78 protein-coding genes and 4 tRNA genes (1 of these 82 only partly in view) are annotated in these 115,343 nt (G+C 43.9%); 27 read left to right on the top strand and 55 right to left on the bottom strand.

Annotation, left to right across the window (positions count from 1 at the left end):
• Window positions 1-642 carry the end of an elongation factor G gene (locus FHS86_RS09595; RefSeq protein ID WP_429412788.1) on the top strand. The gene continues 1,515 nt to the left of window position 1, outside the view, so the window shows 642 of its 2,157 coding nt (coding positions 1,516-2,157); the start codon falls outside the window, past its left edge; the stop codon is at window positions 640-642.
• Window positions 643-734: 92 nt separating this feature from the next.
• Here the strand turns inward: FHS86_RS09595 and FHS86_RS09590 are convergent, their stop codons facing one another.
• Entirely contained in the window at window positions 735-1,679 is a 945-nt protein-coding gene (locus FHS86_RS09590; protein WP_429412787.1) for an NAD(P)-dependent alcohol dehydrogenase, read from the bottom strand.
• 264 nt (window positions 1,680-1,943) lie between these two features.
• Here FHS86_RS09590 and FHS86_RS09585 point away from each other — a divergent pair, with 264 nt between their 5' ends.
• The gene (locus tag FHS86_RS09585) at window positions 1,944-15,452 is read left to right on the top strand and encodes an Ig-like domain-containing protein (RefSeq protein ID WP_429412786.1); all 13,509 of its coding nucleotides are present in this window, start codon (window positions 1,944-1,946) and stop codon (window positions 15,450-15,452) included.
• A gap of 8 nt (window positions 15,453-15,460) precedes the next feature.
• Window positions 15,461-16,414, top strand: a complete 954-nt coding sequence (locus tag FHS86_RS09580; RefSeq protein ID WP_429412785.1) for a PorP/SprF family type IX secretion system membrane protein — start codon at window positions 15,461-15,463, stop codon at window positions 16,412-16,414.
• 15 nt (window positions 16,415-16,429) lie between these two features.
• On the opposite strand, the gene FHS86_RS09575 is transcribed toward FHS86_RS09580, so the two are convergent.
• Window positions 16,430-17,779 (bottom strand): sigma-54-dependent transcriptional regulator, encoded by a 1,350-nt coding sequence (locus FHS86_RS09575; RefSeq protein ID WP_429412784.1) that lies wholly within the window; start codon window positions 17,777-17,779, stop codon window positions 16,430-16,432.
• A 949-nt stretch (window positions 17,780-18,728) separates the two neighbouring features.
• Window positions 18,729-20,072: a T9SS type B sorting domain-containing protein gene (locus tag FHS86_RS09570; RefSeq protein WP_429412783.1), complete on the bottom strand. Its 1,344-nt coding sequence runs from the start codon at window positions 20,070-20,072 to the stop codon at window positions 18,729-18,731.
• A gap of 203 nt (window positions 20,073-20,275) precedes the next feature.
• Here FHS86_RS09570 and FHS86_RS09565 point away from each other — a divergent pair, with 203 nt between their 5' ends.
• The 7 genes from FHS86_RS09565 (at window position 20,276) to FHS86_RS09535 (ending at window position 27,587) form a co-directional block, all read left to right on the top strand.
• Entirely contained in the window at window positions 20,276-22,600 is a 2,325-nt protein-coding gene (locus FHS86_RS09565) for an ATP-dependent helicase (RefSeq protein WP_429412782.1), read from the top strand.
• A 133-nt stretch (window positions 22,601-22,733) separates the two neighbouring features.
• Window positions 22,734-23,339 (top strand): DUF4290 domain-containing protein, encoded by a 606-nt coding sequence (locus FHS86_RS09560; protein ID WP_429412781.1) that lies wholly within the window; start codon window positions 22,734-22,736, stop codon window positions 23,337-23,339.
• 39 nt (window positions 23,340-23,378) lie between these two features.
• A complete protein-coding gene (murA, locus tag FHS86_RS09555; RefSeq protein ID WP_429412780.1) occupies window positions 23,379-24,686 on the top strand; it encodes a UDP-N-acetylglucosamine 1-carboxyvinyltransferase in 1,308 nt (435 codons plus the stop codon).
• 157 nt (window positions 24,687-24,843) lie between these two features.
• Entirely contained in the window at window positions 24,844-25,347 is a 504-nt protein-coding gene (locus FHS86_RS09550; RefSeq protein WP_429412779.1) for a peroxiredoxin family protein, read from the top strand.
• Window positions 25,348-25,490: 143 nt separating this feature from the next.
• On the top strand, window positions 25,491-26,105 hold the full coding sequence (locus tag FHS86_RS09545) for a nucleotide exchange factor GrpE (RefSeq protein ID WP_429412778.1): 615 nt from the start codon (window positions 25,491-25,493) through the stop codon (window positions 26,103-26,105).
• Window positions 26,106-26,122: 17 nt separating this feature from the next.
• Window positions 26,123-27,277 (top strand): molecular chaperone DnaJ, encoded by a 1,155-nt coding sequence (gene dnaJ / locus FHS86_RS09540; RefSeq protein ID WP_429412777.1) that lies wholly within the window; start codon window positions 26,123-26,125, stop codon window positions 27,275-27,277.
• 187 nt (window positions 27,278-27,464) lie between these two features.
• Window positions 27,465-27,587, top strand: coding sequence for a hypothetical protein (locus tag FHS86_RS09535; protein WP_429412776.1), 123 nt, complete (start codon window positions 27,465-27,467; stop codon window positions 27,585-27,587).
• A gap of 110 nt (window positions 27,588-27,697) precedes the next feature.
• On the opposite strand, the gene FHS86_RS09530 is transcribed toward FHS86_RS09535, so the two are convergent.
• The 22 genes from FHS86_RS09530 to fbaA all read right to left on the bottom strand — a co-directional run bounded on the left by FHS86_RS09530 (window position 27,698) and on the right by fbaA (window position 50,821).
• Window positions 27,698-28,909 (bottom strand): sodium ion-translocating decarboxylase subunit beta, encoded by a 1,212-nt coding sequence (locus FHS86_RS09530; RefSeq protein WP_429412775.1) that lies wholly within the window; start codon window positions 28,907-28,909, stop codon window positions 27,698-27,700.
• A 91-nt stretch (window positions 28,910-29,000) separates the two neighbouring features.
• Window positions 29,001-30,914: a biotin/lipoyl-containing protein gene (locus tag FHS86_RS09525; RefSeq protein ID WP_429412774.1), complete on the bottom strand. Its 1,914-nt coding sequence runs from the start codon at window positions 30,912-30,914 to the stop codon at window positions 29,001-29,003.
• A gap of 25 nt (window positions 30,915-30,939) precedes the next feature.
• A complete protein-coding gene (locus FHS86_RS09520; protein WP_429412773.1) occupies window positions 30,940-31,209 on the bottom strand; it encodes an OadG family protein in 270 nt (89 codons plus the stop codon).
• Between the two features lie 405 nt (window positions 31,210-31,614).
• The gene (locus FHS86_RS09515; protein ID WP_429412772.1) at window positions 31,615-31,941 is read right to left on the bottom strand and encodes a DUF3467 domain-containing protein; all 327 of its coding nucleotides are present in this window, start codon (window positions 31,939-31,941) and stop codon (window positions 31,615-31,617) included.
• A 10-nt stretch (window positions 31,942-31,951) separates the two neighbouring features.
• Window positions 31,952-36,241 (bottom strand): DNA-directed RNA polymerase subunit beta', encoded by a 4,290-nt coding sequence (gene rpoC, locus FHS86_RS09510; RefSeq protein WP_429412771.1) that lies wholly within the window; start codon window positions 36,239-36,241, stop codon window positions 31,952-31,954.
• Window positions 36,242-36,306: 65 nt separating this feature from the next.
• Window positions 36,307-40,119 carry a DNA-directed RNA polymerase subunit beta gene (rpoB, locus tag FHS86_RS09505; RefSeq protein ID WP_429412770.1) on the bottom strand — a complete coding sequence of 1,271 codons (3,813 nt, stop codon included), beginning with the start codon at window positions 40,117-40,119 and terminating at the stop codon, window positions 36,307-36,309.
• 103 nt (window positions 40,120-40,222) lie between these two features.
• Window positions 40,223-40,600 carry a 50S ribosomal protein L7/L12 gene (gene rplL, locus FHS86_RS09500; protein ID WP_429412769.1) on the bottom strand — a complete coding sequence of 126 codons (378 nt, stop codon included), beginning with the start codon at window positions 40,598-40,600 and terminating at the stop codon, window positions 40,223-40,225.
• Window positions 40,601-40,635: 35 nt separating this feature from the next.
• On the bottom strand, window positions 40,636-41,163 hold the full coding sequence (gene rplJ / locus FHS86_RS09495; protein WP_429412768.1) for a 50S ribosomal protein L10: 528 nt from the start codon (window positions 41,161-41,163) through the stop codon (window positions 40,636-40,638).
• A 10-nt stretch (window positions 41,164-41,173) separates the two neighbouring features.
• On the bottom strand, window positions 41,174-41,869 hold the full coding sequence (gene rplA / locus FHS86_RS09490) for a 50S ribosomal protein L1 (protein WP_429412939.1): 696 nt from the start codon (window positions 41,867-41,869) through the stop codon (window positions 41,174-41,176).
• A 20-nt stretch (window positions 41,870-41,889) separates the two neighbouring features.
• Window positions 41,890-42,330: a 50S ribosomal protein L11 gene (gene rplK / locus FHS86_RS09485; RefSeq protein WP_429412767.1), complete on the bottom strand. Its 441-nt coding sequence runs from the start codon at window positions 42,328-42,330 to the stop codon at window positions 41,890-41,892.
• Window positions 42,331-42,350: 20 nt separating this feature from the next.
• Window positions 42,351-42,899: a transcription termination/antitermination protein NusG gene (gene nusG, locus FHS86_RS09480; protein WP_429412766.1), complete on the bottom strand. Its 549-nt coding sequence runs from the start codon at window positions 42,897-42,899 to the stop codon at window positions 42,351-42,353.
• Between the two features lie 15 nt (window positions 42,900-42,914).
• Window positions 42,915-43,106, bottom strand: coding sequence for a preprotein translocase subunit SecE (secE, locus tag FHS86_RS09475; protein ID WP_429412765.1), 192 nt, complete (start codon window positions 43,104-43,106; stop codon window positions 42,915-42,917).
• Between the two features lie 247 nt (window positions 43,107-43,353).
• A complete protein-coding gene (tuf, locus tag FHS86_RS09470) occupies window positions 43,354-44,541 on the bottom strand; it encodes an elongation factor Tu (protein WP_429412764.1) in 1,188 nt (395 codons plus the stop codon).
• A 69-nt stretch (window positions 44,542-44,610) separates the two neighbouring features.
• Window positions 44,611-44,682, bottom strand: a tRNA-Thr gene (locus FHS86_RS09465).
• A 12-nt stretch (window positions 44,683-44,694) separates the two neighbouring features.
• Window positions 44,695-44,767, bottom strand: a tRNA-Gly gene (locus FHS86_RS09460).
• Window positions 44,768-44,801: 34 nt separating this feature from the next.
• Window positions 44,802-44,883, bottom strand: a tRNA-Tyr gene (locus FHS86_RS09455).
• 443 nt (window positions 44,884-45,326) lie between these two features.
• Window positions 45,327-45,629, bottom strand: coding sequence for a ribosome hibernation-promoting factor, HPF/YfiA family (hpf, locus tag FHS86_RS09450; protein WP_429412763.1), 303 nt, complete (start codon window positions 45,627-45,629; stop codon window positions 45,327-45,329).
• 16 nt (window positions 45,630-45,645) lie between these two features.
• Window positions 45,646-46,527 carry a tyrosine-type recombinase/integrase gene (locus FHS86_RS09445; RefSeq protein WP_429412762.1) on the bottom strand — a complete coding sequence of 294 codons (882 nt, stop codon included), beginning with the start codon at window positions 46,525-46,527 and terminating at the stop codon, window positions 45,646-45,648.
• A gap of 58 nt (window positions 46,528-46,585) precedes the next feature.
• Window positions 46,586-46,777, bottom strand: coding sequence for a 30S ribosomal protein S21 (gene rpsU, locus FHS86_RS09440; protein ID WP_429412761.1), 192 nt, complete (start codon window positions 46,775-46,777; stop codon window positions 46,586-46,588).
• 302 nt (window positions 46,778-47,079) lie between these two features.
• A complete protein-coding gene (locus tag FHS86_RS09435) occupies window positions 47,080-48,027 on the bottom strand; it encodes a ComEA family DNA-binding protein (RefSeq protein WP_429412760.1) in 948 nt (315 codons plus the stop codon).
• Window positions 48,028-48,149: 122 nt separating this feature from the next.
• Window positions 48,150-49,520 (bottom strand): sodium-dependent transporter, encoded by a 1,371-nt coding sequence (locus FHS86_RS09430; protein WP_429412759.1) that lies wholly within the window; start codon window positions 49,518-49,520, stop codon window positions 48,150-48,152.
• A 221-nt stretch (window positions 49,521-49,741) separates the two neighbouring features.
• The gene (fbaA, locus tag FHS86_RS09425) at window positions 49,742-50,821 is read right to left on the bottom strand and encodes a class II fructose-bisphosphate aldolase (RefSeq protein ID WP_429412758.1); all 1,080 of its coding nucleotides are present in this window, start codon (window positions 50,819-50,821) and stop codon (window positions 49,742-49,744) included.
• A gap of 461 nt (window positions 50,822-51,282) precedes the next feature.
• Between fbaA and FHS86_RS09420 the strand changes: the two genes are divergently transcribed.
• Entirely contained in the window at window positions 51,283-52,278 is a 996-nt protein-coding gene (locus FHS86_RS09420) for a class II fructose-bisphosphate aldolase (protein WP_429412757.1), read from the top strand.
• Between the two features lie 1,437 nt (window positions 52,279-53,715).
• Here FHS86_RS09420 and tamL read toward each other — a convergent pair.
• The gene (gene tamL, locus FHS86_RS09415) at window positions 53,716-56,040 is read right to left on the bottom strand and encodes a translocation and assembly module lipoprotein TamL (protein ID WP_429412756.1); all 2,325 of its coding nucleotides are present in this window, start codon (window positions 56,038-56,040) and stop codon (window positions 53,716-53,718) included.
• A gap of 63 nt (window positions 56,041-56,103) precedes the next feature.
• On the opposite strand from tamL, the gene FHS86_RS09410 reads away from it, so the two are divergent.
• Window positions 56,104-56,859: a TrmH family RNA methyltransferase gene (locus FHS86_RS09410; RefSeq protein ID WP_429412755.1), complete on the top strand. Its 756-nt coding sequence runs from the start codon at window positions 56,104-56,106 to the stop codon at window positions 56,857-56,859.
• On the opposite strand, the gene FHS86_RS09405 is transcribed toward FHS86_RS09410, so the two are convergent.
• From FHS86_RS09405 to FHS86_RS09390, 4 genes are all read right to left on the bottom strand, one after another.
• Window positions 56,852-58,405, bottom strand: a complete 1,554-nt coding sequence (locus FHS86_RS09405) for an NAD(P)/FAD-dependent oxidoreductase (protein ID WP_429412754.1) — start codon at window positions 58,403-58,405, stop codon at window positions 56,852-56,854. The genes FHS86_RS09410 and FHS86_RS09405 overlap by 8 nt on opposite strands.
• Before the next feature lie 16 nt (window positions 58,406-58,421).
• The gene (gene porT / locus FHS86_RS09400; protein ID WP_429412753.1) at window positions 58,422-59,189 is read right to left on the bottom strand and encodes a type IX secretion/gliding motility protein PorT/SprT; all 768 of its coding nucleotides are present in this window, start codon (window positions 59,187-59,189) and stop codon (window positions 58,422-58,424) included.
• Window positions 59,190-59,287: 98 nt separating this feature from the next.
• Entirely contained in the window at window positions 59,288-60,007 is a 720-nt protein-coding gene (ubiE, locus tag FHS86_RS09395) for a bifunctional demethylmenaquinone methyltransferase/2-methoxy-6-polyprenyl-1,4-benzoquinol methylase UbiE (protein WP_429412752.1), read from the bottom strand.
• Between the two features lie 10 nt (window positions 60,008-60,017).
• Window positions 60,018-61,064, bottom strand: coding sequence for an AIR synthase-related protein (locus FHS86_RS09390; RefSeq protein WP_429412751.1), 1,047 nt, complete (start codon window positions 61,062-61,064; stop codon window positions 60,018-60,020).
• A gap of 301 nt (window positions 61,065-61,365) precedes the next feature.
• Here FHS86_RS09390 and FHS86_RS09385 point away from each other — a divergent pair, with 301 nt between their 5' ends.
• On the top strand, window positions 61,366-62,133 hold the full coding sequence (locus tag FHS86_RS09385; RefSeq protein WP_429412750.1) for an SDR family oxidoreductase: 768 nt from the start codon (window positions 61,366-61,368) through the stop codon (window positions 62,131-62,133).
• Window positions 62,134-62,187: 54 nt separating this feature from the next.
• Here FHS86_RS09385 and FHS86_RS09380 read toward each other — a convergent pair whose 3' ends face one another.
• The 6 genes from FHS86_RS09380 to FHS86_RS09355 form a co-directional block, all read right to left on the bottom strand.
• A complete protein-coding gene (locus FHS86_RS09380) occupies window positions 62,188-62,616 on the bottom strand; it encodes a putative toxin-antitoxin system toxin component, PIN family (protein WP_429412749.1) in 429 nt (142 codons plus the stop codon).
• Window positions 62,597-62,827: a type II toxin-antitoxin system VapB15 family antitoxin gene (gene vap15, locus FHS86_RS09375; RefSeq protein ID WP_429412748.1), complete on the bottom strand. Its 231-nt coding sequence runs from the start codon at window positions 62,825-62,827 to the stop codon at window positions 62,597-62,599. Before vap15 ends, FHS86_RS09380 begins: the two co-directional genes overlap by 20 nt.
• 353 nt (window positions 62,828-63,180) lie before the next feature.
• Window positions 63,181-63,798, bottom strand: coding sequence for a hypothetical protein (locus FHS86_RS09370; RefSeq protein ID WP_429412747.1), 618 nt, complete (start codon window positions 63,796-63,798; stop codon window positions 63,181-63,183).
• A gap of 430 nt (window positions 63,799-64,228) precedes the next feature.
• Entirely contained in the window at window positions 64,229-64,657 is a 429-nt protein-coding gene (locus FHS86_RS09365; RefSeq protein WP_429412746.1) for a hypothetical protein, read from the bottom strand.
• A complete protein-coding gene (locus tag FHS86_RS09360; protein WP_429412937.1) occupies window positions 64,650-65,423 on the bottom strand; it encodes an RHS repeat-associated core domain-containing protein in 774 nt (257 codons plus the stop codon). The genes FHS86_RS09365 and FHS86_RS09360 overlap by 8 nt, the downstream gene beginning before the upstream one ends.
• A gap of 151 nt (window positions 65,424-65,574) precedes the next feature.
• Window positions 65,575-65,808: a hypothetical protein gene (locus FHS86_RS09355; protein ID WP_429412745.1), complete on the bottom strand. Its 234-nt coding sequence runs from the start codon at window positions 65,806-65,808 to the stop codon at window positions 65,575-65,577.
• Window positions 65,809-66,127: 319 nt separating this feature from the next.
• Between FHS86_RS09355 and FHS86_RS09350 the strand changes: the two genes are divergently transcribed.
• Both FHS86_RS09350 and FHS86_RS09345 read left to right on the top strand, forming a co-directional pair.
• A complete protein-coding gene (locus tag FHS86_RS09350) occupies window positions 66,128-67,210 on the top strand; it encodes an IS110 family RNA-guided transposase (RefSeq protein WP_429412744.1) in 1,083 nt (360 codons plus the stop codon).
• A gap of 550 nt (window positions 67,211-67,760) precedes the next feature.
• A complete protein-coding gene (locus FHS86_RS09345; RefSeq protein ID WP_429412743.1) occupies window positions 67,761-67,940 on the top strand; it encodes a hypothetical protein in 180 nt (59 codons plus the stop codon).
• Window positions 67,941-68,602: 662 nt separating this feature from the next.
• Here FHS86_RS09345 and FHS86_RS09340 read toward each other — a convergent pair.
• The 5 genes from FHS86_RS09340 to FHS86_RS09320 all read right to left on the bottom strand — a co-directional run bounded on the left by FHS86_RS09340 (window position 68,603) and on the right by FHS86_RS09320 (window position 82,828).
• Window positions 68,603-69,220: a hypothetical protein gene (locus tag FHS86_RS09340; RefSeq protein WP_429412742.1), complete on the bottom strand. Its 618-nt coding sequence runs from the start codon at window positions 69,218-69,220 to the stop codon at window positions 68,603-68,605.
• Between the two features lie 339 nt (window positions 69,221-69,559).
• Entirely contained in the window at window positions 69,560-69,949 is a 390-nt protein-coding gene (locus tag FHS86_RS09335) for a hypothetical protein (protein WP_429412741.1), read from the bottom strand.
• A complete protein-coding gene (locus FHS86_RS09330) occupies window positions 69,946-70,932 on the bottom strand; it encodes an RHS repeat-associated core domain-containing protein (protein WP_429412935.1) in 987 nt (328 codons plus the stop codon). Before FHS86_RS09330 ends, FHS86_RS09335 begins: the two co-directional genes overlap by 4 nt.
• Window positions 70,933-71,569: 637 nt before the next feature.
• Window positions 71,570-72,310 (bottom strand): nitroreductase family protein, encoded by a 741-nt coding sequence (locus tag FHS86_RS09325; protein WP_429412740.1) that lies wholly within the window; start codon window positions 72,308-72,310, stop codon window positions 71,570-71,572.
• Window positions 72,311-72,403: 93 nt separating this feature from the next.
• Window positions 72,404-82,828: an Ig-like domain-containing protein gene (locus FHS86_RS09320; protein WP_429412739.1), complete on the bottom strand. Its 10,425-nt coding sequence runs from the start codon at window positions 82,826-82,828 to the stop codon at window positions 72,404-72,406.
• Between the two features lie 1,250 nt (window positions 82,829-84,078).
• Between FHS86_RS09320 and gap the strand changes: the two genes are divergently transcribed.
• From gap to FHS86_RS09280, 8 genes are all read left to right on the top strand, one after another.
• Entirely contained in the window at window positions 84,079-85,092 is a 1,014-nt protein-coding gene (gene gap, locus FHS86_RS09315) for a type I glyceraldehyde-3-phosphate dehydrogenase (protein ID WP_429412738.1), read from the top strand.
• 502 nt (window positions 85,093-85,594) lie between these two features.
• Window positions 85,595-85,768: a hypothetical protein gene (locus FHS86_RS09310; protein WP_429412737.1), complete on the top strand. Its 174-nt coding sequence runs from the start codon at window positions 85,595-85,597 to the stop codon at window positions 85,766-85,768.
• A gap of 449 nt (window positions 85,769-86,217) precedes the next feature.
• Window positions 86,218-87,129, top strand: a complete 912-nt coding sequence (miaA, locus tag FHS86_RS09305) for a tRNA (adenosine(37)-N6)-dimethylallyltransferase MiaA (protein WP_429412736.1) — start codon at window positions 86,218-86,220, stop codon at window positions 87,127-87,129.
• Between the two features lie 32 nt (window positions 87,130-87,161).
• A complete protein-coding gene (locus FHS86_RS09300; RefSeq protein ID WP_429412735.1) occupies window positions 87,162-88,304 on the top strand; it encodes a glycosyltransferase in 1,143 nt (380 codons plus the stop codon).
• Window positions 88,305-88,343: 39 nt separating this feature from the next.
• Window positions 88,344-90,554 carry a RelA/SpoT family protein gene (locus FHS86_RS09295; protein WP_429412734.1) on the top strand — a complete coding sequence of 737 codons (2,211 nt, stop codon included), beginning with the start codon at window positions 88,344-88,346 and terminating at the stop codon, window positions 90,552-90,554.
• 73 nt (window positions 90,555-90,627) lie between these two features.
• The gene (locus tag FHS86_RS09290; RefSeq protein ID WP_429412733.1) at window positions 90,628-91,092 is read left to right on the top strand and encodes a Fur family transcriptional regulator; all 465 of its coding nucleotides are present in this window, start codon (window positions 90,628-90,630) and stop codon (window positions 91,090-91,092) included.
• 172 nt (window positions 91,093-91,264) lie between these two features.
• Window positions 91,265-92,533, top strand: coding sequence for an adenylosuccinate synthase (locus tag FHS86_RS09285; RefSeq protein ID WP_429412732.1), 1,269 nt, complete (start codon window positions 91,265-91,267; stop codon window positions 92,531-92,533).
• Window positions 92,534-92,771: 238 nt separating this feature from the next.
• Window positions 92,772-93,869 (top strand): alanine racemase, encoded by a 1,098-nt coding sequence (locus FHS86_RS09280; RefSeq protein ID WP_429412731.1) that lies wholly within the window; start codon window positions 92,772-92,774, stop codon window positions 93,867-93,869.
• A 108-nt stretch (window positions 93,870-93,977) separates the two neighbouring features.
• Here the strand turns inward: FHS86_RS09280 and FHS86_RS09275 are convergent, their stop codons facing one another.
• The 3 genes from FHS86_RS09275 to FHS86_RS09265 all read right to left on the bottom strand — a co-directional run bounded on the left by FHS86_RS09275 (window position 93,978) and on the right by FHS86_RS09265 (window position 98,234).
• Entirely contained in the window at window positions 93,978-95,438 is a 1,461-nt protein-coding gene (locus tag FHS86_RS09275; RefSeq protein WP_429412730.1) for an aminoacyl-histidine dipeptidase, read from the bottom strand.
• Window positions 95,439-95,521: 83 nt separating this feature from the next.
• Entirely contained in the window at window positions 95,522-96,649 is a 1,128-nt protein-coding gene (locus tag FHS86_RS09270; RefSeq protein WP_429412729.1) for a DUF4831 family protein, read from the bottom strand.
• 70 nt (window positions 96,650-96,719) lie between these two features.
• Window positions 96,720-98,234 (bottom strand): NAD(P)H-hydrate dehydratase, encoded by a 1,515-nt coding sequence (locus FHS86_RS09265; RefSeq protein WP_429412728.1) that lies wholly within the window; start codon window positions 98,232-98,234, stop codon window positions 96,720-96,722.
• 437 nt (window positions 98,235-98,671) lie between these two features.
• On the opposite strand from FHS86_RS09265, the gene FHS86_RS09260 reads away from it, so the two are divergent.
• Both FHS86_RS09260 and FHS86_RS09255 read left to right on the top strand, forming a co-directional pair.
• On the top strand, window positions 98,672-100,186 hold the full coding sequence (locus FHS86_RS09260; RefSeq protein ID WP_429412727.1) for a peptide MFS transporter: 1,515 nt from the start codon (window positions 98,672-98,674) through the stop codon (window positions 100,184-100,186).
• Between the two features lie 211 nt (window positions 100,187-100,397).
• Entirely contained in the window at window positions 100,398-102,107 is a 1,710-nt protein-coding gene (locus FHS86_RS09255) for a peptide MFS transporter (RefSeq protein WP_429412726.1), read from the top strand.
• Between the two features lie 88 nt (window positions 102,108-102,195).
• Here the strand turns inward: FHS86_RS09255 and FHS86_RS09250 are convergent, their stop codons facing one another.
• The 4 genes from FHS86_RS09250 to FHS86_RS09235 all read right to left on the bottom strand — a co-directional run bounded on the left by FHS86_RS09250 (window position 102,196) and on the right by FHS86_RS09235 (window position 105,872).
• Window positions 102,196-102,954, bottom strand: coding sequence for a LytR/AlgR family response regulator transcription factor (locus FHS86_RS09250; RefSeq protein WP_429412725.1), 759 nt, complete (start codon window positions 102,952-102,954; stop codon window positions 102,196-102,198).
• A 1-nt stretch (window position 102,955) separates the two neighbouring features.
• Window positions 102,956-104,758: a tetratricopeptide repeat-containing sensor histidine kinase gene (locus FHS86_RS09245; RefSeq protein WP_429412724.1), complete on the bottom strand. Its 1,803-nt coding sequence runs from the start codon at window positions 104,756-104,758 to the stop codon at window positions 102,956-102,958.
• Window positions 104,759-104,762: 4 nt separating this feature from the next.
• Entirely contained in the window at window positions 104,763-105,314 is a 552-nt protein-coding gene (locus FHS86_RS09240) for a hypothetical protein (RefSeq protein WP_429412723.1), read from the bottom strand.
• Window positions 105,315-105,425: 111 nt separating this feature from the next.
• Window positions 105,426-105,872, bottom strand: a complete 447-nt coding sequence (locus FHS86_RS09235) for a nucleoside deaminase (protein WP_429412722.1) — start codon at window positions 105,870-105,872, stop codon at window positions 105,426-105,428.
• A gap of 406 nt (window positions 105,873-106,278) precedes the next feature.
• Between FHS86_RS09235 and FHS86_RS09230 the strand changes: the two genes are divergently transcribed.
• Window positions 106,279-106,413 carry a hypothetical protein gene (locus tag FHS86_RS09230; RefSeq protein WP_429412721.1) on the top strand — a complete coding sequence of 45 codons (135 nt, stop codon included), beginning with the start codon at window positions 106,279-106,281 and terminating at the stop codon, window positions 106,411-106,413.
• A gap of 259 nt (window positions 106,414-106,672) precedes the next feature.
• A complete protein-coding gene (gene aspS / locus FHS86_RS09225) occupies window positions 106,673-108,430 on the top strand; it encodes an aspartate--tRNA ligase (protein ID WP_429412720.1) in 1,758 nt (585 codons plus the stop codon).
• A 48-nt stretch (window positions 108,431-108,478) separates the two neighbouring features.
• Here the strand turns inward: aspS and FHS86_RS09220 are convergent, their stop codons facing one another.
• The 7 genes from FHS86_RS09220 to FHS86_RS09190 form a co-directional block, all read right to left on the bottom strand.
• A complete protein-coding gene (locus FHS86_RS09220; RefSeq protein ID WP_429412719.1) occupies window positions 108,479-109,906 on the bottom strand; it encodes an ArnT family glycosyltransferase in 1,428 nt (475 codons plus the stop codon).
• 27 nt (window positions 109,907-109,933) lie between these two features.
• Window positions 109,934-111,010, bottom strand: a complete 1,077-nt coding sequence (locus FHS86_RS09215; protein ID WP_429412718.1) for an energy transducer TonB — start codon at window positions 111,008-111,010, stop codon at window positions 109,934-109,936.
• Window positions 111,003-111,629, bottom strand: coding sequence for an RNA polymerase sigma factor (locus FHS86_RS09210; RefSeq protein WP_429412717.1), 627 nt, complete (start codon window positions 111,627-111,629; stop codon window positions 111,003-111,005). Before FHS86_RS09210 ends, FHS86_RS09215 begins: the two co-directional genes overlap by 8 nt.
• 185 nt (window positions 111,630-111,814) lie before the next feature.
• Entirely contained in the window at window positions 111,815-112,711 is an 897-nt protein-coding gene (locus FHS86_RS09205; RefSeq protein WP_429412716.1) for an MBL fold metallo-hydrolase, read from the bottom strand.
• Window positions 112,712-113,145: 434 nt separating this feature from the next.
• On the bottom strand, window positions 113,146-114,477 hold the full coding sequence (gene gdhA / locus FHS86_RS09200; protein WP_429412715.1) for an NADP-specific glutamate dehydrogenase: 1,332 nt from the start codon (window positions 114,475-114,477) through the stop codon (window positions 113,146-113,148).
• Window positions 114,478-114,836: 359 nt separating this feature from the next.
• Window positions 114,837-115,097 (bottom strand): GIY-YIG nuclease family protein, encoded by a 261-nt coding sequence (locus FHS86_RS09195; RefSeq protein WP_429412714.1) that lies wholly within the window; start codon window positions 115,095-115,097, stop codon window positions 114,837-114,839.
• Between the two features lie 52 nt (window positions 115,098-115,149).
• Window positions 115,150-115,224, bottom strand: a tRNA-Val gene (locus tag FHS86_RS09190).
• Window positions 115,225-115,343: the final 119 nt, after the last annotated feature.

The following is a 115,343-nucleotide window of genomic DNA, read 5'->3' as shown; positions in this document are numbered from 1 at the left end:
GAACCATACGAAGAAGGCATGCCCGATCCGAAAAATTTCAAAATCGACGGAAAAGAATGGGTAGTTAACCTTCGTGGAAAAGAAGAAGTCACTTTAACATGGGGCGGAAAACTGGTATTCTGTAACTGCATTGTTGGTGGCTCAATCGATGCCCGCTTCCACCCTGCCATTTTAAAAGGCATCATGGAAAAAATGGAAGAAGGACCACTTACCGGATCCTATGCACGCGACATCAGAGTGTGTATTTATGATGGAAAGATGCACCCGGTCGACTCGAACGAAATCTCATTCAAACTGGCGGGTCGCAATGCATTCAGTCAGGCTTTCAAAAAGGCCGGCCCAAAAATTCTTGAACCGGTATACAATCTCGATGTATATACCCCAAGCGATCGCATGGGCGATGTAATGAGTGACCTACAGGGACGTCGGGCATTAATTATGGGCATGGGCAGTGAAAAAGGCTACGAAAAAATTTCAGCCAAAGTACCATTAAAAGAAATGGACAACTACACCACAGCACTCAATTCGCTCACTGGTGGCCGTGGCTGGTTCAATTTTGAATTCGACGCCTATGAAAAAGTACCTGCCGAAGTTCAGGACGAACTATTGAAAGCTTATGAAGCTGAAAATAGCGAAGAGTAATGCAACCAATAGCAACCAATTTTATAAACTAAATCAACAGAAAGGCCCGGGTTCATATCCGGGCTTTTTTACTTCTTTCTTATAAAATATTCTTATTCACGGTGTAAAGTGATTACAACTTTGGCACGTGCATGCCCCTGCCGAAGGTATGAAAATGCAGCTGCTGTCTCTTCCAGCGGATAGTTTCGGTCGATTATCGACTGAAGGTGACCTTCGTTCGTCAGCCGGGCTAAAAACAGAAGATCGTCACGCCTGGCTTGGAAGGACAAAGCTTTCACTTTTCGAGATCCAAAGGAAAATAACCAACCCAGCAGAATTGCCTGAAACACCTGCGACAGCGCACCGCCCACCATCACATAACGTCCTCCTGGTTTCAGCATTTTGTAATAACTACGCAGTGAACGTTTCCCGTTTACAGCCACCACCAGGTCGAAACGCTTATCCAGTCGGGTAAAATCAGTTTGGGTATAATCTATCACCTCATCGGCCCCCAAATCAAGCGACTGTTTGGCGTTGCGGGCACTACAAACAGCACTTACCCGGGCACCATAAAACTTTGCAAGTTGAAGGGCATACGTTCCTACTCCACCGGCACTGCCAACCAGCAAAAGCGTTTCCCCCTTCTTAACTTGTCCCTTGTCGCGCAGCGCAACGAGGGCAGTTAAACCTGCCAGTGGCATAGCAGCTGCTTCTTCAAAAGAAATCGATTCGGGCTTAAGCACCAACAGCTTTTCATTGGCGGCCACATATTGAGCCAAAGCACCAAAGCCGGCATTCGAAAGGTCACCCATTACCGCATCGCCAACCTTGAATAGTGTAACTTTAGCCCCGCTTGCTTCAACAATGCCGGCAACATCGGCCCCAAAAATCCGACGCCCGGGGATGATGCCCATCTGCATTGAACGGTAGTCGGCTGCGTTCAGCGAGGAGGCATAAATTTTTACTAAAACCTCGTGTTCTCCGGGCACTGGTTTTTCCACTTCTCTCAGCAGTAGTTTTTCGGGGGCTCCCCTTCTTTGATAAACAATGGCTTTCATTTCAGTTGGAGGTTTAAAAATTAATAATTTATGAAATTTGATGCTTACCAAAGTTACGAAACGATATTCGAAAAAGTGCTGCTTGATGATCCCTCTGAGAATTTAACTTAAGCTACAATTAAATTGCTGAAAATTATACACCTTCAACAGATTTTTATATTTTAGCCTTTTAATTAAGCACAGGCAATATTCGAACACGATGCTTGCCTGAACACGGCCTTTCCAGGTGTTGCGGATTATTGGGAGGGTTGAAAAGAGAAACAAATGAAGCTGTGTGGGTGTGTAAACTGGCATAGGATCGGGAGGCTGATTGCTTTGCTCAATCTGCTCTTTCTGCCTTTATTATCGATATCACAGAATCTTCCACCAGTGCTCGATCGGGGTATTCCCAATCAGCATGCCGAGGCAGGTTCTGCCTTCTCGTATACCCTACCCGGCGATGCTTTTAAAGATGAAAACGGCGACCAGCTAAGCTACAGCATATCGGCTTTGCCCTCGGGATGGAACTTTAATCCGGCCACCAGAACCATTACGGCAACTCCGCTTACTGCAGGAACAATCTATTTGAATGTCAATGCTTCCGATGGAAACGGAGCTTCCGGAACCGCCAATTTTCAGATCACCGTCCATCATCCCGGCACTTATGCTGCTTTCAAAATGGACTACCAAATGGGCTGCGGTTACAGGCAGGTTCGCTTCACCAACCTTTCAAAAGGCGCTTCCTCCTACAACTGGACCTTCGGAAACGGAAATACTTCCACCTTAGCCAACCCTTCAGCCATCTACAATACACCCGGCCGCTACCGCGTTACCCTGCTCATCAACCAGGGACTCGCAACCGAAAGTACACACAGCGAATACATTTACATTTATCCCCGGCCAAAACCAGCGATCGGAGCTGTGGGAGTGACTGGCTGCGAACCCGTCGACCTGACCATTTCTTCTACTGGCACTCCTGTATTGGTAGCAGCAAAAACGATTAACGGTCAAAATGTTGAAGCCATTACAGGAGGTACCGACAGTTATCACTACTGGTATTTTTTCGAAAAGCATCCGGCCACCTTCAATACCAGTCCACCCAATGTAAATGTTAGCCAGCTGGCCGACGGCAAATACAACGTACTGCTCGAAGTTACCGACCAGTATGGATGCCAGGCTTCTGCTACCGCCTTCGAACTATTCGAAGTGGACGACCGTCCCGAAGCCGCTTTCACCTACACCAAAAGCAATTCATGCGAGCCTTCGCTTACTGTTTTCAACGATGCCTCAACCGTTAAAAACAGCACGGTAAGCAACTATCAGTGGACCATTAACAACAATTCCGTTTCGGAAGACAAAGCAGAAATAAGCTTCGATTTTTCTCCCCTTGGAACTGGCAGTTACCCTGTTTCGCTTGTTACCACCTCTGCAAAAGGTTGTGTTTCTGAAGTGTACCACGACACACTGTCTTTCAATACCATCAATTCGGTCGATTTTCTTACCGACCCGCTTTATTACACCGGCGACACAATTCATTTAAAGGCCTTAAGCGTTGAACCTGCTTTGAGTTACCAGTGGCACGTCGATAACAACAACAGCATTGAAAGCAAACAGCAGGCGTTTGACTACACCTTCCTAACTCCGGGCATCCACCCGGTAAAACTCATCGCTGCCTATCCCGATGCCTGCGAACTGGAGCTAGTCAAGAATCTGAACATCGACCAGGTAACAGCTTCTTTTTCTTACACAACAGACTACAAGTGCAGCGTCGATAGTTTTGAAGTCAGCTTTACCAATACTTCAACTACCCATTTGGGAAATCAGATCGTAAGTCAAAACTGGTACCTTATCGACGGAGACAGCACGCTGCTTTCTACCGAAGCACAGTTCACCCACACCCTGGCCAACGAAGGCGACTATGTTGTATTACTCGAAACCACCGACATCAACAATCGCAAAGGAAACATTACCGACACCCTGACGCTGAATACCCCGGGGGTAAAATTGTACGTAACCGATGGCACGCTTAGTTGTTTCGACGGTTCGCCAACTAAATTCAGGGCCGATTTTGAATCGGATTTCGAAAGGGCAGTCAGCTACAGCTGGGACTTTGGCGACGGACAAACAGGGACAGGAGCAACACCCGACCACATCTATGCAGCGCCGGGAGCCTACGACATTAGTGTAAGCGTTACGACCAACAAAGGCTGTACCTACACTGCCAGCCGAAGCGAAGCAGTAGAGCTGGGCTTTAAACCAGTCATCGACAAGGTTGTTCCGGTGAATGCAAGTTCTTGTTATAACGATGGGGTTGAATTAGAAATCACCTATACCGGGGCCATCGATCAGCTATGGTTGATCGATACCAACAACCGCCGCGAATATACCAATCCCGGAACCTCTCCCTACCAGTTTAACTACGCATTTGAAGACACCGGAAAATTTGAAATTCAAATTATTACCAGCATGAATGGCTGTTTTTCCGACACCACCATTGTGAAAGATGTGCTGGTTGATGGGCCAAGAGCTGAATTTTCACCCTCGCAAAACACCTTCTGCGCAGCACCCTATGATGTAACGTTCTACAATAACAGCTCCTACGAAAAAAGCAATACCAGTTTTACCTGGGATTTTGGCGATGGAACCACCCGCACCACTGATGACGCAACACAGTCTCATTCCTACACCGCGACAGGCAGTTACGACATAACACTTACAGCCACCAACACCCTTACCGGCTGTACCAACAGCTACACCGAAACCATCGATATTTTCTCCTTCGACGACAGCGGTGCCGTGATTACAGCCGATGTACTTACAGGCTGTGTGCCACTTACTGTTAATTTTACCGAACAGCTTACCAGCCGCTTCTCATCAAATTACAATTCCCAGCTCTTCGAATGGGATTTTAACAACGACGGAATAGTGGATGACACCACTTCGAACTCTGACATTGAGTATACTTTTACTCAACCGGGATCGTACGATGTGCGCATTGTGGCAGTTGGAGCCGATGGCTGTAACTACGAATACCTTGCCACCGACTTCATCAGGGTGAAAGGACCCATTGTCGATTTCAACCATGCACCGGCACTGACCTGTACCGATACCGAAATCACTTTTAGCAACCAATCAACCAAACCATTCTTCGATACGGCAATTCCGGCCAATGATGTATTTACCTGGAATTTTGGAGATGGCAACAGCAGCACGCTCGAAAATCCCAAACACCTGTATGCCGTCGATTCAGTTTACACAGTTTCACTCACCATCGAAGATCAAAACGGATGCATTGCCACAAAAACCGACAGTCAGCTAGTCAACATCATCCCCTTTGAGCCTGCCCTTGCGCTAGCTGATACCGTGACTTGCAGCAACAACAGCATTGTTTTCAGCAATCAGTCGACAGGCAACATTGTTTCTTTCAAATGGGATTTTGATGGCAATGGCACGGTCGACAGCACAACTTACGACCTTTCATCCATTGAATACAGTTACCCAGTTAGCGGGAGCTACAAGGCCCTGCTAACAGCCGAAGTAGCCGATGGTTGTGCAAAAACCGACACGGTAAAAATAAGGGTCATTGATGCCACTGCCGATTTCTCGGTTCCCGAAACCAACATCGGTTGTGCTCCGGCTTTTGCGTATTTTACACCCGATGCCGATGCCGCCGATGTGCAGAGTTATTTCTGGAGTTTTGGCGACGGCAATACCTCAACACAAAGGAATCCAAAGAATTACTATGTTACACCTGGAGTTTACGATGTTACACTTACCGTAAATTTCAAGGGTTCTTGCAGTCGCACGGTTAGCAAAGCTGGCTACATTACGGCCGATGGTGCCTTTGGAATCTTCGACTATGATCTTACAGCCGGTTGTGCCCCCAACAAGGTCAACTTTTCGGTTAGCAGTTTAAACAGGGTAAGCTATATCGACTGGGACTTTGGAACAGGCATCGTTGCGCGCGACACGGTAACTTCCCCTTCGGTAAGTACCATGCAAACAAGCTATGCCTACGATACCCTGGGATACCGACTGCCTAAAATCATTTTAACCGATTCGGTTTGTGGCCAGTATGCCTACGACAACCCGGCCAGGGGAAGCATTTATACCAGTACCCCGCCTGCTACCAATTTCAGCTTTGACTTCGACAGCATCTGCCAGGGCTATGGAATACAGTTTACCGACCAAAGTATTTCTACCGATCCGCTATATGACATTTCTGCCTGGCAGTGGGATTTTGGACCTGCAGTGAACGACACTTCCACTACACAAAACCCGGTTTACGCCTATCCACAGGGAGGCACCTACAGTCCGGCACTCATCGCCTACAACCAGCTGGGATGCAGCGACACGCTGAAAAAAGAAGATGCCATTTTTATATACAACAGCGATGACCTAAACGCCGATTTCGACATGAGCAAAGTACAGGCCTGTGCCTGGGAAGAGCTCACATTCACCAGCCGTGCCACTGCAGGAAACGGCAATCAGATAACCAGTTACAGCTGGGATTTCGGCACTGTTCAGAAAAGCGGAACAACGGCAAATCATCGTTTTGCCGATTCACTCAAAGGAGAAAATATAACCGTATATCACATTGTTACCGACGATAAATTTTGTACCGATTCTACTTCACACACAGTAGCTATCAACGATCTTCAGGCTGCCTTCGGATACGACCCGCAACCCGTATTCCGGGGCAGCACTGTTGATTACACCGATCTTTCGACCACCGATTTGGGAACCATCGACAGCTGGACCTGGAATTTTGGCGACGGACAAGCAACAAATCATCTTGTTCAAAATCCGCAGGATGTGTTCTTTGAAAATATTGTCGACAGCAATGCAGTGGAACTGATCGTTAGCAACAGCCTTCATTGCAGTGACACAACAACAGTTTATTTCGATGTCCTCAACCATTTGCCCACCTTAGGCAACCTGAAAATTGTTCTGGTTGAAAACACCAATTACACCTTCAGAACCATTGAATTCGAAGAAAATTTTGAAAGCAACGATCCGTTGCAAACGCTCGATTCGGTAAAAATTACTTCGAATCCGTCCAATGGACACTTTAGGTTAAATGGCACTGTTTATCAGGCCGGAACTGCCTTTTCCGCCAGCCAAATCAGCCAGCTGATTTTTTACCCCGATGCGAACTGGAACGGAACAAGCTCATTTAACTGGAACGGACACGATGGGTACGACTGGGCCGCGTCGACTGCCATGGCCATTATTGAGGTGCAAGAGGAACCCGATCCGCCCGTTCTTGCTGATCTTGTTTTCAGTGTACCGGAGGATTCAGTGGTTCAAATCACACGAAAACACTTTATCGACAGGATGAGTCACCAACTGGGCAATTCATTCATTTTCGACAGCCTTACCCTGCTAAACCCCATGGAACTTCAGGCTGGAGCGCTTGATTTAGCAGGAAGCAGCATTGATCAGCCGCTGGTGATCAGGAATTATGAAATTGACGATGACTTAAACGTGCTGAGTTATACTCCTGCCAATGGCTTTAACGGTCCGGTTTCGTTCAGTTGGAATGCCAACGACCGCTATAATTTTGCCGTGCAGCCGGCCAGGGTCATCATCAATTATTACAATACAGCCCCGGTATTGAGCGACATCATCATCAACGACATTCCCGAAGACCAGATCACCATTATCACCAAGGCAGAACTGTTGAATCATTTCAGTGATGTTGACCGATACGACAGCCCGCAAACACTTTATCTTTCTAATTTACCCCACGCAGGAAATGAAGGAGTTTACCGCTACCGAAGCACCATCATCACCCAGGAAAATTTCGCCATTCCTTTTGCAGAACTGAACGAATTGCGCTTTCAACCTGCTTTTGGCTTTGAAGGAACTACCTCCGTTACCTGGTCTGTTTCCGATGGTGACCATACAGGAAGTGCTCTGATTCAGCTTAGTTATGTAAACACACCGCCGGTGGTTTACGATTTTTTGGTCACCGGAAAGGAAGATGAAACCCTGGCCTTCGATGTTCAGGATTTCAATCCTGATGGCCTCAACCATCCTTTCGAAGATGCCGATTACTGGGACCAACTGCAAAGCATACGCATCGTTTCACTTCCACAGAACGGAAAATTGTTTTATCAGGCAACACCCGTCAATGAAGGTTTCGAAATTTCACGCAACAACGTTTCGCAACTGACCTACCTGCCCGATACCGACTGGAACGGAAACGACCACTTTGAATACAACAGTTCGGACGGAAGCGATTTCGCAGCTGCCGATGCAAACATCACCATAACGATTTTGCCGGTAAACGATGCGCCGCGACCTGAAAAACACGAATTGCTTACACTCGAAGATTACCCCCTGCTGAATGTAGCCTTGTCGGGTAATTATGATGTCGATGACGATCCATCGCTTCTTACTTATGAAATCATGCCTGCCGATAGTGGCAGCGCCGGTGCTCATGGTGCTGTCCATATTGAAAGAAGTACCGGCTTGCTTTCCTACTTTCCAAAAGCTGATTTTAATGGAAAGGTCAGTTTCATTTACACCGTGTGCGACGATGACTTGCTGTGCGGAAAGGATACTGTCATCATTGACATTTTGCCAATGAACGATCATCCTGCTGCAGTAGCCGACACCTTCGACATGGATGAAAACCAGGCCGTTTTATCAGGCATCAATGCCTTGTTCAACGATAAGGACATCGATGGCGATTCATTTAGCATGTTGGAAGTAGAAGGACAATTGACCTCGCCACTTAACACTACATACGGACCACTTTCATGGCAAAGTTCCGGACAACTCGAATTTACCTTAACCGCCGTACTCGACAGTCTGGAACAAGGTGAGCAGATTCTTCTTCCCTTTGAATACACCATCGTTGACGACTCCCTGGCGACAGGCGTCAATACCTTTGTAATTCGTATTAATGGAACCAACGATATTCCGGTGGCAAGCAACGATCGTTTCACCTTTGTGGAGGGATTTGTAGAAGCAGGAAGCGGCGATGCATCCTATTCGAACCTGCTAACGAACGATTCCGATCCGGAAAATCTTGAGATGGAAGTACACTCCTTGAATTTCGGTAATCAATCTCCGCTAATTTCGTCGTATGGTTCATTTTACTGGAACAGGTTTGGAGCATGGACTTTTGTTGAAAATACACTTGAAACCGATCCTTTAAAAGAGGGTGAACAAGTCAGCATTCAATATTACTACACGCTGAGTGATCAAATCGACACCAGCACAACTCCTGCACTGATCACCCTTCAACTGATCGGGGTAAACGATGCGCCTGTTGCAAGCAACGATACAGTAATAATTGATCAGAACATCGAGGAAATTATCATCACCCCCGGAAACAGCAAGGCGATTCTGTTCAACGATTACGATATTGATAACGATCCGTTCGAAATTGTTAAAGTAGAAGGAAACACCAGTGGACTGATTAGTTCTAAAGTTGGAACGCTTGAATGGACAACGCAGGGCGGATTCACCTACACACCCGATCCTGACACCGTAATACAGATTGGGGCCAATGCCTCAATAAGCGACGAGTTTATTTATACCATCAGCGATTTCTTTGGAGCAATCGATACGGCACGAATCGTGATAGTAATCAATGGACTGAACGATAAGCCCTTTGCATCCGACGACTTTCTCTCAATTTTCGAAGACCAGCACCTTACTATGGTCGATTCGCTGAATGGCCTGCTCGCCAACGACGGAGACATTGACCGTGATCCGATTGTTGTGGCAGTTAACGGACAAGGCACACGACAGCTTGAAGGAGCTTATGGAAGCCTTAGCTGGGATGCCTCGGGAGCTTACACTTACACCACCAATACAAGTGTAATCGACACCTTGTCGAAAAATGAAACGGCAAGCGATGTATTTACTTACCAGGTAAGCGACCAGCATGGCGCTACCGATAATGCCAGCCTGTACATTACCATTACCGGTGAAAATGACCCGCCGCTAGCACTTCGCCGTGACACCCTGATTTATGAAAATGCAGTCGTACTGTCGGTCAGCGAACGGAATTCAGGCATCATAGCCGCTGCAAGCGATGTTGACGATCACCTTAATTTCGGAATTACTTCGGTGAACGATACGCTTTTGACGCCGGCTAGCGGTAATTTTGGCACACTCGACTGGAATTACAACGGTAGTTTCAACTATCAGCTTTACCCATCGACCGATACCCTTTCGGCAGGAGAAACGGTAATCGATTCATTCCGCTTTGTGATCAGTGACAGTTACGACAGCGACAGTGCTGTTTTCTACATTACCATTATCGGGGAAAATGATCAGCCGGTTTCGATGAACGACACCCTGCGTTTGAATGAAGATGTACTGATCTTCGATTCTGAAGTTTCACTGCTCGAAAACGATCAGGACAACGATGGCGACAGCTTCAGCCTTTTCCGTTTAAATGATCAGAACAGTTCACCAGCCGAAAGTCGTTTTGCCTTGTTTAACTGGAATGATGCTGGTCATTATCGCTACCAGCGACACATCAACGAACCCTGGACCAAGGGGCCCGACACGCTGGCTGCCGGAGATCTCATTACCGACCACATCCCTTACAGCATTGTCGACGAGCAGGGTGATACCGCAAGGGCATTGCTGGTATTGCAGCTTGCAGGGGTCAATGATGCACCACTTGCCCGGGCCGACAAAAATTCGATGCTTGAGAATGCTGTATCCATCAGCAGTTCGCCCAACGAATACCTTTTGTTCAACGATTATGATGTCGATCGCAACGACAGCATCACAGTCATCAGTGTAAAAGAAGATACAGCAAAAGTCACCCCGGGACAATTTGGCCACCTTGAATGGAATATCAACGGATCATATACCTATTACAACAAGAAGGAAGCGACAGACTCTCTTTATAAAAATGAAAAAGCATTCGACCGCTTTGCTTACATGATAAGCGACCGGCATGGAGCCACTGCCACCGACACCCTGACCATCACCATTACCGGTAGCAATGACGCGCCACTTGCAGTAAACGACACCATTACTATTTTTGAAGACGAGGGTTTGGTTCACTACAAAGAAGACGACACGGGCTTGCTCAGCAACGATGTCGATGTCGACGATGACCCGCTTATGGTGCAAATTTCAGGAAACGAAACAAGCACTCAACTCACCGGAAACTATGGTATTCTGCACATTGCGGCCAACGGTGCAGCAAGTTACCATCTGAACCCAGCCTGCGACAGTTTACATGCCGGTGAATTCATCACCGAAACGTTTTACTACACCATTGCCGACATTCATTCGGCCACCAGCCAGGCTAAAATTATAGTGAACATTACAGGACAAAATGATGCTCCACTTGCCGTAAACGATTTTGTGCAGATCAACGAAGACATTGATTCGATAAGCGCTCCATCGGAACAAACTTCGCTACTTGAAAACGATACGGATGTCGACAACGACCTGCTAAGCATTCAATATATTAATGCCGATACCAGCCACGTAATAACCAGTCAGTACGGAACCCTCTTCTGGAGCGAAAACGGCCACTACACCTTTGTAGTTAACCATGAAGAAAGCAACCAACTTGCTCTGGGAGATACTGTGAAAGAAGTATTTGTTTACCAGCTCACAGATCCGTTCGGCGGCACCGATACTGCCATTTTTACCATTGAAATCACCGGCTTAAATGATGCCCCGGTAGCACTGTTCGATGCCTATCAAACCATCGACAGAGCCATCATTCAAATAACACCCGACAGCATCAACGACCTTTTGGACAACGACTACGACGTAGATGGCCTCACACAGGTCATTACTAAAGTTGATGATGCTGACTCAGGTGAAATTACGGGTAAATGGGGACAACTCTTCTGGCAAGCCGACGGAGGTTTTACCTATCGCCCCGATTCGGCTGCAGCGGTTGAACTCAGGCCCGATGAATTCCTGAGTGAACAGTTCATTTATACCATCGAAGATGAATTCAATGCCAGCGATACCTCTACCATCAACATCAGCATAATGGGTATCAACAATGCACCCGTTGCCATCAACGACACACTGATTGTTTTCGAAAACAAGCCGGTTCAGCTGGAGAAAGGCTTATTATTTAACGATTATGATTCCGATCGTGACAGCCTTCGTATTATCAGTATCGAAGGGGACAAGAGTGGTATCATCAAAGGGGTGTATGGCGAAATTTACTGGGCCGATAGCGGCAGCGTTGTTTTTACAGCCCCCAATCCGGAAGTGATTGATCAGTTGGGACCGAACCAAACCGTAACTGAAACCTACACTTATACAGTGGAAGATGAAGCAGGGGCAACAGCCAATGCAGGGCTCACCATTAAAATAATTGGCGAAAATGACCCGGTTACGGCACTCAATGATACCATCGCACTCTACGAAGACAGTTTTACTTTCATTGATGTGATGGCCAGTGTTTCGGACCCCGATAACAATTATGAAGGAAACTGGGCCAAAACTCCCATCGTGGTAATTGAGGCACCAAAGCATGGTTCTACAAGTGTTAACAGTGCTACCGGCGAAATCCTGTATCAGGCTGATAAAGACTTCAATGGTCCCGACAGCCTGAAATATCGCGCCTGTGACAATGAAAATTCATGTGCCTCGGCCTGGATTCAAATCACGGTATTGCCTGTAAATGATCCTCCAGTGGCCAGACACCTGATTTTACGCACCCCTTCTGAAACACCTGTCAGCTTCAATGCCTTCAATCAGGTACTTGATGTTGATGATAACATCAATCCTACTTCTCTAAACTTACCTGCCATTGAGCAGTTGAGCAGGGATGAGGATTCCGATTCAATTGTAATTTATACCCCGTCGACCGGTTTTACAGGAATCGATGAATTTGTATATTCACTGGCCGACTCGGCTTCATTAAGGGCTTATGTAATCGTCACCGTGATTGTTCAGAATGAAGCCGGAGGCGCGCAAAACGATGAAACTGCTACTCCCGAGAACCAACTGGTACAGGTCCCTGTACTTTTAAACGACACCCTTAACGGCTTTGTCCCCGATCCTTTGTCGGTCGATCTGAAAATTATGCCTTTGAATGGAACGGCCAGCTACGATCCCTTTGAACAAATTTTAAACTACCAGCCCGACAACAGCTATAACGGTTTCGACAGCCTTACCTATCTTGTGGCCTCAAAAGAAGGCATATATGATTTTGCTACCGTATACATTACGGTCGAACCGGTCAACAGCCCCATCGTGGCCAACGACGATGCCATTACCACAACAGTTAACAAAACGGTAAATATCCCTGTTCTCAACAACGATTATGATGATGACAACGGAATCGATCCAACATCGTTTGAGATTTTAACAGCGCCTGAACATGGTAGCTATAACTATGATACCATCACCGGGGCTATCATTTATACTCCTCTTGATAATTTCATCGGAATAGATGAATTCACTTATAAGATTTGCGATCGTAACAGCGAAAACCAAAGCTGCGACAATGCCAGGGTACTCGTTTTGGTAAAGCGTTCGAACAGCAATGCTGTGTTACTTGCCAAAAACGACCATTACGAAACAAAGGAAGACAGCACCATTGTTCTGAACAATCCACATCCCATCGACAACGATGAAACCTATTTGAATAACAAGCTGGATAAAAACAGTTTTGAGCTACTTACCGGACCAGAATTTGGAAGCTACCAGTTCGATCAAAACAACAGCCTTGTGAGCTACACCCCGGCCTTGCACTTTTCGGGACTCGACCGCATGACTTATCAGGTTTGCGATACCGACAGCAGCTGCGACCTTGCCGAAATTAACATCATGGTTAGCCCGGTAAACAGCCTGCCCATTGCCGGAAACGATCACTACATGGTGACACAGAATGTAAGTAAGCGACTCTATATCCTTTCGAACGACTTCGATAGTGATGGTTCGCTCGACTGGACGAGTCTTGACACCATTTCCGGTGAGGGACCACGCAAAGGCACACTTGAGTTTGACCGACTAACCGGTACCATTTTGTACTCGCCCGGTGCCAATGCCGACATCGATCAGTTCACCTACAGCATTTGCGATGACGAAGGAGCTTGCACCACTGCAAATGTTAAAATTACAATCGATCTGGGTTCAACCATCCTGTATCATCAACTGGTGTACGAAGATACCCCCGATACATTTGACATTGCTCCGCTGCTGGACAGGTTCAACCTTTTTGCCTCCGTTGAAAGCATTTCTGCCTTAACAGAACCGGAGATGGGCAGCTGGGAAAGCATCAGCAACCATACACAGCTGGTTTATCTGCCGGCCCCCGACTCCATCGGAAGCGATTATTACAATGTGCAGCTTTTACTTGCCGGAAGCGACACCGCCGACCTGAAAATTTCGGTTACCATCCTGCCAATGAACGATGCCCCAACAGCGGTGAACGACACCGTTGTTTGGAATGCTGACAGCGTTTCCACCACCATCCCATTTGACAAGCTGTTAAGTAACGACTTCGACATTGATGGCGACTCCATCTACCTGCATCCGCAGGCTGAAAGTGTATCCGATCCTTTACAAATCATTTTCAATAACGATAGTACCATTACCCTAATGGCCGACACCATTTACTGGTGTGATTCAAGGTTAAGTTATCGAATCAGCGATCCGGATGGCGCCACCGGCACCGGATGGGTATGGATCGTTCCTCAGGATCAGCAAATCATTGCCCGAAACGATTCAGTGGCGGTCGATGAAAACAGTCAGATTAATTTTGAGGTACTAATCAATGACAGCATTACCGACCAACAGTTATGCACCATCGATACGGTAAGCATCCTTGCCGGTCCATTCAATGGAATTGCTGCATCAACCGATTTGAACAATATTAATTACCGGCCACACGATCATTATTATGGCCCTGATTCACTCCACTATCGCATTACCAACCTTTGGGGCGCAAGCGACAGTGCATGGGTTTACATCGATGTACTACAGCGAAACCAGCCCCCGGTAGCGCTTGATGATTTGGTCGAAATAGAACAGTTGCTTCCTGTTGAAATTGAACTCTTGTCGAACGATTACGATCCCGATCCCGACGGTTACATCGATACAACAAAAACTTACATTGTGCCCGGCAACGATCCACAATACGGCGATGTATATTATGATTCGTCGAAAGGCACCGTAATTTACACGCCTGATTACCTGAGTTGCACCAACGACCAGTTCACCTATACCATTATCGACAACGAAGGGGACTCGGCCACAGCAACGGTAAGCATTGTGATGCCTTCTGAAGTTCCGGTTTTTGCCTTCCCCGATACCGTAAAAACATGGCCGGGCCTTTCTGTAGCATTCAATGTACTGGCCAACGATTCGGGTTATTTTGTGCCCATGGTCGAATATTACAGTTATTTGGGTGAAAGCACCATCGAACAAACTGGCGATTCCACCTTCCTGTTTTATCCGGGTGAAGGATTCATGGGAAAAGACAGTATGAGTTATCAACTGCTATCGCCCTGTGATAATCAAAAAACAGGTTGGGTAATCTTTATTATTGAAGAATTGAGGGTTCCCGAAATTATTACGCCCAATGGTGATGGCAAAAACGACCAGCTCATCATCGATGGCATAGAACATTTTCCTGCTTCGTTGTTGCAGATTTTCAACCGTTACGGACATGTTGTATACCAGCATAAAGCTTACGATAACCAATGGAATGGCTATTCGAACCAGGGAAGCTTTGGAGGCGATCAACCCTTGCCATCGGGCACCTATTATTACACGCTCACTTATAACGAAGGAAGAAACAAACAAGCCGGAATCATTTATATTTTCCGCTAGGTGAAAAAATGAAGAGGAGAAGATACATATCGAGACTGCTTAGCTGCCTGCTTCCCATGCTGGTTCTGATGCTGATTTGCATTGAAAAGACGCATGCGCAGCAGGATCCGGTATATTCACAATACATCAACAACCCCTTGTCGGTTAACCCGGCATACGCCGGCGTGCGTGAGGTAGGAAGTGCATCGGCCACATTCCGTAAACAGTGGTTGAATCTCGAAGGAAGTCCGCTAACTTCATCCTTCAATCTAAGCATGCCTTTCGATTCACTGAATGTTGCCGCTGGTCTCGATTTCATGTACGATAACATTGGTCCGGTAACGACTACTGCCTTCTTCCTCGACTATTCCTATAAGATAAAAGTATCGGGAGCCAGCTGGCTTCGTTTCGGTCTCAAAGGAGGCTTCAATTACCTCCAGTCGTCACTCACCCGGCTCGACCGTTATCATTACGACGACCAGTACCTGATCGACTACGGTGACTACCGACGTTTCATGCCTAATTTTGGAGTTGGTTTGTTTTGGTGGGGTGAAAACTTTTATGCCGGCATTTCACTTCCCCGACTACTTGAGAACAAATACCATCGCGATGAAACAACGTTAAAAACCAGCAGCCGTGAGGAAAGGCATTACTTTATACAGGGTGCCTATATTTACCGTTTGTCCGACCCGGTAATTTTCAAACCCGGATTAAATATCATTGCTACGGCCGGAGCTCCGGTAAGTGCAAATTTCAACTTCAATTTTATTTTTTACGATCGCTTTGGTATTGGTGCCATGTATCGGATCAGCGATGCAGTGGGAGCTTATGCGCAGTTCAGAATCGATCAGTTGAAAATTGGCTTTTCGTACGATTACAGCCACACCCGTTTATCTCAGTACAACAATGGTACTTTTGAGATACTGCTGCGCTACGACTTCAAAACAAGCGAAAATCAAGCCTTACCATCGGTAGGCTTCTAAAGAATTAAAAGCAGTTTACTCCTCCGCTTCCTGGTTCAGGTAACGGTAAATGGTCGATTTTCCGATACCAAGCCTACGGGCTGCTTCCCGAACATTATCATATTTTTCAACAAAATACCTGATGATGTCTTCGTTGTATTCCTGAAGTGTCTTTTCCTGCGACAAAAGATTTTTATTCAAATTTAGCGGATTAATGTTGATGTGCTGCCCTTCAATCACTTCTCCATCCGACAGTACACAGGCAAGTTCCATGAGTGCCTTGAGTTCTCTTACATTTCCCGGGAAAGCATAAGCCTGTAACTTTTGTACCGCTGCATCTGAAATCTGTTTGGTGCTCATCTTGTTTTCATTGCAAAATTCATTGACAAAATGCTTGGCCAACAAGATACAATCGCTGCCTCTTTCCCTTAAAGGCGGCAAATCGATGGTGAGTCCCAGCAACCTGTAGTAAAAGTCTTCACGAAAATTTCCATTTTCAACCTGTTCTCTTAAGTTGCGGTGCGTAGCGATAATCACCCTGACATCGAATTTCACCGGCTTATTGCTTCCCAAACGAACCACCTCACGCTCCTGCAAAACACGCAGCAACTTAGCTTGTATGTTCAGGTTCATCTCGGCAATCTCGTCAAGAAACAGTGTCCCTTTATGGGCCAGCTCAATCTTTCCGGGTTTACTACCATCGGCTCCTGTAAATGCACCCTTTTCATATCCAAAAAGTTCACTTTCGATCAGGGTTTCGGGTATGGAAGAAATGTTGACTGCAATGAAAGGCTGGTTGCTGCGATCGGAATTATAGTGAATTCCTTTGGCGACCAACTCCTTACCTGTACCCGTCTCGCCAAAAACCGATACATTAATATTGGCTTTGGCTGCTTTGGCCATCATCGAAAATACCTGTTCCATGGTTTTGCTGCCCCCTTTTATGAGCTGTCTGAAGTTGTACTGATGGCCTATGGCTTCCTTTAAGCGGCTGTTTTCCTGCTTCAACTCAATTCGTTCGATGATCTTTTCGATGGCAATTGAAATTTTCTCACGCGTATCAACCCCTTTCACAATATAATCGTAAGCACCCTGCTTCAGCAGGTTAACGGCCGTATTGATATCATTCTGACCCGAAACAATGATGACCTGCGACTGGGGCGACCGCTTCTGAACCTCGTCCAATACTTCCTTACCCGTCATATCGGTGAGGGTATAATCGAGCGAAATAATGTCGGGTTGTTCATTAAGCCGCTTGATGCATTCGCCTCCCGAGGCAATAGGCACCACCTCGTAATTGACATTGGTACTCAATGTTTTATTCAACACTTTCAAAAATAAAGCATTGTCGTCGACAAGAAAGATTAAGTACTTGTTTTGTCTCATGCTTTTGGCATTTTCAGGTTTCGTCGATTAGAATTAGTGTTCTGCATCAATTTAAGCATAAATTGATTAGGTGAGCAATTAAAAATTAAAAAAATGTCCCGCATACAATCTTTTTGTCCCAAAATGAAACATTTAAAACATGGCACAAACACATTAACTACTGATATCGTGATACTTAAAATTTTGGCATCCGAATTGGTAACTTTGGTATTGTAGTTTGATGATAAAAGACAAGAGGAATTCAAAAACAGGGAAGTAAATAAGGGTTTAGTTTTAGTTAGTTTAGTAAGAGTTGAGCAATTTTTTAGAGGGAGATGACAGAGGAGAGGATTTTAGATGAAGGGCAAAACCGAAAGGCTTTGTCCTTTTCTTTTTTCCAAAAGAAGATCAAAGTTGAATTCTGTCGCAAAACCAGCGTATAGTTCAGCTTGCTTCATCAGTTTAGGTTCCCTTAATTTTCAAGTTCCCAAAAATATCCCCATTGTCCCAAACTGGGGCTAAGATAAAAAGCTACCAAAACCATACCGTGCTGTTTTACTGACACTTTAAAAAATGGCACATCGATTGTATTGGCTGGTACAGTTCATTGAGGGAAAAGATTAAGCACATAGTTTAGGTTGAAGTTAATTGAGTTGATTTTTAATTTGGGGGAATAGGAGAAGTGAAATACACAGCTGCGTATTTTAATTGAGTTGGGAAGTGTAGCCGTAATGGCTGCACTTTTTTATTAAATAAAAGAAGATGATGATACACTATAGCAACAAGTGTTCCGACCACTGCTACAGCTGTATATTTGCATATACAGATGGATGTCATGCTACGCCTCACCGCAGTCATTTTAAACAGATAAACGGTCAACAGGCACAACTTATATTGAACAATAAGGATCGCTTCCCGCTTAATGCGAAGCAGAAATCCAGATTAAAAAAAATAGCAGTAAAGGAAGGATCTATTTCCCTCTGAAAAGGTGGAAAAAACCTTTCTCGGTCCCTTCGATGGGACGCCCTTTACCTACTCCGTCGCGGTCAATTTGACGGCCCTGGTATTTAATCACGTAATAATATACACCGGGTGAAGCCATTCGGTTCCCGATTCGTCCATCCCAAACAGCATGTTCATACACTTCGTCGCTCGACGTAATATTTGAATAGCTCCATGAATGCACCAGTCCGCCCCAGCGATTATAAACCCATATTTTCATTTCCTTCAGCGACTGCGCTTTAACAACAAACTGATCGTTAACATTGTCCCCATTCGGAGAAAAGGCATTTGGAACCTCAACAAGCGTTTCAAGCACACTAATGTAGGGGCTGATCATTACACTGTCGTAGCAATTACCGGTTTCATTCACTTTAACGGTCACCAACTTTACGATGTACTCACCTGCCATTTTGAATTCATGCATGGGCGCATCCTCTCTTAAAACAAAATCGATGCTGTCGACAGGAGCTCCTTCACCTTCCTCAATTTCCAGTGAAATTTGCCAGGTATCCTTGTAAAAATACCAGTAGGCCGAGTCGTAGTTAATTGAATTATTTTGAAAACCCACTTCCAGCACAGCTTCCCCTTCGTACTGATCGGCTACAAACTGGGCATCGGTCACTTTTGAAATATAATCAACACTGGCACTGGCACTACAACCAAAGGCATCACTCACTTTCAAATCATATTTAACAGGTGTGTCAGAGGCAATTGGCGGAGAAATGGTGGTCGACAAAAAAGCACCTGCCCAAACCCCGTCCTTCGACCATTCGAAGGTAAAGCCCGGATTAATGTCACGCAAACTGTAACTTTCACCACTCGCCAATGCGACCATATTAAGGGCTGCAGCATCGTATTCCGCGTCCGTTTTAAAATAATCGCAGTTCGAAGTTGAATCAGGAATTGCAATGTGGGTAATCTGAATCCAGTCGTTGAGCACCCATCGCACTTCGGAGATGCTCGTACTTCCTCCGGCACTTAGCAGAACACGATAGGCGCCATTTCCAAGCCGGCTGGCTGTCGACTGCAGGGTATCGCTTTCGATGTTTCCAAAATAAGCTTCAAATGATCCCGAAGCTTCGTTGTACTTTTCCCAGGTAAAATCGGTACTTTCTGCAAAAGGTGATACGATGCTTAGTATTCCGCTTTCGCTGCTAGCATCTGCTACACAAAACAAAGCGTATTTGTCACCGTAAACAGTCTGATCTGTTATTACCGCACCCGGTGCCTGCAGCCCGGTTTGAGCTCTCGCCGAAATATTGATGAAAAGCAGCGCTGCCAAAAGCCACTTAAAAACTACCAACTGGTTCATATCACTTTTGATGTTTCTGGTATTAAAACAGAAAAGACCTGCGATTATTGTATGCCGGCATTTCAGCTTTTCAACACCCATGATTTGTACAAATTTAAAATTTTAAAGTAGAATTGTCTGCTTATCGTTCCACATCTGTTATTTTTGAATTTTTATTTTATCAGCTAAGCTGACTTCTTATTACTTGCAAATAGTTTTTTAACATGATGGAATACCCTTATCTTGAAGGATTAAATAACGTTCAGCGATCAGCTGTTGAAGAAATAAACGGCCCCAGTCTGGTGATAGCAGGTGCAGGATCGGGAAAAACCCGTGTACTTACCTACCGCATCACCCACCTGTTACGAACGGGCAATGCCCCATCGTCAATTCTGGCGCTCACCTTCACCAACAAGGCGGCCCGCGAAATGAAAGAACGTATTGCTTCGGTGGTGGGCAACAACATTGCCCGCTACCTGTGGATGGGAACCTTCCATTCAATTTTTGCAAGAATTCTGCGTACCGAAGCCGAAGTAATCGGCTACCCCAAAACTTTTACCATTTACGACACTTCCGATTCAAAAAGTCTGATCAGGAGTATCATGAAACAAATGCAGCTCAGCGATAAGGTGTACAAGCCCAACACGGTACTCAGCCGTATTTCGGCTGCAAAGAATAACCTGATCACTGCCGCCAATTACGCCACCAACCAGGCTGCAATGGAATACGACCGTAACATCAGAATGCCGCGCATCGCCGAAATTTATAAGGAATACAGCCGCCGATGCAAAGTGTCGGGTGCCATGGATTTCGACGACCTGCTGCTGAACACCAACCTGTTGTTGCACCAACATCCTGAGATTTTGAAGAAATACCAGGAGAAATTTCGCTATCTGCTGGTCGATGAGTACCAGGACACCAATTTTTCACAATACCTCATTGTTAAAAAATTGGCCGACGCACACAAAAACATCTGTGTGGTAGGCGACGATGCCCAGAGTATTTATTCATTCAGGGGGGCACGAATCGAGAATATTCTAAATTTCAGAAACGACTATCCCGGATATAAGACTTTTAAACTCGAACAAAACTATCGTTCGACCCAAAACATTGTAAATGCAGCCAACAGCATTATAAAACAAAACAAAAGACAGCTTCACAAAGATGTTTTTTCTGAAAATGAAGAAGGAGAAAAAATAAAGATTATTCAGGCCCTTACCGACAATGAAGAGGGCACGCTGGTGGTGAACGAAATCAATCAGCACCGTCTTTCGGTCCACGATCAGTTTTCCGACTATGCCATCCTGTATCGCACCAATGCGCAAAGCCGAATCTTTGAAGAACAACTACGGAAACAAAATCTTCCCTATAAAATCTACGGTGGCCTCTCGTTTTACGAACGCAAGGAAATCAAGGATATGCTGGCTTATTTGCGTATATCGGCCAACAGCAACGACAATGAAGCGCTCAAGCGCATCATCAATTATCCGGCCAGGGGCATCGGGCAAACCACCCTCACAAAACTTGAATTAAGCGCCAACGAATTCGGGGTCAGCATCTGGGAAATCATCAGTTCACCCAATAAATATCCTATAGAGCTCAACAAGGGGACCCTGGGTAAAATTGATCGTTTTGTGCAACTCATCAATGGGTTTAAAGAACAACTTACCGAAAGCACAGCCTATGAGCTGGCACTATCGGTTTCGCGAAATACCGGTTTACTTGAAGACCTGTACAAGGACAAAACTCCTGAAAACCTGAGCAAATTTGAAAACGTTCAGGAATTGCTTAATGCCATTCAGGATTTTACCATCAATGCACGGGAAGAAGGTTTACCCAACCGAATTGAAAACTATCTCGAAGAAGTGGCACTCATTACTGATCTCGATTCCGACAAGGATGAAGACCGGAATAAGGTGACACTCATGACGGTTCACTCGGCCAAGGGACTTGAATTTAAAAATGTCTTCATTGTAGGCGTAGAAGACAAGCTTTTTCCGTCCACTTTTTCGGGTGTGCTTACGCCTGAAAACCTTGAAGAAGAGCGCCGTCTGTTTTATGTCGCATTAACAAGGGCCATGAAAAACGTTTGGATAGCCTTCGCCCGCCAGCGCTACAGTTGGGGCCAGCTTACTTTTTGCGAACCCAGCCGCTTCATTTCCGAACTCGACGAAAGCTATCTCTTAATGCCTTCCAACCTTAATCTTCCTTCGTTTCTTGACGAACAAAATGACAGTGCTTATCATGCCAGGCCCCAAAAGCAGCCACTGGTGCGCAACATGCCACCCAGACGAACACAGCCTGCTGCCTCACCCCAAATGACACAAAGGCTTACCCGGCTTGCACAGGCACAGGGAAGGCCCGCCTTCCAGCACGACGCCCCATCACTCATTGTTGAAGGCATTGAAGTGGAACATCAACGTTTTGGTAGAGGAAAGGTACTCGCCATCGAAGGTGATGAAGCAAATAAAAAAGCGACAGTACTCTTTCTGAATGCAGGTCGCAAGCAACTTCTGCTCAAGTTTGCCCGCTTAAAAGTGGTAAAATGATCAAAATCAGTCCCGAATTGTTTATCTTTAAAATAGTTTACTAAATTTGCCATGCTTCGAATGGGGAATCCAATCTTTCCTGACCTTCAAAAGCATACAAGATTTAATTTTCTACATAGAAATCAAATACCAAATGGATTACAACTCAAATCGTAAGAGACTCGTACTGCCCGAATATGGCAGAAACATTCAGAATATGATCGATCATACCCTGACCATCGAAAACAGGGAAGAACGACAAAAAGCCGCTCAAACCATTATCGATGTAATGGGCAATCTTTACCCTTACCTTCGCGACATCGAAGATTTCAGGCACAAACTATGGGATCACCTGGCCATTATGGCCGATTTCAAACTCGACATCGACTTTCCCTACGAGCTGCCAACCGACAGCATTCTGGGCGGGAAACCCAATAAAATTCCATACAAGAACGGTGATTTCCGCTACCGCCATTATGGTCAGATTGTTGAAAAAATGATCAAGCGCACAGCTGAATTTGAAGAAGGAAGTGAGAAAGAATCACTTATTCAGATGTTGGCCGACCACATGAAAAAGTGCTATCTCACCTGGAACAAGGAAACCGTAACCGACGAGGTGGTGATGGCCGACTTTGCCGAGTTGGCAAAAGGAAAAATTGAAGTCCCTGACGATTTCCAGCTTAGTGAAACCAAGGATCTTATCTACAAAAAGAAAAAACAATTCAACACGGGCAAACGTCCCAATCCCAAAAAAAGATAAATACACGCTAATTTATTCACTGTAATCTACTGGTAGTCTATGTCAACATTTGTCATCGAAGGCGGTAAATCACTAAAAGGAGACCTGTATCCACAGGGAGCCAAAAACGAAGCACTCCAGATTATTTGTGCTGTATTACTTACCGAAGACACTGTTACCATCAGTAACATTCCTGAAATCAGCGATGTACTTCACCTGATTGACATTCTAAAACTGATCGGAGTCAAAACCGAACGCCTTGATAAAGGAGTTTATCGTTTTTGTGCCGCCGCAGTAAAGCCCGAATTGCTTAAAACAGCACCATATCAGAAACTGGCCGGAAGCTTGCGCGGCTCTGTGATGATACTCGGGCCAATGCTTGCACGCTTTGGCATAGGTTACATCCCTACGCCCGGAGGAGATAAAATCGGTCGTCGCAGACTCGACACCCACTTTATTGGTTTTCAAAAGCTGGGCGCTCAGTTTAACTTTGATGCAAACAATAAGGTTTACGAAGTTTCGGGAAAAAATCTCGAAGGTGCCTACATGCTGCTCGACGAGGCCTCGGTAACCGGTACCGCCAACATCATCATGGCAGCCGTGTTAATCAAAGGCACCACCACCATCTACAACGCAGCCTGCGAACCCTACATTCAGCAACTATGTCGTATGCTGGTACGCATGGGAGCTAAAATCAGCGGAATCGGATCGAACCTGCTCCGTATCGAAGGCACAGCACAACTCTCGGGCTGTGAGCATACCATTGCCCCCGACATGATTGAAGTAGGCAGTTTCATCGGCCTTGCTGCGATGACAAGCTCCGAGATTACCATTAAAAATGTCGAAGCCGATCAGCTGGGTATTATTCCTTCTCAGTTTAAACGACTGGGCATTCAGCTTGAGTTTCGCAGAAACGACATCTTCATCCCTGCTCAGGAGAACTATGTAATTGAAAGTTTCATCGACGGTTCCATTATGAACATTGCCGATGCTCCATGGCCCGGACTCACCCCCGACCTGCTCAGTGTTTTTCTGGTGGTAGCCACCCAGGCCAAAGGCAGTGTATTGATTCATCAAAAAATGTTCGAAAGCAGACTTTTCTTTGTTGACAAACTCATCGACATGGGCGCCCAGATTATTCTTTGCGATCCCCACAGGGCCACCGTAATTGGTTTAAACCATCAACATCAGCTCAAGGCAACCACCATGGTATCGCCCGACATCAGAGCAGGTGTGGCACTTTTAATTGCTGCCTTATCGGCCGATGGCAAAAGCACCATACACAACATCGAACAAATCGACCGGGGTTACGAAAACATCGAATTAAGGCTCCAGCAAATAGGCGCACGCATACAAAGGGTTGACTAACAACTGCAAATTATGAAGCTTGTGCCTCATCCAATAAAATTCAAACGATTTTAATGCTTTTTTAACAGCTTCTAAAACCAAGCCGACTGAATGGTGTTATTTTTGTAATTCATCCTACAATAAAAGTCGGATACAATAACAAATTAAACAGAAAAAGATGAAGCAATTTAGCTTAATTATTACACTCGTCATCCTGTTGCTTGGCTCATACAAAGCGGGCAATGCACAGCAAACAGGACTCAACATTGGCAATAAAGCACCTGAAATCAGCGAAAAAAATCCCGATGGAGAAACAATGAGCTTGTCTCAAACCCAGGGAAAACTCGTATTAATTGATTTCTGGGCAGCATGGTGCGGCCCCTGTCGCAGAGAGAACCCGACACTGGTTGAGGCTTACAATAAGTACAAAGACAAAGGATTCACCATTTTCAGTGTTTCACTCGATCAGGACAAAGCCAGCTGGATGGCCGCCATCGAAAAGGATCAACTTGCCTGGCCTTACCATGTTAGTGACCTGAAAGGCTGGTATGCAAAATATGCCGGTGTTTACAAAGTAAACAGTATCCCTGCCAACTTCTTAGTCGACAAAGATGGCATCATTGTAGCCAAAAATCTACGCGGCCCCATGCTTGAAAAAGCATTGAGCCAGCTACTTGACTAGCTCCGAACAGGACAAAAAAAGAGTCACGCTGTACGTGACTCTTTTTTTGTCATTTTTACACTGTTGCATCGTGCCATAATGACCGAAAAGGGCAATTGGCAGAATATTTGTAATTTCGTGCCCGTATTTAAAACAAGGTGAACATGACAGAAAAGACTAAAAATAATCAAACGGCCGACGAAAAGACCGTTCAACAGGATGCTGCGCCTGAAAATATCGATGTAAAAAAAGAAAAGAAAGAAGAAAAGGCCGACAGCAAGAAAGAAGCAAAAAAAAGTGACAAAAAGTCGAAAAAAGATAGCGGTGAAGAAAAAATAGAAATACTGGAGCAAAAGCTTGCTCAAAAAGATGACCAGTATTTGCGTCTCCAGGCTGAATTTGACAATTACCGCAAGCGAACTTTGAAAGAAAAAATGGAAATGACCAAATCGGCAGGTGAAAGCATATTAATCAATGTTTTGCCGGTAATGGACGATTTCGAAAGAGCGCTTCGCTCGATGGAGGAAGCCACCGAAGCCAGTGCAGTAAAGGATGGTCTCGACCTGATTTACAAACGTTTCAGCGATTTTCTTAAGCAAAACGGAATCAAGGAAATTGAAGCCAGCGAAACTGATTTTGACACCGACCTGCACGAGGCAATTACCAAAATACCAGCCCCAACAGAAGAACTTAAAGGCAAGGTAGTAGATGTGATCCAAAAAGGATACCTGCTCAACGATAAAGTAATTCGTTATGCCAAAGTTGTTATCGGGGAATAAAATTTAAAAGCTAAATAATGAGTAAACGCGACTACTACGAAGTACTGGGAGTAACGAAAGGAGCCACTGCCGAAGAAATTAAAAAAGCCTACCGTAAAAAGGCCTTGCAGTACCATCCTGACAAAAACCCCGGTGATAGTGAAGCTGAAGAAAAATTTAAAGAAGCGGCCGAAGCCTATGAGGTACTGAGTAATGCCGAGAAGCGCCAACGCTATGATCAGTATGGTCATGCCGGAGTTGGAGGCGCCTCAGGTTTCAGTGGACAGAACATGAACATGGACGACATTTTCTCGATGTTCGGTGATATTTTCGGCGGTCATTTCGGCGGCTTTGGCGGCTTCGGAGGAGGAGGCGGACGTGGAAGAGGACAACGCGTTAACCGTGGTCAAAACTTAAGAGTCAAGGTGAAACTTAATCTCAGTGAAATTGCCAATGGCGCTGAGAAAAAAATAAAGGTCAAAAAATATGTCAGTTGTGACAGCTGCCACGGTTCCGGGGCAAAAGACGGCTCCTATTCTACCTGTTCAACCTGCCATGGCAGCGGACAGGTAACCCGTGTTTCGAATACTTTTCTCGGACAGATGCAAACCACCTCGGCTTGCCCAACATGTAACGGTGAAGGCAAAATTATCACCAACAAATGTACTTCATGTTACGGAGAGGGTATTGTAAAAGGAGAAGAAGTAATCAGCCTGAACATTCCGGCAGGCGTGGCCGAGGGCATGCAGCTCTCGGTAAGCGGAAAAGGAAATGCGGCTCGCAGGGGTGGCATTAACGGCGATCTGATCGTACTGATTCAGGAAGATGAACACCCGGAACTCATTCGCGATGAAAACGACCTGATTTATAATTTGTTTGTCAACCTCCCTGAACTGGCACTGGGTACAACTGCCGAAATTCCAACGGTCGACAGCAAGGTCAAGGTAAAAATTGAAGCAGGAACACAACCCGAGAAGATTCTGCGCCTGCGAGGAAAAGGGCTGCCCGACATCAACGGATATGGCAAAGGTGATTTGTTGGTACGCGTACATGCCTGGGTGCCTTCAAAACTCAATGCCGAAGAACGAAAACTTCTCGAGAAACTGATTGATCAGCCTAATTTTCAGGGAGGACCAACAGCTGCATCAGGGAAGAAAGACTTTTTTGAGAAAATGAAAGGAATGTTCGATTAAACATACAACAACCTATTCCATTGAAAAGCCACCTGTCAAAAAATGCAGGTGGCTTTTTATTTTGGAAAATATACAGCCCTTACAACTGGCTTACTTAACATTGCTTCACGAAACAGAAGACCATCGCAGCAATATTTGACTACACGGTGCGTTTATTGATTATATTCAATCACCAATACACTGAAATATGATAGCTTTTTTAATTGCGCTGGCCATCTTTCTGCTGGCAGTGCTGGTGGTCATTGTAAGCGACAGACAAAAGAATAAAACAAAAAACAATCCGTTTTCATCAGAAAAAGACGAGCGATAAAACTGTTTTATTCATGCCGGGCATGCAAACGCCTCACCTGTTTCCAGGCAAGGCGTAACACAAATCATAAACAAAAATTATTAAAATACGGTATCGCTACAACAGTATTTCTAGGCTAAGAATGAAATCAGAACACCTGCCGCAACTGCTGAGCCGATAACGCCAGAAATGTTACTGGCCATGCAATACTGCAGCACATGGTTTTTTGAATCGTATTTCAATGCAATTTCATTGGCCACCCGCGATGCCATCGGCACAGCACTGAGCCCGGTTGCTCCAATCAGCGGATTGATCTTCTTCTTAGAAAACAGGTTATAGAGTTTCACAGCGAAAATTCCTCCAAATACTGAAATTGCAAAGGCAAAGAAACCACCTACTATGATCCCGATCGTCTTGGTATCGAGGAACACATCGGAAGTCATGGTTGCTCCCACCGTTAAGCCCAAAAAGATGGTCGCCGTATTCATAATCGGGCCACTGGCTGCCTCACTCAAACGAAGTGTATTGGCCCCAACCTCTTTAATCAGATTGCCAAATAACAACATTCCCAGTAAGGGAACCGATGAGGGTACGAAAAATGCAATTACAATTCCCAATACTATGGGGAAAATTATTTTTACGGTACGGATATTTTTTATCTGTCGTCTGGCAGGATAAAGCTTATCCATTTCCCTCATGTTGATTTTTAATTCCTTTTCCTTGCAAGTAATTCGCACCACCAAAGGAATAATAACAGGAACCAAAGCCATATAAGAATAAGCTGCAATGGCAATGGGACCCAAAAGATGAGGAGCGAGTTTAATGGTTGTATAAATGGCCGTAGGTCCATCGGCTCCCCCAATAATTGCAAGCGATCCGGCTTCCTGTGGTGTAAAGCCGACAGCAATGGCAACCAATAATACAGAAAAAATACCAAGCTGGGCAGCAGCTCCAAATAAACTAAGCCGTAGATTACGCAACATCGGACCAAAATCGGTTAAAGCTCCTACTCCCATAAATATAATGGGTGGAAGCAGTCCGGTTTTGATCAGCATGTAGTACAAAAAATTCATGATTCCATACTCATGTGCAATCTCGTAAAGGTTCATGTACCGATGATCGGGCAGTTCAATCAGTTCTCCAGGCACCACCCCCATTTGTCCTCCCGGCAAATTGGCCAATATCACACCAAAAGCGATGGGAATCAACAACAAAGGCTCATACTGCTTTTTGATTCCAAGGTAAAGTAAAACGCCAGCAATCAGCAGCATGATTAATGGTCCCGGATTGGTGAACAAAGCACCAAATGCGGTCATTTCATATAGTTTTCGTAATGTTTCCATACATCAAATTTTATGAGGCTGTAAACTGCTGCCTGTTGATGTGCTGAGATCCTACCGGGCAAACAGCACAAACAGCAGTTAAACATCCGCATTATTGAACCAATACCAATACGTCATCCTCTTCGACATCTTCGCCATTCGACTTTACAATTTCAATCACCTTACCCGCCTTATCGGCTTTGATGGCATTGAAAGTCTTCATGGCTTCGATATAACCGATCAGATCACCTTCGTTTATCTGATCACCAGGTTTTACAGGTTTCTCAGTATTGCTTTTGGTCAGGTAAAACTTTCCTTCAAGCGGTGCGGTAATTTCTTTTACATCGCCTGAAACAGTGCTGGCCTGTACCGTTCCTTCCGATTTTTCGTTTGCTTTTTCCTCCCTGTTTGTACCTCCGGATGCTTCATCATAGGAAACAGTTACTTTAAAGATTTCGCCATTCACATTGATATTCATGCTTGAAGGCTGTGCAACATAAGCGCCCGACTGAACAGGTACTGAGTCATTGCCAGCCTGTGGAGCTGCAAACAGACCGCCACCTTCTGCTTTTTTCTTTGCCAGATCTTCCTCAAACGCCTTTTTGGCAGCACCCGATTTGTAGGCACGGTATTGTTCGGGATGCATGGCCAGTTCGAACAATTCTTCATTGTCCTGGCCATATTCCCAGCCATTTTTATCCATCTCGGCTTTGAAATTATCAAGTGCATCGGGAAAAAGACTTTGCGGATTGGCAGTAAAAGGCTCGCGGCCCTGCTCGTCGGCCAGTTTCTGAATTTCCGGAGCAATGGTTCCCGGTAGTTTTCCGGCTTTACCCATGAGCATGTCCCAAATATTATCGGCAATCATGCTCCAGCGTTCTTTACCCTTTTCAATTTGCATCACATTCATCAATGCGAGGTTTTTTACGTATTGACTGTAGGGAGTAACCAACGGCGGGTAACCAACCATTGGCCAGATATATTGTACTTCGTTAAACAGTTTTACTAAAAGTTCGTCGAGTATCAACTCAGGTTTGTTGTGCTTTTTCTTCCATTTATTGACACTTTCGAGGTTGTTTTCGAGGTCGGCCATCAATGAACCCATCATTCCTCCGGGTAGGCCGGGACCGATGAGCAATGAATTCATGTACCGGTTTTTAGGATTGATGTAATAACCCAGAAAATCGTCGATAAAACTCTGGGTTAGGCTGCGAACCTTCATGTAGGCATCCATATTGATTTCGGGTACATCGAAGCCGGCATCCTTCAGCATGGCCTGAACGGCCAGCAAATCGGCATGACCTGTTCCCCATGAAAGTGGTTCCATGGCTACGTCGACATACTCAACGCCGGCACGACAAACCTCAAGAATTGAAGCCATGGCAAAGCCGGGTCCAGAATGTGCATGGTACTGGAGTGGAATATCGGGATGTTGTTTTTTTATTCCGCTTACAATTTGACCTAACCAGGCAGGACGTCCTATTCCGGCCATGTCCTTTAAACAGATCTCATCGGCCCCGCCCCTGATCAGCTCGTCAGCAAGATCGACATAGTAATCGACCGTGTGTACTTCGGAATAGGTAAGACTTAAAGCAGCCTGCGCGATCATTCCGGCCCCTCGGGCATATTTAATGGAATCGAGTATATTACGGGCATCATTTAATCCGTCAAACGGACGGGTAATGTCGGTGCCCTGTGCTTTCTTCACCTTGTACATGAGTTGACGTACATCGGCCGGAACGGGACTCATGCGGAGTCCATTCAGGCTACGGTCGAGCATGTGTGTTTGAATACCTGCATCGTTAAAGGGTTGCGTCCATTTACGAACGGCATTATTTGGATTCTCGCCGAAAAGCAGGTTGATTTGTTCAAATCCGCCTCCATTGGTTTCAACCCGCGCAAAACATCCCATTTCGATGATATGGGGTGCCACTTTCACCAGTTGATCGACCCTTGGCAGGTATTTACCTGAACTCTGCCACATATCGCGATATAATAACGAGAATTTTATTTTACCTTGTTTCATCTGCTTAGTATATTTATTGGTTTTGTTAATTTATTTCCTGTTTTTCAACTTTCACAACACGGCCTTTTCCCTTGCTCACCATGTTCACTGCGGCAACAATCGCTGCCATTTTTTTGGCATCGACCATGCCGGCAGACGATTTTGTAATTGAAAGTTGTTGTGCGGTTTCGGGAACGAAACGATTTACAAAGCGAATGATCAGATTGCCAAGCAATACCACCATAAAGAGAATGATGAATACGGTAAGCATACCGATTCCTAAAAGTTGCAGGGCAATATCAAAATTACTATTCATAAGTTAGTTAGTTTTACTGACTGAACATTGCACGTAGCTACCTGTCTGCAAACTACCTGCCTGCCCGCCATTTATTGCTTAATATGATTTGGTTTATAATCGAACGCTTATTAAAAAGCCTGGCATTTGAATGTATCTTAATAAAAAAAAACTTCCCTCCATTTTACTAAACACGCAGCAATTATAGTACTATCTGATTTACTAAATATATTGTAGCATCCGCAATCGACACATTTATCATTTATTTAACATTGCCAGTCGTTTTCTGAAAACAGCAGCTAAGTCCTCATGTACTTCGCCCCCCTTACCGGTGCTGGTTTCATTAGAAAAAGCGATTGAAAAGAGATAAAAAAAGGGCAGCTGAATTACAGCTGCCCTCTGGTATGATAATAATCTATCTACAAATTATGCTTGCGGAATATTCCCACCACTAAAGCCCATTGGAGGCAGGTGTGGATCACTTCCCTGGTTCATTTTGATTGTTCCATGCTGGCTTTCGAATTTGCTTACGTTGTCCTGTAAGGCCATCAGCAACCTTTTAGCATGTTCAGGCGTCAGAATGATCCTCGATTTTACAGCTGCTTTTGGAATCCCGGGCATTACCCTCACAAAATCAACCACAAACTCCGATGTTGAATGGGTGATTACTGCCAGGTTGGAATAAATCCCCTGAGCCACTTCTTCAGTGAGTTCAATATTGATTTGATTGGTCTGCTTCTTTTTATCTTCCATAACAGTTGTATTAATCGTCTTCACCTTCTTCGTAGTCATCGATGTTGTGTTGTTCAACCAGACGATCGTATTCTTCTTTTGAACCAACCACCAGGTTTTTGTATTCTTTGGTTCCAGTTCCGGCAGGAATCAGGTGACCACAAATTACATTTTCCTTGAGTCCGTTCAGATCATCGATCTTTCCGTTGATGGCTGCTTCGTTCAGTACTTTTGTTGTTTCCTGGAATGAAGCGGCACTCATCCAGCTCTTCGTTTGCAAGGCGGCACGGGTAATTCCCTGAAGTACCTGGCTCGAAGTTGCGGGGATGGCATCACGCGATTCAACAACTTTCTTGTCTTTCCGGCGCAATTGCGAATTTTCATCGCGCAGGCGGCGGGCGGTTACAATTTGTCCTTCCTTGAAGTTTTCACTATCACCTCGTTCGGTCACAATTTTCTTGTTGTAAATCCAATCGTTTTCCTGCAGGAAGTCCATCTTATCGACCAATTGCTTTTCAAGGAAACGTGTATCTCCCGGATCGACAATTTCTACCTTTCGCATCATCTGACGCACAATTACTTCAAAGTGCTTATCATTAATTTTCACACCCTGCATACGGTAAACATCCTGAACTTCGTCAACAATGTATTCCTGTACGGCCGTTGGACCTTTAATGTTAAGAATATCACCAGGAGTAATGGCTCCGTCGGAAAGCGGGGTACCTGCACGGATGTAGTCATTTTCCTGTACAAGAATCTGACGTGACAGTGGCACCAGGTACTTTTTCACATCACCAACGCGCGAAGTAACGATAATTTCGCGGTTACCACGTTTGATTTTACCCAGTGATACTTCACCATCGATTTCTGAAACCACCGCCGGATTGGACGGGTTACGGGCCTCGAATAACTCGGTTACCCTTGGCAGACCACCGGTGATATCACCTGCTTTACCCGAAGCACGCGGGATCTTCACAAGAATGTCGCCCATTGAAACCTTTTGCTTGTTGTCGACCGACATGTGGCCGCCAACCGGCAGGTTGTATGAACGAATCATGTCGCCACCACTCTTATCAAGAATCTTCAATGACGGGTTTTTCGCCTTATCACGTGTTTCTGTGATTACTTTTTCCTTGTATCCGGTTTGTTCATCCGATTCTTCACGATAGGTTACCCCGTCGATCATGTTTTCGAATTCAACAACTCCGTCATATTCCGAAATGATTACCCCGTTGTATGGATCCCATTCGCACAATACCTGGTCTTTGGAAATATCCTGACCATTTTTAATGTGAAGCTTGGAACCATAAGGCAGGTTATGGGTCGAAACGACGATTCCGGTATTTTTATCAATGATGCGCAATTCGGCCAAACGACTAACAACAATGTCAACTTCTTTGCCATCGTCGCTTTTACGGCTTACTGCACGCAATTCTTCAATTTCAGCCCTTCCGTCGTAGCGCGACACAATGGTCGACTGCGACGAGATGTTACCGGCGATACCCCCTACGTGGAAAGTACGCAGTGTAAGCTGGGTACCCGGTTCACCAATCGACTGGGCAGCAATTACACCAACCGATTCACCCCTTTGTACCATGCGTCCGGTTGCCAGGTTACGGCCATAACATTTGGCACATACCCCCTGCTCCGACTCACAGGTAAGTACCGAACGGATTTCAACACGTTCGATGGGTGATTCTTCGATCTTTCTTGCAATTTCTTCCGAAACTTCTTCTCCCGAGCGGATAATTAATTTACCCGTCAGCGGATGATAAATATCGTGAACAGTAGTACGCCCCAGTATTCTTTCAAAAAGTGAAGCTACTACTTCCTCATTCTTTTTAACCGAACTGGCAACAAGACCTCTGAGGGTTCCGCAATCCTTTTCATGAATAATCACATCCTGGGCTACGTCAACCAAACGACGGGTAAGATAACCGGCATCGGCTGTTTTCAGTGCGGTATCGGCCAAACCTTTACGTGCACCGTGAGTAGAGATAAAGTACTCGAGTACCGAAAGGCCTTCTTTAAAGTTAGAAAGAATCGGGTTCTCGATGATCTGGGCCGATGTAGCTCCCGATTTTTGGGGCTTGGCCATCAGTCCCCTCATTCCGCAGAGCTGACGAATCTGCTCTTTCGAACCACGGGCTCCTGAATCGAGCATCATATAAACCGGGTTAAAGCCCTGTTTGTCGCTGCTCAGCGTTTTCATCACCACCTGTGTCAGTTTGGCATTCACGTGTGTCCAGGTATCAATTACCTGGTTGTAACGTTCGTTGTTGGTAATGAATCCCATGTTGTAGTTCATCATTACTTCCTCCACCTCGTCGTAACCTTCCTGTACCATTTCGGCTTTATCTTCAGGAATAATTACATCGCCAAGGTTGAATGACAAACCTCCACGATAGGCCATTTTGTAACCCATGTTCTTGATATCATCGAGGAAGTCGGCGGTAACGGCATTATTGGTTTTCTTCAGGATGAAGGCAATGATATCACGCAGTGCTTTTTTAGTCAGCAACTGGTTGATATAACCTGCTTCCTTCGGAACAGTCTGATTAAACAGAATTCGGCCTACAGTGGTTTCGATGGTATGAACAATGGGGTTGCCCTCATCGTCCAGATCATCGACCTTGCATTTAACGATGGTATGAATTTCTACTTTACCTTCGTTGTAAGCAATGATGGCCTCTTCGGGTGAATAAAAACGAATCCCTTCTCCACGGGCTCCTTCACGGGCCTTGGTCATGTAATAGAGACCCAATACCATGTCCTGTGAAGGAACGGTGATAGGGGCACCATTTGAAGGGTTCAGCAGGTTATGAGACGAAAGCATGAGCATTTGCGCCTCAAGGATGGCTGCATTTCCTAAGGGAAGGTGAACTGCCATCTGGTCACCATCGAAGTCGGCGTTAAAACCGGTACAAACGAGCGGGTGCAGCTGAATGGCCTTTCCTTCTATCAGTTTAGGCTGGAAAGCCTGTATTGACAAACGGTGAAGGGTGGGTGCCCTGTTCAGCATTACAGGATGTCCTTTCATTACATTTTCAAGGATGTCCCAAACCACCGGATCTTTGCGATCAACAATCTTCTTGGCCGATTTTACGGTTTTTACAATGCCTCTTTCAATCAGTTTACGAATGATGAAAGGCTTGTACAATTCGGCAGCCATGTCCTTCGGAATTCCACATTCGTGCAGGCGAAGGCTGGGACCCACCACAATAACCGAACGGGCTGAATAGTCAACACGTTTACCCAGAAGGTTCTGACGGAAACGTCCCTGTTTTCCTTTCAGGCTATCGGACAAGGATTTAAGCGCACGGTTATTTTCTGTTTTAACCGCATTGCTTTTTCTTGAGTTATCGAACAATGAATCGACGGCTTCCTGAAGCATGCGTTTTTCGTTACGCAAAATCACTTCCGGTGCTTTGATTTCGATGAGTCGTTTCAGACGGTTATTACGAATAATTACCCTTCGGTAAAGATCGTTCAGGTCGGAAGTTGCAAAACGTCCTCCGTCGAGTGGCACCAGGGGTCGCAAGTCGGGTGGAATTACAGGCACCACTTTAACAATCATCCACTCGGGACGATTCAATTGTGTACTGGCCCTGAAAGCTTCAACCACCTGCAGGCGTTTGAGAGCTTCATTTTTCCTCTGTTGCGATGTTTCGGTGTTTGCTTTATGCCTTAGGTCGTACGATAGTTCGTCGAGATTGATGCGTTCAAGCAGCCTGTAAAGGCCCTCGGCGCCCATGTCGGCAATAAATTTATCAGGATGATCGTCGTCGAGCAGCTGATTTTCTTTAGGAAGCGTGTCGAGTATATCGAGATATTCTTCCTCTGTAAGAAAATCGAGGTATTTAATTCCATCCTGGGTTTTAATACCAGGATTAATTACCACATACCTTTCGTAATAGATGATCGAGTCGAGTTTCTTTGTCGGTAAACCCAACAGATAACCTATTTTGTTGGGCAGTGACTTAAAATACCAGATGTGAGCAACCGGAACCACCAGTGAAATATGGCCCATGCGTTCACGACGAACTTTTTTCTCAGTCACTTCTACCCCACACCGGTCACAAACGATTCCGCGGTAGCGAATCCTTTTGTATTTTCCACAGTGACACTCATAATCCTTTACCGGACCGAAAATGCGTTCGCAAAAAAGGCCGTCGCGTTCGGGCTTATAAGTTCTGTAGTTGATGGTTTCAGGCTTCAGTACCTCACCATGTGATCGTTCAAGGATCTCCTCGGGTGATGCCAAGCTGATAGAGATTTTGCTAAAGCTACTCTTTACTTTATTGTCTCTTCTAAAAGCCATTTATAGTATGTATTATGTTTACAAATAATGATATAAATATCCGGTTTCAACGCCGGTAGCTGTGCTTAGTCCATGTTTACACTTAAACCTAAACCACGCAGTTCGTGCAACAGCACATTGAGCGATTCGGGAATACCGGGTTGCGGCATCGGATCGCCTTTTACAATCGCTTCATAAGCTTTTGCACGGCCAATTACATCGTCTGACTTCACAGTGAGGATCTCTTGCAAGATGTGCGCTGCACCAAATGCTTCAAGGGCCCAAACTTCCATTTCACCAAAACGCTGACCACCAAACTGGGCTTTACCTCCAAGTGGCTGTTGCGTAATGAGCGAGTAAGGTCCAATCGAACGGGCATGCATTTTGTCTTCAACCATGTGCCCCAGTTTGAGCATGTAAATGACTCCTACTGTAGCAGGCTGGTCGAAAGGCTGACCGGTTTCACCGTCATAAAGATTGGTCTTTCCAAACGTTGGCACCTTCGCCTTGGTGGTATATTCGGTAATTTGATCAAGTGTTGCACCATCGAAAATTGGTGTTGCAAACATAATTCCAAGCTCTTTACCAGCCCAACCAAGAACCGTTTCGTAAATCTGTCCGAGGTTCATACGCGAAGGTACACCCAGCGGGTTCAGTACGATATCGACCGGTGTTCCGTCTTCGAGGAAAGGCATGTCTTCGTCGCGAACAATACGCGAAACAATCCCTTTGTTACCGTGACGTCCCGCCATTTTATCACCAATCTGCAACTTCCGTTTTTTAGCGATATACACCTTGGCGAGCTGAATGATGCCTGTTGGCAGTTCATCACCGATGGTTACATTGTAACGTTCGCGACGGGCTACGGCTTCGTATTCCTTAAACTTCATCACATAATTGTTGATGAGGTCGTAGATCATGCCGTTTTTCTCGTTATCGGTCGTCCACTTATTGGGATTGACGGTGAGGAATTCAATTTCCTGCAATTGCTTCAGGGTAAATTTAACTCCCTTATTGATGAGTTCTGCTCCGTAATAATCGCGCACTCCCTGCGAAGTTTTGCCATTAACCAGTTGGAACAAACGTTCTTCAAGATCGGTGCGCAAGGCAGCTACCTGACGATCGAATTTTTCATCGATTTGCTCAAGCATTGGCTTGGTGGTACTCCGGCCTTTTTTATCCTTAATTACCCGTGAAAAGAGTTTCTTATCAACCACAACACCGTTTAACGATGGTGAAGCCTTCAGTGAGGCATCCTTTACATCGCCTGCTTTATCACCAAAAATGGCACGAAGCAGTTTTTCTTCGGGCGAAGGATCAGACTCTCCCTTTGGTGTAATTTTACCGATGAGAATATCTCCCGGCTTGATATTGGCACCAATACGAATTAAACCATTTTCATCGAGGTTACGGGTTGCATCTTCGCTAACATTTGGAATGTCGGAAGTAAACTCTTCGAGTCCTCTTTTGGTTTCACGTACTTCGAGGGTGTGCTCATCGATGTGCACCGATGTAAAGACGTCTTCACGTACAATTCGCTCGGAAATAACAATGGCATCCTCGTAGTTGTATCCCTGCCATGGCATGAATGCAACTTTCAGGTTACGTCCAAGTGCGAGTTCTCCTCCCTGGGTAGCATATCCTTCGGTAAGGATCTGCTTTTTCACAACCCGTTGTCCTTTTTTAACAATTGGACGAAGTGTTATGCTGGTACCCTGATTGGTTTTTTCGTACTTGGGTAATTTATATGATTTTAGCTCGGACTCGAAACTAACATAACGTTGGTTATCGGTACGATCGTAACGAATCACAATTTCACGTGCATCGACATATTCAACGGTTCCTTCACCTTCGGCGGTGATATGAACCCGTGAATCGCTTACCACTCTGGCTTCAAGTCCGGTTCCTACAATAGGAGCTTCGGGTTTCATCAGCGGCACAGCCTGGCGCATCATGTTCGATCCCATCAAGGCACGGTTGGCATCATCGTGCTCAAGGAAGGTAATCAGCGATGCGGCAATCGAAGCAATCTGGTTAGGACCTACGTCCATCAGTTGTACCTCGGCAGGTTCAACCACCGGATAATCACCTTCGAGACGAGATTTTACCCTGGGATTGATGAAACGGCCATCGTCACCAATGGGTGCATTGGCCTGGGCAATTACCTTTCCTTCTTCTTCTTCGGCTGTAAGATAGATTACGCCGTCATCGCTCAAATCGACCTGTCCGTCTTTTACTTTACGATAAGGAGTAGAGATAAAGCCCAGATCGGTTACCTTGGCGAAGACGCACAAGGATGAAATAAGACCGATATTAGGTCCTTCGGGTGTTTCAATCGGACACAAACGACCGTAGTGGGTATAGTGTACGTCGCGCACCTCAAATCCTGCACGTTCGCGGGAAAGACCACCAGGTCCGAGTGCTGACATACGCCGTTTGTGCGTCATTTCAGCAAGCGGGTTGGTTTGGTCCATGAACTGTGAAAGTGCATTGGTACCAAAGAACGAATTGATAACCGAAGAAAGGGTCTTCGAGTTAATCAGGTCGATAGGAGTAAATACCTCGTTATCGCGTACGTTCATTCGCTCGCGGATGGTACGGGCCATACGGGCCAAACCAACGCCAAACTGGTTGAACATTTGCTCACCCACGGTACGCACGCGTCGATTCGAAAGGTGGTCAATATCGTCGACATCGGTTTTTGAATTCACCAGCTGAATGAGGTATTTAATGATCTCAATCATGTCCTGATTAGTCAGTACTCTGGTGTCGATGTCGATATCGAGATTCAATTTCTTATTGATTCTGTATCGTCCTACATTACCAAGGTCGTACCGCTTGTCGGAAAAGAAAAGATTTTCGATTACTTCGCGTGCAGTTGACTCATCCGGCGGTTCTGAGTTACGAAGCTGGCGGTAGATATGCAGCACTGCTTCTTTTTCAGAGTTACACGGGTCTTTCTGTAGGGTATTGTATATTATGGCATAATCCTGCAGGTTGGTATCTTCCTTATGCAGCAGTATGGTTTTGGCGCCTGAATCGACGATCATGTCAACGTGCTCATTTTCGAGTACCGTTTCACGATCGATGACGACTTCGTTACGTTCGATAGAAACCACTTCACCGGTATCTTCGTCAACAAAATCTTCGACCCATGATTTGAGAACACGGGCCGCCAATTTACGGCCAACCAATTTTTTCAGTCCTGTTTTCGAAACTTTGATCTCGTCAGCGAGTCCAAAGATTTCGAGAATATCTTTATCGCCTTCATAACCGATGGCACGCAACAGGGTAGTTACGGGCAATTTTTTCTTACGGTCGATGTAGGCATACATCACATTGTTGATGTCGGTGGCAAATTCAATCCACGATCCTTTAAAAGGAATAATACGGGCTGAATAGAGTTTGGTACCATTTGCATGTACGCTCTGTCCGAAGAAAACCCCGGGAGAACGGTGCAACTGCGAAACAATGACACGCTCGGCCCCATTGATAACAAAGGTTCCTCTTTCGGTCATGTACGGGATGGTACCCAGGTACACGTCCTGAACAACGGTATCAAAGTCCTCATGTTCGGGGTCGGTACAATAGAGTTTCATCTTTGCTTTCAGGGGAACACTAAACGTAAGCCCCCTTTCGATACACTCTTCGATGGAATACCTCGGAGGGTCGATGTAGTAATCGATGAACTCAAGAACGAAGTTGTTACGGGTATCGGTTATCGGAAAATTCTCGACAAATACCTGGTATAACTGTTCGTTTTTCCTGATTTCGGGTGTTGACCCCAGTTGAAAAAAATCAATGAATGACTTGATTTGAATCTCAAGAAAGTCGGGATAGTCGAATACGTTTTTCGTAGTAGAAAAACTAATCCTTTGATTTACAGCGTTCAAAGACATTTATATGATTTATTTATTGAACTTAAAGTATAAAACACAAAAAGGCTTAATCCCGGTTAAAACCGGGACTAAACCATTGCAAGCCTTTTGTGGCTTGAAGACCTTATTTAAGTTCAACTTCCGCTCCAGCTTCAGTGAGTTGCTGTTTGAGAGCTTCAGCTTCTTCTTTAGAAACTTTTTCCTTGATGGCCTTTGGAGCACCATCAACGACTTCTTTAGCCTCTTTCAGACCAAGGCCTGTTAGTTCTTTAACCAGCTTAACGACAGCTAATTTCGAAGCTCCAGCGCTTTTAAGGATTACATCAAACTCAGTTTGAACTTCCTCTGCAGCGGCTTCACCGCCAGCAGCTGGTCCGGCAACAGCTACTGCAGCAGCAGCAGGCTCGATGCCATATTCTTCCTTCAATATCTCAGCTAATTCGTTTACTTCTTTAACAGTAAGGTTAACTAATTCTTCTGCAAGTTGTTTTAAATCTGCCATTTTAACAACGATTTAAAATTGTTATAAATAATTTATTACTCTTTCTCTGATAATGTTTTAACAATGCCCGCGATGGTTTGTCCGCTGCTTTTAAGGGCAGAGATAACGTTTTTGGCGGGTGATTGAAGAAGTGCAACGACGTCTCCAATGAGTTCTTCTTTCGACTTGATGTTTTCGAGCAGATCGAGTTGGTTTTCACCAACATAAATCGATTCTTCAACATAGGCAGCCTTAAAGACCGGTTTTTCCAGCTTTTTGTTTTTCTTGCGGAACTCCTTGATCAAACGAGCAGGAGCGTTACCGGTATTACAGAACATCAATGAGGTGTTGCCCTTTAGGGCGTCATAAAGCTCTTCGGCATTCTTTTCAGAAGCCTGAAGTGCTCTAATCAGGAGCGTATTCTTAACTACAATCAGTTTTATATCCTTTTGGAAGCAAGTCCGCCTTAACTGGCTTGTTGCCTCTGCATCCAATTCTGCAATGTCAGCGAGGTAAAAATGATTGTATGAATTGATTTCCTGTACCAGGTTATCGATGATAGCTTGCTTTTCAGATCTCTTCATAATTCAATTTTTACTCTTGTACAGATTTTGGATCGATATGAATCCCCGGGCTCATGGTACTCGAAAGCGCGATGCTTTTGATGTAAGTACCTTTTGCAGCCGTAGGCTTCAACTTGATTATAGTGTTGATAAATTCTTTGGCGTTTTCATAGATCTTCACTGGTTCAAAAGAAACCTTTCCAACCGAAGTATGAACGATGCCGTATTTATCAACCTTAAAATCGATTTTACCTTGCTTTATTTCCTTCACAGCTTTACCAACCTCCATGGTTACGGTTCCACTTTTAGGGTTAGGCATCAAACCACGGGGACCCAGGATACGACCAAGAGGACCTAATTTTCCCATTACCGGAGGCATGGTAATAATCACGTCAACATCGGTCCAGCCACCTTTAATTTTTTCAAGGTAGTCGTCCAGGCCTACAAAGTCTGCGCCTGCTTCTGTAGCTTCCTGTTCTTTGTCAGGAGTTACCAAAGCCAGAACCTTAACTTCTTTACCGGTACCATTTGGCAGGGTAACAACGCCCCTTACCATTTGGTTGGCTTTACGAGGGTCGACACCTAAACGGATATCAATATCCACCGATGCATCGAACTTGGTGGTCGAAATTTCTTTCACCAGTTTTGATGCTTCATCGAGTGTGTAGGCTTTTCCCTTTTCAAGCTTTTCTAAAGCAAGTTTTTTATTCTTAGTAATTCTAGCCATTTTAATCAATAGTTAAATGTTTAATTAAATGGAGAATCACCTTTGATAGTAATCCCCATACTGCGGGCAGTACCAGCAACCATTCTCATGGCAGATTCAACAGTAAAGCAGTTTAAGTCGGGCATCTTGATTTCGGCGATCACTTTCACCTGATCCCAGGTTAACGATCCTACCTTCTTCACATGAGGCTCGGCTGATCCGCTTTTCTGTTTTGCTGCTTCAAGAATTTGAACAGCCACAGGGGGTTGTTTGATGATAAAGTCAAACGACTTATCAGCATATACAGTAATGATTACAGGGAGTACTTTTCCTGCCAGTTCCTGCGTACGTGCATTGAACTGTTTGCAAAACTGCATAATGTTGACCCCTTTGGCACCCAATGCTGGTCCAACCGGTGGTGACGGGTTTGCCGCGCCACCTTTAATTTGGAGTTTAATTAATCCAGCAATTTCTTTAGCCATAACAAAAAATTAATTTGTTTTTACTCCTTTTCGACTTGCATGAAACCAAGCTCCAAAGGTGTTTTACGACCGAAAATTTTGACCATTACTTCCAGCTTCTTCTTCTCTTCATTTACCTTTTCGATAATTCCGTTGAAGCCGTTGAATGGTCCATCGATCACTTTAATAGTTTCACCTACAACGTAGGGAATAGTAAGTTCCTCCTCACTTTCTGACAGCTCGTCCACTTTCCCAAGAATGCGATTTACTTCGCTCTGACGCATAGGGACGGGGTCTCCGCCCTTGGTGTCGCCAAGGAAACCAATCACATTTGTAACATTTCTGAGAATATGGGGCACTTCGCCAACCAGTGCGGCTTCAACCAGAAGATAACCGGGGAAAAAGTTACGTTCTTTGCTGATTTTCTTACCATTGCGAATTTGATAGACTTTTTCCGTAGGTATTAATACCTGCGAAACATAGTCCTGAAGACCAGCAGAAGCAATTTCACCTTCGATATATTCCTTAGCTTTCTTTTCTTTTCCCCCAATTGTTCTAAGGACATACCATTTTCTTTGGATTTCGCTCATTTAGACCTCCAGTAATTAATAAAATAGACTGTAAATAAAATCCATTAGATTCTCGAAAACGAGATCCATCAGAAATATTACCAGTGCGATTATAACGGAAGCAACCATAACAATTATTGCGCTATTCTGAAGTTCTTTCCACGTTGGCCAGGTAACCTTGTGAACCAACTCATTGAAAGACTCTTTTACGTAAGTTCCGATTTTCATTTAAGTAAAAATTTTGTTCTGCCTTTTCAGCAAACATTTTAACTACTTCCGAACTCATCAGAAGTTTGGTTTCCGGAACCACCTTGTCGTTCTGCCTTAATTAGCAAGCCAATCCGATCAGGCCGTTTCGTTTTTGGTGCGGATGGTAAGGGTCGAACTTACTGTTTCTCCCATCATGAGTTCATCCGCAAATACAGTCCCAACCATGCCGATTGGGACTGTTTACTTATCTTTTCAAGGAATAAGCTTATTCCAGAATTTCAGTAATCTGACCTGCACCTACGGTACGTCCACCTTCGCGGATAGCAAACTGAAGACCTACGTTAACAGCTACAGGGTAAATCAATTTTACGGTGATGGTTACGTTATCACCTGGCATTACCATTTCGCGTCCCTCGGGCAGGGTAATTTCACCTGTTACGTCAAGGGTACGAATATAGAACTGAGGACGGTACTTATTGTGGAATGGAGTGTGACGTCCACCTTCTTCTTTTTTCAGTACATATACCTCTGCTTTAACCAGGGTGTGAGGAGTGATGGTTCCGGGCTTACACAAAATCTGACCACGCTTGATCTCTTTTTTGTCAACACCACGCAACAACAAACCTACGTTATCACCTGCCTGACCTTCGTCAAGGATTTTACGGAACATTTCAACACCAGTACATACAGTTTTGCGACCTTCGGCTCCTAAACCAATCAGCTGCAATTCGTCACCGGTATGAACGATACCTGTTTCGATACGTCCGGTAGCAACAGTTCCACGACCTGTAATTGAGAATACGTCTTCTACAGGCATCAGGAATGGCTTGTCAACATCACGTGGAGGCAGTGGGATCCAAGTATCACATGCATCCATCAGTTCCATTACTTTGTCTTCCCATTCTTGTTCGCCGTTCAATGCGCCAAGTGCTGAACCCTGGATTACAGGAGTATCATCACCTTCGAATTTGTAGAAGTCGAGCAATTCACGCAATTCCATTTCAACGAGTTCAAGCAATTCAGGATCGTCAACCATGTCGACCTTGTTCATGAAAACAACGATCTTAGGTACGTTTACCTGACGAGCGAGCAGGATGTGCTCACGGGTTTGAGGCATTGGACCGTCGGTTGCAGCACACACCAAGATAGCACCGTCCATCTGAGCAGCACCAGTTACCATGTTTTTAACGTAGTCGGCGTGTCCAGGACAGTCAACGTGTGCGTAGTGACGGGTTAATGTTTGATACTCAACGTGAGCAGTATTAATTGTAATACCCCTTTCTTTTTCTTCAGGAGCATTATCAATTGAATCAAACGCTTTAACCTCTGATAAACCTTTTTTTGCTAATACCGTTGTGATAGCAGCGGTAAGGGTGGTTTTACCATGGTCAACGTGGCCGATAGTACCAATATTGACATGGTCTTTATCCCTATTAAATTTTTCTTTAGCCATAACTTAAGATATTAGATAACGTTAACTATTTTTATTATCCTATTTTTAATTTTTCTTATTCGATCGATGAGCTGATGATGGGATTTGAACCCATGACCTCTTCCTTACCAAGGAAGTGCTCTACCCCTGAGCTACATCAGCAACTTAATTATGAGCGGGAGACGGGGCTCAAACCCGCGACCCTTAGCTTGGAAGGCTAATGCTCTATCAACTGAGCTACTCCCGCATGGGCGCCAGAACACCATGGTGCTCTGGCTGCGTGGGAAGAGCAGGATTCGAACCTACGAAGGCTGAGCCAACAGATTTACAGTCTGCCCCGTTTGACCGCTTCGGTATCTTCCCATTTATTTCTTTTAAGAACCTCTGAAGATGAACTATCTGGCAAATTTCAATTGACATTGAAAACCTGCCCGACACCCCGATGAATCGGGATCGCCATCTTCTCATTCTTCACAGCATGGTCTTACTTTTAACTGCCTCGCAAAAAAAACTGCGAAAAGAGCCACAAAATTACATCATTTTGTCATTTTTCAATCACAATACTCAATAATTATTGAAATTATTTTCAGGCTATGCTGATTTCGATTTTTCACTACTTCTTTGAACGAATCGTACTTTATTTACATTAATCGGACGATTTTGTACTTCAAAATCGTCCTCGATGTGCCTCTTGTAATCTTCATTTTAATTACAAACCCTTAACAGCGTCGATCGTTCTGAAAAGGGTTTGCAAATGTATAAATATTTTTAAATAATTCACAAAATAGGAATCAATTTTTTATGATTTATTTCTCCTGAAGCTTTTCCTTGTATTTCTTTAGTTGTCTGCGTACTGCCTCAAGTGCCATATCAAGCGCCTGCTCAAAAGAGTCAGCCTGCTTTTTAGCAAACAAATAATCGTTGGCCGGAATGGATACCTTAATTTCAACTTCCTTGTTATTGGAGGTTTCGGGTTTAATTACTTTTAGAATTACTTCAGCTTTTAAAATTCCATCGAAAAAAGTATCCAGCTTGTTTACTTTTTTATTGATCAATTCTACCAATTTCTGATCGGCGTTGAAATGAACGTCGTTAATTTTGATATTCATAATTCTTCCTCCTTTTTTAGCTTCTTGGATGAGCTTGTTTATAAATCTGTTGTAATTTCGAAAATGTAGTATGCGTATATATCTGAGTAGCGGACAAATTTGAATGTCCCAGCAATTCCTTCACTGCATTTAAATCGGCTCCGTGATTCAGTAAATGAGTTGCAAAGCTGTGACGCAAAACATGCGGACTGCGCTTACTGACTGTTGTGACCAATGATAAGTATTTTTTCACCACCCGGTAAATAAGTTTATCATACACCTGTTCGCCTTTGGAAGTTAAAAAAAGAAAGTCACTTAATCCATCTATTTCACCACGAAATTTCAAATAATTATGTAATGGACCATTAAGGCTTTTGGGATAAGGTATTATTCGCTCCTTATTTCGCTTTCCCAATACCTTAATAATAAACTGCCCACTATCTACATTCCGGATTAAAAGTTGCTTCAACTCGGCAAGCCTTATGCCGGTTCCGTATAGCATGCTTACTATTAGTTGATCACGTGTACCTTCAAAATCGTTAGGAAACATGCCCAGATCGAGCAGCTGATTCAGATTATCTTCCTGAACAAAGACAGGCAGCTTTTTACCGCTTTTGGGCGTAGTAACCAACTGCGCCGGATTGGTCGTTGCTTTTCCCTCACGCATCAGGTATTTATAAAACGACTTAAGCGCAGTTAATTTGCGGTTTACACTGCGTGCACTTACACCGCTTCCCATTAAATCGACCACCCACGAACGCACCTGTTTACTGGTGACCTCATTAAACTTAAAATCCCCGATCACTTCATTCATATAAAGAACGAATTGACCGAGGTCAGTACGGTAAGCCACCACCGTGTGGTTTGAATACCGTTTCTCGTACTGAAGATATTTTAAGAACTCTTCGGTGATTGACATTAACAAGGGTTTTATATCTAACAGAACAAATTTGAAATTAGTTCTGACAAAACCCTAATTAATCTTCCTCACGCTGCAATTTCTCAATATAAATTGCCTTCTTAACTTCGGCCCTACGTAAAACTGAAGGCTTTGTGAACGCCTGACGGCTGCGCAACTCTTTTACAACACCGGTTTTTTCGAATTTACGCTTGAATCTTTTCAGCGCTCTTTCAACGTTTTCGCCCTCTTTTACAGGAATTATAATCATAGTAACTTAAATTATTTTGTTCTTGAATTAAAACGGAGCGCAAATTTAGTAATGATTCAAAAATATTCAAACTTATTCGCTTTTTTTTTCTGTTTCACTTCATTGTTCTCAAATTAAAACAAACATTGTCGTTCGACAAACTTCTCAGAATGACACTATTATATTCACTTTCTGCTTATTACAAGACGAATGAATCATGGCCTGCTTTTCCCGGCAACCCTGATCTTTTTGCTTCGCCGATGGGATAAAAGCAATATGCAGTATCCAACCTACATGAGCTAAGCTGCTCATCACTCATGTCTCTAATTGCCTGCAGTAAGATAGGGAGCAAGCCGGCGGTAATTTTCCTCATCGATTAACGAATCGCGCAGAAGAATGTCGACCGATTCAAAGGGGCCATGCTTCGATCGGTGTGCTATCAGTGCCTTTGCCAGTGCCGCACTGCAATAGGGATGACGACTTAGATCCTGTGCATCAGCAAAGTTCAGATCGATCGTTTGGATCTGCTGACTGTCGCAGTGAAGATAAGGCAGAATTTGCTGATAGGTTTCCTCGGGCAGATGATATACCTCGAGCAACTGACTTGTTTGAACGAAACCTCCAAGATAAGCACGGTAACGGCAAATGCGCGATGCGAATACCGGACCAATCCCGGGCAAACGGGTCCATGCCACCGAGTCGGCGGTATTGATCTCCAGCATCGAAATCTTCCTCTGGTATGTTTTGCCGCCTGGTTTTTCAACTTTTGGTGACCGCGAAGTAAAATGGATGAAAGGCAATAGTTGAGCGAGAAAAACAGAATCAACGCCATATACCTTCAATAAATCCTCGGCACGACGAAACTCCGCACCGGCTTCCCTGAATTTAATCAGTGTACCGGCTACCCGGCCATCAAATCCAAGCAGGCGCAAGCTGTCGTATGAAATGGTATTCGGGTCGAAAGGAAATGGTTTGATTGCAGCCTTTGTTTTAAGTTGTCCGCCTGATACGCTACTGTATGGAGCAGGCCTGCCATCACTTTGCCGATGTGCTTTATTCACAGCAACACGACTCAACGAATCGCGCTGTTGCTCAAGCGCAAGGATCTGCTCACCAATTTGATCGATAGCGGCTTTCTGATCGCCCATCAGGGTGGGAAGCAGCATACGCACAATAATCAGCAGCAATAAAAGAACAAGCAAAACAAGCGAACCATTTCGTTCACCTTTCGACATGGCAAAGAAATTTCGGGATACTTTGGGTAGACGCATTGCTTGTTTTTAAATCAAAGTTGATTTAAAATACAGGAAAAAGAAATACTTACTGTTTAAAAGCGCGATACTGTTTGACCAACGGGCTGAAACAAAAGCCCAAGCAAATATTTGCTGACTTGTTATAAGTTAATTAAGCCGATGCTGTTCATAAATACCATGGCAATTGCCAGTGGTGCCAGGTACCTGATAATAAAAAGGTAAACCGAATAATAGCGTACCTTGTACATTCCACCGGCTGATATTTCATTCTTCAGTTGTTTATTTCCAAAAAACCAGGCCACAAAAACAACAATCAGGAATCCGCCCAGAGGAAGCAAAATATTGGACGATACAAAATCAAGCACGCCAAATAAACTGGTGCCTGCAATGGCAATTTCGGGTACTTTATTGAGTGAAAGGCTCGACAACAAACCCAATACCGCAATGCCTGCCGAGGCCAGGAAGGTTGCTCTTCGCCGGCTCAGATTCAGCTCTTCGGTAAAATATGCCACCACCACTTCGAGTATCGAAATGGTGGAAGTAAGGGCTGCCACCGTAAGCAGGAAAAAGAACATCAGCGCAAACAGGTAGCCTCCTTTCATCTGGGCAAAGATATTGGGCAGGGTAAGAAAAACCAGGTCGGGACCCGATTCAGGACTGATACCAAAGGCAAATACTGCCGGAAAAATGGCTACACCAGCCAGAATCGCAATTAGTGTGTCGGAAATGGCCACCGCGGCAGCAGTCGATCCCAGGTTCTCCTTCTTATTAATGTACGATCCGTAGGTTATGAGTGTACCCATTCCGATGCTTAAGGAGAAAAAAGCCTGCCCCAGCGCTTCAAGTACGGTGGAAGTTTTAATCTTTGAAAAATCGGGTTGAAATAGAAATTTGAGTCCTTCGCTGGCGTTGGGCAAGGTAATGGCACGAATATCCAGTATGATTATCAGTACCAATAATACCGGCATTAAAATTTTGGTGTACTTTTCAATTCCCTTTTCAATCCCCGAAAGCACAACACTACCCGACATGGCAATAAAAACAACAGTCCATAACAGGGGTCGCCAGCTGCTGTTTTGAAAGTCACTGAAAAGCGTGGTGATCTGATCGGGACTTTGGCCGCTAAACTGATTGCTTACTGCCTTTACCAGGTACTCAAGGGTCCAGCCGGCCACCACACTGTAAAAAGCGTTGATCATGAAAGCAGCAGCAATTCCCATGATACCAATGTAAAACCATTTTGTTTTTGGCTTCAGCATTCGAAAGGCCCCAAAAGGATTTCGCTGGGTTGCTCTTCCTATGGTTAATTCGGAAATCATTACCGGCAATCCGATGAGTAAAATAAAGCCAAGGTAAATTAACAGGAAGGCACCTCCACCATTCTCGCCGGCAATGTATGGAAAGCGCCATATATTACCCAGGCCGACAGCCGAACCGGCTGTTGCTGCAATTACACCAAATTTACTTCCAAATGAATCGCGGGGAGTTCCACCCGATGGCAGTTGTGACATATTCCTGTTGTTATATTTTGGCACTAAAAATAACAAACTTATAAGATTTGCCCCATGCTTGTGTTTAAAATGATAACATTTTTATGCCGAAGACTGAAAGATAAGAAGTAAATGACCAAAAGTGCTTTTGAAAAGCGGCAGTGAAGTACCCGTTTTAGAATTCAAAAGAAAGGGTTGCCAACATCTGACAACCCTTTGATTTACTAACTTTTATATCGCTGTTATGCTTTGTTGATACAGTTCAGGTCATCGAAAGCCACCTTCAGGCGTTCAACCATTGTTTCCTGACCTTTACGCAACCAAACCCGCGGATCGTAGTATTTCTTGTTGGGTTTATCATCTCCTTCGGGATTACCAATTTGTCCCTGCAGGTATTCGCGGTTGGCTGCTTCAAACTTACGCACTCCGTCCCAGGTAGCCCATTGGGTATCGGTATCGATGTTCATTTTTACTACACCGTAGCCCAGCGATTCGCGAATTTCTTCGTGCGACGATCCACTACCTCCGTGAAAAACGAAGCTTACGGGCAGCTCCTCGCTTAACTGATGCTTTTCTTTAATGTACTCCTGAGAATTCTTTAAAATCTTTGGCTGTAGTTTAACATTACCGGGCTTGTAAACTCCGTGCACATTACCAAAGGCAGCAGCAATGGTAAAGTTGGGAGATACTGTTTTTAATGCCTGATAAAAGCGGTCTACCTCTTCGGGTTGTGTGTAGAGCAAAGAATTGTCGATTCCGGTGTTATCAACACCATCCTCTTCGCCACCGGTAATACCCAGCTCAATTTCGATAAACTGGTCAATTTTGTTCATGCGTTCGAAATATTTCACGCATATTTCAATGTTTTCATCAAGCGGCTCTTCCGAAAGGTCGAGCATGTGAGAGCTGAAAAGTGGTTTGCCTGTTTCGGCAAAATGCTTTTCACTGGCCTCGATGAGACCATCAATCCAGGGCAAAAGTTTTTTGGCGGCATGGTCGGTATGCAAAACCACCCTCACACCGTATGCTTCGGCCAGGGTGTGTACCTGTTTGGCAGCTGCAATGGCCCCTAGTATCTGTGCCTGCTGGCCTTCGAGTTTCAACGCCTTACCAGCCATGAACTGAGCACCACCATTCGACACCTGAATAATAACAGGAGAATTTACCTCTTTGGCCGCTTCCATTACGGCATTGATTGAATCACTGCCTACCACATTGACTGCAGGCAGCGCAAAACCATTGGCTTTGGCATAATCGAAAACATATTTCAGATCGGAGCCGGTTACAACACCTGGTTTTACAACTTCAGAAATTTTCTTCATTCTTCTTATTTTTAAAATGACCAAAGAAACCTTCAACAGACGATCGCAGGTATAAAATCCCAAACGATGTGTGCTGGTTTCAATTGATCAAGGTTGAATATTTTGAATTCGATCAGCTATCTGTTGTAGCTTTGTTTCGTTTAACTTGATAAACGTGCAGGCCCGTCGATTGTTTATTCAAAGCGAAACTTCATTGGCTTTTCGTGTACTTTTTCTGCTTTTTTAAAAACCTGCATCTGAAAGAGTAAGATGATGTTAAGTATAAATTAAGGTATTGCAGTTTAAGCAGCCAGGCGGCCTGTATCAGCATATTTATGGTTAACATTGCGGGTTGAAACCATGAACAAAGCATTCATTGTGCAAATGCAACGAAATTTTACCTTTGCACCTGAATCAACACCCGCTTAAACCACGGGTAAACTTTAGTCAAATTTTTTATTAACAAATAAAACCAAATCAAAATGGCTGTTAGTTATAAAGAGCTCGGACTGGTTAATTCCAAAGAGCTGTTTCAAAAAGCTGTTGATGGCGGATATGCAATACCTGCCTACAACTTCAACAACCTTGAACAAATGCAGGCAATTCTCCTGGCCTGTGTTGAAACCAAATCGCCTGTAATTCTTCAGGTATCGTCGGGTGCACGTAAATATGCCAACTCAACCCTGTTGCGCAACATGGCCCGTGGTGCTGTTGAATACGTAAAAGAACTGGGATGCGAAATTCCTATCGTACTGCACCTCGACCATGGTGACACTTTTGAACTTTGCAAAGATTGTATCGACAATGGATTTTCGTCGGTAATGATCGACGGATCACACCATTCGTATGAAGAAAATGTGGCACTGACCAAAAAAGTGGTGGAATATGCACACGCTCACGATGTAAGCGTTGAAGGCGAACTGGGTGTTTTGGCCGGCGTTGAAGACGACGTGGTGGCTGAGCATTCAACCTACACCAAACCCGAAGAAGTAGAAGACTTTGTAAAACGTACCGGTGTTGACTCACTGGCTATTTCGATCGGAACCTCACACGGTGCGCATAAATTCACCCCTGCACAGTGTACTAAAAATGAAGACGGCGTACTTGTTCCGCCACCATTGAAATTCGAAATCCTCGAAGAAATAGAAAAGCGCATTCCCGGCTTCCCCATTGTACTTCACGGTTCTTCGTCGGTACCGGTTGAATACGTTAAAATCATCAATGAAAACGGTGGTCAGCTCGATGCAGCGGTTGGTATTCCTGAAGAACAACTTCGCAAAGCAGCGTCATCGGCTGTTTGCAAAATCAACATCGACTCCGATGGTCGTTTGGCCATGACGGCAGCCGTACGTCAGGTAATGAATGAAAAACCGGGTGAATTCGATCCGCGTAAATACCTCGGACCTGCACGCGACGAGCTGAAAAAGCTTTACATGCACAAAAACATCAATGTACTGGGTTCGGCCAACAAAGCCTAAAACTGTAGTACGATACAATATTGAAAACCGTTGTCCTTTGCGATGACGGTTTTTTTGTGCCCTGAAAACAGGAAAAAAGTTCCCGGTTGAGAACCGACAAATGTCGGGTGAAATGGTGCAGTGCGGTGAGCTTAGTAGCCTGCCAACTTGCTCCGCAATGGCTTACTCAGGCACTCAAAAAAAAACAATAGGAAACCGTTGCTCGTTGCTCGTTACTTGTTGCTCGTTGCTCGTTGCCTGCACCGTGTAATCCGACCTTAGGAGAATATTTCAACGGGGCTCGTTACTGGTTACTTGGTGCTGGATGCTGGTTGCGCATAGTGAACTTCCAACTTGCTCCGCAATGGCTTACTCAGGCACTCAGGCACTCAGGCACTCAAAAAAAACAATAGGAAACCGTTGCTCGTTGCGGGTTGCTGGTTGCGGGTTGCTGGTTGCTCGTTCAATGAAATTACCTGTTGCAATACTGCGGCAGACTTTCTTACTTGCGAGAACTTCCCATGCAGCCTGCAGCAGACTTTCTCACTTGCGAGAAAGCTTGTCGTAACAATGCAACAGACTTTCTCACTTATGAGAAAGCTTGTCGCAACACTGCAACTGATCTTCTCACTTGTGAGAAAGCTTGCTGCTACTGTGCAACGGCCATTTTCTCCGTAAAAACACATGCACTACTGTTTACTAAAGCATAGTAGGAATGAAAGAGCGCTTCGCTTAGGCAGGGTAGCGGGTAACTCGTTACTGGATGCTGGTTGCGCATAGAGAACTGCCAACTTGCTTCGCAATGGCTTACTCAGGCACTTAGGAACTCAGGAACTCAGGCACTCAGGCACTCAGGCACTAAGGCACCAAGGAGCGCAGGAACTGAAAAAATACCCCCCTCTCCCGATAGCTATCGGGCCCCCTGAAGGGTGGAGGTAGCGCGGAATGATGCGAAGATCTGTGCAATTATCAGAGGAGTGGTAATTTGCTTCGCAATGGCGTTCTTATGAACTTATGCACTCAGGCACTCAGGCACTAAGGTACTCAGGTACTCAGGCACTCAGGCACTCAAAAAAAACAATAAGAAACCGTTGCTCGTTACTTGTTACTCGTTGCTCGTTGCCTGTTGCTCGTTGCCTGCACCGTTAAATGCGACCTTAGGAGAATATTTCAACGGGGCGGCTTGCGGATAGCTTAGTCCGAAGGTTGAGGTTGAGGCTGAGAATGAATTCGGCGAGTCGGAGCCCGCCGTACCCGTTCTTCCGTCTTCAATCTTCTTTCAATCTTCTTTCAATCTTTTGTCAGTCTTCAGTCTTCCATCTTTTGTCTTCAGTATTTTGTCTTCAGTCTTTTGTCTTTTTTCTTTTTTCTTTCGTCTTCAGTCTTCAGTCTTCAATCTTTTGTCTTCAGTCTTCAATCTTTCGTCTTCCATCTTCCATCTCCCATCTTTCATCTACCTCAGAACGGATAGCCAATGGCTATATTGAAATTGACATCGCGCTGATTGAAGCGTCGGTTGGCAGTAATCCAGCGTGCTCCCTCAGGCAGGGAGGGATCGCGTAATTTCAGACCGGCATCGGCACGCAGAATGAAATAGGTGGTGACCAGGCGCAGTCCCATGCCTGTACCAACGGCAAATTCCTTGTAAAAGCGGTCGAAACGAAAGAGGGCACCTTCGCGGTTATCGAACTGATTAATGGCCCAGATATTTCCGGCATCGACAAAGAAAGCTCCTTCAATCATCCAGAACAGATGATAGCGGTATTCGATATTGGCCTCCAGCTTCACATCGGCCGACTGATTGGGATACTCCCCAGCGGCGATGCCATAACTTCCCGGCCCCAGCGAGCGTACCTGCCAGGCTCTGATGCCGTTGGCTCCTCCGGTAAAATAGCGTTTTTCAAAAGGAATCACATTAAAATTTCCATAAGGATAGGCCAGCCCTCCAAAAATTCGCGTTGCCACGGCATTGTACTTATCGAAACGGTAACCGTACCTGAAATCGATATCACTTTTGAGATACTGGGCAAAACGGGTATCGAAATACTGATAATACTCCGACCGATCGAGCGAAGCAGGATCCTGTGTGCTGACTTTTTCGCGCCCGGTGAGCGCACTGTAGGCCCATAAAAAGTTGCCGGCTGCTTCAAAATTTGCTCTCAGATAATGATAGTAGGGACGGCGGTTAAAATCCTGATTGTTAAAAGTAAAACTATACGAGCTGGCCGAAATAATGTGGTCGGTATAACTGCTTTTAATGTATAAGTCCTTGATTGAATTAATGAAATCGGGATTCAGGCTGAAGATCCTTACTGCATTTAAATCGAGCAGGTTAAAACTGTGTTCTGTAAAACGACTGGTACGCCAGCGATATGCCAGGGTCGAATTCACAATGGTACGGGTATAATCGGGCCGGTTCTGATAATTATAGGCCAGCGATATGCTGGTAAAAGGCATCGAATAAAGATTAAAACGTTCTTCCCTCACAGGAAACAGAAACCCGGGTACGGTCAGCTTTACAGCTCCTCCATATTCCCTGGTATTGAATTCCATGTTCTGCTCATCGATTACCGTAATTTGCCTTTCGGTAGCCCCTTTCACCGTGATATCGAATATTTCGGCCCCACCCAGCAGGTTGCGGTGCTGATAGTTAATATTCCCCGCAATTCCGAGGTTGCCCGATGTATTGGTTCCTTCAATATCGAAGGAGTAGTTTTGTTTCACCTGCAAAGGAAGAAAGATCCGGCCCTGCAGCAGGGGACCCAGCGAATCGCTTACCTCGTTAAGTTCCTGGTATTGTATATTCACAAATTTAAACTGCCTGAGTGCATACAGATTGTTGTAACTTTTGTCTTCTTTTCGTTTACTGTAACGTTCGCCCGGATCGATCTCAATCGATTTCATCAGCAGATTCTGACTGATGGGCAGTTTTCCATTGTGCAAAAAAGTAAATCCACCGGCATGGGTTGTATCGAGGTAATCTTTTAACTGACCATCTCCATTCTCAGCACGCTGCTTATCGATGTACACCAGGTAGCGATCGACATGGTAGGTTTGATGCACCGTGTCGGGTGCCTGACTGTTCACATTGGCTTTCTCTACAATGAGGTCAACGTTCACCTTTTGTTGGAACAGGGTGGTATCGACGCGGTAATGGATGTATTCTTCAGCAAACTTAAAATAGCCTTCATTTCGCAGGAGGAGGGCAATGCGCTCCCTTTCCTTTTCAAGCAGGTCGACATCGAACACAGCGCCCTCCCTGATAAGCGACTCCTTCCTGTTTTGCATGATGAGCGGCAAGAGGGTCTGATCTTTTATTTCATAACTGATATTCCGGATCAGGTAGGGGTCTCCGCTTTGAATCTGAAAAAGTACTTTGGCCTTTTTGGAGCTAAAAATCACAGAATCTTCTACCACCGCCTGGTAATAGCCCTTATTGTTGAGATACTGTGTCAATTGCTGTTTCGACCGGTTCTTCAAACCGCTGTCGTAAATAACCGGTGGCTCTCCAATATTCTTCAACCATCCGCTTTCCTTCTTTTGAGAAGAAAGATTGTACAACCACAAATGAAATTTGAATAAACCCAGTATCTTAAGGTTTTCCTCCTGCCGCAAATGGGTATGCAATTCCTCCTTGCTGATGGCATCGTTATCAATTTTAATTTCAATATCGTTTAGCAGGTAACGGTTATCGGGAACATATTTTGTAGTTTTACAGGCAAACAACAAAAACAGTAAGAGCAGAGGCCAGGTCCTTATTATATTTCGAAACAGATCGTTCACCAGTTATTGTTCGTTTGGATTATTCATCGCTAAAACCAAAAAGTATTCCAGTTTTAAAAAAACATGCTAAGCAAAAATAAGATAAAGTTTATTCAATCCCTTTCAAGGAAAAAAAAACGTGAGCAGGAAGGACTGTTTTTAGCCGAAGGGGAAAAAGTGATCGGGGAATTACTCGCTTCGGGTATGCGTTTTCACAGCATTGTTAGCAGCCGGCCCGAAAACTTTGCTCATTGGAAAACCGACTTCGAACTAATCGAAGCCGAAGCCGAAGCACTGAAAAAAATCAGTCTGCTGAAAACGCCGCCATCAGCTGTGGCCTTGGTATATCAAAAAGCAAGCCGGCTTTCCGACATCGATCTCAACAGCTCGCTGGTGCTGGCACTCAACGAAATTCAGGATCCCGGAAACCTGGGAACCATTATCCGCCTTGCTTCATGGTTTGGCATCCGGCACCTTGTGTGCGATCACAACACGGCCGACTGTTACAATCCAAAAGTCATTCAGTCGACCATGGGAGCCATTGCCCACGTCGATGTACATTATACCCAGCTTGCCGACTTTCTTCTTCAGGCAAAGGAGAAGGGGATTCCGCTGTATGGAACTTTCCTCGATGGAGAAAATATTTACGAAACACCGCTCAGCAATAATGGGGTGGTAATCATGGGGAACGAAGGCAAAGGCATTGCTGCTGATCTTGAAAAACTGATTGACCGACGCCTGTTCATTCCTTCGTTTGCTGATGCCGGGCGGGTTGAATCGCTGAATGTATCAATGGCTGCTTCGATTATTTGTTCTGAATTCAGACGCCGCACTATTTGATCATTCGTGCCACGCTTTCGGCCACCCTTTCACCATCGACTGCCGACGAAACAATGCCCCCCGAATAACCCGATCCTTCACCACAGGGATACAAGCCGCTTACTTTAACATGCTCGAGCGTTTCTTCATTCCGCGGAATGCGAACCGGTGACGAAGTTCGTGTTTCAACTCCAAGAATTATTGCCTCGTTGGTAAGAAAACCATGTGCCCTGCTGTCCATTTTACGAAAACCTGACTGCAGGCGTTCGCGAATAAAGGCAGGCATCCAGGCATGCATGTCCGAAGGGGCAACTCCCGGATGATACGAACTCGATGGCAGGGACGAGGAGCTCATTCCTTTCACAAAATCGTTCAGACGTTGCGCCGGAGCAATTTGTGAGTTTTGGGCCATTTTATAACACTGGTGCTCGAGATCTTCCTGAAACTTCAATCCGGCCATTTCGCGGTGATGACCATAGCGCTTCAGGTCTTCATGCTGTACTTCGACCACAATGCCCGAATTGGCCCATTTGCCGCCACGGTGCGAAGGCGACATGCCATTTACCACCAGTTCGTCGTTCGAAGTGGCAGCAGGCACTACAACACCGCCCGGGCACATGCAGAAAGAGTAAACACCACGGCCATCGACCTGCTCGGCAAAGCTGTAGGCCGCTGCCGGCAAATAAGGTCCGCGGTCGTTGCGGTGGTACTGAATGGTGTCAATCAGTTGCTGGGGATGCTCTACCCGCACGCCTACTGCAAAGGGCTTGGCTTCGAGATGAATGCCCCGCTTCCGGAGCAGATGATAAATGTCGCGCGCCGAATGCCCGGTGGCCAGTATCACGGCCTTGCCGCTAAAGCGCTCTCCGCTTGCTGTACTTACTCCTACTACCCTGTCGTTGCTAACGATGAAGTCGGTCACCCGTTGCCTGAAATGAATTTCTCCTCCGGCCTCCAGAATCGTCTTTCGGATGTTCTTCACCACTTTGGGCAACACATTGGTCCCGATGTGCGGATGGGCATCAATTAAAATATCACTTTGGGCTCCATGCTGAAACAGCACTTCAATAATTTTGCGGATGTCGCCGCGCTTCTTCGAGCGGGTGTAGAGCTTTCCATCGGAAAAAGTTCCGGCTCCACCTTCGCCATAGCCATAATTTGAATCGGGATGAACGGCTTCGTTCCGGTGAATGGCAGCAATGTCGGCTTTGCGCTCCGACACTTTCTTGCCCCTTTCGACAATCACCGGCTTTACGCCCAGCTCGATCAGGCGAAGGGCTGCAAATAAACCTGCCGGTCCGGCACCCACAATCACCACCTCGGGAGCCTTGCTCACATCGGGGTATTCATACACTACCCTTTCATCAACAGGCTCCTCTCCAACATAAACCCTTACGCCCAGATTGATGCGCACATTCCGGCTTCGGGCATCGATTGAACGCCGAAACACGTCAAGATGTGTTATTTCGCTTTCTGCAATTCCGAATTTCACAGCCACCGACCGCAGCAACTCATCGTGTGTTGCAGCTACTTTCGGACTGACTGTAATGTTAAGCTCCCTGATCAAACGTAAAATTTTTAAACTATTCGAAATGAAAACTGAGTACCAGCATGTGGGTATTCAGCTTCTTAAAAGTCTGATTAAAATATTTGGGCTGAGGATCGAGCGGCGGCTCTGCCAGTGCATTGTTCAAGCCAAAACTGTACTTCACTTCGGTCGACAACCTGAAGAACTGCAGGTACATGTCCCAACCCAGTCCGGCTTCGGCATAAACCCCCGGTTTTTTCAGCCGTAGCAACTCCTCCTGTGCCGATTTTGAAATGTCGTAACGCAATGCCATTCCACCAATAATATAAGGACGCTGGTTGATGATCCGCTTCGATTTGTACTTGATAAGGAGTGGAAAATCGAGATAGGTTGCCCTTAGCTGATAGTGTTCGACATTCGAAGGTTCGTTTAAATCGTGAATGGGCACGTTGTAAGCCACCCGACGGTTTCCAAACGACAAACCGGGAAGAAAACGAAGATCGAGGTTTTCACTCAAACGCAGGTTCGAAACAATGCCTACCGTAAAACCCGGTGTTAAGGCGTCGATGTCGGCACGTACGGCCCGGCCCACCGAATCGAGTTCGGCCAGATAAACCGGATTCACTTCCGAGGGATCAAAAGCCGGGTTTTCATCAAGGGTGGCATAATGACTAAAACCCATGTCGAGCGTATTGATCCCCAAAGTAAAACCAAAATGAATCTGCCGATCGTCGAAGGTAGTCAGGTTGGGAACGCCCCACATTTGTGCCATAGACCCCAGGCTCAGCAACAGAAAAAGCGTTAGTAAATGAAATCTCTTCACAGTTTTTATTTTTTATAACCGCTAAAAAGCTAAAAAATTGTGTTGTATGCCTGCTACCTGCACAGGCACTTTCCTTTTCACATTGAACAAAACCCCCACTACTCCTTTTCACCGATGTAGATGCTGGCAATTCCAAAGCTCAGCGAAATCCTTCTTGTATTTTTAAATCCGCACGAACGCATGATTTCCAAAAAATCATCGCCGCTGGGAAAGGCCCTGATCGACTCGGGCAAATAACGATAGGCCCTGTCGTCTTGCGAAACCAGCTTCCCAATAAATGGTAATAAATGAAAGGAATAAAAATGATAAAATTGTTTAACGGGAAAAGCAACAGGCTTCGAAAATTCAAGTACCAGCAAAGGCTGATCACTTTTCAATACGCGGGCGATCTCGGATAATCCTTTGGGTAAATCTTCAAAGTTGCGCACCCCAAAGGCGACCATCGCTGCATCGAAATGATTGTCGGCAAAGGCTATTTTTTCAGCATCGCCCACCAGCATTTGTATGGAAGCATTCAATGCCCGCTGTTCCATTTTCTGCTGACCAACAGCAATCATCTGATCCGACAAATCGATGCCTACCACCTGCTTAATTCCCTTTTTCACCGCCATGATGGCCAGATCGCCGGTACCGGTAGCCATGTCGAGCACACGATTCGGCTGATACTTCAACAATTCCTTAATCACTCTTTTGCGCCACGAAATATCGATTCCCAGCGAAAGGAAGTGATTTAAAAAGTCATAACTACGGGCAATGTTGTTAAACATTGCCCGTACCTCGCTTTTTTTACTGTTCGATTGATTATACGGTTGTACCAATTTTCAGTGTTTATAATGATTCCGACATTTTGTCGATGTAACCAAACGATTCATCATCAATTCTGATTTCACCACGGGTAACATGCCCAAGGGTAAAGAAGGGAATCTTCGATTCGAAAACCAGATCGACAAATTCGTCTTCCACATCGGGGTCGACGCCCACGAAGATGCGGCCCATCGACTCGCCAAACAGGAAGGAATCGATGCGGGTTTCAGCAGCTGTGGTAATGTCGAAGCCCAAACCATTGACCCAGCCGGCACGTAAAAGTGAAAAGAAAAGCCCGCCACGACCTACCGGACTGGCACTCATAATCAGATTTTCTTCAATCAGATCTTTAATCACTTTATGCAGTTTCACCTCAAAATCGAGATCAAATGCTGGCAGCGGTGAATTGGTGATACCATGGTAAAACTCAAGGTAATCGCTCGATCCCAAATCGTCCATCGGACGGCCCAGGAGGAAGATGTTGTTTCCCTTGGTTTTAAAATCGATGCTGGTCGCTTTCACTTCGCCCTTTTTATCACGCTGAACCTGACCAAGAAGCGTCACGATGAGTGTAGGCGACTGCGTGCCGTGCTCTTCAAAATAATCGAAACGAATTTTGCGTTCCTGAATTTTTAAGTCATAGGCATCGGCCACCCGCTCGAGGCCCGCTTTAATTCCCGATGCGATGTAGTTGCCATTGGGATCGCTGAAGTTAATGTGATACACCAGCGCCGAAACGGCAATGGGCTTTGCCCCGTAACATACCATCTTCCTTACCGCTTTGGTTACCAGAATCTCGGCTGCCTTTTGCGGATCGGAAACCAGATGATGATGCATGGCATGGGTAGTCATCGATAAAAGCGATGATCCATCGTTCAGCTCTATAATGTTTGAATCGATCAATTCTTTAGAATCGATTTTTAAACCTCCTGCCCCATCGGTAAAATCGTTGAAGTAATTCAATGGTGAGAGATTGGGGTTCACCATCAGATTCATCATAATGTCGTTGATATCTTCCGGTTCGGGAAGGGAATTTAGATCGAATTCCAAATTTTCAGTACCTTGTTCCATCTTGCTTATTTTTTTCGTAACAAATTTAACGATTGCCAGCCAGAAACCAGAATGATTGTCAAATTTCTGATATTTTAATCTGATTCAATAATGTTATATCTTAGCCAGATAATCGAAACAAGATTAGAACCAAACAGTTTGTTTCTGGTTCATTTAAAAATAAAAAGATGAAACGAGCATGCTTCTGTTGCTCACTAAAAGGCATGAATGAGCACATGCGAGTTCCACGGCCTTAGCAATTCACAGTTTGCTTTTTGAGATATTAATTTGAAAAACTGATGTTTAATTTAATTTTATTCCAGTGAAGACAATCGCCCTCATTACCGGAGCCACTTCAGGAATTGGCAGAGCCACAGCAAAAGTTTTGGCTGCAAATAATTTCAACCTGATACTTACCGGCCGTCGTGAAAAGCTGCTGCAGGAGATCGAAGAAGAAATCATCAAGGCCAGCGACGCCGAAGTTTACACCATCGCTTTCGACATTCGCAATTACGAGGAAACAGAAAATGCCATTAACAGCCTTCCCGAAGAATGGAAAAACATCGGACTGTTGATCAACAATGCCGGACTGGCTTCGGGCCTCGACCCTGTGCACGAAGCCCGGCTGAGTGATTGGGAAAGCATGATCGACACCAATGTTAAAGGCCTTTTGTATATTACCCGGCTCATCAGCCCCCGCATGGTGGAAGCTGCTTCGGGGCACATTATCAACATCTCCTCCATTGCAGGCCGTGAGGCCTACCCCAACGGAAGTGTTTACTGTGCCACCAAGCATGCCGTTGAAGCCATTACAAAGAGCATGCGGCTCGACTTGCTGAAATACGGGATCAAGGTAGGAAGTATCAGTCCGGGCATGGTCGAAACCGAATTCTCGCTGGTTCGTTTTCATGGCGACAATGAGAAAGCAGCTAAAGTATACGAAGGATTGACTCCCCTCTTCGCTGAAGACATTGCCGAAGCCATCCTGTTTATGGCCACCCGCCCGCCGCATGTCAACATCGACGATCTGCTGATTATGCCCACTGCGCAGGGCTCGGCCCGCGATGTACACCGGAATGGTCGTTTATAGTAGAGACGCACTATGGTGCGTCTCTACATTGGTCATTGAATAAAAAATGGTTTCCTATAGTAACACGCTTTTAAGCTCTTCTTCAAACTCTGATGGTGTTATAATTTTAGCAGATTTGAATGGATTATGCTCAATTAAATCCTTATCGCCAGTTACCAAATAATCAGCTTTCGAAAAATCAATCAAGTCTAACAGAAAGTTGTCTTTCGGATCCCGGCAAATAAAATAGGTTGGTTTTATTTCAACCTTTTTTGCGATGGTTTCCAGCAGTTCTATCAATTCCTTTACGCTTTCTTTGGGAAAATACTTTTTCAATTTTTCACGACTCGTAACCATTTTGATCTCGGTCAACAGTTGTTCTGTCGTAATAATTAACAAACGGCCGTCAGATATGTACTGTTTAATTTTCAGCAAACTACTACCAATCAAGAAACTAATCCAAACATTTGTATCAAAGATAACTTTAACCTTTTCGTTTTTCATAAATTTCCTGTCTTACACTTTCCACCTCACTTGTTATCGATATCAAGTCCGGATCTTTTGCTTCAAATGCCGTTAACAAACGAGACAATTTTGTATCAATAAGCTCTTTTTCCAATTCTCTTGTCAACTGTATTTTTTGTTGTTTGGGCAGTTGCCTAACCAATGAAAGGATTTGTTCAAATGTGATATCTATTTGCATTGCCGTTTTCATCTTTAAAGTTTTTCTAATTGTTATCCAAATTTACAAAATTATAACACTAACAGCTAATTAAACAGCAAAGCCGGATAGAAGAATAAGTCATCTAAAGTGTTTGATCTATTTCTGAGTTCAGGAATTGGAAACAGGAGTGTAAATCGCTGTGGTTTTTAATGATTTGTAAGCTTATCATTCATTGAAATCCAGCCTAATGGCCGGGACACAGTTCACAGCACTGCGCCAGCTTAGGAGGGTTAGAACTCGCCTGCTCACTTCATAGCCTTTTTGTGTTGTTGCTTATACCAAACATTTTTCGGTTGGCAAAAAAATAGAGAACCGTTCTCTTCAAAAAGAACGGTTCCCTATTTTTACTCGCGTGCCATTAGCATTTCAAGGCATTTTTCGCTTAATACATAATTCTCATTATTTCGCCAATACTTAATTATTCCATACGTTTTACTATACAAAACTGAATCCACTTTTCCTTCAAATATTTTTTCATCATTCTTAAACCATGGCGTTTTATATAAATCGCACAACTCATAAGAGCCTAATGTATAAGAATAGCCACTATTCTCTTTCTTAATAAAATTAAAAACCCAGTTATCTTCTCCACCAGTATGATAATAATAACACATATAATGCGTTATATCATAAATACTAGAGATTATATTTATATCAAAACAAATTTTCGTTGCATCACTCGCGCATATTTCATGAATAGTCCCACAGTATTCTGTAACATCACTTTCTTCAGATGTAGGATTCATATGAGGCTTGTATACTTCCGACTCGGAAACATAAAACGAATCGACACAATCATTACTCTCATAAACAAGGGTATCCCCTTTTTCTATTAAGGGATGCTCGTAAGGGTCGAATACCTCCTCTTTGTCTCCCAGGTTGAACAAATTGCATTGTGCAAAACCAAACAGTAGCAGAAATATTCCACCGCTATTTCTTAAATATTTTTTCCACTTTTTCATAGCCTTGACGGGTTGTTGCTTTTACAATATACATTCCCGGAGGAAGTTCGTTAAGTGTAAAGGTATAATTTCCTGTGCGGCAAAGCTGATCGCCAATAACAACAACATGCTCAGGGTTATTTTTTTTGGCTTCATCGATTTGTGTTTAAATTTTATTATCAAAGTTGTTAGCGCTTTAGTTGGTTTTTAAAGACACACCTTAAAAGCTTTCGCCATATAGGTTCTTTTCAATTCACAGCAAACACTAATAGGTTATTATCATTTTTTCGGATTACAAATCCTATTGTTTATTAGCGCGGATTGCAAATTCTATACAACTGCTCGTAAGTCTTAGATTATCAACAGCAAAAAAACTTCCAAAAATCCAGTTGTTCTATCGTTTTTAATAAGATTTTGCGCTTATTGGGTGAAACCGCACTAGCTGGTTGCACTAGTCAACCTTTTTAATCGTCATATAATAATATCTGCTTTCATCATGAGTAATCCATTTTATTTGAAAGCCTTTGTAATTAAATTCTTTATCTGGCAGAACTATGCTTCTTCCTGGCTTTTCTTCTGCATATCTTACCATTATTGGTATTTCTTTAAATGGATAATTGGGAGATAATTCAAAGGGTTTATTAAGTGCTGCAGTAAACCTTTTTCCATTTACTTTATATTCAAATTTATATACCCTGCTAGACATTCTTCCCGCGGGGTAAGCGTAAAATGCAATTACTTCTTTGCCATTGTTTTTCAGATAGTTATTACATCTGCTTGCATTTCTGCCACCAATAATAAAGAATGGAGAAATTAATGACAATATGATTAGCATTGCTAAAGCAAAATGTTTAAATTTTGGCTCAATTTCTTTATTCATATTTTGTCCACCATTGTTCTTCATAATTATCGTTTTCCCATCTTTGTTTTTCAATATTGTAGTAATAGTTATTTCCTCTCATTACATCATTATAAATAGAATGATTCCAATTATTAAGTGCCGGAGATGCCAGTGTTTTTACAGCGAAGTTTTGTAATCTTTCAGAAAATTTGTCTGACAACATATCTCCAACCATTTTTTTAGGCAAAACCTTATCAATTCCAAAATCATAAGTTTTACCAAGGGTTAAAGATGTTATGTTACTTGCCCACAACTCAGCATTTATTTCGTCTCTTGATTTTGATGTATTCCAGCCAGTTCCAGGTTTATAATCAACATGGGCTTTTGCTGTGTTTGAACCAAATATTGCTGCAGCTTTTAATCCAAATCCAATTTTAGCGTACTTTGGAAGTTTAGTTATTTTACCTATTCCTAGTGTTGCTGCATCTGTTAAACCGGATATACCAACATCAACAAAGTCAATATCATTCCACAATGCATCTCCCCAGTTTATTTTTTGACCCATCGATTTTTGAGTTGATATATTATCTATAAACTGAGAAGCATAATCTATTGTAGCACCCCATAAAAAAGCATCAACATAGATAAGAACTGGTGCTGCAGGTGGAAAAAGCAAACTAAAAAACCAATCACCATTTTGATCAGTATACTTCAACGGGTTATTTAAGCAATAGCTGTATCGGTTATAGCTTTGGGTATTACCGGGCTGTTGTACAAAGTTATCAGGATTTAGGAAACGGCCAATACGGGGTTCCCGCCAAACGCGGGATAAACTCCCAAACGGCCGTTCATATTTATAAGTTTGAATGCGGTCATGTGCTTCCCGGTACCGCTTCGCTTACCGGGATTAGTTCGGCCAACTGTTTATGGTTCGTTCCTCTCCCATTAACAGGGCCTCACTGAACGTGCCCTGTAAAACCTCGGTTGGCAAACAGAGGTGGTTCGTCACTTGTATCGTAGTTGCTCCAATCACTCGGTTTACGGCGGCGCCCCCAAGCATCAAAGCTGTATTCTTGTATCGTACCATCATTGCTATTCCTAATTTCAGTAATGGTTCCGAGGTGATCGCGGAAGATGGAATACACTACGGGTGTACCTCCATTCACAAAAATGTCTGAACTATGATTCATACGATTGAAATGATTCACGTGATGATTTAGTAAGTTCAAATATAATCATGGTAATCCAATAATCATAAAAATCAAAGTTGAGACAATTTACCAGCCCCGCGAGTCAGGCAAGGCTGGGATTATTGTGCTTGCTTGCGCCATAAATCAGTTGTATGTATTTGTTGCCTACTTCTCGTCACAGACGAGAAACAGCTTCCACCTCGTTTCCGCTTCGCTCAAACGAGTCCCTATGTTTGTAATTGTGCTTTGAATAAGAGAAGCATAAGCCAAAAGAGTATTAATTTTGATTAAATCACTAATCTATAATATTCAATGACTTATGCTTACACAAAGAACTGAATTAGATTTCAAAGGACAAAATATTTTTGTCGGAATTGATGTTCATCTTAAAAGTTGGAATGTTACTATCTTAACGGAAGAATTGGCACACAAAACCTTCACACAGCCACCATCTGTGGAAGCTTTAGTTAACTATTTAAACCGTAACTTTCCGGGAGGAAGGTATAACTCGGTATACGAAGCCGGCTTTTGTGGTTTTTGGACACATTACAAACTGAAAAAAATGGGGATAAACAACATCGTAATCAACCCAGCGGACGTTCCCACTTCGCAAAAAGAACAATTGCAGAAAGATGATCCGACCGATAGCCGTAAACTTGCACGTTCGTTGCGCGCAAAAGAACTAAAAGCAATCTATGTTCCTGATCCTGAAACATTGGAAGACCGGTCACTGGTGCGTATGCGTGCAACACTAGTAAAAGACATGACAAGGTTTAAGCAACGGATAAAATCGTTCCTCTACTTTTATGGAATACAATATCCACCACAATTTGAAAAGTCGGGTTCCCACTGGTCAAAACGTTTTATACAATGGCTCAGCGAAGAGGTTATTTTGCAACATGATTCCGGCACAAAAACACTACGGCTATTGGTACAAGAGGTTGAACAACAAAGGAAGCTTTTGCTTGAAGTAATGATACGGATTAGAGAGATGTCCCGAAGTGAAAAATATGCCGAAAACATAAAATTATTGCGAACCATCCCAGGCATCGGACCCATAACAGCCATCTCATTCTTAGTGGAAATAGAAAGTATTGAACGATTTGAAAATACCGATCATTTTGCAGGGTTCGTAGGATTAGTGCCAAACTATCACTCTTCAGGTGAAAAGTCGAATAATGGGGAAATGACTTTCCGTGGACAAAAGACACTAAAAAGTTTGTTGATCGAAAGTGGATGGACTGCGGCAAGACATGATCCAGCTTTAATTTTAAGCTATCATAGCTACATCCAGCGAATGGAACACAACAAAGCGGTTGTAAGGATAGCCCGAAAAGTACTGAACCGAATGTATTACGTATTGAAAAATAAAACAGAATATGTATCAGGAGTTGTCAAATAAGTCCTTAGAAACAATGAAAAAATCAAAGTGACCGCTAACTCCACCTTGCAGCTAGTCTGCTTAACGAGAATGCGGCACTTTACCTATCGAAACTGAATCAGGGAAATGTAGCTTGGTCTACTGATAGAAGGTTGTTTTGTAGGACTTATAATTATATGACGGCAAAAGAAAACGAAAAATGGGTTTTCTTAGCCATGCAAGGATTCCTGTATAAAGGAAAAAGGAGGCACGAAACCTCCCTTTATACAGTGTATCCGTAAAGAGTATTGCTCGCAGGTTGCCCCCCGGCATTGCCTGTTTCCTCTTCCTCTTTACAAGAAACAAAGATAATGTTCTAAAAAACAAAAACATAGGAGAAAATATTTTCTCAAAAATAATGCTCTTAAAATTTGGATTACAACATAGAAGGTGGAGTGCGGAATAATACGACAACTGTGTGACTTTGGGGTGCCCTCTCAACAGAATAAGTAGTAAAGTATTATGAAACACTGACAATAGAACTTACAGGAAATAACTCTTTAAAGCTTTACAAGACTTAGAACATAAGCAATTGATACGGATTGTAAAAGAGCCAGATTTAAACTCAAATGCTTTGCCTGGTGAGCCAATAAGCGAAGAAGAATTTAAAACGTGGGTTGAGTGCGCCGAAGATTCTCCAATTGTAAGTATAACAGAAGCTAAACAACGATGGGCAGCACAAAAGAAAAATCTCCGGAAACTTATTCGTTAAGGATAAGCGAAAATGCCCTCCAAAACCTTAATAGTGTTACGGGCTACATTGCCTACATCAAACAACAGCCTCAATCTTTTAATCCCTTCAAACTTTTCAATCCCTTCCCAGGTGCAGCGCACCGAAATGCTTATAGCTGTATGGTAGCAGTTCAACAGAAGGTGCAGCGCACCGAAATGTTGGTTTTCAACTGGGCTTGCCCTTGTCTCAGAATCGAACCGCAGAGCTGAAACCCAAATACGAAAAGAACTCCGGATGAGACTGAACAAAGCTGTTAAACCCGGACAGAAAAAAGAACTATTGCAGCTATTCTTTCGCCCCCTTGGGGCTTGGGCTTCTGCTGTTCCTTTTACCCAGGGCGCTGCCCTGCGCTTTTGCTTTAAGGCCTTTGGCCTTATAAACACAGCATTGAATTTACACTCCCGGCTTTCGCCGTATCGTTACAGAATGCATTTAACAATTGCTTTCAATTGCTTTCTATCGCTTTCAACTGCCTTCTATTGCTTTCCACTAAGTGAACAGTAATAGCTAAGTTAACAGCAAAGCCGAATAGAAAAGAATAAGTCATCTAAAGGGTATGATCTATTTCTGAGTTCAGGAATTGAAAACAGGAGTGTAAATCGCTGTGCTTTTTAATGATTTATAAGCCTATCATTTATTGATTACTCCCTTCCCATAAGCATTTCAAGGGTTTCTACACTTAGTTTATACTCTTCACCAAAACGCCGGTACCTGATCAACCCATAATCTTTGCTGTATAAAACAGAATCGGCTTTACCTTCAAACACATTATCTTCATTACGAAACCATTCTAATTTGTATAAATTATCTAAAACATGATCACCAATCGTAAAGGAATAGTTTCCATTTTCTTTCTCTACACTATCAAAAACCCAATTATCTTCGCCACCATAATAATAATAATAGCACAAATAACTATATGTTATATATTCTTTTTCATATATAAATACATCAAAACACAATTGTGTGGTGTCATTTGCACCCATTTCGTGAAAATTTCCACAATATTGCGTAACATCACTCTCTGAACTTGCCGGGTTTAGATGGGGCTTATAAACTTCCGATTCAGACACATAAAACGAATCAACATCGTTATTGCTTTGAAAAACAAGGGTATCGTCTGTTGCCAGTAAAGGGTGCTCATACGGGTCGAATATCTCGTGCTTGTCTCCCAGGTTGAACAAATTGCATTGTGCAAAACCAAACAGCAGCAGAAATATTCCACCGCTATTTCTTAAATATTTTTTCCACTTTTTCATAGCCTTGACGGGTTGTTGCTTTTACAATATACATTCCCGGAGGAAGTTCGTTAAGTGTAAAGGTATAATTTCCTGTGTGGCAAAGCTGATCGCCAATACCAACAACATGCTCAGGATTATTTTTTTTGGCTTCATAGAATTGTGTTTAAATTTAATTATCAAAATCGTTAGCGTTTTAGTTGGTTTTTAAAGACACACCTTAAAAGCCTTCGCCATATAAGTGCTTTTCAATTCTCAGCAAACACTAAAAGGTTAATATCTTTTTTCGGATTACAAATCCTATTGTTTATTAGCGCGGATTTCAATTGCAAGTTCAGCAAAGCGAATTCCGAACTAGTGTTATTCTTGTTTCTGCATTCGCTTCTGCTCAAACTCCTTTACGTACCGTTTATAATCGGTGCTGTCTTTTATTGGGTAATCAAATAACATAATTGCTTTCTTTTGATTATTTGGCAAATAGGTAACCAAAAATCTTTCGTCACGCTGTACTTTGATATTACTCGGATATTTGCTGAGAGGTTTTACTATTTTCTGTGTATCACAGTAAAAAGAAAAACTTACGTTGGCTCGACTATACCATCCTGTCTTACTTATTCCTACGACAGTTCCTATTGCAAACTCTCCTTTTTTCATTATCTCTTGCTCGTCTTTGTTATTTAATAGCCTGTAACTAAATACACCTATCGCCAAAGCCGAAACGAGTATTATTTCAATCATATTTTTTCTCATCTTCCCCACGGATAATAAAGTTCAGGATAAATAGTTCTCCAAAAATTAAAATTACTTGGAGGGGGAGTTGGGGCTCTCATTGGAACTTGCCAATTATTACCTGGCGTATTATACGGTGTTGTTCTTGGATTGTATTGGTAATAAGGGCTATTTGGTTGCATGCCTTTTTCATATTTGAAATTGTATTCATAATAATCATCGTATGGACTTTTTATCTTTAAGCTTAATTCATTTCTTGTCCAATATTGCTCAACGCCACTTCTATTTAAGCCATATTCAACACTACTAAATGTAAACCCAAATGCAGCTCCCCATCCACCTTGTACAAATCCTGATTTGAAAGCAGTTTTAACATCTCCACTACCTAACATTACTTCATTGAAAAAACCATTAATATAGCCAACTGTAAAACCTTGGCTAGTTTTTTCAATCGCATTTTTCATAAATGTAGATTCAACATTTAGGCCATTAATTGCTTTATCTGAGAATTGACCACCCCATTTAGCTCCATAATAACTTGATGCTGCTCCAATTCCTCCAGAAAGTAAAATCCTACCAGCATCGCTTCGGTCTAAATCACTCAAAGAAACATCATCGGTTAAAATATTAGTATTTAAAAACTCATTCCCTGCTCCACTAATAAATCCAGACAATGGAACTCCGGCACCAGGAATTTGAGATGCGGCACCACTAGCAGCACCTACGCCATAATAGGCAAGTCCTTCTCCAAAATTGTCAATATTATTCCAGTTTGATGCAACATTAACTACAGAGCCAATATCTGCTGCAATCGCATATGGCAATAAAAACGATGTTGCTCCTCCAGTAAAGAACATTGACACACCAACTAATGCAGTAAATACTATTTCCCCATCGGGGTCATTGTACTTCAACGGGTTATTTAAGCAATAGCTGTATCGGTTATAGCTTTGGGTATTACCGGGCTGTTGTACAAAGTTATCAGGATTTAGGAAACGGCCAATACGGGGTTCCCGCCAAACGCGGGATAAACTCCCAAACGGCCGTTCATATTTATAAGTTTGAATGCGGTCATGTGCTTCCCGGTACCGCTTCGCTTACCGGGATTAGTTCGGCCAACTGTTTATGGTTCGTTCCTCTCCCATTAACAGGGCCTCACTGAACGTGGCCGGTAAAACCTCGGTTGGCAAAAAGGGCAGGTTCGCCACTTGTGTCGTAGTTGCTCCAATCACCTGGTTTACGGCGGCGCCCCCAGGCATCAAAGCTATACTCTTGCAGGGATCCGGTACTATCTTTCAGCTCGGTAATGGTACCCAGGTAATCGCGGAAGATGTTGTAAAACCGGACAGAAAAACCAACTATTGCAGCTATTCTTTCGCCCCCTTGGGGCTTGGGCTTCTGCTGTTCCTTTTACCCAGGGCGTTGCCCTGCGCTTTTGCTTTAAGGCCTTTGGCCTTGTAAACACAGCATTGAATTTACACTCCCGGCTTTCGCCGTATCGTTACAGAATGCATTTAAGAACAGCTTTCAATCTATTTCAATCACATCATTGATTAGCTGGCTTTTTCCTATTTACCGGTAGAGACGCACTATAGTGCGTCTCTACAATAGTGCGTCTCTATACCGGTAATGACATTTTCCTTATTCCAGAAATCCCTGTCTCTTCAGCACGTCCAGCAGTACCTTCGAAAAATGTTCGTTATCGGCCTTTTTGTAGCGCACATCGGTAAACACCTGGGCCAGGCTTTGTTTGTTGTTTTCCTTTATAAACTGAAGGTTTTCCGGCAAGGCCTCTTTTTCGGCATACAAGGCCTTGATACTTTCATCGGAATACGCACTGTACACATTTTGGTGCAGCACAGCCTCCAGGGGCAGACGATCGGTAAGCGGCGGATGTTCATCGGGCCAGCCAATGGTTAAGGTAGTTACAGGTACCACCCCGGCCGGTAGTTTCAGCACATCGATAATTTGATCGGCATTGTAGGTAGTTGTTCCCAGATAACAGATCCCGAGTCCTTCGGCTTCGGCGGCTACTGTCACGTTCTGTGCAAGCAGCAGGGCATCGATTGCAGCGGTCATAAACGACAAAAAGTTATCGTAGCCTGGTTGGGCATCACTTAAACGACACCAGTGCTTAAAACGGTTAAAATCGGCACAAAAGGTAAGTACATTCGGAGCCTGGGTAACCATGGGCTGATTAAAGTGCGCAGGGGCCAGTGCCTTTTTAATTTCCGCATCGCTGGTATTGATAATGGAATAGAGCTGCATATTTCCGGTGGTAGAAGCCCTGATTCCTGCATCAAGAATACGCATCATTAACTCATCGGCAATGGCTTCATTTTTATACTTTCGGATACTACGGTGCTCAAGGATGGTATTCATAGTTGTTTACTTAAAGAGTCGTACTTAGTGCAAAAATAGTAAAATAAAAAAGGGAGACCACCGGCCTCCCTTTTCTAATCAATCAATTCGGTATTACCTCTTAATAATCCTTTGAGTTTTGGCAACTCCATCTTCGGTGTGCAGAGAGATGAAGTAAACGCCGCTACGCAATTCACTTGTAGTGATTTTATTTTCAGGATTCATTACTTCCTTAACAAGCTGTCCGGCGATGTTGGTGATCACTGCTTTAGTGAGTTCCACTTCGCTCGAAGTGCTTACCTGGATGTAATTATCGAATGGGTTCGGATAAATATCGATCGCAACAGAAAGATCTATTGTGCTCAATACATAATCGATATCGCTCGCACTTGTTGGTGCCAGTTTGTACTCCTCAAAAGTATAGTTAACGATACCTTTAAAGTTGTAACGCTGACCTTCTGACATCATGTCTCCGATTTCGAAGAGTTGCTCATCAAGCTTAACGCTGGTTTCATCCATTGCAACACTGAACCACTCACCATAAGTAGCAGCTTCGGTTGCTTTCAATGAATCAACTTTAACATATACTCCTTCGTAATCTTCGTTGGCTACATCAGCAGCAGAAATCTCCATAGGAGTAATCGTTGCAACTTTCGATACGAATTCGTATTCAGTAACATTTTTCAACTGAGTAAGCGTGTAGTATTCAACAGCGGTTGCAGTTAACTGGATGGAAGTACCAATACTTACCTCAGCGGCTACATTTTTGTCGAATACATAGATACCACTGCGTGCGCTCATTGCATCCTGCATGAAGAAACCATTACCGTTTCTGTCGATACCTGTAACAACACCTTGTACGGTAACCACCTGGTCGGCGAATGGAGTAGCATCTCCGGTTCCCTGTACTTCAGCAATGGTTCTCAATACAACCACTACATCTTCTACAGTTACCTTGTTGGTCGATTCACCGGCTAAACCAGCATCGTTGAAAGCAACGGCGCGGTATTCACCAGCTACCAGACCGGCAGCGCTAACAGTTACAGAACCGTTGGCAGTAGCAACTACTCCGGCAACAGCGTTACCCGAAGTAATGGCAGCAGCAATGGCGTCGGCAGTTGCAGCAACATTTACATTAACAAGGTATACAACACCAGCCATGTCAACAGTAATTTCAACTTCACCATCAACATTGTTAACAGTTGCAGCATCTACACTTACAACAGGAGCAGGAGCTACGTAATCTTCAACAATCAGTACTTCTGTTGATTCGCCTACGTTACCAGCTTCGTCGATGGCAACAGCGCGGTAGTTTCCGGCTACAAGGCCTTCAACACTTACCACTACTGAACCACCAGCAGTTTCAACAACACCGGCAACCGCTTTGTCGTCAGCAATAGCAGCTGTAATAGCAGCTTTTGTTGCAGGAACGTCAGCGTGAACAAGGTATACAATACCTGCTTCGTCGCGGGTCATGGTTGCTTCACCGTCGAGGTTGCTTACAGTTCCGGCAGTAACAGTTACAACAGGAGCAGTAGCATCAATGGTAGTGAAGTTCCAGGTGTTGGCATCGATGATACCTGAGAAGGCGTTACCAGCTTCGTCCACAATAGCTCCGGGAGCCAAAGTTACCGAGTAGGTAGTTTTCTCATCCAAACCTGTTACAGGAACAGTCAGGGTCATCATGTCGGCACTGATCATATCAGAAGTGATCACGAAGTCAATGAAGTCCTGGCTCATATTCGATTGTCTCGAAACAGTGATCTTGGCATTGTTTCCTGGTTTGATACGCTCAGCACAGAATTCAATTACCAATTCAGTAGTAGTAGCTACATCAACAGTTCCGTCAACCGGGCTGATAATGGTGTAGCAAGGATCGAATACGCTGTCAACAACTTCAATTACCCATGTGGTAGTTTCAGTAACCCCGGCATAGTCTGAAGCAACAGGAGCAGCAGTAGCGTCTACAAAGGCACCAGCGTCGATCAGTACATAGAATGTACCGAAGTAAAGGTCGTTGGTGGTGTAGGTGAATACTGAGTCGTTGCTTGTTGCAAAGTCAGCAGCAGCGATGGTAGCAACAACAGCATCCGTTGCGGCATCGTAAATTACTACATTACCGGTAGCAGCAGCAACAGCATCGTTGAACTCGATAGTCAGTTCCACGTCTTTGTAGTCAGCAACAGGAGTTGCAGGATAGAATACAGCAGTAGGAGCGATGATGTCGGCAACATCGAATGAGTTGCTTACTTCAAGATTTCCGTTGGCGTTGGCCGACAGATCTTCGAAGGCACCTTCGTTAACAACTACAGTATAAGTAGCTTCGCTTACCAGGCCTTTCACAACTACAGTATAAGTGCTGTCGTTTTCGACGGTAAAGTCAGCCACGTCGATTACGCGGTCAGCAGCTTCGTCGTCGCTCGAAATAGTAACAGTACCGGCAGCGGCAGCTACTACTTTCTCGCTGAATGTCAGTTCAACTACAGTTGAATCAACATTAACGATGCTTGAAGGCTCGAATGAAACGAGCTCAGGAGCTGTATTGTCACCGGTAGTGATGAACCATGTGTTGTCAGCAACAGCAGCAGTAGCTCTAACATCGGTGTAAGCACCATAAGTAAGGTCGTTAACGAAGCTTGAATCGTAAGCTACGTAGTAGATATTCATGTCACTCAAACCTGAAACAAGAACAGAAACAACATTATCAGTAATGTTTTCTTCAGTAATTGTAACAGTAGCAGCAACTACATCGGTAGCAACGTCAACAATGCGCAGTTCAGGTGCAGCACCTACCTGTACATTTTCGCTGTACTCAATTTCGATTGCCAGTTCATCAGCAACAGTATTGGTGCTTCCGTTCATAGTGAAGGTAGCAACAGGAGCAGTAAAGTCATTTACACTGAATGCCCAGCTGTCGTCAGTAATACCTGCGAAGGCAACTTTCGAGTTCGAGTTATCAGTTACAACACCGTCAGCAACCTGGATGTAGTAATCAGCTTCTTCTTTCAGCTCATCAACAAAAGTAATGGTGATGGTATCTGAATCAGTGTAGAAACCGTTGGCATCAGGAGTGCTTGAAACGTTGATACGGCTATTGTCGATAGCTACCGTGTCACCACCAACTTCAATCAGTTGGAAGTTACCGTTGAATGTCGGGCTGATTCCGTTGAAGTCTTCCAACACGAGGGTTGCAACAACAGCGTCAGGCATTACATCTTCTGCGATATTGGTAGTAGCTTCTACAAATGCAGGAGCAGTTACATCAGCATCAGTAGCAAATGTCCAGTTGATAGGCGAAGTAAATCCGGCCCATGCAACGGCATTGGCGTTGGTGCTGGTTACAGTTCCTGGTTCGAGCAGAATGTAGTAATCGGCAATGGCATCTTTGATGTTGGCATCAAAGGTGAATGTCAGTGTATTTCCTGAAACCATATCAGCAGTAGCATCGATCTCGTCGATCAGCAGGCTGTTGATGTTTTCAGGTTTAATTGGAGTTTCGAAATACTGGTACAATTTGATTTTACCATTTCCAAGCGCGATGTTCATATCGAAGGTCAGGGCAAATTCAGGTGTTCCGTGTTCCACAGTCTCCTTGGTAGTCAGACTTGGTACAGCTGAGATCGCTTTTGGAGCAGCAGCATCACCAACGGTGAAGTACCAGTCGTCGTAGCTCAGAATACCATCTGATGGCAGCGTGTTCACATCCTGGAAGGCTCCGGGAATCAACTTCACATAGTATGATTTACCAGCTGTAAAGTCGTTAACAGGGTTGAAGGTTACCACGTCGGTAGTAAATCCGTTAACCGGATTGCTTCCTGACAATGCAGCGTTAGCAGCAGTAATTACTTCAACAATGTTTCCATCATCCGTTGGATTGTCAGTTTTGTCATAGATCACAATGGTTTTGGTACCATCGAGCAGACTAACATTCTCTGAGAAACGGAATACGAGGTCACTCTTAACAGTGGCATCAGTTGTTCCTGTAGCAGGAGTAATAAACTCAACAACCTCTGGCTGACGGTTATCCGAAGTACTGAATGTCCAGTCGGTGATAGCAGTGGTTCCGGCAAGCGGATTACCAGCTTCATCGGTGAAGACACCAGTAGCATACATCACGTAGTAAGAAGTATAAGGTTCAAACTCGGTATGAGGTATTTTAATAGTACCGGCAGTTGTGAAGTCACAGTCAGCAGCAGCTACTACATCAAATACGGTACCATTCGAACGGTAGATATTTACATTACCAGTTCCGGCAGCCATTTTCTCAGGAGTCAATACACCATTTACATCGGTAGTAGCTACACCAATTTCAATTGGATTAACGGTATTAGCGTTGAAGCTACCCGAGGCTGGAGTCCAGCTGGCCCAAACAGGATTTTTGTAGTCACCTACCTGGAACTGCATGGTTTGATTGGTGTTCAGAACTTTTGCAGTTACCACACCGTAATCTTCCAGCTCTTTGAGCGGATTGGCTGCAGCCAGTAAGGTTACATCATAAATATAATAGGTATCCAGTGTCTGTGTAGGAGTAATGGTAATTACATCCTTTGTAGCATTGATGGTAGCATCAAAAGTTACAGGTACAGCACCTACATTGCGTACAAACGAGATCAATGCATCAACATTGGTATCGGTCAGTTGTACGTTGTTGTTCAGGATTACAGGTTCATCGAAAGTAAGTGTTACTACCTGATTGTTGGCCTGACCGGTTACGATCGGGGCTTTCTTCTCAGGAGACCATGCCAGGATATAAGGAGCAGCATAGTCACCAGTGGTGAAGCTCCATACATAGTCGGTAGCAATGGTTTGTTCGGCACCATCTTCAAATTTGGCACCAGTAACAGTTACTGTGTAAGTAGTTTCACTCTTCAGTGCAGCACTTGGAGTCAGTACAAGCTGAGTCACATTGTGTGCATAAGGAGTTGTTTTAGCTACTGTATTGTTAGTAAGAGCACTGAAGGTAACAGCAGTACCGGCAGCATCTTTCATAACAACATTGGCTTGAGCCCATGCAAGGTCGATAGGAGCACCAACACCGGCAGTTCCGGTTTTGTACACCAATTCTGAGAATTCAACAGTTACGTTTGTTGCAACATTTTCGTTGGTTCCGGTTGGCAATCCGCTTACTACACTTGGTGCAATTTCGTCTTGTCCAACAAACCACCAAATTTCAGTAGCATTGGTAGCAGCAGCAAATGAACCTGCCTGCAGTGTAATACCTGCATAATCAACAGGATCGCATGACTTATCAACGAAAGTACCGGCGGTTGGCATCAATACATAGTACTCAACACCATCTGAATAGTCGGCACGGGTAACAATGGTTACTGTTTTTTCGTCGGCAGCAATGCTTACATCGGTTGAAGTAACATTGATGATTTCCTGAGCAGCAGCATCACCCATGCGGTAGATGTAAATCATACCGGCACCTTTTGATACAGGCTCATCAAATACCATAATAAGGTCTTCGTTGTTGGCATCCAATACGGCACCTACATAAGGAGTATAGTTACCCAGGGCTTTACCGGCAGCAGTCAGATCAACAGCAGGAGCTGTTTCATCAGCTGTGGTGAAAGTCCAGGCAGTTTTTCCCCAGAAATATCCATCACATACATTGGCTGTAAAAGGAGCCGCTGCGTTACCATCTACGTTGTTGTCTTCGAACACACCCGGATCGATTTCTACATAGTAGCTAGCCTTTTCGGCCAATACACCGGCAGCAATATTGATGGTAATGTTTGCAGGTTTTGCAGGAACTGCACCAGCTGCAGGAACATATACATTCGAAGTAATGCTGTTAATAGGCACTGCCACATCGGTAGCGGCATTTCGTACCCAGATATAATCAGCCATTACGCCTGGCAGACCTGCAGCAGCAGCTGTTGCGGCAGCAGTGAGCGAAACGTTCTCGCTGAATTCAATGACCAGATCAGTTCCTCCGGCAGCCTGGTTCTTAACACAGCTTCCTTTAGGATTGAACGAAGTCATCTCTGGTTTGATATTATCAAGGGTAGCAATATTCAGAATGCTTTCTACATTCTCACTTGCTTTGGTATGATCCATCAGGTTACCGGCAGCATCTTCAGCAATGAAGTAAATGTCATAAACCTGATCGCCATCCAAATTCTTGATGTCGAATGGTACAGCTGTATTAGCAACAGAAGCAGTTGCATTGGCTTTAATATACGCAGCAGTTTGAGTTACTGTTACACCGTCCTTCACGATCAGGTAGTAAATGGTAGTTGCTTCGTTGGTTGCAATGGTATTTACTGTGATCTGGTTATTTCCTGAAACTCCGGCAGGAGCAGCAGTCCATTGTGGACGGATGTAATCCTGTACAGTGAATGTAACCACATTTCCTGCAGCCACATAGTTTGGTCCACCCACGTAAGTTGCTTTATCAGCGATTTGTCCACCAACAATATCAAGTGTTACGAGATCTTCTGATGCTAAAGCAGCTGTTGGATTGACAGTCAGTACATTGGTACTTGCGCTGAAAGTTGCAGCAAAAGGAATTGCTCCACCCAGTCCGTTCAAAGTAACAGCAGCATTGGGAGTTGCAATAACAACAGGTTCTGAGAAGGAAATCTCAATGTTTCCGTCTTTGTTGATACCGGTTGAAGCAGCAGCAGTCAATACATTGATTCCACCAACGGTGGCAGCACTTACAACAGGAGCTGTAAGATCTTGTGTGGTGAAGTTATAGTCACCAGGAAGATCAAGATCATTAATTGCAGCAATTGCCTGACCAGAAGCATCTTCAAAAGTACCTGTTGTAACAGTTACATAGTAGTTGCTGTTGGCAAGGAAAGGATTGCTATGAATAACAGTAATCTCGTCGTGTGCAGCATTCCAGCTGTAATTTACAACACCACCACCAAAGTCAACAGTAGTATGCGCTGTAGCATCAGCGTTACGAATGGTAAGGAATTTTCCAACCGGACTGTTCACCCATACAGGTTCAGTAAACTTCAGTTTAATGGCCTGGGTTAAACCAACATTGTTGGCATCGTCGGCAGGAGTCGAAGCAACTACATCGTAGTTAGGCAGCGGGTCAGCACCAATGCTGAAATCCCAGTTGCCTGTATTGCCAACCCAGCCGGCGAAGAAATTACCAGCCTCATCTTTGAAAGCATTGGCTTCAATTTCTACCCAGTAGTTACCACCATAGTTGAAGTTCGAAGGATCGAAATTCAAAGTAGCAGTAGTACCAGCAATGGTTACAGCATTTACATCCTGAGCGATGAAAGTATAATCCGGGATACCAGTATTACCCACTTCACGAACGTAAACTTTACCAGGACCAGCCACAATTTTGCCGGAAGCTTCAGTAAAGTTAATAGTCATGTTAGCAGGAATACCTACAGTTGTTCCATCAGCAGGAACTGTACTGGCAATAACAGGAGCTACATTGTCGGCACCTTTGAAAGTCCAGAAAGTGGTCGATGAGATACCATCGGCCGGATTTGGATCAGCCTTAGTGTCAGTAAAGGCACCGGCATCAAGGGTTACAACATAATTATCAAGAGAAGCTACATTGTTGGCAGAAGTAACAGTAACAACATTTCCGGCTATCGTAACAGCAGCAGTTGATACGTCAATTGTTTCTGTAAACGGAGCAGTACCAGTTGCAGTAATAATAATGTTTTTACCAGCAACCGCAACCACGTTCTCATTGTAGGTCAATTTCAGAACAATAGGAGTTCCTGCAGTAACATTCAAACCGGTAGGAGTATGATTGGTCAGGATTGGACTATCGTATTCCTGAACGGTATAAGTCATCGAAGTATTGGTGATGGCATTACCGGCAGCATCGAATAAACCATTCAGGCTAACAGTATAGCTTTCATTGGCTTCGTAGGCAGTAATGAAACGGCTCAGGTCAATGGTAAAGGCCTGGGCAGCACCAGCAGTAACATCGAATTCAATCATTGAATTGTCAGAAACTTTCTTCACGCTGATGAGTGAACGCATGATGTTCTCATCAGCCACATTAATGGCGTTACCAGCTGCATCATAAACTACTTCGTTAAAAGTAACGTTGATGTCGAGACCATTGTAAGTCTTGGTAACGGTTTGTCCATTGATTGGATTAACAAAGGAAACGGCAGGGGCTGTTTCATCAGCAGTGGTGAACTCAAGGAAGTAAACAAAACCAGTAGTGGCAGTTTCTACACCTAATACACCTGCGCTGATTGCAGCAGTTGCACCTTCGTACCAACCTAGCGTATTGTTGGCTGCATCGACTAATGAAGAAGTAAATTCAATCGAGTACAATGCAGCATTATCTGTTAAGCTGTTTGTTGGATCAATGGTTACCACCTGGCCGGCTGCATCCCATGTAATGGTGGCAGGTACTAAAGTACTTGCTGCATCGCGGAAGAAAACGTTGGCTGCATCGGCAACGGCACCATTAGCACGTTTCACCGGCTCACCAAAATCGATTACGATATTGGCATCGGTAGCCACATTAGCCAAAGTTTGCAAGTCGTTGCTGGCAAATGTTGGAACAGGTCCGGTATAGTCTTCCACAGTGAAAGTATATACCTGCTGAGCCATTTCGTTGGCTGAACCTGCAGGCACATTGGGATTACCAAGGTCGCTTACTTTTTTGTCTTTAATAGTTAAAGTATAAGCGCCACTGTTTTTCCATGCTGAAGCAGCATAGTCAGCAAAACCATGTGCGGGAGTAATGGTAACTACATTAGCAGCTACACCTACAGCATAATCTACACCAGCAGCTAAAGTAACCCCGTTTGCAGAACCATCGGCCCACTTCAGTTCGAAGTCACTATTGGCGGTAAAAGCAACGTTCTCATCAAAAGTAATTACGATGTTAGAAGCTTTATCGATATTGGTACCAGCTGCAGCTTTAATATTTACGGTAGAACCACCTTTGTTGGTCATATCTACCTTTTCTACTACAGGAGCCAGAATATCGTTGGTGGTTACTGTAACAATAGAAGCTAAAGTAGCTGCATCAGTTGAAGTATTCGGCGTAGTCGCCTTATCTACAGTGGCAAAATAAATATCGTAGGCTGTAGCATTCTCAAGTGCAGCACCGTTTTTGTCAACTGCAACCCATCCTTCATGAATATTGGGATCGGTTACACCACCTGTTACCAATGAAGGTAACTTTTTATTTACGGCTACCACGTCAGCAGCTTTAGGAGCAGTAGCACCTGTCTTCACTACATAGTAGTACAGATCAACTGGATTACCTGAAAGCGCATCAACAGCATTTACATTCAAATAAATGTTGGTGGTGTTCTTCTGATCAGTTGTATTGTTTGGAGCTACGGTAGTACCAGCAGCTGCTGCAGTATTAACAGCAATGGCAGCTTCATCAAAGTCACCAGCTTTAAAAGTGATGATATTGGCGGCAGCAACAGCCGTATTGGCTTCATTATCACCAAAGAAAGCACCGTTCAGGTCAACCTGATAGCTGGTGTTTGAAACCCAGCCTGTTGCAGGAGGATAAATTTCCACTTTGTTGTCTCCAACATATTTTGCAGTAAATGCAATAGCAGGAGTTACTGTGAAACCACCAGCGACATTGGCATTGTTGGCCAGTGCGCTACCGGCAGCGTTGCTCAATGCAAAGGCATACCCTTTGGCTGTACGGTTATCGCTAAAAGTAACAACTACTTTTTCATTCTTGTATACGTCGGTAGCATCACCCACTGCAGCAACAGCTGTAGGAGGAGTTACGTCGGCAGTACGGAATTTCCACTCTGTACTATTATTAATACCACCGTAATACAAGTTGTGGGTTGATACATCCTGGAAAGCATTGTCATCAACACGAACATAGTATTCGGTTAATTCCTTCAATGGAGCAGGAACAGTATAGGTAAGTGTCTTACTAACACCAACACCTGTAAACGCTGAAGCTGCAGTAGTACCTACATAAGCACCTTCGCCGTTTTCCATTACCTCATAAAGGTAAACACTTCCGGCACCATTGGTCATAGCAGGACCATTGTCGGTAAACTGAAGTGACAAGGTTGGAGTAAGGTCACCTGCCTTGGCTTCGTCATCACCCTTAGGAATTAAATTAGTCAGTGTTGGAGGAGTATAGTCACCAACAGTGAAATTCCAGGGACCTAACACACCATTAACGGCAACAGTTCCGGTATAGGTAATACCAGGAAAGTAAATACCGGTTGCGGCCGATTTAAATGCATCCTGTGTAACGGTAACGTAGTATTGCTTCAGTTCGACTACATCGAAAGCGAAGTTAACACTAACATCATTACCACTGATGCTGATACTCGAAGGAAGCGGATTGGTGACCGAAATGGCCTCAATCTGCACACCAGAGGCAGCATCGTAAAGTCCGACTACTCCTGTTCCAGAGGCAACTACCACCGGCTCAGAAAAAGTCATCTTAAAACTTTCGCCCTTTTCATACGAAACCCCAGCAGCGAGATCGACAGGGTCGAGCGCTGTAATTTTGGGTTGCGCAAGAGCAAAACTCAGAGACAACGTGCTAAACAGCACAATTAATCCCAAGAGTCGTGTAAATGATTTTCTCATAGCACTTGTTTTTTAATTGAACTTAATTGATTGATTGATTTTGAATTATATAATTTTTTATTCATTCTGTGTTTTAGTGCGTTTACAATAGTTCACAATACGCTACAAACGTATAAAATTTATCGCCAATGTACAAAACATTGTACAATAAATTACCATCGCCGTAACTTTATCTATCCTTTGTGTGATGGTACTTTCCTGCTTTAGTCATAACGCTGAAAGCCATCAGTTTATTTTTTGTTAAATGAAAAAGCTTTCCAATAAGCGAATTTAACATTTCAGAAATACGATTTGTTGTTTAATTTCGTATTATTCCTGTAAGTAAAAGATAAGCCTTTAATACCCTGCTTTCAACATGCTTAATACTACAATATGAAACCTGTTATCAAACATTCGAAAAAACTCTTCCACTTCGCTGTATGCCTTGTTATTGCTCTGGTAATTAACAGTTGTCAGACATGCAATTGCCCGTCGTACACCCGGACAAACGCTGCTGTACTTATGTTGTATAACATAAATAAGTCAGTGCCTTCATTTCTGCTAAGCCGGCAAATCCAGCTTCTTCACCCAACATTTCAAACAACTGTCCTTAATACAAGGTAAAAACAAAACCCCCTACCCCCCTGCTTAATTTTTTTCTAAAAAAAACCAGACCAGGGGGAGAAAAGGAAAAAGTCATTGAGAAAAAGGAAAAAGTCAATGGTCATTGGTCATTGAGAAAAAGAATAAATTTACGTCTAATTCGGTCAACGTTTTTTAGGCATGGACAAACCAGCAACCAGCAACCAGTAACGAGCCCCGTTGAAATATTCTCCTTAGGTCAAATTTCACGGTGCAGGCAACCAGCAACCAGCAACGAGCCCCGTTGAAATATTCTCCTTAGGTCAAATTTCACGGGGCAGGCAACCAGCAAGCAGCAACGAGCCCCGTTGAAATATTCTCCGAAGGTCGAATTTCACGGGGCAGGCAACCAGCAACCAGCAACGAGCCCCGTTGAAATATTCTCCGAAGGTCGAATTTCACGGGGCAGGCAACCAGCAACCAGCAACCAGCAACCAGCAACGAGCAAGCAGCCTCAGTCTCACCCTTTTCGTCCTGAATATGTTACGAAAGTATTACGCATTGGAACAATTTTTAAAATTGACAGTAAAAAGTTGAACTTTTCCCCCAGATATGCTTAATTTTGCGGCTCAAACAAACATTCACAATACACGCAATAACTTAATAGCTAATAATTAAAACGATTTATTATGTCGAAAATTAAAATTGGTATCAATGGTTTTGGCCGCATCGGACGTTTTGTATTCCGCGTAGCTGCTGCCAACGAAAATGTACAGGTAGTTGGAATTAACGACCTGATCGATGTTGACTACATGGCTTACATGTTGAAATACGACTCTACACACGGACGTTTCAACGGAACCGTAGAAGTAAAAGACGGCAACCTGGTTGTTAACGGAAATACCATTCGTGTTACTGCTGAAAGAAATCCTGCCGATTTGAAATGGGATGCCGTTGGTGCTGAATATGTTGTTGAATCAACTGGTTTATTCCTTACCAAGGAAAGTGCACAGGGTCATATCGATGCCGGTGCCAAAAAAGTGGTAATGTCAGCTCCTTCGAAAGATGACACTCCAATGTTTGTAATGGGTGTGAACCAGGACAAATATACCAAAGACATGGTATTCGTTTCGAATGCATCATGTACTACCAACTGTCTGGCTCCAATCGCCAAAGTACTGAACGACAAATTCGGAATCGTTGAAGGACTCATGACTACCGTACACGCTACTACTGCTACCCAGAAAACAGTTGACGGCCCGTCGGCTAAAGACTGGAGAGGCGGACGTGGTGCAGGTCAAAACATCATTCCTTCATCAACCGGAGCTGCCAAAGCAGTAGGAAAAGTTATTCCTGAGCTGAATGGCAAACTTACCGGCATGGCTTTCCGTGTTCCTACTCCCGACGTTTCGGTGGTAGACCTTACCTGCCGTCTTGAAAAAGGTGCTTCTTACGAAGCCATTTGTGCCGCCATGAAAGAAGCTTCTGAAGGCGAACTGAAAGGCGTTCTCGGATACACCGAAGATGCAGTTGTTTCGAACGACTTCGTTGGCGAAGCATGTACTTCGGTATTCGACGCCGGTGCCGGTATCGGACTGAACGACAACTTCGTTAAAGTGGTTTCATGGTACGACAACGAAATGGGTTACTCAACCAAGGTGGTTGAACTCATCCAGCACATGGCTTCAGTTGACAAAGCTTAATCATACCATATTATATAGTATAGAGGATGTCGTTAAGGCATCCTCTTTTTTTTTGTCTTTCCTTAGAAGTGTAAACATGATCAACACCGGCAAAGCCTATCCTCCAAAAGAAAAAGGAAGCCAACAAAGTCATTCAATACATCCACCACCCTGATATTATGGAACATACAAGCATCTTTGTTGCACCGCCTGTCCCGATCAACAGCTAATTTGTGTGTAAAAGTTTCGAACTACACCCTCCATTTTTCTAATCATCAATAATTTGATAAGCACCCTTAAGCGCTTCGTTTATCGGGCCTTGTATTCATTGTATACATTTTTTAACACTTCAGATTTTGAAAATAATTTGGAGCCTATCCAACAATTTATACTTTTACTTCCGTGTTGATCAACACAAAGGTCTTTTAAAACAAAATGTTCATTGAAGAAACGGCGCAATTTTATTACACAAACGAAATCGTTTATCATTGATAATCAGTTACTCAATTAAATTACCAATCCTATGGAAAAATTACTCAATGATCAAATGTTGAACAGGATGAGCAACAATGCACCTGATCAGCAATCCGACGTCCTGGTAGCTTACCACGAGCAAGTACAGGAAAAAGAGAGTGAAATTGGAAATGGCAATCTGCAAGACTACCTCGAAATTTTTGGTGATATTGAAGATATTTAAGGGACGGGAGTCCCTTTTTTTTTGCCCGCAAATGAGAAGAAAGATATTAGACTTTAGACGATAGATATTAGACACAAGACCATCGATATTAGACACAAGACCATAGATATTAGACCGTTGTCTCCCAAATATTTCAATAGCGACCTCTTGTTCCATCAGGCATCGGATGTCCCTGCTTATTTTTCTCTGTGGCTCTCCGCACAATTCGCTTTTATTATAGCCCGCGGCCAATGAAAAAGTACAAACTTCATATATTATAATTCACCATTCAATATTCACCATTCACAATTCACCATTCATAATTCACCTTTTACCATTCACCATTCATAATTCACCATTCACAATTCACAATTCACCATTCACCATTCACCATTCACTTTCTATTTTCTCCTGACTGCTTTTCTTTTCGTATTTTTGCCTCTCTAAAAAAAAGCGCTTAAAAATACCCAATGGATAAAACACTGATAGTCATCGTCGGACCAACCGGCATTGGAAAAACAAGCTTAAGCATAGCTGTGGCTCAGCAGCTGAAAACTGAAATAATATCGGCCGATTCGCGCCAAATATACAGAGAGCTACGAATTGGCACCGCTGTACCCGATTCTCAGCAACTTCATACTGTTAAACACAACTTCATTCAATCGCATTCCATCCATCAATATTACAATGCTGCCCAATTTGAAAGCGAGGTAATTGAATTACTCGATACCAAATTCAAGACCTACAACGAGATGGTCATGACAGGCGGCTCGATGATGTACATCGATGCTGTATGTGATGGCATTGATGACTTACCCAAAATTGATCATGAACTACGAAAAGAAATAATCGCAAAATATGAGACCGAAGGTTTGGACTCCCTGCGTCGGATGCTGAAAAAAGTAGATCCCGACTATTACGCCACAGTCGATTTAAAAAACCACAAACGCATCATGCATGCCCTGGAGATCTATTATCTTACAGGAAAACCCTATTCTTCGTTTCGAAGCAATACCAAACAAAGCAGACCCTTTCAAATACTGAAAATTGGACTCAACACCGACCGGCAAGTGCTGCATCAGCGAATCAACCAGCGCGTCGACCAGATGGTGGCCGATGGATTGGTAGAAGAAGCCCGGACTGTTTATCCTCACCGCAACCTTAACTCACTGAATACCGTAGGCTACCGCGAACTCTTTGCATCCTTCGATGGCGCTACTACCGAGGCCGAAGCCATCGAACTCATCAAGCGCAACAGTCGCCGCTATGCCCGTCGTCAACTCACCTGGTTCAGAAAAGATGAAAGCATTAACTGGTTTGAACCCGATCAGGAAAAGGAAGTCATCGAATTTATCAAAAAGCGTCTGGATAAATCAAATTAAGCCCTATTTTTACTCTTCATAAATTCAGTAAAATGAAGATAGTTATTCTGGGTCCGGCCCATCCATACAGGGGAGGTATAGCAGCACTCGATGAACGACTTGCCAGGCAGTTAGTTAACGAAGGGCACGAGGTAAAAATTGTCAACTTCAAACTGCAGTATCCCGGATTTCTTTTTCCGGGGAGCACACAGTACACCAATGCGCCTGCTCCAAAACACATCCATATCAGTCGGGAAATCAATTCGGTCAATCCGCTCAACTGGATCATCAGGGGGCTGAATATCAAGAAACAGGCACCCGATTTGATCATTGTACGATTCTGGCTGCCTTTTATGGGACCATCGACCGGCACCATTTGCAGGCTGGCCCGACAAAACAAAAAAACAAAGGTGGTCGCCATCGTCGACAACATTCTTCCCCACGAGCATCGTCCGGGAGACCAGCTTTTTACCAAATACTTCTGCAAGGGGGTGGATGGATTCTTAGCCATGTCGCAAACGGTTTACAAGGACCTCGACCTGTTTATTAAAAAGCAGCCAAAGCGTTTTTCTCCCCATCCCATTTATGACCACTATGGCGAAGTCATTTCAAAAACCGAAGCCAGAGAACAACTCGGATTGGATATCAACGGTCGCTATCTGTTGTTTTTCGGCTTTATACGCGACTACAAAGGGCTCGACCTTTTGTTAAGTGCCATGGCCGATCCGCGGATCAAAGAACAGCAAATTAAACTACTGGTAGCCGGCGAATTTTACTCCGATCCTCAAAAGTATCATCAAATGATTGAGCAACTGGGCATTGCCGATCAGGTCATTTTGCACACCGATTACATTTCAGAACACAAAGTCAATTTGTATTTCTGTGCCTGCGACCTGGTAACTCAACCCTACAAAACGGCCACACAAAGTGGGGTAACCCAAATTGGTTATCACTTCAACAAACCAATGCTGGTAACCAATGTAGGCGGTCTGCCCGAAATTATCGAAGATAAAAAATGTGGCTACGTTGTAAATCCAGACCCCCGCGCCATCAATGAGGCCATTTATGATTTCTACGAAAACAGCCGGGAGGAAGCCATGATAGCCGAAGTAATCAAAGCGAAGGCAAGGTTTGGGTGGGAACAGCTCACCAAAACTATTTTTGAAATTTACTCGTTGGTGCATCAAACAAAATAAACGATAATTGTTTTATTTACAGAATAACAAAAACCGGGAATGCAGGGACAATCGAAACTAGAAGAACGCTTGATTAATGAAGCATACGACAGCATGCTCAAATCGTCGATTCATACCTTCAATGAAGAAGAACTGGCATCGATACAAAAGGCTTTTGATTTTGCCAATTCGGCTCATGCCGGAGTGAAGCGTAAATCGGGCGAGCCCTACATCCTTCATCCCATAGCCGTTGCCGCCATTGTTACCCGTGAAATAGGCCTTGGCACCAAGTCGATTATATCGTCCATGCTGCACGATGTGGTGGAAGATACCGACTACACCCTTGCCGATATCGAAACCATGTTTGGCGCCAAAATAGCCAGTATTGTTGACGGGCTGACCAAACTGGAAGGCGAATTTGACTTTAAACAGGCAGCCAACTTCCGAAAGATGCTGCTCACCTTGTCCGACGATGTACGGGTTATTCTGATCAAGATTGCCGACCGCCTGCATAACATGCGTACACTCGACTCGATGCCGCCCAACAAGCAGTTAAAAATATCGGGCGAAACCCTCTATATCTATGCACCGCTGGCACACCGACTCGGATTGTATGCCATTAAAACCGAACTCGAAGACCTTAGCCTTAAATACAAATATCCCGACCAATACCGCGATATCGCCCTGCAAATAAGAGACAAGGAAGAACATCGGCGCTACCTGGTTGAACGTTTTATTACGCCCATTGAAACAAAGCTTCAGGAAGAGAATCTTAAAGTAACCATTAAAGGCCGTCAAAAATCGATTTATTCCATCTGGAAGAAAATGCAGGTTAAACGCGTTTCGTTCGACGAAGTTTACGATCTGCTGGCGATCCGAATTGTATTTAAGTCGAACGAAAAGATAGACGAACGCCGCAAATGCTGGGAGATTTTTTCGATTGTCACTTCGATTTACAACTATAAACAGGACCGGATTCGCGACTGGATCACCATGCCCAAGGCCAATGGCTATGAGGCACTTCACGTAACTGTAATGGGCCCCGAAGGAAAATGGGTCGAGGTTCAGATCAGAAGCGAGCGCATGGATGAGATCGCCGAACGGGGCTTTGCAGCGCACTGGAAATACAAAGGAGGTTCAGCGGGCGATTCAGAACTCGACAAATGGATAGAACGCATCAAAGAAACCCTGCAAAATCCAGAATCGGATGCACTTGAATTTTTGGACGAATTCAAGCTTAACCTGTTTTCATCCGAAATTGTTGTGTTTACACCCAAGGGGGAAATGAAAACCCTCCCCAAAGGTTCGACCGTGCTCGATTTTTCGTACGAGATTCATACCGACCTGGGAAACAAATGCATAGGCGCAAAAATCAATCACCAGCTGGTACCCATCAGCCATGAACTGCACAGTGGCGATCAAATCGAGATTCTCACTTCCGAAAAACAATCGCCACGCGCCAATTGGTTCGACATTGCACAAACGGCCAAAGCAAAGCAAAAGATCAAGGATTCATTTAAGTTAGAACACAAAAAACACATTGAGAGGGGCAAAGAACTTATTGAAGAAGAATTAAAAAAGATTGAACGACATCCTTCCAATGAAACCATCAACATCCTGTTGCAGCATTTCAATCTGGAATCAAAAATTCAAATGTATGCACAAATCGGTTCCGGCTTGAGTTCCCTTGCCGATATCGGAGCACTCTTTGAGGACAAAAAAGACAAGAACAAACTCATTAAATACTGGCGGCTAAGCCTGGGGCGTAAGAAAAAACCGCAGGAACAGGAAGTCAAAACCGACAAAATTGACCGCAAAAAGCCCTATATCCTTACAGAAGAAAACGTTGAGAAAAACTTCCACCTGGCACGCTGCTGCAATCCCATTCCGGGCGACGATGTAATTGGCTATCTCAACGACAACAACATGGTGGTCATTCACAAAAAATCGTGTCCCGAAAGCATGAAAATTATGACCAGCGAAGGAGACCGCATTGTTTCGGCCAAATGGAAACAATTTAAAATTCAGTCGTACCTGACCAATATTTTCATTAAGGGTTTCGATCGCATTGGCATTGTAACCGAAATCACCGGCATCATTTCGAAAGACCACAACATCAATATGCGCAGTGTAAAATTCGATACCATCGACGGCGTATTTACCGGTACACTCGACTTGTATGTTCACAACACCAACGATGTAATGAACATCATTACTGAGCTGAAGAAAATCAAAGGAATTGAAACGGTTGAGCGCATGGAAGAAATGTAAAAAAGTTATTTAGCCCGCCTGTAAAATCGTTCCAAAATTTCTATATTTGTTCCAATTTAAACTTAGTTTAAGTATGAATAACCAGAAATTGAAGGATACGGCTAGAAAATTATTCACTGACTACCTTGAGTCAAAGGGACATAGAAAAACGCCAGAGCGCTTTGCCATTTTGGAAGAAATTTATTCGCGCAACGGACATTTCGATATTGAGTCGCTTTATATTTCGATGAAAAATAAAAACTATCGTGTAAGCCGGGCTACACTTTACAATACCATCGATTTGCTACTCGAGTGCAAATTGGTAGTGAAACATCAATTTGGAAAAAATATCGCCCAGTTTGAGAAAGCCTATGCGTCAGAAATTCACGATCACCTGATCGACATCAACACCGGAACAGTCACTGAATTTTTTGATCCCCGTATTCGTCAAATCATTGAAGACACCTGTAAAGACAACAACTTCAGTCTGTCGCACCACACCCTTTATATCTATGGTGAAAAGATAAATCCCAAACAGTCAGGAAACTTGCCACAGTAAGCCTTCTCCTGCAATTAGAAACTTCCATCGTTTTATTTGTCAGGCACTGAATAGTTTTGTACTTTTGGTTGCCAAAACCAATAATTGCGATTGCCGGCACGGTTTATTCCAAAAGTTTTGGAGTAGACCGATTTTTATGTTTAATCATTAATTCATTCAAACAAGAATCAACATGAAGGTAGATGTACTACTTGGGCTGCAATGGGGCGACGAGGGCAAAGGTAAGGTCGTTGATGTACTTACTCCCCAGTACGACGTAATCGCCCGTTTTCAGGGAGGTCCGAACGCCGGCCATACGCTTGAATTCAACAACATCAAACAGGTTTTGCACACCATTCCTTCGGGAATTTTTCGCGAAAACAAACTAAATGTTATCGGGAATGGCGTTGTGCTCGATCCTTCGGTATTTAAAAAAGAAATTGAATCGCTCTCCCAAATTGGCTTTGAACTCACCAACAACCTGGTGATCTCAAAAAAAGCCCACCTGATTCTTCCTACACACCGTTTGCTCGATGCAGCATCGGAAGCAGCTAAAGGAAAAACCAAAATTGGATCCACCTTAAAAGGAATCGGGCCAACCTATCGCGACAAGTTTGGACGTGATGGTTTACGCATCGGCGATTTGCTTCACAACTTCGAGAGCAAATATGCCGAAAGGAAACAGAAGCACATCGAACAACTCGAAAAATACTATCAATACGATTATAAGGAAGAACTCGAAGTTTACGAGAAAGAATGGTTCGAAGGGGTTGAGGTGTTGAAGCAATTCAAACTGGTCGATACAGAACATCTGATCAATAACTCATTAAAAGAAGGAAAATCTGTGATCGCCGAAGGCGCTCAGGGAACCATGCTCGATATCGATTTCGGGTCGTATCCCTTTGTTACTTCTTCGAATACCATTTGTGCCGGAGCCTGCACCGGGCTTGGGATTGCTCCCGGCAACATTGGAAAAGTATATGGCATTTTTAAAGCCTATTGCACCCGCGTAGGGATGGGCCCCTTCCCCACCGAACTTTTCGATGACAATGGTCAGCAACTGCGCGATGTGGGGAATGAATACGGTTCAACCACCGGTCGTCCGAGAAGATGTGGCTGGATCGATCTGGTAGCGTTGAATTACTCCATCATGATCAACGGAGTGACCGACCTGATTATGATGAAAGCCGATGTGCTCGATCTGTTCGAAACCATCAAAGTGGCCGTTGCCTATAAAATTAATGGCAAGGAAACCACCGAACTTCCTTACGAGCTGACCGACGACATTGAACCGGTATACAAGGAATTGCCGGGTTGGAACAGTCCGCTGACAGAAGTAACTTCGGAAGACAAGTTTCCCGAAGCATTGAAAAATTACATTCGCTTTATTGAAGAAGCCACCGGCGTAAGGGTTACCATTGTTTCGGTTGGACCCAACAGAGATCAAACCATTGTACGTTAATTGGCTTCACAAAATATTGAAATCCCGCATCTGCGGGATTTTTTTTTGCATTTCTTTTTCATCACTTTCAATTCTGCACTACATTAACTACTTTTAAGCAATTCAAGTTGTTGATGGGGAACTTAAACGAATTGGAAACGCAAAGGATGTGAACGGCAGCCGAAATTCAGAAGCATACTGCTGCTGCGGCTGTTTTCCCTAAAACAGCAATCGTGAACCTGTAATACCTTGTAATACAATGAACATTGTTCGTCCTACCCTGGTACTTAACAAAACAGTCAGCATCCAAAACATCGAACTGATGCTGGAAAAGGCACATCGTCACAAGGTTCGTTTGCGTCCGCATTTCAAAACACATCAGTCGATCGAAATAGGAAGATGGTTTCGCGAACTGGGCATTACACAAATCACCGTTTCATCGGTAAGTATGGCAGCCTACTTTGCAAGCGATGGCTGGGATGATATTACCATTGCCTTCCCATTTAACACCCTCGAAATCGACGCACTCAACCAACTTACTGCTAAGCGACAAATAAACATTGTGGTCGACAATGTGGCCACCATCATGAAAATCAGCTCCCGGCTGAGCCACCCTACAGGCATTTTCGTAAAAGTCACTACCGGTTTTAACCGGGTCGGGATCAGCAGTTCATCGGTCCAGAAGATTGAGCAGATAGTTCAGTCGATCGAAACCAACCCGCTGCTTAAATTCAAGGGCTTCATTACCCATGCAGGCCATAGCTACGAAGCCCGCTCGCGCAATGAAGTACAAAATATCCATTTTGATGCCGTGCAGAAGATGAGTCACCTGAAAAACCTGTTCCGCCGCAAGTATCCCAACATCGAAATTTCGATAGGAGACACTCCCGGCTGTTCGGTTTCGGAATATTTTCAGAACATCGATGAAATTCGTCCCGGAAACTTTGTGTTTTACGATTTGAAACAACACAGCCTGGGGGCTTGTAAAATCGACGACATCGCCGTAAGAATGCATTGTCCTGTTGTCTCGAAACAGCGCCAGCGAAATGAAATCGTGATTTATGGCGGGGCGGTTCATTTCTCGAAAGACTGGATCCAAAACATTGATGGCAAACCCCTTTATGGAAGAATAATCGTACAACACAACGGCATCAGAACCTTGCTTCCGCCTACCGATTATTTATGTCGTTTATCGCAGGAGCACGGGATCATTAAAATTTCGGCCGATTACTTCAACAACATCGAAGTAGGCGACATTATTGAAGTAATCCCCGTGCACTCATGTCTCACAGCCAGTGCAATGGGACGTTACCTGAGCACAAAAAACGAAGTACTCACCATGATGCCCCCCTTTTGATCGTAAGTCTTCCAATTCGTATAATTAGCGGGAGCTGAAAAAAGAGCCCCGCTAAAAACGGGGCTCCATAAATAAGATCAAAATACCTATCGCAACAGACTACTAAATCTACTTTGCCGGCACCTGCTTTAACACTTCGGTAAGAAATTGCCAAAAGCGTTCAACAGACGAAACATTTACTTTTTCGAAGGGAGAATGAGGGTGTCTGATGGTTGGCCCCACAGAAATCATGTCCCAATTGGGATAAGTGGCACCCAGTATTCCACATTCAAGGCCGGCATGCATGGCCACCTCGTTGGCATCTTTGCCTTTCATTTTTTTGAAAGTTTCAGACATCACTGCCAGAATTTCCGAAGCAGGATTAGGCTTCCAGCCCGGATAAGCACCACTCAGTTCCACTTTGGCACCTGCCAGCTCGAAACAGCTTTCGAGCGAAGAGGCTACATCGTCGCGTGCCGAATCGATGAAACTGCGGGTCAGACACTGTAATTCGGTTTTGCCCTCCGACGAGCGAACAATCGATAAATTGGTCGAGGTTTCGACAACCCCCGGCATGCTGTCACTCATTCTGATAATTCCGTTCGGACTGGCACCTATTGCATTCACAATGTCATCCTGCACCATTTCGGGCATCAGCCATGCGGGAAGGTCGCATTGTTTGGCCTTCAAATTCAATTTTGGTTCAACAGCGCCCAGTTCATATTTCCACTTGTCCAGTTCGTCCGCCAGTGTTTTATTCATCGCTTCCAATTCGTTATCAAACAGGGTTACTACAGCAAAGCCTTCGCGGGGAATGGCGTTTCGCATGTTTCCGCAATTGATCGAAGCCAGGCGCACACCGTGTTTTCTAATCAGTGTCTTTAATAAACGTCCCATCAGTTTGCAGGCATTGCCACGCCCCAGATGAATATCAAGACCTGAATGGCCACCATTCAACCCGGTAATTTCGAGCTGATAAGCCACATCACCTGTCACATCCTGGTCGTCCTCATATTGCCAAAGTGCATTGACATCGATGCCTCCGGCACAGCCTACGCTGATATCATCTTCATCCTCGCTGTCGAGATTAATCAGAATATCGCCCTTCAGAACACCGGGCTGTAGCTGTAAAGCACCGGTCATTCCGGTTTCTTCATCAACAGTTACCAGTACTTCGATGGGACCATGCTCAAGATCGTTGGCTTCAAGAATAGCCATCGAAGCAGCCACACCAATTCCGTTATCAGCTCCCAGAGTGGTATCACGCGCTGTAACCCAGCCATCTTCAACATAGGCATCGATGGGCTGGGTGTTGAAATCGAAACTGGTACCGCTGTTAGCCTGAGGCACCATGTCGATGTGTCCCTGCAGAATAATGGTTTTGCGGTTTTCATAGCCCGGAGTTGCAGGCTTGCGAATAATTACATTTCCGGCCTCATCCATGATGGTCTCAAGGCCAAGTTGCTCACCAAAAGCTTTCACTGCCCGGGCAGCTTTCAGCTCGTTTTTCGACGGGCGGGGTATTTGGGTCAGTTTATAAAAATTTTCCCACAGCAGTTGAGGTGCCAGCTTCTTTATTGTTTCACTCATTGATTGTAGTATTTAGTTTTGATTTCTGCAAGGTACAAAAAAAGGCTGCCTCCAGGCAGCCCTCCTATATGACATTTGTCGGCTTACTGCACTTTACTGATACGTTCTATTGCACCTGTGTGCCTGTTGTAGCTGACTTGATACTGACCATCGGCCAAATTTAAAGGTACAGGAGCCAGGGTGCCCAACTGACTTACAAGCGACCGACCGCGATAGAGTTCGCTTAAACCATCATTCACTTTGAGTTCGGCCATTACCGGTATCCGGTAAAACAGCCCCGTTGCACCCGCTTCAGGATGATCGGAAACACTTAGTTTGGATGCTTCCTGATAGGTTTCGGCATCGCGATTCAGGGTGATACTTACCGGACGCCCACTCAGATCACTCTTGGGCAATACTCCCTTTTCATCGGAAAAACGAAAAAGCACTTCATTTTTAACATCCTTGTTCCCCGGGAGATAATGAAAACTAAAATGATGTTTCGAAGTATTGGTCACACCGGTAAACAGGCTGGTATACAAAGCATCGAGCCGTTGGGCTTCCTTCACAAACACCTCATAGCCTTTACCATCTTCAGGTATAACATCCGAGGGATCGAGAATGGCATAAGCTCTTTTCTTCCGTAAGCGAATAATGTAATCGGCTGCTTCACGGGCTTTTTCTTCCAGGCTTTTGGTCTTCATGGTTTCGATGCCATTTTCGGTATCGACCAGCAGCTCATAGAATTCATTGGATGAGCGATCGGTGAAATATTGGTCCGGGGCTTCCTCAACGGGAATAAAACCATCACCAATCATCGTACATTCACCCCCTTCGGCACTCGTATTCACCCCTGTAATGATACCACAGCCATTGCTGACAATTAAACCGGCAACGGGATCCATGGCTTTAAACATTGCGTCAGGATCGGCTTCACTAAAGGGCTTCACCTTAATACCAACAATGTTCCAGCGTGTTTCGGGCTGGCTCTTCACCTGTTCAATTCCAAGGTATTTTTGGGCATATTGATAATAGGGGCCCGGAACAAAAGTGCTTCGTTTTGCCACTACTTCGATCACAAAACCAGTACGAGGCAGTGCATAAACCACCCCTTCGGAAATTACGGGTTGAATTGTTTGTTCATTGTCTTTTCGCTTGTCGTCTCTTCCCTGGGCATTTAACCCCAGACTTAAAAATACGACCCATATTAATAGTTGAATTTTTCTGTTCATTTTATTCATTTTAAAAAGTTGGCAATACAAAGATGAAAAAAAAGGCAAAACCACGAAGTGATTTGCGCCATTAATACATGCTTCGAAAGGCCTCACCAAGCGATTCGATGATGTCGGAAGCGATGAGTGCTTCATAACCCCGGCTTTCTGCAGCCACATCACCTGCCACTCCGTGAACATACACGCCCAGTCTGGCCGCATCGAATGGCTTGTAACCCTGAGCTAATAACGCAAGAACAATGCCGCTTAGTACATCTCCGCTTCCGGCTGTGGCCATTCCGGGATTGCCGCTACTGTTAAACCACACCTCGCCATCGCTGTCGATCACCTGGGTGTGAGCACCCTTCAGGACTACAATTACTCTGTTTCGCTGTGCAAACGAAATGGCCATCTGCAAGCGCTCCCAGGCACTTTCAGCCGGTCCTGTTAAGCGTTCAAATTCTTTGGGATGAGGCGTTAGGATGCTATCGGCAGGCAGCAGTTTCAGCCAGTCTCTGTTTGCTCCCAGTATGTTCAATGCATCGGCATCGAGCAGTAAGGGGCAGCTTAGCTCTTCAATTAATTTCTTCAGTCCACGCTGGGTATTAACTTTCTGACCCAACCCGGGGCCACAGCCCACCGCCTGATACTCCGCTCCAACAGTTGCACCAGTAAACATGATATCCGATTCGTCGATGCTGGTCATGGCTTCAGGAACGGCCGTTTGAATAATGGGGTATCCTCCGTGCGGCACATGTGTCGTTAGTAGGCCAACACCCGCCCGCAGGCAGGCGCGCGACGCCAGCACGGCCGCCCCCATTTTTCCATAGGCACCTGATATGAGCAGGGCATGTCCGAAGTTTCCCTTGTGGGCGAACTTACTGCGATTTTTCAGCCAACTGCCAGGCAGTGATTTTTCCAGGTAATGAAAAGGTGAAAATGTTGATTCAATGGCATCGGGATGCAAACCAATATCTTGTACCAGCCATGCTCCGGTATAAATTTCATTTTCGGGAAAAAGAAAACTCAGTTTAGGAAATTGAAAAGTCAGTGTAATGTTTGCTCTTATAATGTTTTCAGGGATATTGTGCGTATTGTCTTCGCCCATCAGGCCCGAAGGGATATCAATCGACAGCACTTCAGCTCCTGAATGATTGATGTGCTGTACAATTTCAGCAGGCCATCCATCGAGGGGTCGGTTCAGCCCCGAACCAAAAAGCGCATCAATGACGAACTCATCCTCCTTGATTATTGGCAAATCGTTTAAATTATTTAGCCTTTTCACCCCGACCAGCCCCTGCTCACTTAATCGCTGAAAGTTGATGGCAGCACTTCCGGTCAATTCTTTTCCAAAATCAAGCAGCCAAAGCATTACCCTGAACCGATCAGCATGGCCTGCCAGCAGACGGGCCACTGCCAGTCCGTCGCCACCGTTATTCCCGGGCCCGCAAAAAACATGAATGTTTCCTTCCCACGATGTTTCTTGTACTACATATGCTGCCACAGTTGCAGCGGCCCGTTCCATCAGGTCGATGGCTTCAATAGGCTCATGTGCTATCGTATAACGGTCGATCGCTGCAATCTGCTCTGTTCTGAATAGTTTCATATTTTTTAAATTCTAAATTTTGAACCAAAAAGCCACTTTTGAAAAAACCACGCTTGGTTTTGGGTAAAACCACACTAGGTTTTGGGTAAAACCACACTAGGTTTTGGGTAAAACCACACTAGGTTTTGAGTGAAACCACGCTAGGTTTTGGGTAAAAGCACGCCTGCTTTTTGTCATCAGCACGCAAGGTACTCATCCGTGCTTATAATCCGCTGCTTGTTTGCCCTGTTCATTTCACCAGGCGCTTTCAAGATTAACAAAATTGGTCCCCTTAAGATCGGAATGTCTCATAAAAACTTATTATTCGTGCACAAGCAATACAACAAAGCCCGGGCTAAGCGTCCATGTAAATCATACATCTCCTTCATATTGCCGAAACGTACCTGTAAATTTAATAAAAATACTATTTTTGTTTCCTCACAAAAATCCAATTACCTATGACTCGAGATAAGAATACAGCATTCTTCGGACACCCGGTAGGGTTATCGTCGCTGTTTGCCACCGAAATGTGGGAACGGTTTAGTTACTATGGAATGCGCGCCCTTCTGGTGCTTTTTCTAACAGCAACCTTTGCTGAAGGTGGCTTTGAATTGGGCGAACTGGATGCCTTTACCATCTATGGTATCTTTACAGGACTTGTATATGTGACTCCCATCATTGGCGGTGTTTTAGCCGACAAAATTCTTGGTCAGCGAAAAACCATTTACATTGGTGGTTTAACCATGGCCATCGGGCAATTCATGCTCGCAGCAAGTGCTATGATGGGCAATGCCGACATGGAGTACCGTCAAATGATTTTCTATGCCGGTTTAGGAATTCTTATTCTTGGAAATGGCTTCTTTAAACCGAACATATCGACCATGGTAGGTGAGTTGTACGATAACAACGACCCCCGAAAAGATGGTGGTTTTACCATTTTCTACATGGGTATTAACCTGGGTGCTTTCTTATCACCCCTGGTGGCAGGAAAACTGGGGGAACAGGTTGCCTGGGAATACGGTTTTATGGCTGCCGGAGCAGGAATGCTGATTGGTACTATTTGGTTCTTTATTCGCAGTCATACCCTTGGCAATATCGGGATGCCGCCAAAAGTTAAGGAAATCAGAAACCGCCTTGCACTGAAAGACTGGGGTACCATCGTCATGTATGTCATCATCATGGTTGGCCTTGTATTTGGTTTCATTTTTGGGTGGAGCAGTGTCGATCCTACGCTTCAATCATGGATCCTTCGGATTGTTGGTTTCGGTGGTCTGGCCTATCTGGTCACCAGCATTGTGCGGGGAACTAACGGAAAAACCGAATGGAGCCGTGTTGGAGTAATCCTTGTTTTGGCTGTTTTCAATATCTTTTTCTGGTCGGGCTTCGAACAGGCCGGAACAACCTTTAATGTATTTGCCCGCGACCAAACCCAGCGTATGATTGGAAACTGGGAGATTCCCGCTTCGTGGTTCCAAAGTGTCAATGCCATTTTCATTGTAATGTTTGCGCCTTTGTTCAGTATACTGTGGGCCAGGCTTGACAAGAAGAAACTAAATCCCAATACGCCCATGAAATTTGGCTGGGGTATGCTCTTGCTTTCAATAGGCTTTGTAATCATGGCATTTGCAAGCAAACTGGCCGAAGGAGGCAACCTGGTCAGCCCCCTGTGGCTGGTGATGGTTTTTATGCTCCACACATTTCGTGAGTTGTGTTTATCGCCCATTGGTTTATCGATGGTAACCAAACTATCGCCGGCCAAGCTGGTATCGACCATGATGGGTGTATGGATGGGATCGTTTGCAGCAGGTAATTTCGTGGCCTCACAAATGAAAGCCATATCGCTGAACCTGGAGACCAAACTCGGTATGGAGATTTCGGTATTCTGGTTCATTGCCATCGAAACGGCCATTGCCGCAGCCATATTGATGCTGATATCACCCTGGTTAAAAAAGATGATGAAAGGAATAAAATAATATCGCTTGATAATTTAAAAAACCGGAGCAGTTCACTGTTCCGGTTTTTTTATGACCTGTCATCTCAATTCCCTACAGATTTCATTATCTTTCTGGGGTTTTATCATTCCATAGCGCAGAACAAGCCCTTATTATTGTGTGCGTTTATTGAACCGTTTTCACCACAAAACCATACTGTAGAACAATCAAAGCTAAAAAACAGAAATCTATTATGGCAAAAAGCAAACATCCGAGGGGTTTAATGATCCTTTTCTTCACCGAAATGTGGGAGCGTTTCGGCTACTATCTGATGCTGGGTATTTTCACCCTGTATATGATTGCTCCCGAAACAGCCACCTTTGCAGGTTTGGGCATGAGTAACATGGAAGCTGCCGATATCTACGGCACTTATCTGGCACTGGTTTATCTGACGCCTTTCTTCGGAGGACTGCTGGCCGACCGTTTTATTGGTTACCGCCGGTCGATTTACATTGGCGGGGTACTGATGGCCGCGGGTTACATTGGCTTGTCGATTCCCAACAGCATGATGGCCTTCTATCTTTCACTTTTGCTTATCATTCTGGGGAATGGCATGTTTAAACCCAATGTTTCAGTGCTACTTGGCAAGTTGTATGAAAAACCCGAGTATGAACATCTCAAAGACTCAGGCTACAACATTTTCTACATGGGAATCAACATCGGCGCCTTTGTGTGCAATTTCGTGGCTGCATGGCTTCGACTAACCTATGGCTGGGGCTGGGCTTTTGCTGCTGCCGGATTTGGTATGCTCATAGGGGTTATCTGGTTTGCCTGGGGCAACTGGAAAGTACCCGAGATTAAGGAAGCCGATCAGATTTCGCCCAAGCGCGAAGGCGATTTACCACTGTCGCGTATCTTTACTGTTCTTTTTCTTCCTGCCTTTGTTGCTGCTGCCATCGGATGGATGATTCCAGGCGACCTGTTTGGTTCCGACTCCAACGATGCCTTCATCTTCTTCTGTCTTCCGGTATTACTTTTCTTTTTCAATACCTGGCGCAGTGCAGCAAAAAACGAAAAGGCACCCATTGCCGCCCTGCTGTCGATATTTGGTGTGGTAATCATCTTTTGGGCTGTATTTCATCAGAATGGTTCTGCACTCACCTACTGGGCCAAAAACAATACCGATCGCGAACTGGGACCCAAAATGGAAATGGTGATTAACACCATTGCCAGCACCGAAGATGTATCTACTGTACCTCGCGAACGGCAGGTAATTGGTTTGCACGGTGAGGAATTGGGTACCGAAATGGGGCCCAGCTACTATTTCGATAATTACAATAAAGAACTTCCTGCAGGAAACCTGGACGGGAAACCAGACGATCTGAGTGCAGATGAATGGGAAAAGGTGAAGGAAGATGCCCGCCAGGAGCATGGGAAACTTGTTTTGTGGCCCACCGAATTGCAGGCATCAATTAATCCCTTCTTTGTCGTTGTGTTAACACCACTCGTTGTTGGTTTTTTTGGTTTTCTGGGAAGAAGAAAAAAGGAACCATCAACACCAGGAAAAATTGCCTGGGGCATGCTCATCTCTGCACTTTCGTGGCTGGTGATGGTTGCTGCGGCCATCAGTTCAGGCAATGGAATGGACAAGGCTTCGGTTGCCTGGCTTTTTGGAGTTTACGGAGTAATAACCATTGGTGAACTGTGCCTGAGCCCAATGGGCCTTTCGCTGGTATCAAAACTGGCCCCAAAACGAATTGCAGCCCTGATGATGGGAGGCTGGTTTTTATCAACTGCCATTGGAAATAAATTATCAGGAGTGCTTTCGGGAATGTGGGACCTGTTTGAGAAAAAATCGAACTTCTTCCTCACCAATGCCCTGTTAACTGCCGGTGCATTTCTGCTCACCATGTTGTTGCTTCCCTGGCTAAAACGGGTCTACAATGAACATGTAAAGCATTGATCCCGGAAAAATAAAAACAGGAGCTGATCAACTAAGATGAAAAGAAAAAACAAGGACACTGCAAGTTGCAAAGTCCTTGTTTTTTCTATTAAAGAATGCGGAACATCTTAAATAATTCATCCCGGTTGTTCCTGCTTACGGGTATCTTGCTTTCTCCAATGAGCAGTGAATTACCATCAATTCCGGTAATGGCATCGAGGTTGACGATAAAACTGCGATGCACGCGCATGAAGCGTGTTTGGGGTAAAAGATCTTCAAAGCTTCTTAAAATCGAAGAATACATGTAACGGCCGCTTTTCGTAAAGATGATTGTGTAATTGCTTTCGGCCGACAGATAATAAATATCATCGAAACGCACCCGTTCGAAATGGCTTTCACGTTTCAGGAACAAGCTCTCCAGAGCAGGAATTACCGATGGGGCTTCTTCCGGCGCTTCTTCTTCGACCTGACCAATTTCGCCCGGACGCCTGTTCGAAAAATTAAGCAGGGCCATTTCAATGGCAATCTGCACCTGGCGGTCGTTGAAGGGCTTAAGCAGGTAGGCCGAAGGTTTGGCTTCCTTCGCTTTTTGAACAACTTCTTCGCTGGCCAGTGAGGTAAGGAAGATGAAAGGGATCTTGTATTTCTCGCTGAGTATTTTGGCCAGCCCAATTCCATCGGTGTCTCCGTCGATGTTAACATCAACAAGCGCCAAATCAACATTGCCATCGTCGAGTATCTCAATGGCCGCCTTGGCCGAAGGTGCAATTCCTTCAACGTGATATCCAAAATCGCTCAGGCGCGCGGCAATATCTTCGGAGATCATGAACTCATCTTCTACGATGAGAATACTAACTTCTTTTTCCATTTTAAACAATTTTTTCCTTATTAAGTACCAATTGCCACTGGGTTCCTCCCTCCGATGTCCACGATAGCTTTCCGCCCAACTGTCGAACCAGCGACTGAACCAATTTTAATCCAAATGATTTGCTTTGACTGATGTCGAAATCAGCCGGCAGGCCCACCCCGTTGTCTTTTATCCCAATGACCATGTTTTCGGCTTTGCTGAGTATACTAATTTGAAGTACCGGAGTCGGGTTATCTACCCCGCCATACTTTAATGAATTAGTCACCAGCTCATTGATTATTAAACCCAAAGGAATCGCCTTGTCAATTTTCATTACAAAAGGTGAAAGGAACAATTCGAGTTTGAAATCCTTTCCAAAATGCATTACCAGATTGCTTGTTAACTCTTCGATGTAGTTTTTCACGTCAATCATGGTATCGATATCGTCGCGATAAAGTTTCTGATGGATTAGCGTAAGGGCTTCGACCCTGTATTTTCCAGCCATAAGAGCCTCTGCTGCCGGATGGCCTTTCAACTGGCGCGCATGCAAACTGAGCAGGCTGGCCACCATTTGCAGGTTATTCTTAACCCGGTGATTTAATTCCCTAAGCAAAAGTGCCTTTTCATTTTCGCGTTGCTCCACCAATGCTTTTTGCTCATAAATCTGCGCATTGATTAGTTTCACTCTTCGGTTGGCCTGCGCAAGACTAAAAATGAAGATGAGAAAGACAATGGCACCTATAAATAACACAATTGCCAATACCCTTTGCAACTTATTGATTCGGTTCAAGACTTCTATCTGTTCTTCTTTTTTGCTTAATTCGAAACGACTTTGCTGCTGCTCCATCATTCGAACATTTTCAACATTTTTCAGGCTATCGTCGTAGTTCTTGTATTGCTTATACAAAGTGAGTGCAGTATCGTATGCACCCTGCTCTTCATAAATTTCAGCCAATTCGTAACTGAAATCCCTTACCTGCTCCTTCAACTTCAATTGCATGGCGGTATTCAGACTCTGATTTATGGTGTGTATACCTCCGGCGATGTTACCGGTTTGTATCATTAGTTTTCCCAACTCTGCCTCATAAACCGAAGCCCGATAACTATCATCCTGCTGGCGAAAAAAATTACTGGCCTGCAATAAGGCCTCCTCTGCCTCGTCATATTTCTGTTGCTCAAGATAAACCATGCCCATATTTCCAAGAATCGTTGAACGGCATCTTTTGGCCTCGTTACTTTGTCGCTTAATAAGTTCTATATGATGCAGGGCTTCACTGAAATAAAAAACAGCACTGTCGTTCATCTCGAAGATGCGATAAGTTTCGCCAATATTAAGTAAGGTATTGGCCATACTCAAGGTATCGGAAAATTCAGAAAAACGCGCCAGTCCTTGTCGTTGGTATTTAATTGCGTTGTAAAGATCATCATTACTCACAAAAGCGTTGGCAATTGACCCCAGTGCATAAGCTTCCTCTTTGAACATTTGCAGTTTCCTGAATAGCTCAGCAGATTGAATAATCTTTTCAATTCCTATTAAGTTGTTTCCAAGGCGACATTGATTATTTCCAAGATACAACAAGGCATAGGCCTCTTCTTTTTTCATGCGGGTTTTACGGGCCAGGTCAAGCGCCTGCTGGCCATAAGCATTCGCCTGGCTATGATTATTTCGCTCGTGATAAATTAAATTAAGATAAATGTTGACCTTTTGTGAATCAGTCAAATCATTCGCCAACAACTCATTATGCAACGAATCGAGCAATGAAGAGGGGGGCTGCGACCAGCCCCCCAATGTTAAACCCAATAATATGATGAGCAAGATTCTCATCTTCTTAATTTCCTCCAGATGTATCGGGTGGTGGTGGTGGTGGATTTGTATCACCCATTGGGTCAATTACTCCATACTTTTTTACTCCTTTGGCATCGTTGAATTCGAAGTAAAAAGTGTACTTAAACCGACCTCCGCTGCTAACATCATCCGATGTTTCCAATTCAAACACGTTGTCTTTTGTATTTTTCGAATGCACCTTTAATTTGCCATTCCCCTGCATTGGCGGAGGATTTTTGAAGATTTTCTTCCATTTGTCTTCGGTAGGGGCATTGCTTACCATTTCAAGATCCATCACCTGCGCATCGTCTTCAACCGTGAATGACAATTTTTTACCATTCGCTGAAAGCAATTCCCATTGATATACACTTTGACTATCGAGCAAAATGATATTTCTCAACGGACCATAAAACGCCGCATACGGTGAAATTAACTCATAAAACGAATTGGCATCGTAAGGCTTTTCTTTGCTTCCCAAATCTGGGTTATCTTTGAAATAAGCCATCATTTCATCGACATAGACCCTGACTTGTACTTTAAAAAGTTTCTTTTTCATTGTCTAATTTTTAAGGATTTATAGTTTTATTTAACCATTTAAAGTTATTGATTAATATGAAATTAAAAAATCTGACAATAAAAAAAAACACCATTTAGCGAATAAAATTTTTCAACTCCTTTTCGTACTAAAAAATAGTTGAAGCAAATTTTTAGCTTCCCCGGCACAAATTCCATGAACGACACTGCATGCTGGATGCAATGCAGCAGGAGCAAAAGTCGCAAAACCTTTCTTACTGTCACTGGCACCATAAACCAGTCGCCCCAGTTGCGACCAGCCCAAAGCACCTGCACACATAACACAAGGTTCAAGCGTAACATAAAGGGTACAATCCTTAAGATATTTGCCCCCCAAATAATTAGCAGCAGCTGTAATTGCCTGCATCTCGGCATGAGCTGTTACATCAGTCAGGGTTTCTGTCAGATTATGTGCACGGGCGATGATCTGATTTCGGCATACCATTACGGCACCAACCGGGATCTCTCCTGCATCAAAAGCCATTCGCGCTTCATCAAGCGCTTTTTTCATAAAATACTCATCAGAAAACGATTGAAGCATAACTTATTTTTTTTCCAAAGATAGCACGGAGTTCATTTTAAACAATCAGACAGAACATTAGTGCTTCATTTAAAAAGACAAGCATTTACAAACTTGCTATTAAACTTAATAAAATCATTATGCATGTTCAAAGAAAGATGTTATATGAAAAACATACAACAAACATGTTAATTTTTATTAACAATGCAATTCTTTAATATAATAAAAAAACCCACTAAAGCTTCGACAGACATAGAATACAACACATTACCCTGTCTTTGTTATTAAAAGAAAGTACCTAATTTTATTAACAAGCTAAAATTAATGATACGGAACATCAATTTTTTATTAGTATTTTTTTATATTTAAACACTAAATCCGTGATTAAGCAACCGGATTTACTTTGGGGAAACATAAAATTAAAGTCATGATTAGTTTAGCGCAAGAGGGAAAAGCCATTTGGAGAAGAAGTCAGGCTGTATTATTATTAATCGGAGTAACCCTGATTATATGGGGTATATTTATTCTGAGTTTTGTTTTCATCTATCAGGGCCTGTTCTGAAAATAGCTTTTATCTATTATTTACAAGATCATCTTATTCAACTTCATAAACTGAATTTTGATCGATCATCTGGCTTGGTTTGCATTCAAAAAAACCAATGGAAAGAACATGGATGTACCTGTATGTCTAAGTCCTAACAGTGCATAATCCTTTCATCTGATTCCGGCAAAAATCCTGCACAGTAAAATGTGAGCTCAATCATCGTGATGGTTGAGCATTTCTTACTATTTTAGCAAGCAAAATAGAAAAGTCTTAAATTATGTACAGAACGCATACTTGTGGCGAATTAAGAAGTGATCATATTAACCAGGAAGTGATCCTTTCCGGGTGGGTTCAGCGACTACGCCGGCTGGGCGGAATGACATTTATCGATCTGCGCGACCGTTATGGCATCACCCAATTACTTGTTGACGAGAAGGCTCCGGGCGAATTAAAAAAGGCCGTTGAAGAACTTGGGCGGGAGTTTGTCATTCAGGCAAAAGGAAAGGTTCTTGAACGTCAGAACAAGAACGATAAGATTCCAACAGGCGAAATTGAAATAGAACTTCAAAGCGTGACGGTATTGAGTCCATCGGAAGTTCCTCCTTTTACGATTCAGACCGATACCGATGGAGGTGACGAACTTCGCATGAAATACCGCTATCTTGATTTGCGCCGCGATGTCGTACGGGAGAATCTCGTTTTGCGTTCAAAAATGGCCATCGCAGTACGTAATTATCTCGATGCAAAAGAATTTATCGAAACAGAAACTCCGGTATTAATTAAGTCAACTCCTGAAGGAGCCCGTGATTTTGTTGTACCGTCACGAATGAATCCGGGTGAATTCTATGCCTTGCCCCAAAGTCCGCAGGTATTCAAACAATTGTTAATGGTTGCCGGATTTGACCGTTACTACCAAATAGTAAAATGTTTCAGGGACGAAGACTTACGTGCCGACCGTCAGCCCGAATTTACTCAGATCGATTGCGAAATGGCCTTTGTTGAGCAAAGCGATGTGCTGGAAACCTTCGAAGGAATGACCCGGCACCTCTTCAGAGAAATCAAAGGAATTGACCCGGGAGCATTTCCTCACATTTCGTATGCCGAAGCCATGGAGAAATACGGCAGTGACAAACCCGACATTCGTTTCGACATGCTTTTCAACGACATCAGTTCGCTGGCTAAAGGAAAAGGATTCCCCGTTTTTGACAATTCAGAATACATTGTCGCCATATGCGCAAAAGGTGCCGCCGAATACAGTCGGAAGCAACTGGACGAACTCACAAAATATGTACAACGCCCACAAGTTGGTGCCAAAGGATTGGTTTACGTAAAATGCAACGAAGACGGCAGTTTCCGTTCCTCGGTCGATAAATTTTACAATGCTGAAGATTTGGAACAATGGGCCAAAGCATGTGAGGCCAAAGCCGGCGATTTGATCCTGGTACTTTCGGGCGATAAAACATCAACACAGGAACAAATGTGCGAACTACGTCTTGAAATGGGACGCAGGCTCGGACTCATGGAAAAAAACACCTTTAAACCACTATGGGTAGTTGACTTCCCCTTGCTTGAATGGGACGAAGAAACAGCCCGTTTTCATGCCATGCACCATCCTTTTACTTCACCGAAACCCGAAGACATTCCGATGCTCGACAGCGATCCTGGCAAAGTTCGGGCCAATGCCTACGACCTTGTAATCAACGGTGTGGAAATAGGTGGCGGCTCAGTTCGTATCTTCGACAGTGAACTGCAGGCCAAAATGTTTGCCTTGCTTGGCTTCACCCCCGAACAGGCAAAATCCCAGTTTGGCTTTCTGATGAATGCATTTAAATATGGTGCACCTCCACATGCCGGAATTGCCTTTGGATTCGACCGCCTGGTTAGTATGTTTGCCGGTTTAAACAGCATACGTGACGTGATTGCTTTTCCAAAGAACAACACAGGAAGAGATGTAATGATTGAGTCTCCATCGCCTATTGCCGAAGACCAACTTGACGAACTCTGTCTGAAAATCGAGAAACCAAAGAAAATTTAAAAGAATAAACACTATCATTAACTCCGGCATTCAGTGTCGGAGTTTTTTTTATGGCTGAAGTCGATATACCGTCACATGATCTTCAACAAAAACCGTGTCGAACACATAGCTTCCTTCAATTGCTGACATGATCTTCTGATTTTCATATTGCACCAGCACAAATTCGGGGCGCTGTTCAATAATCTTGTTAATTTCTTCATCAGCATTGAGCCTAAAAGCCTTTCCAATATCGGAGAATAAAAGCGAGGAATGTACATATTTTGCAGGAGGGGCTTGTTCTAAAAGATAATAGATCACAGGTTGATAATTGGCAACATACACCCTTCCCTGGCTGCTGTTTTTTTCCTTTAGATAGCTGGCAATTTCATTGGGGTAATCACGTTCTATCACATTGTCGACATACGCAAACACTTGAATAAGAACAAAAACCAAAGCGAACAGCAACTTACCACTACGCCCTTTGAATAGAAAAGCGCCCAATCTGTTCAAAATAATTTCTTCATGAAAGAACAAAGCAGCCAAAATACTGAATGGCAACATTAGCTGAATTGCATAATGGCTAAAGCCCTTTCCCAGCATAAACATGGAAAATAAAACGGCTAGAATCCATCCATACATCAAAAGACGAAGCTCCGGTTTCAACAGCTTGTGTTGTTTTCGCAAAACAAAAAGAATAAAAAAAGTAAAAGGCAGAAAGCGCAATAAAAAATCACCCAGTAAGACTAAAAAGCGCAAAACCGAAGGCGCTTCACCGTAAAGTCGGGGCAAGGTAAAGGTAATGTAGAAGAAATCGTCGAAACGCTTATTTACATAAAAATACAAAGCCGTAAAAGCAAAAGGAAGTATGAAGCCTGCCAGTGAGATCACTGATGGCATGAGTCGGATGCCTGACCAGCGAACTTGTTTTGCTTTCAGCAAGGGGCTCAATAATATAAAAACGACAAAGGCCACATAATCCATCAGCACCACATATTTAAACATGAAGCCAATCCCCATCAGCACGCCACCCGGAAAGTAATACCACCTCCTGTCGCGAAGAAAAAAGAACAAGGCGGTAATGGTGAAAAAGTTGAAGTACAGTTCGGTATTGGGCGAAAGACCAAAATACACCCACAAGGAAGAATAAAACACATAAATAATACCAGCTGCAAGTGCCGATATTGCACTTTTAAACAGCATGCCTGAAACCTGCTTCACAAAATAAGCAGTAAACCCAACCATAACTGCCGCAAACAGGCGTTTAAGAAAAATTGAATACCCAAACAAATATTGCAGTCCTGAATAAAGCCAGAAAATAAAGGCAGGTTTGGTATCTGTCACATCACGATAAAGCTGCTTGCCTTTTAGCAACTCATTACCAATGAGCATATAGGTCGATTCGTCATGATCGAGCACACTGGGAAAAAAGCTAAATAAACGCAGCAGAACAGCAAAAACAATAAACAGAATTAAGTGCTGGTATCTCGAACTTGCCATCATTGACTTCATAGGGTAAGAGAAATACTAAGGCCGAAATACAACATCTAGACTTACCTGCTCTTCAACAGCCTTGCCGTCTTTTATGGCTGGCGACCAGCTTGGCCCCTGCTGAAGTACCCGAACGGCCTCATTAAAAAATTGCTGATTTTCAGGCCCTTGTTCTTGTTTGAAATTATACAGTCTGCCACTCACTGAAACAGTGAAACCTATCCGCAGGGCTTCACGCTCACCTGATTCATCGTTAAGCGGATAAATTACATTTTTTTCAACATACTGAATCAGCTCGTCGATTCCTCCCTGAGGCGCAGCATTGCTATCTGAAAGCGTTTCTTCTGTTGATGCTTCGACCTTGTTTAGCTCAGCAGGCTGCTTATCAACTAAATCCGATTCCGATGCTGTTCTCCCAAAGCTAAGCTGTAAGCTGGAGAAGACACTACTATCGGCTGCAATAATTTTATTGGCCTCGATTGATGGTACCGGGATTAAGGAGAATGACAACATCTCGCTACTGTCATTTCTTTCAGAAAGTGCTTCCTGCTCTTCTTCCCTGGTATTTGCCTTAACCGGCTTTGTTTGACGAATACTTACTGCCTCTGCCTTCTCTGCTGATTTGACTTCATCAACGATGGGATCAGTTTGATTGAGTCCTTGCTGCTCCTGCCCCATTTGAGCCAGACTGTCGACCCAAAGAGCGTCGTTAAAATTTGTCAGTGAATCGGTATTGCCTGAAAATACTAAGGTGTCGGTTTGGAGAACACCTTCGTCAGGAAGCACTGCATCCTCAACAATAACATCTGTTTTCCTCTCATGCTTACTCCACCAAATTATGCCCGGAACAAGCACGAGGATAATGAGCAAAACAAGCACAATAAATAGCGGCTTTATCTTCCCCTTTTTAGATCTCTTATGAAGACTAAGCGACCCCAGATCCTTTATAACATCAGAAGGTTTGAATTCAGAAAGGCCCTCAATGGCTTCAGCAAGAAAAGGATCTCTTTCGAGCGCCCGCTCGAACTGATAGCGCTCATCTTTCGACATTTGATTATTCAGGTAACGAACAATCAATCTTTCGAGCTCATTATCGTGCAAGTTATCATTCATTGCCGGCTCTTAAACAATTGGTAATATGCTGCTTTCCTTTTTTTATGTGCAATTTTACATCCTGTTCGTCACACGACAAAGAAGCCGCTATCTCACTATATGTATGGTGCTTAAAATAAAATTGCTCAATACACGTACGTTGAAGCTCATCAAGTCGTTGTATACAATTTTTTACTGAAGCACTTAAAGCTCCCACCTTATCAAGCGGATGCAGTTCCAATTCATGCATCATCTTTGAATCAAGAGGAGTGACGGCCTCTTTTAATTCCTCATTTTCGCCAGTTTCATTACTGAAAGTGCTGCAAGCAGATTTCGCTGTAATATAGAGCCAGTTTTTCAAGTGACTGATTTCGTACTTTGCGGCTTCAATCGACAACTGATCGAACACTTTACGAAGCAGTTCCTTTGACTTCAGGCGATCGTGCAGATATTTCAGCCCAATGCCATATACCAACGGAATATATTTGGTATACAACTGCTTTAACAAATCGATATCGCCCGTTTTACGAAACTGGCGCATTTGCGTTAAATCGAGTTGCTTATCAAACTGCTCCTGCTTTAATGTTAAAGGCATATTTAAAATTTCTTTAATTCCTCTAAAAGTAACAACAATTTTCAAGCTAGAAAACTCGTGTTAATATAAATTAAACTGCAAGCAGGCACAAAAGGTTTTTGGTCGGCGTAAGCGACAACGATTTGGAACTGCCCAATTAGAAACAAGTATTTCATTGCTCCATTTTCAGCCGGACACTAAAAAGCCCGTTACCTTTGAAGATAACGGGCCTTTCTGTTAGCTATTTAAAATCAGTTGCCGATCAGGGTCAGGCTTAAATGTTCGTCGTTTTTTTCAGGATAAAAATCATTGATATAAAAATCCTGATAGGCATTGCGAATTTGAAATACATGCGGCCGTGGCTTTAACTTCGATCTTTCAACAAAGTTCTCGAGCGTTTTCGGTGCAATGTATTTCTCAAAGTGCATTAAAACGTTGTACCTGGCATCCACCAGCTTATTCGTTTTTTTAGCTGCACGTCCTACTCCGTATTTGTCATTCAGAAACGCAATATCCACACCAAGATCTGAGATATTGATTCCTTTCAAGTCATCGAGTGTCTCAGGGTCGGTATCTCCTGAATGAAATAATTTAACGCCGTTAATACTGACGAGATAACTCATATTTTCAACATGATCGTTTTCTATTTTTTCATGTTTAACATGCATTGCCAGTATTTCAAAACCTTCAATCAAAACGCGATCATATTGATTGGCCATTGGTGTTGCTTCGATAATCCGGTCAGCAATTTTTGGAAAATCGCTTGTAAAGATTTTCATCTTATTGATAACCTGTTGAGGGCATACCATTTTTACTTCTTCATTATTAAGCATGAAACGAGTGGCTACATAAGGGTCAAAATGGTCGGCATGAAAATTAGATACGAAAAATACATCGATGTCATCAAAAGGATGAAGCCCATTTTTCATCAACTCAACAGTGTTTTCGTCGGGCTCAATGTAACGATTCATTCCATTTTGAAAGATCCCGTCGAATAATACCTTCTCGTAGCCAACCTGAACAATAAAACCACTGTTTGCCAAATAGGTGACTCTTGCTGATTTTACTGTTTGATTATTCTGCCCATTCACGAAGATGGTTGATAATCCAAAGAATAATGTTAGCAATATGGTTTTTAAAAAAATCATGGTCGTTTGTTTTTAAAATATTTAATGAACCCGAGCTATGAGTTAATTACTATTACAAAAATACCTGTTTCTCAATGGAAATGCACTTATTTAATAAAGACTTTTTAGTATTTTTTATGAAAGGTGCCCTTATGGTGATAAAAGCCGATTTAGCTTAGACGAAAATGAACAATCCAAAATATTCGAATTCTTTCTTATTGACTATTAGTTTTTTATGCGATTTCGATGTGTGAATGTTCAATTTTCACATGTGAATGGTTCATTTTATTGAGTGAATGGATTCAATGCAGCTGAATTCTCATCGAAAATACCTTGCAAGTTCAACAGATACATTGGGAAAAACTTTAAAAGAAGTCAAAAACAGGACTAAAAAACCGGCTCAGGATTGATCGATCCCGGCCGGTTAGAAACTAAAAAATCATTTATTTTTACAATCAGACCACTCCTTGTGCCAGCATGGCATCGGCTACCTTAACAAAGCCACCAACATTGGCTCCACGGAGATAATCAATTTTACCATTTCGAAGTCCATGTACCTTGCAGGTTTCATGGATTTGTTTCATAATGATATGCAAGCGCCCATCCACTTCTTCTTCTGTCCAGTTGTAGCGCATGGAGTTTTGAGTCATTTCGAGACCCGAAACAGCAACACCGCCTGCATTAACGGCTTTTCCGGGAGCATAAATAATTTTCTCATTCAACAACTCAACTGCCTCCGAAGTACAGCCCATATTGGAAGCCTCGGCTACAAGTGTACATCCGTTTTTAATCAGGAGGGCTGCATCATTTTCATCCAGTTCATTTTCACAGGCACAGGGAATTGCAATATCCACTGCCTGTTCCCATGGACGTTTGCCGGGATGGAAGTCTGCGCCAAACTCACGGGCATAAGGTTCAACAATGTCGTTGTTGGTCGCTCTGAGCTCAAGCAAATAATTGACCTTTTCTCCTTTAATTCCATCCTTATCATAGATATATCCGTCGGGCCCTGAAATGGTTACCACCTTACCCCCCAGTTCATTAATTTTGGAAATCGCTCCCCATGCTACGTTTCCAAATCCGGAAATTGCAAAGGTGTGACCTTCTATCGTTTTACCAAGTTCCTGCAACATTTGCTGGGTAAAATAAACGGCTCCGTATCCTGTAGCCTCTGGTCTTATTAAACTACCACCCCACAATATTCCCTTTCCGGTAAGAACACCGGTAAATTCATTCTTCATTCGCTTGTATTGGCCAAACAAATAACCAATTTCGCGCCCTCCTACCCCAATGTCACCTGCAGGAACATCGGTATTCGGTCCAATATGTCTTGCCAGCTCGGTCATAAAGCTCTGACAGAAACGCATAATTTCGTTATCTGACTTGCCCTTGGGACTAAAATCCGATCCGCCTTTGCCTCCTCCCATGGGGAGTGTTGTAAGACTGTTTTTGAATGTTTGTTCAAAACCCAGGAATTTTAAAATGCTCAGGGTAACACTGGGGTGGAATCTTAAACCTCCTTTATAGGGTCCGATTGCACTATTGAATTCTACACGATAGCCACGGTTTACATGAACCTCTCCCCGATCATCAATCCATGGAACCCGAAACATAATTACTCTTTCGGGTTCAGTAATTCGTTCAAGAATTTTAGCCTCCCGGTACCTTGGATTACTTTCATAAACACTCCAAACCGACTCAACAACTTCCCAAACAGCCTGATGAAACTCCTTTTCTCCCGGATTACGTGAGATTAAAAGATTCATAAACTCATTAATATCAGCCATGTTAGTTAGATTTAGTAATTAATAAAATCAAAGTTAAGAGAAAAACAAAGGCAGAAGTTGAATGAAGGGTACAAGTCTGACAAAACAAAAGATTTACAATCAAACGATTAACATTTTTTAACATATCTAATTTTCTCTGTTTTGACTTATCTCAGTACAATGGACGATGATGCCCGAAGTTAATTGCTGATAAGAAAATTTGCACCAATATAGTATTTGTCAAGCTTCAATGAATATAGAATGTAGTAGTAGTACATCGAACAAAACAAAAAAGGTCACCTGTTTTTCAACAAATGACCCTGTGTGCGGTGGGCGATGAGTCCCGGTGATTACCGGGAGAACCCCCGACCCTCCCGGTGTTACCGGGATGCACTGCTTCCTTGCGAGATCAATGCTTCAAGATATCGTCGATCTTTCATTTTCTTTAAATTCAATTCTCGGTTGAATGCTTCCTTTCTGCTCTTAAAGCATTCATAATACTTCAGCTCCCATGGCTGACCGGTAGCAGTAAAACCTTTCCTCGAATGATTGTGACGATACAAACGATCTTCCAAATCTGAACTTGAACCAATATAGTATTTGTCAAGCTTCAACGAATATAGAATGTAGCAGTAGTACATCGAACAAAACAAAAAAGGTCACCTGTTTTTCAACAAATGACCCTGTGTGCGGTGGGCGATGAGGGATTCGAACCCCCGACCCCTTGGGTGTAAACCAAGTGCTCTGAACCAGCTGAGCTAATCGCCCGTATAATATTTATACTTTATTTCCTAATGAACGTCTTTGGACTTTCTTCTGAGCTAATCCGACCCTCCCGGTTGTACCGGGATACTCTGAACCAGCTGAGCTAATCGCCCGTATAATAT

Source organism: Roseimarinus sediminis (assembly GCF_050433125.1).
GTDB lineage: Bacteria > Bacteroidota > Bacteroidia > Bacteroidales > Prolixibacteraceae > Roseimarinus > Roseimarinus sediminis.
This window is presented reverse-complemented; position numbering and strand designations above follow the sequence as displayed.

Coding starts and splice junctions, on each gene's coding strand:
- FHS86_RS09590 (WP_429412787.1), bottom strand. CDS start 1,679: ATGAAAGCCATTGTTTATCAAAGAAGGGGAGCCCCCGAAAAACTACTG.
- FHS86_RS09585 (WP_429412786.1), top strand. CDS start 1,944: ATGAAGCTGTGTGGGTGTGTAAACTGGCATAGGATCGGGAGGCTGATT.
- FHS86_RS09580 (WP_429412785.1), top strand. CDS start 15,461: ATGAAGAGGAGAAGATACATATCGAGACTGCTTAGCTGCCTGCTTCCC.
- FHS86_RS09575 (WP_429412784.1), bottom strand. CDS start 17,779: ATGAGACAAAACAAGTACTTAATCTTTCTTGTCGACGACAATGCTTTA.
- FHS86_RS09570 (WP_429412783.1), bottom strand. CDS start 20,072: ATGAACCAGTTGGTAGTTTTTAAGTGGCTTTTGGCAGCGCTGCTTTTC.
- FHS86_RS09565 (WP_429412782.1), top strand. CDS start 20,276: ATGATGGAATACCCTTATCTTGAAGGATTAAATAACGTTCAGCGATCA.
- FHS86_RS09560 (WP_429412781.1), top strand. CDS start 22,734: ATGGATTACAACTCAAATCGTAAGAGACTCGTACTGCCCGAATATGGC.
- murA (WP_429412780.1), top strand. CDS start 23,379: ATGTCAACATTTGTCATCGAAGGCGGTAAATCACTAAAAGGAGACCTG.
- FHS86_RS09550 (WP_429412779.1), top strand. CDS start 24,844: ATGAAGCAATTTAGCTTAATTATTACACTCGTCATCCTGTTGCTTGGC.
- FHS86_RS09545 (WP_429412778.1), top strand. CDS start 25,491: ATGACAGAAAAGACTAAAAATAATCAAACGGCCGACGAAAAGACCGTT.
- dnaJ (WP_429412777.1), top strand. CDS start 26,123: ATGAGTAAACGCGACTACTACGAAGTACTGGGAGTAACGAAAGGAGCC.
- FHS86_RS09535 (WP_429412776.1), top strand. CDS start 27,465: ATGATAGCTTTTTTAATTGCGCTGGCCATCTTTCTGCTGGCAGTGCTG.
- FHS86_RS09530 (WP_429412775.1), bottom strand. CDS start 28,909: ATGGAAACATTACGAAAACTATATGAAATGACCGCATTTGGTGCTTTG.
- FHS86_RS09525 (WP_429412774.1), bottom strand. CDS start 30,914: ATGAAACAAGGTAAAATAAAATTCTCGTTATTATATCGCGATATGTGG.
- FHS86_RS09520 (WP_429412773.1), bottom strand. CDS start 31,209: ATGAATAGTAATTTTGATATTGCCCTGCAACTTTTAGGAATCGGTATG.
- FHS86_RS09515 (WP_429412772.1), bottom strand. CDS start 31,941: ATGGAAGATAAAAAGAAGCAGACCAATCAAATCAATATTGAACTCACT.
- rpoC (WP_429412771.1), bottom strand. CDS start 36,241: ATGGCTTTTAGAAGAGACAATAAAGTAAAGAGTAGCTTTAGCAAAATC.
- rpoB (WP_429412770.1), bottom strand. CDS start 40,119: ATGTCTTTGAACGCTGTAAATCAAAGGATTAGTTTTTCTACTACGAAA.
- rplL (WP_429412769.1), bottom strand. CDS start 40,600: ATGGCAGATTTAAAACAACTTGCAGAAGAATTAGTTAACCTTACTGTT.
- rplJ (WP_429412768.1), bottom strand. CDS start 41,163: ATGAAGAGATCTGAAAAGCAAGCTATCATCGATAACCTGGTACAGGAA.
- rplA (WP_429412939.1), bottom strand. CDS start 41,869: ATGGCTAGAATTACTAAGAATAAAAAACTTGCTTTAGAAAAGCTTGAA.
- rplK (WP_429412767.1), bottom strand. CDS start 42,330: ATGGCTAAAGAAATTGCTGGATTAATTAAACTCCAAATTAAAGGTGGC.
- nusG (WP_429412766.1), bottom strand. CDS start 42,899: ATGAGCGAAATCCAAAGAAAATGGTATGTCCTTAGAACAATTGGGGGA.
- secE (WP_429412765.1), bottom strand. CDS start 43,106: ATGAAAATCGGAACTTACGTAAAAGAGTCTTTCAATGAGTTGGTTCAC.
- tuf (WP_429412764.1), bottom strand. CDS start 44,541: ATGGCTAAAGAAAAATTTAATAGGGATAAAGACCATGTCAATATTGGT.
- hpf (WP_429412763.1), bottom strand. CDS start 45,629: ATGAATATCAAAATTAACGACGTTCATTTCAACGCCGATCAGAAATTG.
- FHS86_RS09445 (WP_429412762.1), bottom strand. CDS start 46,527: ATGTCAATCACCGAAGAGTTCTTAAAATATCTTCAGTACGAGAAACGG.
- rpsU (WP_429412761.1), bottom strand. CDS start 46,777: ATGATTATAATTCCTGTAAAAGAGGGCGAAAACGTTGAAAGAGCGCTG.
- FHS86_RS09435 (WP_429412760.1), bottom strand. CDS start 48,027: ATGCGTCTACCCAAAGTATCCCGAAATTTCTTTGCCATGTCGAAAGGT.
- FHS86_RS09430 (WP_429412759.1), bottom strand. CDS start 49,520: ATGTCACAACTGCCATCGGGTGGAACTCCCCGCGATTCATTTGGAAGT.
- fbaA (WP_429412758.1), bottom strand. CDS start 50,821: ATGAAGAAAATTTCTGAAGTTGTAAAACCAGGTGTTGTAACCGGCTCC.
- FHS86_RS09420 (WP_429412757.1), top strand. CDS start 51,283: ATGGCTGTTAGTTATAAAGAGCTCGGACTGGTTAATTCCAAAGAGCTG.
- FHS86_RS09410 (WP_429412755.1), top strand. CDS start 56,104: ATGCTAAGCAAAAATAAGATAAAGTTTATTCAATCCCTTTCAAGGAAA.
- FHS86_RS09390 (WP_429412751.1), bottom strand. CDS start 61,064: ATGGAACAAGGTACTGAAAATTTGGAATTCGATCTAAATTCCCTTCCC.
- FHS86_RS09380 (WP_429412749.1), bottom strand. CDS start 62,616: ATGAAAAACGAAAAGGTTAAAGTTATCTTTGATACAAATGTTTGGATT.
- vap15 (WP_429412748.1), bottom strand. CDS start 62,827: ATGAAAACGGCAATGCAAATAGATATCACATTTGAACAAATCCTTTCA.
- FHS86_RS09370 (WP_429412747.1), bottom strand. CDS start 63,798: ATGAAAAAGTGGAAAAAATATTTAAGAAATAGCGGTGGAATATTTCTG.
- FHS86_RS09365 (WP_429412746.1), bottom strand. CDS start 64,657: ATGAATAAAGAAATTGAGCCAAAATTTAAACATTTTGCTTTAGCAATG.
- FHS86_RS09355 (WP_429412745.1), bottom strand. CDS start 65,808: ATGAATCATAGTTCAGACATTTTTGTGAATGGAGGTACACCCGTAGTG.
- FHS86_RS09350 (WP_429412744.1), top strand. CDS start 66,128: ATGCTTACACAAAGAACTGAATTAGATTTCAAAGGACAAAATATTTTT.
- FHS86_RS09340 (WP_429412742.1), bottom strand. CDS start 69,220: ATGAAAAAGTGGAAAAAATATTTAAGAAATAGCGGTGGAATATTTCTG.
- FHS86_RS09335 (WP_429412741.1), bottom strand. CDS start 69,949: ATGAGAAAAAATATGATTGAAATAATACTCGTTTCGGCTTTGGCGATA.
- FHS86_RS09325 (WP_429412740.1), bottom strand. CDS start 72,310: ATGAATACCATCCTTGAGCACCGTAGTATCCGAAAGTATAAAAATGAA.
- FHS86_RS09320 (WP_429412739.1), bottom strand. CDS start 82,828: ATGAGAAAATCATTTACACGACTCTTGGGATTAATTGTGCTGTTTAGC.
- gap (WP_429412738.1), top strand. CDS start 84,079: ATGTCGAAAATTAAAATTGGTATCAATGGTTTTGGCCGCATCGGACGT.
- FHS86_RS09310 (WP_429412737.1), top strand. CDS start 85,595: ATGGAAAAATTACTCAATGATCAAATGTTGAACAGGATGAGCAACAAT.
- miaA (WP_429412736.1), top strand. CDS start 86,218: ATGGATAAAACACTGATAGTCATCGTCGGACCAACCGGCATTGGAAAA.
- FHS86_RS09300 (WP_429412735.1), top strand. CDS start 87,162: ATGAAGATAGTTATTCTGGGTCCGGCCCATCCATACAGGGGAGGTATA.
- FHS86_RS09295 (WP_429412734.1), top strand. CDS start 88,344: ATGCAGGGACAATCGAAACTAGAAGAACGCTTGATTAATGAAGCATAC.
- FHS86_RS09290 (WP_429412733.1), top strand. CDS start 90,628: ATGAATAACCAGAAATTGAAGGATACGGCTAGAAAATTATTCACTGAC.
- FHS86_RS09285 (WP_429412732.1), top strand. CDS start 91,265: ATGAAGGTAGATGTACTACTTGGGCTGCAATGGGGCGACGAGGGCAAA.
- FHS86_RS09280 (WP_429412731.1), top strand. CDS start 92,772: ATGAACATTGTTCGTCCTACCCTGGTACTTAACAAAACAGTCAGCATC.
- FHS86_RS09275 (WP_429412730.1), bottom strand. CDS start 95,438: ATGAGTGAAACAATAAAGAAGCTGGCACCTCAACTGCTGTGGGAAAAT.
- FHS86_RS09270 (WP_429412729.1), bottom strand. CDS start 96,649: ATGAACAGAAAAATTCAACTATTAATATGGGTCGTATTTTTAAGTCTG.
- FHS86_RS09265 (WP_429412728.1), bottom strand. CDS start 98,234: ATGAAACTATTCAGAACAGAGCAGATTGCAGCGATCGACCGTTATACG.
- FHS86_RS09260 (WP_429412727.1), top strand. CDS start 98,672: ATGACTCGAGATAAGAATACAGCATTCTTCGGACACCCGGTAGGGTTA.
- FHS86_RS09255 (WP_429412726.1), top strand. CDS start 100,398: ATGGCAAAAAGCAAACATCCGAGGGGTTTAATGATCCTTTTCTTCACC.
- FHS86_RS09250 (WP_429412725.1), bottom strand. CDS start 102,954: ATGGAAAAAGAAGTTAGTATTCTCATCGTAGAAGATGAGTTCATGATC.
- FHS86_RS09245 (WP_429412724.1), bottom strand. CDS start 104,758: ATGAGAATCTTGCTCATCATATTATTGGGTTTAACATTGGGGGGCTGG.
- FHS86_RS09240 (WP_429412723.1), bottom strand. CDS start 105,314: ATGAAAAAGAAACTTTTTAAAGTACAAGTCAGGGTCTATGTCGATGAA.
- FHS86_RS09235 (WP_429412722.1), bottom strand. CDS start 105,872: ATGCTTCAATCGTTTTCTGATGAGTATTTTATGAAAAAAGCGCTTGAT.
- FHS86_RS09230 (WP_429412721.1), top strand. CDS start 106,279: ATGATTAGTTTAGCGCAAGAGGGAAAAGCCATTTGGAGAAGAAGTCAG.
- aspS (WP_429412720.1), top strand. CDS start 106,673: ATGTACAGAACGCATACTTGTGGCGAATTAAGAAGTGATCATATTAAC.
- FHS86_RS09220 (WP_429412719.1), bottom strand. CDS start 109,906: ATGGCAAGTTCGAGATACCAGCACTTAATTCTGTTTATTGTTTTTGCT.
- FHS86_RS09215 (WP_429412718.1), bottom strand. CDS start 111,010: ATGAATGATAACTTGCACGATAATGAGCTCGAAAGATTGATTGTTCGT.
- FHS86_RS09205 (WP_429412716.1), bottom strand. CDS start 112,711: ATGATTTTTTTAAAAACCATATTGCTAACATTATTCTTTGGATTATCA.
- gdhA (WP_429412715.1), bottom strand. CDS start 114,477: ATGGCTGATATTAATGAGTTTATGAATCTTTTAATCTCACGTAATCCG.
- FHS86_RS09195 (WP_429412714.1), bottom strand. CDS start 115,097: ATGTACTACTGCTACATTCTATATTCGTTGAAGCTTGACAAATACTAT.